We start from the raw sequence: 94,363 nt of genomic DNA on the forward strand, positions 1-94,363 counted from the left end.
GCAAAAGTTCTTTGCGGTTATTGCAAGGTCCAAACGCAGCTATCGCTAAGTTCTTTCCCTTTAAATTTCGTTTTTACCAGAATATCATTGTTTCCTTTGCTCAGTTGTACGTTTTCCCAGATCATGGTATTCAGTCCATTTTTCGCTTTCTTTCCAATCCGTTTTCCGTTTACCCAAAGTTCAGCTGTCGCCACCGTGCTGTAGATCTTCACCGCAGTGCTGGCTTTAGTTCTATTGGTGTTTCTTCGCTCTGCGATATAGACCATTGGTTCCGGGTTCCAGTTTGCCTTATAAAAATAGAAAGCATCCTTCTTAATTTTCCTGTCGTAGGTAACCAATCCTTTATCATTGATTCCGTTCGCATCTCCTTCTGTTCTGATCGCGGAACCAAAATCAGCCAATACCCAAATGAACTTACCCCATAAGAAGGGACGCTTTTTTAATTCTTCCCAATGTTTCTCATGAAAGGCCGTTTGCCATTCTTCCGGGTGGAAATTACCTTTTGCTTCCGGTCGGATCAGTCCTTCCGTATGCTTAAAAGGACTTCCTCCTGCTCCGTATTCACTGATAGAGATCGGTTTGCCCGGCACCGCAGCATGCGTTTCGTCGGCCCACGCGCCTACCTGTTCAAACTTTCCTCCGTACCAGCCAAAGTATTGGTTCCAGCCCATCAGGTCTGTAAGGTCCGTAAAGGAGTTGCTTCCCAGATTGGAAGCCAATGTAGTTAACCGGTCCGGGTCTTCCTCTTTTGCCAGTGCATTCAATTCCTTGATGAAAGGCTGGGGATCGTCGTAGTTTAATTTCAATTCATTGAATAATCCCCAAAAGCATACCGAAGGGTGGTTGTAATTCTGACGGATCAGCTCTTTCAGCATTTGTTTGATATTCGTTTCCAGTTCAGCATCCTTCACATAACCGGTTCCTGTATATCCTCCAGGGCCAACAAAAGGGATCTCAGACCAAAGCACGATACCATTCCTGTCGCAGAGTTCATAAAAATGTTTGCTATGCGGATAATGCGTTAAACGTGCGGCAGTGGCACCAAGTTCCTTCATCAGCTCCATGTCGCGGTCATGGTCTTCATCAGTTAAAGCAGATCCCTTTGCCGATACATCCTCATGCCTTCCGGCTCCGTACAGGTCCAGGTATTTACCATTCAGAAAAAAGCCTTTATCCGGGTCTACACTGAAATAACGTAAACCCAGAGGCTGGGAGAGCTGGTCGATGACCTGTCCGTTTTGCAGGAGTTCCACACGAACCTCGTATAAATAAGGATCGGCTTTACCATTCCACAAATGTGGATTTGAAAGTTTGATAGATTGACTGAGCTCCTGAGGGTTTCCTTTTTCGATTTTGCTGGTTAAGGTAGCAACGACTTTCTTGTTCCCGTCCAAAAGGGTACTTCTCAGACTAAGCGCCTGATCATCCGACAAGGAAAGCTTGGTGAACACCTCAATCTCTGCAGAATCTTTAGAAACCTGTTTCTGCTTCAGGTAAACACCAGACGAACCATAGTCCAGCGGACTGATACAATTCTTATCAGTCAGGATTAAAGAAACCGGACGGTGAATGCCACCATAAATGTTAAAATCTCCATGCAGAGGAAGTACATCCAGGCGGTAAGCATTACTAACCTGTACCGTGATTTTATTCTCTCCAGATTTTACCGCATCGGTAATTTCGATTGCAAAAGCGGTATATCCGCCTTTATGTGTTCCCACCGACTTATTATTTACAAATACCATTGCTACGCTATTTGCACCTTCAAAGTAAAGGAACAGCCGTTTACCCGCCCATGCCGGGAGTACATGCAGTTTATTCTCATAAATCGCCGAGGTCCTGTTGTAATCGGGAACGCCTTTCAGCACTTCCATTGCATTCCAGGTATGGGGCAGGTTAACGGTTTCTTTTTTTATGCCTTGTTCAAAGTTATAAGCAAAATAAAATTGCCAGTCCTTATTAAACGGAATCGTTTCCCTGCCGTTTGACGCATGATTAAAAGGTTTTGCTGTACTATCAGCCAGTTGAAATAAAAGGAAAAGAATGGTGACAATGATGTTTTTCTTATAATGCATTATATTAATTTTTGTAAAGTCCTATTTCGGCGAATTGTGCAAATTGCTCTCCATCCCAGCTGGATTTAGCCAGGACTTTGAAATATCGGAAGGTTAAAGGTGCTGCGAAAGCAAAGTTTTGCGTGTAACCCAGTTTTGGGATCACATATGTAGCCTGAGGAAGGAAGTTAACCCCATCAACACTATATAGAATGTCTACATCTTTTATGGCACGCCGGTCGGCATTCAGGATGGTAAATCCATCTGCAGTTTGCTGCTGTCCTAAATCTACTGTGATAAAATGCGGATAGGATGCCGCGGGTGCTACTGACCACTGACTGTGCCATCCGGTACTTAAGTTCTTGTCGATCACATTCGCTGCCGGAGCGGTGGTTTGCTGAGAACTGTATGCTGCAATCGTCCATCCTGTTTTACTGATCTCATTTTTTGAACCAAAGCTCAGTACCGGTAAACCATTCACAAACTTATAGGTATAGATCGTTTCTTTAACCGTCCCGTTTTCGGCAACGAGTTTCACTTTCATCTCATAGGGGCTGGCATCTTTATATTTAAATTCAGAGATCGGCATCTCTACATAAAAACTATCCGTTCCTATCGTTTTAGATTCCCAGGTGGTAGCATTGTAGTCTTTATTCGTGCCCGTTCCTTCGTTGTTTACATTCGGGTCATTGTAATATACCACACTGTTTATTTTGGTATCACTGGTAAATTTTCCGGAAACCACAATCGCGCCTTTATCTGCCGAATAATCCGCATAAATTTTATTAATCGATGAAACTACAGGACCATAATAGGTTTTAGCATCATTGTTAAAAATTTGGTTCACATTTAAAATCGCGCAGTCTGTAGCTGTAAGAAAAGTTTTAGATTTTCCTAAAGTTCCATTTCCTGCCCACATCAATGCCATACCTAAGGTGGCATTTTCAGAAACCTTCTGACAATTGTGCGGTAAGTTGAGGCCATGTCCAAGTTCATGGACCATTCCACCAAACCAAACACTGAAACGGTTACCTTCAGCATCTGTTTTTCCAAGGTTTTTAATGTCCATACCTTCATAATCCAGGGCGAAACACCATTTCCCTAAACCATAAAACGGTCCACCGCTAGGGGTTCCATCTGGCTTAAAGGAATAACGTGGTAAAATAACCAGGGTATGCTCACTGGTTTTCTCCGAAGGATGTGCCGTAAAATAGGCATTGATCTCTGCCTGTACGTTTCCGGCACCGCCGGTATAGGCATAATCGCTTTTCGGTTTTGTTCCTCTGATTGTGATGATTTTGACACGATTAATCCGCAAATCAGCAAAGAGACCGAAGGTTTTCTCACCATAACCATTGCGCTGCATCTCTCCTTTAACAAAGTTCTGCGTCCAGAACATCAGTTCACTCAGACGTTTCTCATAAGCAGGAAGCGTATCAAGGTCGTTGGGTACAAAGTAAATTAAGTTAAGGTTTCTGTTCTGGGCACTGGTGTACACCGTATCGGTAACGGGCGTTTCCAAGGGAAGGGTATCTCCTTCCACTGAAGATTTTTTACACGCGATAAAGCAGGTTACCGCTAAAAGGCAAAGGGTTAACAGTTTGGTTCTCATAATTGTAGTTTAGGGTGATTTATTTTTATTTGTTCAGGTTATTCTTTCTTCTTTTTCTCCATCTCTTTTAAAAAATTCCATGGGTATTTATTCCCGTTTTTCTGATACTTCGTCGTTGCTTCGCTTAGGTTCAGCAGCTTCTCCTTACCAAGGATATTGCCTTTAAAGGTATTACCAATCCACTTTAGGGCCCCGTATTGTTTAGCCGATTTATTAAAAATCCCCAGGGAAGTTCCGCTGTAATGAAAAGTATTGCTTTCAAAAACTACGTTTTTAGGAACTCCATGTTCGATGTCTATTAATTCCATTTTCACAGAATCTGCAGACTCGTTGTAAAAATGGTTTCCGCTGATATAAGTGGAATCGGTAACCAGGGCGAAGTTGAAAAGGCGTTTACGTTTGTTTCCATCGTTCACACTCAGGTTATTTCTGATGATACTGTTTGTGGTCATTTTGCTTTTGGCATTTATCGCATCAGAGATCACCAGCATAAACCCACCCTCGTTATCATGACTATAATTGTTTTGAATGATGGTATTGGTACAGTTTCCATCAATATCGAACGACTGGCCGTCGTTAGACCAGTCCTGATTTTTGGTATAAGCCACCTCATTGTATTGAATGAGGGTATTGTCGCTGCTATGTGGCCAGATGCCAACTGCATTGTCTTTAGCCCGGGTTCTGATGTAAAACAGTTTATTGTGTTCCACCACCGAACCGTCGAATGCTTTCACCACGATTCCGTCTCCACCGATGTCTTCCAGCGTACAGCCCCGGATGATCAGGTTCTTGTTGGGAAACCAGTTTGTTCTGAAACCAAAAGTCCCGTTTCCTCGGATTCCGTTGCGGTCTACCCGCAGCAGTTTACAGTTTTCAATCAGCAGGTTTTCAATGTTACTTGGCATAGGTCCCTGGCAATCCCAGAAAATGCCATTGCCTTCATTGCTTCCTTTTTTATTGTCGCCATTAATGTCGTGGATGTATAAGTTGGACAAACGGATGTTGCCGATTGTGCCTATATTCTCTGCAAGAACGCGAACCCCTGCCGGACCTGTTTTTTGTTGTTTAACCAGGGTATCCAGGTTAGAAATGTCGAAGTATTCCAAAGCAATATTGCTCAGGTTTTTTAGCAGCACCGCATCTTTGAATTTCCCCTTTGCCGCGATCACCGGTAAAGCTCCTTTTCCATAAACCGTAAAAACTATGGGCTGTGTTTTCGTTCCTGAGCCTTGAGGTAAGAGTTGTCCCTCCCATTGCCCGCCTCTTTTAAAGAAGATCCGGTCGCCGGGACTAAAGGTTTGTGCATTCACCTTTGCCAATGATTTCCAGGCCTGTTTTTCTGATTGTCCGGATTGGTCATCATTGCCATTATTGCTGTCCACATAATATTTATGAATCGCCTTAAACTCATGAGCTTTCAGTTCGGGTAACATTCCATAGCCGGTTAACAGGCCTATCATCAAACAGATCAGGTACTTTTTCTTCATTATCATTCTTTCAGTTCCGGATCCACAGATCCGATTAATTTATATTTACGCTTACGACTAATTTCTATCTATTCTTAAATGTGGTGAAAGTACTAAAAAATGTCTGGTCAGGATCAATCAGTCGCCATTCTGAACCTCAGCATGACGACTGATGAGCCAACTTACTAACCCTGTCATCAACCACGATTGACATTATCTTCACTTCCCTTACCAGCCTGGATTTTGCAGCAGCTTAGGTGACTTTGCAATTTCTGATTCCGGAATCGGGAACAAATAGAAAGCAGGCCTGAAGGCATGAGGTTTGATGTCGATCACCTCATACGTGAATCCGGTGCCCACCTTTGTAATTTTCATTCCTTTCAGCATCACGTTATCTGTTACCTCTGCAATCTTCCATCTTCGTACATCCCATAGACGGTGTTCTTCCAATGCCAGCTCTACTCTACGTTCATTCTGGATCACCAAACGCATTTCATCTTTACTGATTCCCGTTTTTAATCCATAGTTCCCATTTGCACCCGCTAAAATGCCGGCTCTTTTTCTAACCTTTATCAGCGTATTGTATACGTCAGCAACAGGCCCCTGGTATTCATTCAATGCTTCTGCATAGTTTAAAAGCACTTCTGCATACCTGATCAACGGATAACAGCGGTCTGTATTTCCGGAACCATCTTCCACCATCATCTTTCTCCAGTAATATCCCGGAATATTGATCGGGCCGGTAGCTGCCGGACCGTCAGGACTCGAGCCGACGAAGGTATTGACCACGGCCATATTGTTACTGCTTGCAAAGAAAAACTTAGAACCGTTGTAAATGATGCTGTTTCCAAAACGTGGATCACGCTTCACATATGGATCATTGGGATTATAACCTGAGGCAGGATCTGTAATCGGTAATCCGTTTTCCATTCCAAAGGCATCTACCAATTGCTGTGTTGGCGCGCTGGACTTTCCACTCCCTGTTCTGGAAGTAGGCAAAAGGTTATTTTCATATTCCCTGTTTGGTGCTTTCATCGCAGCAAACAAATATTCGTTATTGTAACGTTTCAGGAATACGCTGTAGAAACCATATCCCATTCTTGTATCGTTATCTTCCAGCAATGCATACGTTCCGGAATTGATGATGTCTTTTGCTGCCTGAGCTGCTTTATTCCATCTTTCCTGATCTGCACTGGCATATCCGGTGATGTTTTTAAGCGTTGGATCAGTTGCAATTCCTCCGCCGTTAAACAAAGGACTTGCGGCATACAGCAATGCCCTGGATTTAAGTCCCATGCATGCCCCTTTGGTTACTCTTCCATAATCCTGCTGCAGCTGCTCGTTAAAACCCGGCAAGTCTGTCGCCGCGGCATCACATTCCTTAACGATATAGTCGATACAATCCCCATAATTAGAACGTGGCAGGTCGATATTGTCGTTAATGGTATAAACCACATCTCCTACCAAAGGAACACCGCCGTATACTTTAACCAGCTGAAAATAGTACCATGCCCTTAGAAAGCGGACTTCAGCCTTTAGCTTTTTCCTTAAGCCAGCACTCAGCGGGCTGCGGTCTACATTTTGCAGAAATACATTTGCCCTTCTGATGTTTTCCCATGGTGTTCTCCAGTTGTTGAGCACCTGTACCTGTTTGGTCACATTGGTACTGGATGCAGAAAGGGCACCACTCGCCATCAGGATGGCATCATTCTGAGGTCCTGTAAAGCGAACCGGAATGGCTTCATCCGCCAGTACCGGATGTCCTCCACCCTCCCATCTGTTCGCATCAAAGTTAAATCCTACATCCACATAAGAACGGGTTAAAAATGCGATCGTCCTCACACTGTCTGTAAAAGTAGCTTGTTCATTCAGGTCACTGGGTTGTTTTGCATCGAGGAAACTTCCTTTTTTGCAGGCACCTACTCCAACCAGCAGGATTGCCATTACCAGATACATCAATTTTATCTTCATGGTATTGAAATTTTAATCTTTATAATGAGAAAGTAGCACCGAAATTATAGATGCGTTGATTAGGGTATGCCGTAATTGCACCGGTATTGATAATTCCACCGGAGGCATTTACAGATTCCGGATCTGCCTGATAGAATTTATCCACATTGGTCCAGGTTAGCAGGTTATAGCCGTTGGCATAAACCCTGATGCTTTTAAATCCAATTGGCTTCACCCATTTCGCTGGCAGCTGATAGCCCACTTCCATTGTTTTTAACCTTAAATATTTAGCATCTACCAGCCAGAAATCAGAAAGAGAGACATTCGCGCGACTGATTGTGCTGTTGGTTCCCAATAGCGGGAACTTCGCGTTGTTGCCCAGTTCAGGGGTCCATGCTTTCAGGTGAATGGGTTGAAAATTAGCACTCAAACCTTCGATCGCCTCTGAAGCAAAATACATCGAGTAATCATACGATCCCTGTAACAAAGCACTAAAGCTAAATCCTTTGTAGCTAAAGCCCAGCGTTAAGCCCATCGTTGTGCTTGGCAAATTCGGGCTTCCTACTGCACGCTGATCCAATGCATCAATGATGCCGTCTCCATTCAGGTCCCTGTACTTCAGGTCACCCGGCTTAATCGGCGTAGTAGGCTTAGCACTGTTGGCGATGTCTTCTGCACTTTGGTAAAAGCCATCAAAGACATAACCGAATCCCTGACCAATAGATTGACCTGTTCTGGCCAGCCATGGATACCTTGGGTTGGCCTCATCTCTGAATGTTATTTTATTTTTAGCATAAGAAAAGGTTCCACGGAAGAAATACTGAAAATCTTTGATGTTGCTTCTGAAATTGATCTCTCCATCCCAGCCTTTGTTGTTCACTTTCCCTAAATTCATTGGAGGAAGGCCAATCCCCATGATCAGTGGTACACTCGCCCTTGGCGTAAGGATATCAAACCTGTTGTTGTTGAAATAATCGACTGTGAAGGAAAGCTTTCCTTCAAACATGGATACGTCCAGACCGATGTCCGTTTTCTTTTCTTTTTCCCAGGTGACGTTGTCGTTACCTAAAGTTCCTTCTGCAATCCCGGCAAAATTGTTGTGCTGCTGTCCGAAAGAATAAGTCCCATTATTGGTATATACCTGGTCGTACACGAACTTAAAATCACCAATATTATCCGAACCGACCAGTCCATAAGAGCCTCTGATTTTAAACAGGTTGATAAAAGGAACCTGCTTTTTAAAGAAAGATTCTTCTGCAATGTTCCAGCCCGCAGATAACGCAGGGAACCAGCCATTACGTTTCTTGCCTACGAATTTATCCGTTCCATTTCTGGCCGCGTTAAATTCAAACAGGTATTTTTGTTTATAGTCGTACCCTGCCCTAAGGGTGATTCCCCTGAAATTTGTCGGAATACTTGAACCTGGTTTATCCGATTTATTTTCAATATAGCTGTTCTGGTTGTACAAGGCTAAACCGTAGACCCGGTGCGCTCCGAAGTTATGGTCATAGTTTAAGGAAGCCTGGATATTGGTGGTTCTTTCTACCCCTCCTGCGCTGCGGCTCAGGTTATAAGGAGGGATGCGATAAACCGTTGCATCTTTAGGCGTATAAGTGTTCTTTTCCTGATTATAGTAATACTGAGGGAAGTTGGTATTGCTTCTGGCAAGGCCTCTGGAATTGGTTTGCGCACTGGCATAAGAGATCGTTCCCTTGGCAGATAAACCTGCAGCAATCATATCCAGTTTCTGGGTTCCGCCAAAAGTAATGTTCAGGTCGTTATCAAAACTCCTGTTATATCCCTGGGTAGCGATACGTCCAACCACATTGACCCCGCTTAAATTGGAGTTTGTTCCGTAACTGCCATCGGGATTGTATACTGCATAGGCAAAGGGCGGTAAAAAATTATAGCTATAAATCTCTCCGATCAGCCCGTTTCCATTAGGGCTATTGGTAATCGGCTCATTGGTTTCTCCAAAACGGCCTGTCATGTCTAACCTCAGACTCAAAGTCTTGGTGGCCTGTAAATCCAGGTTGGAGCGGAAATTATACCGTTTATAATAATGCGTATTGTTCACCTCACTTTTGGAGCTGAAATCTCTCAAAGCACCATTTTGCCACAGGTAACCCAGCGAAACGAAATACTTCACGCTTTCTGTACCTCCCGAAATGTCCAGGTTATTTCTGGAGATCAATGCCGTAGGTTTCATTAATGTACTGTACCAGTCTACATCCGGATGTCCATATGGATCACTGCCATCTTTAAACAATTCAATATCTCTGTCTGTGAAACGTTTGGTCTGATCGCTGTTTACCAATGCCTGATTGGTTAGCATTGCCGCCTCATAGGACCCTAAAAATTTAGGAACAAAGGTTTTTTGCTGTAATCCGAGTTCCGATTTAAAATTGATGACCGGAGCGCCGGAAACACCTCTTCTTGTCGTGATTACCAACACCCCATTTGCACCTTTCACCCCATAAATAGCAGTGGTGGAAGCATCTTTAAGGATCGTTACGCTTTCAATTTCATTGGGATCCAGTTGTGATACATCCGAATAGCTGTATTCAATATCATCTACAATGATTAAAGGACGTTGTCCGGAGGTATAGCTGCTGATCCCGCGGATAAAAAAGTCTGCCCCGTCTTTCCCCGGTTGTCCGCTTCTTTGCTGAGAGAAGAATCCGGGTAAACGACCGGCCAAAGTATTCTGCACACTGGCAGTAGGGTTCTGTCTCAGCTCTGAAGCATTGATAGAACTTACCGCACCGGTATTGGTGATTTTCTTTTGTCGCCCGAAACCAACCACAATCACTTCTTCCAGACCTTTGGCATCTACTGCAAGCGTGACGTTGACTTCTGATTTATTGGCCACATTGACCTCCTGAGAGATAAAGCCAATGCTTCTGATCACGATTGTATGGCTGCTGCCTTTTAGCGTCAGCTGAAATCGGCCGTCTACCCCGGTCTGTGCGCCATTATTTGGAATTCCTTTTTCTGTAATTGTTGCACCGGGCAATGGGCCTCCGCTTTCTCTGATGAGCCCTTTAATCACTTTGGTTTGTGCCAGTAAAAGACCTGGAACGAAGAAAACCATTGCAAGTGTTATATATATAAATCTTTGCATAACCTGAGTTTTGTTTATTTGAAATGAACCAGAATGATTTACCAACCTTGGTTTTGGGTTAAATTTGTGTTTTTGGTGATTTCCGAATAAGGGATTGGATAGTTGTACATTTTTGCTGCATCGAAAGTCACCGATGCTGCCTCAAAAGGAGCATAACTAAATCCACCCGCCGGGATCTTTACGATCTTCATTCCATGTAATTTTCCATTCATCACCTGTTCTGCAATCTTCCACCTTCTGATGTCCCAGAAACGTTGTTCTTCAAAAGCCATTTCTACCCTTCTTTCGTGTCGGATCACTTCTCTCATCTGTTCTTTGGAAAGGCCTGATGCCAGGGCAAAAGGAACCAGCCCGGCACGTTGTCTGATGTCTTCCACCGCCTTTTTAACCTCTGCGGTAGGACCGGCATATTCGTTTTGCGCTTCAGCAAAATTCAGCAGGATTTCTGCATAGCGGAAGATGATCGGGTTATGTGTCTGGTTGCTATAGGTTGTGGCAGTAGAAAAATCGGCCAGAAACTTACGCATATAATAACCTGTACGTGTCTGTGTCACAATTCCTCCTGGTTTGTCTAAACCGCCTTCAAAAGTCTCTACCTTACGTTTTATCCAATCGCTTCCATTGTAAAAGATGGTTTTATCAAAACGGGGATCACGGCCAGCGTAAGGATTAGCAGGATTATATCCGGATGTCGGATCGGTAATCGCTTTTCCGTTTTTCATTTCGAAAGCATCTACGAGTTCCTGAGTCGGGCTTGTTAGTCCGTTACTCGCTACTGCATCTGTATAACCCACCGGTGCATTGTCCTTTTCTAAAGTCGTATTTACTGTACGTTGATATCCCAGAATCACTTCCTTGTTTTTACGCGTCAGGAAAACATTGATGAAAGAACTTTCCAATCCGATGGCACTGCTCAGGTTCATCAGGTCCTTTGCTGCAGTTGCCGCAGCGAGCCATTTGGTCTGGTCATTCCCAGGATTGTATTTCGGGCTGGCGAGGTACAGCAGCAAGCGCGACTTAAGTGCCAATGCGGCAGCTTTAGAGATCCTTCCAAGGTCTGCATCCTGAACAGGGTTTGGACGAAGCTGGTCTTTGATCGCTTCAATCTCCGAAAGGATATATTGGGTACATTCCTCAGTCGTATTCCTTTTTAAAGAGAGGTCATCCTCCAGGCCCAGCACTTTATCGCCAAGCAAAGGAACACCGCCATAACGTTTCACCATTTCAAAATAAAACATCGCCCTGAGGAAACGGCTTTCTGCAATCCAGTAATTTTTTTCCACGATCATGGAATTCAGAAAGGGAACTTTCCCAATGTTCGCCAGGAACATATTCACTTTCCTGATCCCTTTGTAGTTTTTATCCCAGGCATCGTCTACGAGACTGAATGGGCTGATCCTGCCGTTGGTAAAGGACTCGATGGTACTTGATGCCTTAGAAGAAATGGCATCATCAGTCGCCGCATCCAGAACGTCGCTCGTGGTCACACTTCCCAAAGTTGTTCCGATCCGGTTATAACCCGTAGGCAATAAGGTATAGATGTCATTCAGAAAGTTTTTGGCATAATTACCCAGGGAATCTGTAGGATCAAAAATGATGTCCTCCGTCCATTTTTCCAGTGGGGTTTGTTCAATATTGCTTTTCTTACATGCGGTTAAGCACAATAATCCGCCTATTAAAATGTATATAAAGTGTTTCATAGGATTATAGTTTAATGGTGATACCAGCGTTCACGATTCGTTGCGCGGGATAGGATACGCCAAAAGTTTCAGGATCATAATCCTTACTATCAGAGAAAGTATATAAGTTCATTCCGTTGGCAAAGACACGGATAGATGCCAGTTTTACTTTTGCTGCAAGCCTTTGTGGAAGAGAATAACCGACTTCCAGGTTCTTTAGCCTCATATAATTTCCTGAGCGAAGCCAGAAAGAAGAAGTCATCTGGTTATTCGGGTTGGCACCTATCGAAAGCCTTGGGTAAGTAGCCGTTGCTGCGGTCTCCGGAGTCCAGCGGTTGAGGTGTTGCTCAAAAGCCTGTCCTTTTCCTTCATTTTGAAATTCCCATTGTGTTGGCCCTCCCATATATACAGTTCGGTTTGCCGCGCCCTGTAATAAGGCACTAAAATCGAAGCCTTTATAGTCGAAACCGAAGGATAAACCATAATAGATCATCGGTTTATTATTTTTTAACCCGGTCACATCAAACTGATTGATGATCCCGTCGTTATTTAAGTCTTTGTACTTGAGATCTCCCGGAATAGGAATATAACCGACTGTTTTAGGGCTATTCGCGATATCCGCAGCATTCTGGTAAAAACCGTTTGCCAGATATCCGAAAGTCTGATCCGTACGTTGTCCGGTTCTCTTCATCCAGTCGTACTCACGGAACACTTCATCCTGATATTCAATGATCTTATTGTTGGAAGTGACGTTGCCGGAAAGGAAATAATTGAAATTATTGACATGGTTGCGGTAACTCGCCGTCAGGTCTATTCCTTTGTAGCGGGTAGTACCGATATTTTCAAGAGGATAGGTATTTCCGATGATGCTGGTACTTTTGCCTCTGGTTTGCATCAGGTCGAAAAATTTGTTGTTATAGTATTCTGCCGTCAGGGTTAGTTTATCATTAAACAAGCCAACATCTACTCCCAGATTGAATTTATCTGCTTTCTCCCAGGTTACATTTGGGTTTGCCAAAGTCTGGTCGCCCACAGAATATACAAAAGTCCCTGATCCCGGACCAAAATAATAGCCCGCACCATCTGCGAAATACTGGTTATACACAAAGTAACCCACATTCGCATTTCCTGTACGTCCATAGGTACTGCGTAACTTCAGGGTATTTAACCATTTCACATGATCTGCGATAAAGCCCTCTTTGGCAATGTTCCAGCCTAAACCTACTGCCGGAAATAATCCATAACTTTTACCATCCGGATAGCGGTTTAAGCCACTATAGCTCATCGCTACTTCTGCCAGGTATTTTTCCTTGTAATCGTAGGAAAGGGTTCCGGCCAGGGTATTATAGGTAAGTGGCAAGTCGCTGTAGATAGAAATGTTCTGAACATTTGCGGAGGCAAGCGCATGGACATGGTGATCTCCGAAGCTGCGGTCATAGCCTGCAGAAAACTCAGAATAGAAGTTTTTATATTGATTGGTATTGGCACTATTTCCGGCTGATATCGTTCCATCTGTACCAAAACGCTGATAGGTTATCCCTGACGGACCATTCGTTCCCTGATACACCGCAAAGGTTTTACCTCTGGAGGTTGCTTCAGAAAGGTTGGTATTAAACGTAACCAAACCTTTAATCCACAATCCTTTTACCAGGTCATCCATCGTTCTTTTAAGGGAAAGGTCGGCAGACATCTCTCTCATATAGCTCAGCGTATACCCCGCCTGGGTACTCAAACCATAGACATTGTTCTGAAAATCTTTATTCCCTCCCAATGAACCATCCGGGTTAAACAGCGGATAGGCACTATTTGGTGTGGTCGCCAGCGCATTGAATATCGTATTGATCCCCAGATTGACTGTTCTGCCCCCGAAAGCACCAATAAAACTGGTTCCAGGTGCATTTCCATTCTCAATTCTTCCGAAGAGGTTCAGGTTTAAGGTTAAATTTTTGTTCAGGTCTACATCGATATTCGTACGCACGATGTACCGCTTAAAGTCTGAATTGGTATTGTAAGTATTTTTATCTGAAGTCTTTAAAAGCCCCTGCTGATCCAGGTAATCGACAGCCACAAAATAACGGGCATTGTTTCCACCACCGGAGGTACTCAAATTATATCGGGTGAAAGGCGCATTGTTTCTCATCACTTCCTTATACCAGTCTACGTTTGGATGGCCCATAGGGTCGGAACCCGTTCTGTAAGCTTCTAAATCCGCAGGGGTATAGATGGCTGGTTTTCCATCATTGTTCAGGGCTTCATTGTATAAGGTTGCATAATTAAAAGCATCTAATGTTTTAGGAAGTCTGATCGGGGTCTGCAATCCTGTTTGAGCAGTAAAAGCAATTTTCTGTTTTCCTACTTCCCCCTTTTTTGTCGTAATCATAATGGCACCACCAGATCCGCGTAAACCTAACATTGCAGTGGCCAGTGCATCTTTCAATACGGTAACAGATTCAATTTCTTCCGGATCTATAGAAGATACATCTCTTGGAACCCCGTTGATTAAGATCGTTGGATTTTGTCCCCTCAGGGAGAATTCCGCAGCGTCCAATCCCGGAATCCCTGTGGACTGCAAGGTCGTTAAGCCAGACATTCTACCTGTCAGGGCATTATTAATGGCCGTTACCGGCGAAGAGATCAGGTCTCTGGTATACACACTTTCTGTGGATAAGATGCTGGTCGCCTTTTTCTGGGTATCATAAAGGCGGTACACACTCAGCTGTGGCTTTTCCGATTCCGTAAAAACCAGGTTCAGTTTGTTTCCTGAAATGCTGACTTCCTGTGTCAGGTATCCTTTCAGAGAAAATATGGCGACTTCACCGGAATCAATCATCAGGGAATATTCTCCCTTGTTATCGGAAGAGACCACCGTCTCCCCAGTTTTACTTCTGATGTTTACACCAAAAAGAGGCTCTCCGTAAATATTGGTTAGTTTTCCTTTAACCACTCCCGGAATGTCGGTTGAGTTTTTGGTTTCTTTGCTGCCCTTATTGGTCTGGGCAGATAAAGAGATCGGAAAAAACATGGCCATCATCAGTCCCTTAAGCAGGAACTTCCCGTACACATGTCTTCCCTTTACTTTTAAGTAAGGTTTCATCATATTTGGTTTATTTTGGTTTATCGTTGCCTGGGAGGCAAAGCGTATTTGGTTATTTGGCTAACAGTAAAGTTGTGTGCAATCCAAAAAATAAGGGGGTGAAAAACGGTTGTAAATGGGGTGAAAATCTACTTAAATTGCTTATTCCTTGTAATAAGCAATCATTCTCCTGTTTTATCACTTCTTAAATTGTAATTTTAACATCGTGGAGGGGATTCCATTTGCCCGGCATGGCAAACATTTATTATAGGGGTATGATAAAGCAAACGTTATTTTTGATTACAGGTATTCTGATGCAGCTGTGTGTCAGGGGACAGGCACTGAATTTCAATCACCTCAAGACTGAAAACGGGCTTTCCCAGAATTCTATATTTGCCATTGTACAGGATGGACGCGGCTTTATGTGGTTTGGCTCCCGCTTTGGACTGAACCGTTACGACGGCAATCAGTTCAGGTTGTATAAAAGCAATGCCAGCGATTCCGGCAGCCTTTCGGATGATTACATCACCACCTTGTATAGTGATTCCAGGAAAATCCTTTGGGTAGGTACCGCAAATGGTTTAAATCGCTTTAATCCACAAAAGAACACTTTCGAAAGGATTTACCTTGATGGAAACAAATACAATAAACAGTATGCCCCTGTAAATTCCGTTTATGAAGACCGAAAGGGCAACCTCTGGGCTGCTGCCAGGACCGGACTTTACTTATTAACCAATCCCCGGACCAATACATTTACCTCAGCGGAAAAGCTGGGTCTGGATCCCCGGATTGCCCATACGGAAATCCTCAGCATCTATGAAGACCAGAAGGGGTTTTTATGGATCGGAACGAATAACGGATTGACGCGCTTCAGGCTGAATCCAAGGGTTCAGGAAGTACAAACCTTCAGTCATCATGCTGCTAAACCCGGTAGTTTAAGTGACAACTCCGTTACCGCCATTACCGAAGACCAGCAAAAGAACCTCTGGGTGGCTACTGAAAACGGAGGCATCAATCTTTTCCAGCCTTCCACGAATACCTTTTCCCGGTTTTTACATGAAGAAGGAAGAGAAAACAGCCTCGCTCATAATGCGGTCCGTAAAATGATGCTCAGCAAAAACGGATCATTATACATCGGCACCCAGGAAGGGTTAAGCGTATTTGATCCGGTAAGCCGGACATTCCACAATTATCAGCATCGGAAAGCCGATCAGCGAAGCTTAAACCAAAATTCCATTTACAGCTTGTATGAAGACCTGACGGGTTCCATCTGGATTGGCACCTATTATGGCGGGGTAAATGTCACTTATGCACATTCTACCAATTTTAAAACCCTGCAATACAACGAAAAGCTGGCAGGAATCAGTCACAATGTGGTGAGTTCCATCACTGCCGATAAAAATGAAAACCTTTGGATCGGAACCGAAGGCGGCGGACTGAACTATTATGATCAGCGGAGCCAGAGGTTTACAACTTATAAGCTGAAAGCTTCTTCCCCATCAAGCCTCGGTTCAGATCTGGTAAAAATCGTTTACAAAGATAAAACAGGGAACATATGGGTCGGCACGCATGGCGGAGGACTCAATGTCTTTGATCCTGCAACGAGTGGTTTCAGGCGCTTTATGGCAACCGGGAATGACATTAAAACAACGCGTTCGGAGATTGTTGCCCTTTTGGAAGACGAACACGGTGCATTCTGGACCGGGAGTCAGACCGGCATCCGGATATTTAACAAGGATAAACTTAACCTCAGCCCCTATCCTGAAATCCCAGCCATCCAAAGCATCAAAAACCAGAATATTAAAGTCTTATTTGAAGATTCCCGAAAGAACATCTGGATCGCAGCCACCACCGGCTTATACCTCCTTCCTGCCGACCGGAAAAACCTGCAATCGTTTACATTGCCAAAAGGAAGCAATAGTGTCAACAACAATGCGAATTACATCAATTGTATTCAGGAAGATTCGTCAGGGAACATATGGGTGGGCCTTTATTATGGCGGACTCAGTAAATATGCAGTAAACAGGAAGGCTTTCAGTAAAACTTATACCGTTAAGGATGGCCTGGCCAGCAATAATGTGGTCGGAATTCTGGAAGATAACCACAGACAGCTTTGGATCAGCACTTCTAACGGTTTATCGAGGTTTAACCCCAGAAATGAGGTGTTTCAGACCTATACGACCAGTGACGGCCTGGCGGGAGATGAGTTCAATTACAATTCATTTTTCAAAGCGGGAAATGGCGAAATGTTCTTTGGGGGATATAACGGGCTTACCCATTTCTCTCCTGCTGATATCGAAAAAAATGATCAGCAGGCGCAAGTGGTATTTACCGGATTGAAACTTTTCAACGACCGGGTAAGGCTTAATGATGCCAATGGCCTGCTGAAAAAAGACATCGGATTTACGGAAAAGCTGGTCTTCCATTACGGGCAGAACATCTTTACGATTGAGTTTGCCTTACTCAATTACATCAAATCGAACAAGAACAAATATGCCTATAAGCTGGAAGGCATGAATGGAGAATGGATAGAAAGCCATACGCCTGCAGCAACCTATACCAATCTGCCTTCAGGCGCTTATACGCTATTGGTCAAAGGGGCGAATAACGATGGCATCTGGAGTGAACCGGTCCGGATGCAGATCGAAATTTTGCCTCCATTCTGGAAAACATGGTGGGCCTACCTCCTTTATACCGCATTACTGATCATGGTCTTATTTTTCATCACCCGCTTTTTCTACCTTCGTGGTTTGCTGCTGAAGGATGAAGAGCTTCACCAGATCAAATTAAACTTCTTCACCAACATCTCTCATGAGATCCGGACCCACCTGACGCTGATCATGGCTCCGGTAGAAAAATTACTGGAAGGACAGCAATCAGACAGTCCGGTTGGACAGCAGTTAAGAAGTGTGAAAAATAACGCAGACCGGTTGTTAAAGCTGGTTAGCGAACTCATGGATTTCCGCAAAGCAGATACCAGGCACCTCAGACTGCGGGTTGCAGCTTATGACCTCATTCCTTTTGTGAGGGAGATTTATACTTCCTTCGAAGGTTTATCCGGGAAGAAACAGATCCGGTTTTCTTTCGTTTATGATCAGGAACCCCTCTTGCTGTATTTCGACAAGGAACAGTTGGAAAAGGTCTTTTTCAACCTGCTCTCCAATGCTTTTAAGTTTACACCGGATCATGGTGAAATTGCGCTGCACATCAAAACGGAAAAAGAGGAAGTACAAATCAGCATCAGTGATACCGGAAGGGGAATTGCGCCGCAATACCTGGATCAGTTATTTGTCAATTATTTTCAGGTAGATGACCACAGCATTCAAAATACAGGCTATGGCATCGGATTGGCACTGGCGAAAAACATATTGGAATTGCACAAAGGAAAAATTAAGGTGAGTAGTAAACCTGCAACAGCAGATGAAGCAGGCTTTACCCGTTTTGAGCTCAGTTTGCCGAAGGGAAATGCTCATTTCCAGGAAAGTCAGCTATCATTGCCCATCATGCCATTCCCTATCCGAATCCCCGAACAGGATGGGTTAAACCTGGAAAACACACCCTGGATAGGTCCTTCAGTAACGCATAGCAGCAATAAAAGACAGACCATCCTGATCGTGGAAGACAATGTTGAACTGCGTGGATTGATTAAGGGAACACTGGAAGCCGATTACGAGGTCTTTCTTGCCGGAAACGGATTGGAAGGATGGGAGATCTCGACCGTAGAAATTCCAGACCTTATCATCAGCGATGTTATGATGCCGGAAATGGATGGTTTTACGCTCTGTAATCAATTAAAATCCGACGAACGGACTAGTCACATCCCCGTAATACTTTTAACGGCTAAGAGCAGCCAAACGGATCAGATCAGCGGACTGACACAGGGAGCGGATAGCTACCTGACCAAACCCTTTAGCACCAAAATCCTGGAGCTCCAGGTACACAATCTGCTGGAAGCAAGAGAAAAGATGCGCAGGAAATATAGCAGGGAGCTCGTTCTGGAACCTGGGCAGCTCCCGGTAAACCCAGTAAACGAACAGTTTATCTCCAGGTTAATAAGCATCATTGAAGCCAATATGGAAAATGAAGAACTTGGCGTAGAGCTTCTGGCCGAACAAATAGGGATGAGTCAGTCTGTATTGTATAAAAAACTAAAAGCACTGACGGATCTTTCGGTAAATGATTTTTCCAAATCTATCCGTTTGAAAAAGGCAGCTCAGCTGCTCTTGCAAAAACAGTATACGGTGTATGAGGTAGGCTATATGGTAGGATTTTCGGACCGAAAGTATTTCAGCAGGGAGTTTAAGAAACAATTTGGAAAAACGCCCTCCGCATATATTTCAGATCAGTCAGCATGAAAAAATATAGCGGAATAGAAAAATCCTTTTCAAATCCGTTTGAAATGTCTCTCATTTCAGTTTTCCTTCTATTGACTGTCTCTTGATCACCAATAGGGGGTTGATAGGTCCTTAGTAGATCCCCAGGTCCTTTTAACGGTGTATTTAGGATCAGCAGAGACTTAATTTTATCATAACGCATATGAACCGGAGCTGAAACACATCAGGTAACCAAACGCTGGGTTTCTTTCCTAATTTAGAGGCGGACAAATAAATCCTCCGGATGAAAATTTTAAAAATACTTATTGCAGGTGGTTTAGTTGCATTGCTATGCTGTTTAGTTTATGATCGGATCATGCATCCGCCGGAGGAATGGCAGACTGCCGAAAGGTGTCAGGCATGTGATGTTTTGGAAAATGAAAAATTACAGGTACTTCAAGGAACTGTAGACCTCCGGAAAGATGGCAAGATGACCTTTCAGGAGGATAAAACCAAAAAATCATATGCTTTAATTCCCTGCGATATGAACTGTGAGCAGACATTGGTTAAATGGTTTGAAAAGATGGAACAGCTCGAAAGTGAAAAACCGGCTCTTTATAGCATTGAAGGAAAAACAGATGCCAAAAAACAGGAGTTTTTGATGCTGGAATCAGTACTACTGAATTAAAAATGGGTTATGATGGTACATATCTCTCCCATAGATGCACAATTCGTACCGGTTAACCAAACGGACAATTTCTACAACGCTTTCCTCTCAGAAACTTTTCACAGCAGTTCTTTTTCTTCTTGTCCTTTTTCTCCTGCTTCGATTTCTTCTTTTCTTTTCCCTTCTTTGACATCGCGCTACGTTTATTCCGATACAAAAATAGCACATACTGATGGGTTTTCCATCAATATGTGCTATAATAAAAAAGCTCTATGGCTTTTAATCAGCAGACTATCCCTCGTTGTAAACGATTTGGCCTACATTTTTATCGATCTGCCATCTTCCTGTTCCTTCTTCACCAATCACGTCGAATAGTTCCAGCGCACGTCTGGCTTTGTATTCTTCTTCACGTTGTTCTTTGAAGAACCAGTTTAAGAACTCTAAGGTTACATAATCCTGTTCTTTATGACAACGCGCAGCGATGTTTTTAATAGATTGGGTTACACTGATCTCCTGATCTAATGCTTCTTCAAACACCTCACGGAAAGAGTTATATTCAAGCTTGATATTGGTTACTTCAGGCGAAATAGCCATTCCACCCATATCAAGAACATATTTATAAAATTTTAACTGATGAACGCGTTCTTCTTCAGCTTGCTTAAAGAAGTAATCTGAGGAGAAATCGTATCCATTGCGGCCACACCATGAAGCCATGGACAGGTAGATCGAGGAAGAAAGTGCTTCTTTTTTAATCTGTTGGTTTAAAAGTGTCTCAACATCTGTGGAGAGTAAACTTTTTACGCGAATGATATCTTTCATATTACTGTTGATTTAATTCCTAATTACTAAGACAAAAATAGGGGTATAAATCAACAATATTGCATTTAAAAGCAATTCGGAAAGATTCTAAGTCTAATTAGATCAAACGACTAAGCGGAAAAGGCGGTCCTGAATAATGTGGTTTAAATCCAGCATCACGAAGGTTCCCTGTAATAATTCTTTCAGGGCAATGATCTGGAGTAAAGACAAAACATAACAATGATCACAGGCACAGATGAAGATGATCTCCACATCAGCGGATTTATCACTCGTTAACAGGATGTTTTCGATATCAATGTTGTATACTGCTTTCTTCAACTTTAAAAGATTGCGGTAATCAAATCGGGCCAGCTTTCCGGCAAAATCTATATACCAGCAGTTTTCACTGTCTGATTGATAAATTGAACCTTTCTTGGTACTAAATACCTCTTCAAAATGTATTGGAGATGCTATAGCTGTGTTCTGCATTGATTAAACCCTGTTGGTACTGCAAAGGTTGTTATTATTTAGATTTATTCCAAATCAATTGCTCAAAAAAGTTAAATATCTATTTTTTACTGGTTTGCGAGAGGAAGGTGCTTTCAAATATTTTATCTGCATTTCCCGCTTCAAAACCTTCCCTCCTATGGGTATTGTTCAGTTCGCCGGCAGGAAGTCCGGCAAATTCAGGTAATACCTTTCTTTCCGCAAATTCTACATAAGAACCGGCAATGACTTTCTTTTTACCTTCCGCAAAGCTGGCTTCCACCAATTCGGCAACCGTAGAGCTTTGCAGCAATGCCCCATCGCTGCTTGTTTTGATCTCGCCACCGGCATCGTTCAGCTTAAACCCGTTATTCAATAAGAACTGATCAAATGCTTCCAGGTTGTTGTAACCTTCTTTCAGGTTGTGGATGCTGATCGTAAAATGGTTCAGGTAGTAGCGGTTGTAAATCGTCCATGCGGCATATTCACTTTCGGCCATCAATTCCGTATAATCCTCCACCGTTGGTGTTTCCCAAAGCGGGCTGTGCAAAAATTCATCAACAGCAGCCGCATCATCCAGGTTCAGTGTATCTACAGGATCGGCGGTAATGGCATCCGTATATTTCCGGATCAACTCCTGTGCCCTTTCAGAAAGTTGCGTAACGACCAGTTCACTGATGAAAATACGTGGAAATTCCGGAGATGGAGGGGCATACCAATACGCATCCAGTTTCTTTTCCGAAAAATGGTAAGGGCTTTTTTTCTCATAACCATAAGCCAGGAATACTTTTTCCAGAGAGGCGATTCCTAAATGAGGAACCCCTAAAGTACGGAAGGCCACATGGTCATTTTCTATCTCTTCAAAACTGCTGATGATTCCTTCAGCAATCATCGCATTGATAATTCCTGCCACATCAGGAACACGTTCTTTATATCGGGTTAAGAGTCCGTTCAATACTCCTTTAAGGGTTTTATGCGCCATTATCTATTTAATTTTATACAATACCTCATCCAGCTGGGCCACCAGATCATCCGCATTCTCTTTGGAGAATACCAAAGGCGGTTTGATCTTGATCACATTGTGCAAAGGCCCGTCTGTGCTTAACAAAAATCCACGGTTTCTCATCTCTTCCACAATCCGGTCGATCTCAGGAACGGCAGGCTCCAGCGTTTCGTGATTTCTCACCAGCTCTACCCCTACAAAAAGGCCATGGCCCCGAACCTCCCCAATCAGCGGGTGTTTTTCCATCAGCTCTGTCAGCCCTACCATCAGGTGATTTCCTGTTTCCAGGGCCTGTTTTTGCAGCTCCTCTTCCTGTATGACCTTCATCACTGCAATCCCTGTTTCCATAGAAACCGGATTCCCTCCAAAAGTATTGAAATATTCCATTCCGTTGTTAAAAGAAGCAGCAATTTCGGCAGTTACCACTACCGCAGCCATAGGATGCCCGTTTCCGATCGGTTTACCCAGGACTACAATGTCGGGAATCACGCCCTGCAGTTCAAATCCCCAGAAATGATCTCCGATTCGTCCAAAGCCAACCTGTACTTCATCTGCAATGCAAAGTCCGCCGGCAGCCCTGACATGGCGGTATACTTCTTTCAGGTAATCCGGAGGTAAAGGGATCTGCCCGCCTACACCAAGCAGGGTCTCACAGATGAATGCAGCAACACCTTTATCTGATGTTTTAAGCGCCGTGATCAGGCGTTCTACGTCTGCGGCATACTTTGCACCCGCCTGTGCATCTCCATAGCGGTAAACGCCGCGGTACAGATCCGGATTCATGGCCTTGTGGATATAGGAGGCTTGTCCTCCCCCACCCGGCCCGTCGAACTTATAAGGACTCAGCTCCATGGCTACTGTAGAAGTACCATGATAGGCATGGTCCAGTACAATGACGTCTTTCTGGCGGGTAAAATGCCTGCTGATTCTGATGGCAAGGTCATTGGCTTCACTTCCAGAATTGGTAAAATAACAAACGCTCAAGGGTGCCGGCAAGCTATCGGTCAGTATTTTTGCATACTCCAGCAGGCTGTCGTGCAGATATCTGGTATTGGTATTTAATTTCGCAGCCTGTTGCTGGATTGCGCGTACCACGGTAGGATGGCAATGGCCAACATGGCTCACGTTATTGACGCAGTCAATAAAAGTATCGCCCTGATCATCGTACAGGTATTGAAATGCACCTTTAACGATTTTCAGAGGTGTTTTATAGCTGATGCTCAAATTGGCACCAATCCGCTCTTTTCTTGTTTTCAATAGTTGATCTAATTCCTCCACCGGCGGACTCACTTTTGAAAAACCACAGGCGAGGTTAAACTCATTCTGTGCGAGAACAGGATTGATCTTCAGCAATTGATATAATAGTTTCCAGGCATCGTTTTCCGATACAAAATGGTGTGCATTATCGCCCTGCGCTCTCTTGCTGGCAGACTGCGTGACACTTAAGCTCAATCTTGCCCCGATCAGGTAATATAAAACAGACAGTTCCTGTTCCGTTAAATTATATTCCTGATGGTAGGCTTTTAATACCGTAACCGCTGCTTTAAGGGGTTCTTCCTGACGGAACATCACGTAAGTCAGCGTGATCGCAATGTTGTGAATCAGCTGGGTATTCGCAATGTCCCCGAAGTCGATGAAGCCGGTGATTTTATCTTCATTCGCGAGTACATTCAGGTCATGGGCATCGTTGTGAACCACTGCCGTTCTCAATTGATACATCAATGGAAGCACTTCCATCTCATATTGAAGCAGAAAATAAGCGGCAATCCTTCTCTTTTCATGATCTTTGATAAAGTGAAGGTTCGCTTTTGAAGCCAGGACATAGGCCAGGTCCCATTCATTATAACGATAGACGGCAGGGTGACTGAAGCTCCGTAGTGCCTGGTCCATTTTTGCCAGTGTGCTCCCAAGATCAGTTAACAGTCCGGTGCTCAATACTGGCAGCTCAGCAAGGAAGGTCCCTTCCAGAAAAGACAAAATCCTGATGCAGTAATGGTGTCCGTTTACTTCCGTTTTGGTGATGGCCTGTCCGTCCAGATTGAGTTTTAAAGTAGGTACTTTAGCAGCCAGCGGCGTTGCTGATAAAAACTGCAAGGCCTTCAGCTGGGCATCCAGGTAAGGTTCATCATAGGGAGCAGGGTTTACTTTACAGATCAACCGCAGCCCTTCTTTAGTGTTCAGCAGGAAATTTTGTTCTTCATAACCGGCAATTTTCTTTACCTCAGCATCTAGCTTATAAAATGTGTTCAGGGTTTCTTTAAGGTCTTTCTCAGAAAGTATCATGTGTATTTTCTTTAAGTATAATTAACAAGTGTGCTGCTGACCAGCTGAAATTCTTAGCATTTAATCCCTTACCGGTAAGGGGGTGGTAATTCTCGCGGATGGCTCCCTGTCCCTGAAGCCCTTCTGCATTTTTCAATAATTTATTCAAAAAGTAGTTTGCTTCTTCTTTTCTGCCATATCGCAGCAAAGCGGAATAGCCAAAGTAGAACTGATCCAGCCAGACCGGACCTCTCCAATACCCCTTTAGCGGATCAAAACCCGGATGATCAGCTGCCAGTGTGGCAAGGGGAACGGACGTATCAAACTTATTTGTTTTTTTTATCATTTTCAGCACGGAATTGAATTGTTGTTTGTCTGCCAAACCACACCATAAGGGAAGCCAGCCTTCAGGCCCATCCACATCAATCCATTGTCCTTCCAGACTCTTATCGTAATAAAAGCCTTTGTCTTCCCGGAAGAAAGTCCGATTGATTTTTTGCTTTAAGGGGGCAAGCTGACTTTTCCATTCCTGACCTGCTTTACTGTTTCCGATGACCAGGGCTATTTTTGCGAGATACCCTTTTTCGGCATACAGATAGGCATTCAGGTCTACAGATTCCTGGTTTAAAGACCATGCTGTCTCATTGTTTTTTAACAAGACTGCTTTGTCGAACCTAACGGCGTTGTCCATTCCACTTTCCCATGCTGCGGCGATACGCGTTCCATCTGTTGAGCCAAATTCGCAAAGCCCATTTTGGTTATGGTCCCGGTTTTTATACCACCATTCGTGGTACTTAACCAGCTTAGGATAGATCGTATTCAGAAAAGAACCATCTTTTGACTGTTCATAGATTTTCCAGGCTGCCCATGCGGCAAGCGGAGGTTTGGTATCCCGCCAGTTGTTTTCCTTTTTATCCGTATAAATGCAATCGGCTACCATGCCATGTTCATCCTGGTAATCAAACATGGCCAGCATGTTTTCTTTTGCCAGTGCCGGATTAAAATAATTCAGGCCTACTGCCTGCTTCCAGCTGTCCCAACTCCAGAATCCATAAAACCCCTGGTAGTTCAGAGAAGGGAAAACGCCATCATGCAACAGGTCTTTTGATTTGCTTCTCCAATTGGTTTGCAGGGTTACTATTGACTTCACTGCGAGTTTTTGTTGCTCCACATTGCTCAGCTGTAGTCCGGGAGCATTGAAATAATCGTTCAGGTATTTATCCCAGCGCCTTTGGTTTGCACGGAACTCCTTATTGAAATTCAACGCTGTTCCTGTTGCGGCTGGTTCTTCTGCCGCATTCAGGTAATAACTCTGGGTCTGTCCGATACTAAAATGCGCATTTGGCTGAATCCTAATTTCTTCCAGATCTGCCTGATACCCATTACCAGAAACCTGAATATTCATTTTATGCGGACTGTTGAACTGTTGAATAAAGCGGTGTTCATTGTCTTTAAACCTGATGTCGATCCCCTTATCTCCTTTTTTAATCTGAGCATTGGTTAGCAAGCTTTCCCCTGTCCAGGACAGTTGTAATTTCCGTTCCTTTCCAGCCAGGTTATACACCCTGGTATTGATCACCGCAGATCTGTTACTCACGAAGATCAATTGCAGTTCTACCTTCAGGTCATTGATCCGCATTTCCTGACTAAGTAAGCCAGGATAATATTTAAGCACTGTTTTAGCACCGGAAAGGTCTATTACTTTTCCGGCTTCTTTGACTTGAAGTTTCGATATGGTATTGCCCAGCCACTCTCCTTTAAGGTCCATCAGAAGCGGGCCGATAAAGGCGCCATAATCCTTTGCAGAAGCAGGTTGGGTATAGGCATGCCATGCCCCCAGGTCGGAAAAGACATTCGTTTCAATTTTCTCCGGATTACTGACTTCAAAGCCCATTGCCAGTACATCCGGAAAATCTGTACGGGCCACATCCGAATTTTTCGTCTCGTTTAGGCTCGCCAACAGGACAAAACCACATAAACAGCAACTGCGTATAAAAGACATCATTATTTATTGTTTTTGATTTCGCCGGTCTCGTTAAAAACCGGGCGAAGCGTGAAAGAATAAGTATAATCACGGTAAGGCAACCGGTATTGCGGATGCGCCTCGGCACCCCAGCTGTTATCCCCACCTACACCTGTTTGTTTGGCATCGATGTTCCACCAGATGAGCGGTTCATTTGTCATCGATCCGCCATGTACATTCAGCTTTGCGTCTTTATCAAAATCGAGGTGTTTCATGTCAAAATGCAAGACTCCTGCGCTAATTTCAGGAGCACCCGCTGCGGAAAGCCCTATTCCCTGATGATTAGCCAAGGTCATCCACCTCACTCCTGTGCGGTAACCACTTTCCTGTGCCCTTGGATAAGGATGGAAAAGGGAATCTGCCCGCATGCGGTAAAGGTCGATATGTGCTGCATAATTGCGGTCTGCATAATTGTCAAAAGGTCCTCTGCCAAACCAGCTCACCTGATCAAATTCAGTGTTCAGGATTACCCTCATGCCTATTCTGGGAATCTCAGGCAAGCTAAGCTCACCTGCTTTAAACTGATAATTCACGTTGATGCTGCCATCTCCTTTGATGGTATATTCGGTGGTGATGCTCAGTTTCAGTTTTGGAAGGGTATGAACTGTCTTTAGCATCCGGCTTTCTTTTGAAAGTTGTTTATTTTCAAAAGCACTCAGTTCTGCCTGATCGAAGGCGTTTTGCCAGACTTTAGACCTGATCTGCATGCTGTTTCCAATGTCGTTATCTGTTGCTGCCCTCCAGAAATGGGGAACCAGGGCCGCTTTGATCAACTCTTTGCCAGCAATCACATAACTCTCCAGTAATCCTGTTTTTTTATTGAATCCGATGTTTACCGCATCGGTATAAAAATGAAGGGTTTCTGCAGTTTCTTTGGTTTTCAATTCTTTGATATTCGCTATGGAGATCACCTCAACCGCTTTTAAAGGCAATAGAAACTGTGCTTTTGCCAGCTTAAATCCTGCAGGCAGCAATTCCGTTGCCTTTTTACTAAAGACTTCAAAGCTGATCAGGTATTCCAGTCCGCCTTTAAGTTCAAAGGCCGGGATTTTAAGGCTGATTTCTTTTGCAGACTGCGGGGCAAGGGAAAGGTGTGCTATCGTCCCGGAAGCAACAACCGTTCCTCCTCCTTTAATGTACCATTTGAAATCATAATCTTCCAGATTGCTAAAATCAAACCTGTTCCTGATGTTAAACACATAACGCTGGAGGTCTACGGCTTCGAAGTTTACATTCTGATATACTTTTTGCAGCTCATAAGCCTGGGGATGCCAGGAACGGTCTGCGGCAACCAGTCCGTCTGCACAGAAACTCGTATCACTCGTAAGCCCTACAGTTCCCATATCCCGGCCATAAGCCCAGATGTTATTTCCTTTCTCATCTTTTTTACTAAAAGTCTGATCAGAGAAATCCCAGATGAAACCACCCTGCAACTGTTCGTGTTTATAGATCAGTTCCCAGTCGTCCTGTAAGTTTCCTCCGCTATTGCCCATCATATGGGCATATTCGCATTGGATCAAAGGCCTCTTTTTCCAGGTCTTTACGTAGTTTTCCATTACAGTGATGGATTTATACATTGGACAGAAAATGTCTGAATACCTTTCCTCTTTGGTCGCCTCATACTGAACAGGGCGGGAGGTATCTCTCGCTTTCAGCCAATCGTATCCGGCCATCAGGTTTTCCCCGAAACCACTTTCATTTCCCAAAGACCAGGTGATGATGCTGGTAAAATTCTTATCTCTTTCAAACATCCTGCGGATCCGGTCCAGGTACGCGGCTTTCCATTCGGGTTTATCGGATAAGGTTTTCAAAGGTGTGAAGCTCATGCCATCACATTCGATATTTGCTTCGTCTACCACATAGAGGCCATACTGATCGCACAAAGCATACCATCGCTCTGTATTGGGATAATGACTTGCCCTTACCGCATTGATGTTGAGTTCTTTCATCACCCTGATGTCATTGATCATCCCCTCTTCGGTCACGATCTTTCCATTGATCCTGTCGTGCTCATGGCGGTTCACCCCTTTGATCTTGATCGCTTTTCCATTGACCAGGAAAAGTCCGTTTTTAATTTCTACAGACCTGAACCCTATGTGATGACGGATGATTTCTACCGGTTTTCCTTTCTGATCCAGGTGGCTGATTTGCAGGACATACAAATTGGGATGTTCGGCATTCCAGGTTTTTATCTCCTTAAAAGTCGTGTTGAAGTTTAAGGTCGCATTGATATCTTTTTGTGTTTTATAAAGTAGTACGGAAGGGTTTTTCGGATCAAAGACTTTTAGTTCTACCGTTCCCTTATCCGCCTTTTCCGGTACTTTGTTGAAAGCAAGGTTCAGATTAAACTTTCCGTTTTTATAGCTTTCGTCCAGCGTTGCCTTCAGTTCAAAGTCAGATACATGAAATTTTGGTCTAGCGATCAGAAAAACGCTTCTTTCTATACCACTCAGCTTCCACATGTCCTGTCCTTCCAGGTAAGTGGCATCACTGAACCGGAACACCTGCAAAGAAATCGTGTTCTTTCCTTTTTTCAGGAATTTGGTAATGTCGAATTCGGTGGGTGTTTTACTGTCTTTGCTAAAACCAATGTACGCTCCGTTAATCCAGAGGTAAAAGAAAGAATTTACAGCTCCAAGGTGAACGAAGACCTGTTTTCCATCCCAGTTGGGATCAATTGTAAATTCCCTCTGGTACTGCCCTACCGGATTATCGTCCTTAGGTACAAATGGTGGTGTAGCAGGGATTGGGTATTCTACATCGGTAAATATAAATTTAGCATAGCCCTGTGTTTGCCAGTGACCAGGTACCTTAATTGTGCCCCAATCTTTGGTTTCTGTCGGGTTTTTATAAAAAGTATGGGACCTTTCGGAAGGGTTCTTCAGGAGCTTAAACTTCCAGATCCCATCCAAAGATTTCAGGAAAGGGCTCGATTGCTGAGCCAGTGCCTTTTGATCCGGATAAGGGATAAACCAGGCATGAGGTTTAACTGCATTCTGAGAAGGAATTAAAGGGTTTTCCCAGTCTGCCGGAGCCTGGGCAATCACTGAACCTGCAAAACCCAGGCAGAGCATTAAACAAAAAAAATAGGGTTTGATTAGATTCATGGACAAGGAAATAAGGCATCGTCATGCAGGCATTGCTGCATGACGATTGTGTTAAATAATCAGAGCGCTCGTGGTTCCATTATGGTGTTGATGGGTTATTGGTTGTTTCTTTCAGTGGCGTTGGATAAAAAGCTTTATCCGCACTGAACTTTCTACCCGCGGCCTGCATCTTTTGTGCAAGCAAGCCCCATCTCCTCAGGTCGTAGAAGCGACTTCCTTCCAGTGTAAACTCCATTACACGCTCATGGATGATCTGTTCAAAGACAGGTGCTTTACCGCTCAGGCTAACCCCAGGTAAGCCTGCCCTGCCCCGAACCTTATTGATCCAGGTTACTGCATCTCCTGATTTCTGCTGCTCATTTAAAACTTCTGCATACATTAATAAAACATCCGCATAACGCATTAAAGGCACATTGATCGCATTTGAAAAACCGATGCGGTCAGGTCCGGCAGGAATCCATTTCCGGAAAGCAATCGTTTTTGCAGTCGCGCCGAAAATTTCATTGTAGGTACTTCCGTATACCCTTGGAGTGGTGGTATCGTTAAAATAGGCATCATTAAAATACATGGTTTGATATACCCTGACATCGTAATTGCCATTGGCAATCTTGCCTTCTTTCAACATCTCGGTCAACAGTGCCGGGGTACCATAAATCTCTCCATAGCCCCCCAGTTCTGAAGCCGCCACCCAATCACTTAAATAAGATCTGTATACTGCCCCGCTGCTTGCATCCGAAGTTTGCTGCAGTTCAAAGATCGATTCTGTACTGTTTTTTGTCGTACCGTTAAACATGCCCAGGAAATTATTATCCAGCTGATACTCGTTGGAAAGAATGACTTTTTCCAACCATTTTGCGGCTTCGGTATAATAGGTGGCGGCATTCGCCTGGTCGTCACTTACCCGGTATAAGTTTACTTTTCCAAGGTAGGCCTGGGCCGCCCCTTTTGTTACACGTCCTAATTCAGTTGCCGGACGTGCAGACCTCAATGGCAGATCCGGTTCTGCTTCCTGAAGGTCTTTAAGGATAAAGCCATAGACCTCTGCTCTTTCAGAAAAGCCTTTGGAAAGGTCGGCTTCAGAGGTAGGTACTTTATCCCTGATGATGACCTTACTGTAATTGGTCAGGAGCTTAAAGTGATAGTATGCCCTCAGGAATTTCGCTTCTGCAAGGATCTGCTTTCTACCCGCATCATCAATTGCAGCAGCACTCATCTTGCCTACATTTTCCAGCACCTGGTTCGCGAAGTTGATGCCCCGGTAATTCTCTCTCCAGAGCAGGTCAACCGCATAGTTTCCGGAGGTAAATTCAAAATTATAATGTTCCGTCCACCATGGATAATTGAATGCATCGGCACCGGGAACAACGTAATCTTCCCGGTAAAATTCTCTCACCGAGCGTGCTTCTACGTAATTGTCCCAGCCCACAAAGCCTTCCAGCTGGGAATAGGCTGCCGACAATCCGGATAATGCCCGGTCTTTATTAATCCAAAAGTTATCTACGGTAAGCTGATCCGGTACACTTTGTTCCAGCTCAGACTTTTTACAGCCCATTACTGCCATTAGCAGGAACAAGCCTATATATAGTTTATTCGTTTTCATTCTTCGTTTTTTTATGGTGATTAAAATGTCAGCTGCAGTCCCATGAGCCATCTTTTGTTCTGAGGATACATCAAGCGGTCTACACCGTTGTTCAGGACATTAAAATTCCCCACTTCCGGATCCAGTCCGCTGTATTTGCTAAAGGTGACCAGGTTTTGTCCGCTGACATAGATTCTGAGTTTAGAAATCTTCAGGTGTTCCAGTACAGATTTAGGAAGGCTGTATCCCAGCTGAACTAACTTTAAGCGCAGGTAAGATCCACTTTCCAGGAAGCGGGTAGATTCACGTGCATTTTGGTTGGGATCTCCGAGAACGGCCCTTGGCATATCTGTTCCGGTATTTTGCGGCGTCCAGGCATTGAGGGTACTGGCCAGGAAATTTCTTCCGGCTTCCATTCCCTCCAGCTCAAATCGGTTTCCGTTATAGAGTTTGTTTCCGGCTACGCCCTGCCAGAACAAGGAAAGGTCGAAGTTCTTATAGTTGGCTGCAAGGTTCAGGCTATATTCATACTTCGCGAAACCTGAGCCCTGGTAAGTTTTGTCTTTTTCATCGATCTTACCATCACCATTGGTATCTCTGAACCTGATGTCTCCTGCTTTTGCATTTGGCTGCAAGACCTCACCGGCATTGTTTTTATATCCTGAAGCTTCTGCATCGGATTGGAAAATACCATCAGCCTCATATAAATAAAAAGCACCAATTTCTTTCCCGACCATGGTTTGAGTTGGGATATGGTCTGTCCCGAAGCGTAACCCTGTACCGTATAGAACCTGGTCTTTATTGGCCAGTGTCAGGACCTCATTTTTCAACAAACTGATGGCACCGCCGATATCAAACTGCCAGTCATTGTGATTGAAATGATAATTACTTTCCAGTTCCAGACCTTTGTTAGCGATCTTACCTACATTCAGGATCGGATTGTCCACACCTGCCGAAGGTGGTACTTCTTTAGTAATCAGCAAACCATCGGTGATGTTGTTAAAATAATTGATGGAACCCGACAGTTTGTTGTCAAAGAGTCCAAAATCAAGACCAATGTTCTTCGATTTAATTGTTTCCCATTGCAGGTCCAGGTTTTGAAGCGTATAGGCAGCGGAACCAGGCCATGGCGTAGCACCAGAACCCTGTACAGAGCCTCCGGACCAGTTGTTACGGGTAGTGATGAGTGCCTGGTGGTCATAATATCCTAAAGCACCTTCATTTCCAAGCTCTCCATAACTTGCACGAAGTTTTAAGTTATTCAGCCATTTAACCTCATTCAGGAAGGATTCTTTATGGATATTCCAGCCCAGGGAAACCGAAGGGAAGACGCCATACCGTCTGTTTTCTCCAAATACAGAAGAGCCATCTCTTCTTACAGAAACCTGTAAAAGATATTTGTTGTCATAGGCGTAGTTTAACCTCGCCAGTGTAGAAAGGCGCACATATTTATTGTTTGTTCCTGAGGCATTGAATGTACCGCCAAGACCGGCAGAAATGGTATTGAAATCCGGATTGGTAAAACCTCCCGGCACTTCTGTTTCCACAATTTTCCCATTTACTACAGTCCTTACAATCGTTTTTCCATCTGCGGTTACACTGATAAAGCGGTTTGTTTTTTCCTGCGCTGTATATCCTGCAAGAAGTTTCAGGCTGTGTTTACCGATATTCAGGTCGTAATTCAGCAAATGCTCCATTAAACGTTCCTTATACAGGGAGTTTCTGTTGAATACCCTCGTGTAGGAAACCAGGGGATCATTTGCATTGGCACGATATGGCGGATTAAAAGCGTACTCATCCGTCCTTGCATTGATGTAATTCAGATTGGCTGTATATTTTAAACCCTTGATGATGTCCAGTCCGAAGCGGATATTTCCGCCCAGGTAATTGGTTTTGGAATTGGCATCCAGAAAATGATCCGCAGCAATAGGGTTTTGAAATTTCGGCAATCCGTTTTCCGTTAATCCGTAACCATATTTTTCCTTCTCATCAAATACCGGAAGTAACGGCGACTGGAAATAACTGTCTTTCTGATCAAATTTAGCGGCTTCGGTTCTTGTTTCAGAATAGATAATGTTACTTTCTACCGTTAACCTACCTTTTTTAAACTCATTTCTGGACCTTACTGACTTCTTATTGAACTCAGAGCCGATAAAGGTTCCGCGATCGTCGGTCAGGTCACCGCTTAAAGAGTAGGTCAGGTATTCGCCGCCCCCTTTCAGGTTAACATTGTAATTCTGCGAAATCCCTTTGCGGTTAATTAAATCCTGCCAATCTGTATTTGTACCTGTGTTTTTAGACAGGTAAGCAGGTAAAGCCGGAGCAGAAGGCCCTGCATTGGTGTACATCATCGTATGCAGTTTTTTATAGCCCTCGGCATCCAGGAATTTAAATTGCTCTGTTGGCCTAACGATGCTGTAGAAAGAAGAAAAATCGATCACAGGGGCACCTTGTTTTCCTTTTTTGGTCGTAATAAGGATCACACCGTTGGCACTGTTCGAACCGTAGATCGATGCCGCAGCACCATCTTTAAGCACTTCTATGGAAGCAATATCGCCGTTACTGAGGTAATAAGGATTACCGGGTGTACCATCGATGATATACAAAGGCTGATGCGCACCAAAGGTGCCGATCCCCCGCAACCTGACATCCGAAGACTGTCCTGGATTTCCGCCGGGACTGCTGATGGATAATCCGGCTACCCTGCCCTGAAGTGCATTGATGGGATTGCTGGCCGCCACCTGTTCCAGTTTTGTGCCACTTACCGAGCTTACCGCACTGGTCAGGTTACTCCGTTGCTGGGTTCCGTACCCGATTACCACGACTTCATCGAGTCCTTTCATGTCTGTCCGCAATTTCAGCAGGATATCCTGGCCGGCAACCACCTGAATTTCTTGTGTAAGGTATCCTATAGCGGAGAAAATAAGCACATCTTTTGCTGAAGCATTGACCCGGAATTTCCCTTCGTGGTCTGAAGTTGTTCCTGTCTTTGTTCCCTTGACTTTAATATTGACTCCGGGAAGTGGTTGATCAGTTTCGTCGAGGACCTGACCTTTTATGGTACCGGTCTGAGCAAATACACTGCTGCCGGCGAGCGTCGAGAACAGGCAGAAAGCAAGCATGAGCCAGGTGAATTTACTGCTCCATAAATTGCTTATTGGCAATCGTAAATCTTTAATCATAATATTTGGTTTGAGTTGATTGATTCAATCAAACTTAATATGAGCATGATCCGAAAAACGAATTATGTACCCCTACATGTAGCGCTATCTTACCCCTACAAGACCTCTACACGAGCTGGAAACACCGCGCGAATGCGCTTTAGAACGACTTTAGGTAATCGTTGAGGTTATCGTTCTGCTGTAAGCCAAAATGCTTCCTCAGGCGGTACCTTGCCATTTCCGCAGACTTCACGGAGATGTTGTTCAGTGTGGCAATCTCTTTAATAGAAAGGCTTAGCCTGATCTGGGCGCAGAGTCTGCGCTCGTTCTGACTGAGGTGAGGAAACTTCTGCTGCAGGTTGTAGAAAAAGTCCTGGTATTGGGTTTCTACCTTGAGGTTAAAATCTTCCACATACTTCTCCAGGTTGATGTCGTATTTGAACTTATTCACCAGTTTGTGGAGCTGGTGGGGAATCTCTACCGGTTCCGTTCTATCCAGGCCGCCAAGCTCTTCAATAAACTTTACAATCAGGTCATTTCTGTGCGCAATGTATAAGGCATAGTTTTTTAACTCAATATGGTTAAAATCCAGGCGTTCATTGAGGGCCTTCTTATCCAGAACCGTATGTTCCAGCTCCTTCTCAATTTCCTGTTGTTTTATAGCTGCCAGCTCGGCTTTTTTCCTTTGCCTGCTTCTCAGTTTACCATACAGGAGCACACCGATGACAATTAACAATACGACAATGATGGCGAGGGCGTTCCGCTGAAAGGACTTGAGACTTTCTTTCACAGAAAGCGCCTCCAGTTGTCGTTCTTTCTCCTGCGCCTCACGCTTTAGCGTAAGTGTGAGTAACGCATTTACTTTGTTTTTGGACAGGAATTCCTCTCTGACGGCATTGTAGTGATTGGTGTTCTCAAAAGCCTGCCGGTAATCGCCCATGCGCTGATACAAGAGGGAAAAGACCTTATAATTGTCCAGGAGGTTTTCTTTTTTGGAGTTAGAGCTGCTTTGATCAATAAATGCCCTTGCTTTTTGTAAAGCAGTTAAGGCCTCCCCGTTTCTTCCGAGGTTAATCAGGGAGTAGGCCATCTGGTTGTTCAGTTCTGCAAGTGAAAGCAATTGTTTAGTAGAGTACTGCAGGGCGAGGTTAAAGTAAACAATGGCCTGATTGTAATTCTTATTGTTGTTGCTGCAAATGCCCAGATTATTGTAAGCGGCACTAATCAGCGCTCTTTTATTGTGTTTCTCTGCCATCACCAGGGCCTGTTTAAAAAAGCCTTCTGCCTTTCCAAATTCATTTTTAAGCTGGTAAATTAACCCGATGGCATTTAAGGAAAGCCCCGTTTCATCTGGATTTTGATGAGCTTTATAATAATCGTAAGCCATGGTATGGTATTTCAGGGAAAATTCTGCGTTTTCCACATCGTAGTAAATCCATCCCAATAAGGTATAGGTGGCACCCATTTTTGCTGGCTTATCCAGGCTTTTATAGATCTCCAGCGCATCAAATGAATATTCGAGGGCAAGATCATAAATATCATTGTACAAATAGCCTTCGGATAAGATGACGAGGGCATCGGCTTCCAGTTCTTTGTATTTGTTTTCGTAAGCTAAAAGGTAGGCCTCGTAAGCGGAGGCAATGGCCTGATTGGTAGAATCCCTGTTGAGGCTTTTTGCCCTTTTATTTAATGCAGTTATTCTGGCTTTAATGACGCTTTCGGTACTCCCGGAGCTCAAAGGTTTATCCCCTTCCCGGTTTGACTCACAGCTCATCAACAGCTGAAGCATCAAAAAAAAGAATAAAGTAAATAGTTTCTTTTGGTTAGTGTGGTTCATCATTTGCTGGGCACAAACCAAATATAGCTTTTTCCGCTGCGTTAAAAAAGGCAGAATCTAAAGAAAGCCTGCCGGCCGTGTTATTTACCTGAGACCTGATTTTGTAAGTTGTCAAGATGTACAATATTTTTAACAACAGGGCCCAGCTGGAGACATCAGGGGCCGATCTATTGTAATCTTAATTTAATAATTTAAAATATGGTAGTCCAACTTCATTTTTTTTTCTACATTTGTCCTTGAGAGCGTTAATTTAAACGGGGGTAAGTCTTCTGACTTATGCCCGTTTTCTTTTTACCGGCTATTTTTATTCCCTTCGAAAATTCAAATTCATTTCAGACTGACAAACACGTGCTAAACCTGGCTCTCTTTTCTATTTTTTTAAAAACAGCCAAATCTTTATTATAAACCGGGAAATTCTTATTTAACCTATGTATTCAGGGCTATGTACCTCGTCCTCAAATTGTAATCTTAATTCAATAATTTAAAAATCACTTGTTTGGAGATTGAATTTATTTTTACATTTGTCCCTGAGAGCGTTAATTTAAACGGGGGTAAGTCGGAGGATTTACTCCCGTTTTCCTTTTAAACAAAAAATCCCCGCCGAAGCAGGGATTTAAAATAGAGCGCTTATAAATATTAATTTTTATCCCACCAAACTCTGGAGGTCAATAAGTCTCCGCCCGGAACACTGGCCACGGCTTTATTATAGTTTTCTGTATTTGTTCCTGCTTCCACTACAGGATAAGGGAAACGACGAGGAATGGTTCCATTGGTTGCATTACCAGGATAAACCACCGGAGTCAATACCGGGAAGCCCGTTCTTCTCCAGTTTGCCCAAGACTCATAAAAATCAAGTTTAGTATTATTCAGTGCCCAATACTGTGTATTGATCATATTTAAGCCATTGGCCGGATTATAAGGATGTGCATCCGCATAGGCTGCTGCTGCTGTCGCAGTGATGGTTGCTGCTGCACCATACTGTGAAAGGTAGGTCATCGATGCGATTAATCCTTCACGGTAATGTTGCGCTGCACTTCCGGCGATACCGAAACGTTCCGCTGCATCTGCCAGTAATAATTCCGTTTCTGCATAAGTTAACACGAATGTTGGTCCGTCTTTCTTAATCATTACCGGACTTGGTGAAGAGTAATCAGTAAAGGCCGTAAAACCCGGATCCAGCTTAATTCCCTGCCCGGCAATTAAACTAAGGTCTTTACCATTAGGCATTCCTTTTTGCGCAGCAGGATTTGCGTTTGCATTAGGGTTTTGAGCTTTGGTATCTTCATTCACATATAAATTCGTTACTGCAACCACGCCTAAACGGGGATCGTTGGTGCTTTTAAGAAAATCAATAAAGGTTTTTGACCACCTTGTATAGAAATTTTCCTGGCCACCGCCACCCAGAAGAATCTGGCTATTCCTGTTAATCGTAATCCTGTTTCCGCTTTCCGAGCCCAGGATAAATGCATTATCGTCATTGCTCAACATCGTATTGCCAACAACTTTCTGTACATAGCTCTGCGCTGTAGCGGCATCTACTTTACTAAGACGCATGGCCATTCTAAGGACTAAGCTATTTCCGAAACGTTTCCATTTGGTTGGATCACCATTATAGAAAGCATCTCCCGCAGGCTTATCGCCATTCACATCCAATGCAGCTACTGCTTCGCTCACTTCTTTCAGCATGTCGGTGTAAATGTCCTTTTGCTTGTCGTAAACCGGGAAATAGTTTTTTCCAAGAAAACCGATTCCTGCCTGAGAATAAGGAACATCACCATAAAGGTCGGTGATGCGCTGAAAAATCAGCGCCCTCATGATTCTGGTAATCTGGTGTAAATTCTGGTATTCTTTCTTATCCTTGGTAAAGGCCAGCAAGTCTACAATCAGCCTTACCTGCTCAGGATAGGCACCATCACCACTGGTAATGGAATTGGAAGAAAATCCCCAGTAAGCAGCAGTATAAGTAGGATTTGAAATGTACTTATCTCCTGCCCAGTAACCGATTACAGAGGAAAGCCCCTGCATCATGGTAGAGCAATAGATCAAATTTGCGCGCCAGGTATCATAACTAAAATCGACACTTCCTGAATAGCTCAGTTGTGCACTCGTTAAGATAAAGTTAGGATTAAAATTTGCCGGGTTATAGGTAGAAGGATCAGTATTGATCTCCTCATAATGTTTTCTGCAACCTGTAGCAACCGTCAGGCAGAGGGCCGCCATTATAGTATATTTATATATCTTTTTCATTGGAATATATTTGTCTTTTGGTGATGAATCAATCATAAACATGATGGTTTCAATGGACTCTAATTGATTTTAAAATTTGCTTTTGTAACCTTGGTGTTTAGAACTTTACGCTCAGATTTAGTCCATACGTTCTGCTTGCCGGCACACCACCTAACTCTAACCCTTTAGCATTATTGCTATAATCAGATTCAGGATCTATGTTTGTCGTTTTTCTGCTGATGTAAAACAGGTTACGGCCAACGAAGCTAAGTGTAGCACCATTGATGACATTATTAAACATTTTACCAGGGAAAGTATAGCCCAGCATCACCTGACGGAATTTGATAAAATCGGCATTCTGAACAAAGATTCCGGATACATTACCAGCCATTGTGCTGTAATAATTCGCAGCTGCAGCACCCAGTTGTTCACGTTTTTCCAAAGTACCTTTATGCAAACCTAAAGTATACGCATAAGACTCTGTTGCAGAATAGATCTTACCACCAAATTTACCATCGATCATGAAGGAGAAATTGACTCCTTTATAAGAGAACTCATTGTTCCATCCAGCTACATATTTAGCGTAAGCAGATCCATAAGGTTTTAACAAGCCTTGTTTTGGAATGCCATTCGCTTCCAGCTCGATGTTACCATTGGCATCACGTTTATAATCAAAAGCCATAATCTGACCAAAAGGTAAGCCCACAATCTGCTGGGTAAAAGCATTACCGGTACGGGAAGTTGCACCTGGCAATGAAGTTTGTCCCGGAGAAAGAGAAATCACTTTATTATTATTGATGGAACCATTAACAGAGGTCGTCCAGCGGAAATCTTTTGTCTGCACAGGGATACCTGTAATCAAAGCCTCAATACCTCTGTTCTGCAATTCTCCGATATTCAGGATCGCGCCACCGTAACCGGAAGTTACAGAAGCCGGTGCCCTTACGATCTCATCTTTAGATCTTTTGTTATACCAGGTCAGGTCAAGGTTTAAACGACTGCCGAATAAACGGATCTCCGTACCAATTTCAAACTCAGACGCCACAGAAGCCACCAGGCTCTCATTCGGAACAAAGAAGTTAGAGATCAATCCCAAAGGTCTGCCATTCAGGACTGCACTATTAAAGCCATAGGCAAGTTGTGTCTGATAAGGATCTGTTGCCTGCCCTACCTGAGCAAAACCGGCACGGATCTTACCAAAGCTAAGCCAGTCTTTTTTCAATATTTCTGAAAACACAAATGAACCATTTACTGAAGGATAAATTACGTTCAGTTTGTTGTTCTTACCAGGAGTGGCAAGGGTAGAGAACCAATCGTTACGAATCGATCCGCTTAAATAAAGGTAATTTTTATAGCTCAGGTCTAAGGTTCCATAAATGGAGGCCACTTCACTTTCACTTGGCTTGTAAACCGGTGCATTCTGAAGATTGGCATTGGTAATTACGTATTTGTAGGGAATAGAGAAATCGTTTCCTGCAAGGGTAAACGCTTCCGATTTCGTTCTTCTGTAACTTCCTCCAATGTTCGGGGTAATGGTAAAATCGTCTACTTTAAAGCTCTTACCCGTCAACACATCGGTATTGATATCAGAGAATTTAGTCGTTGCTTCAGACATAGAGCCCAGCAAACGATAAGCTGTTCCTGTTGGCACGACAGATGTGTAACGATCGTTATAAGCGTCGCGTCCGGCACGGGCCTGGATAAAAGCACCATTGTCAAAATTATAACGCAGACTGATGGAAGAAATCAGACGTTCTCTTTTGGTATCGTTGATGAATTTATTGGCCGCAAACCAAGGGTTAGTGGCAAATGTATTGGCAGAATAACCAAATTCAGCACCATCAGGTTTAGTGGTCTGTTTTAAAGTCATCACATCCAGACTCGTAGGAAGTAAAGTTACATTGTAACTGGAATTACCCGCCCCGTCACTTAAGAAAGGTCTGTTTTTAGCTTGTTCCAGAATGTAATTTGCACGTGCATCTACTGTCAGGTGTTTATTGATGTTGTAATTTCCGTTCAGGTTGAATGATTGTCTGTTTAGTCCTGATCCCGGAGTAACCGCCTTACTGGTCAGGTCACTTGCAGAGAAGCGGATCGAACCACCATCAAAACTCTTGTTAAAAGCCAATGTATTTGTTGCTGTAGCTCCTGTGCGGAAGAAGTTCTCTATGTTATTTTTTTGTGCAGTATAAGGGCGGGATACACCATCAAACTGAACAACACTACTGCCGTCTAATTTGGCTCCCCAGCTCGCCTGTCCGGTTTGAAAAGCACCTGCAGCATCTGCCGGTTTCACACCGTTGGCACCATTTCCATAAACATATTGCCAGTCGGTCTGATCGATCACCTTTTCCAGTACATAATTGGAATTGAACTCAATAGAGTTGCCTTTTCCACTTTTAGTAGTAATTAAAATTACACCTGCTTTACCACGTGAACCATATAATGCGGAAGCAGCTGCTCCTTTCAATACGGAAATTGTTTCGATGTCATCAGGGTTAATGTTTCCAATCGCATCTCCAAGATCAGGAACATTATCATACTGATCACCCGGGGCACTGTTTCCTTTGTTTTCCATAGGAATACCGTTGACCACATATAGTGGCTGATTGGTCTGAGAAATACTCGAAACACCACGGATGATGACATTCGAAGAAGCTCCAACCCCACCGGCGATAGAGTTCACGTTCAGACCGGCAACCTTACCTACAAGGGAATTGATCACGTTATTTTCTCTGGCCTGGGTCAATTCATCACCTTTCACTTCTGTAACAGAATATCCCAGTGCTTTTCTTTCTTTTTTGATCCCCAAAGCTGTCACAACAACCTCACTCAGGAGCTTGGAATCTTCATCCAGCAAAATCGAAAGTGCTGAAGGAGTCGTAATGTTCACTTGTTTGGTGATGTAACCCAAATAACTGACTACCAAAACATCCCCGATATTTGCATCAATAACAAATTGTCCGTTGGAGTTGGTACTGGCACCTACCTGTGTACCTTTTACCTGTACACTTACACCGACTAAAGGTTGTCCTGTTGCATCTCTGACCACACCATTGATTTTGATGCGGTTGTTATTCGCTTCTGAAGACAAGCTAAGGTTTGGCATGCTTGCCGCATTTTGTGCGACACCAATATAATTGCCAACCATCCTGAATTCCAGTGCGGTTTTTTCGCGAAGTGTTTTTAAAACTTCCGAAAGCTGTTCATTTTTAAAGTTAAGGGTAAGGCTGGGCATGCGACCCAGCACCTGTTCATCATAAACAAAGGTCACATTTGCCTGCTGCTCTATTTTTTTAAAGACTTGTTTTACACTGGCTTTAACCAATTTAAAACTCATTTCCTGAGCCTTGATGTGCTTCGCCATCAGGAGTGTGGAAAAACACACTTGTATGCCAATAATAATTGTAGAAATGCGCATGCATTTTCGGAATATAGGCAATGCTTTGCCGTAAAAATTCATCATATTTGTTTTGGTTTAATTTTTTAAACTGAAGCCTACTGTCTATGGGTCTCAAGCATGTATACAGGGGCTATTCTTAATTCCGGGGGCAGGTTCTGTTCCCGGTTTTTTCTTTCTTAGCTACTAAGAAGGAAGTTCTATTTAATGATTATGTTGTCATTGGCCATTTGATATTTAAAATGTTTGGTAAAGCTTAGGATATCCATTGTCACGGCTAAATTCTGATCACCCAGGGTGATGGAGATTCTTTCGTCGAGCAACGCCGGATTTTCTGTGTTGATTTTAATATGATGTTTTTTCTCCAGGACAGAGAAAACGTTTCTTAAGGTTTCCTGCTCAAAGACCAGCTTACTATTGCACCAGGCATTCACAGCAATCTCAGGAGCAGCCGCTTTTATCAGGTGATTTTTGATACTGCTTAATACCACCTGTTCTTTAGGGAGTAACATTACTGCGGGCTTTTTAATGGCATCTTTCATGGTGATTCCGACTTTCCCGGTCACCACGCTTACTTTTGTACTGCCTTCTTTTTTATAAGCCCTCACATCAAATGAAGTTCCCAGAACCACTACATTCAGGCTATTGGTTTTCACAATAAAAGGGTGCTTGTTTCTATGTTTCACTTCAAAAAAGGCACGGCCTTCTATCAATTCCACTGTGCGGTTTTCGTCATTAAATTTTTTAGGGTATTTAAATACCGAGCCTGCATTGAGCCATACTTTTGAGCTATCTGACAAGGTGATTTCTATGATCTTATTACCAGGAACACTGACCAGTTTTTTTTCTGCAGCTCCAAACCGGGAGTTGCTGAACTGCCAGCCAAAAAAGACCAGCGTCAGTACCGCAGCTGCTGCGGTAATTTTTAACAGGAAACTTTTTACGGAGAAGCTGTGTCCGGAGCTTTCTCCTTTTTCTTCGATTTTCAGGAAGCCTTTATTTTTCAGGTTATCAAAGATCCTTTCTCTGACCTGATCTTCAGTTTCAGGCTTTTTGGTATGAACATTTTCTACCCAGCCCTCCTCAGTGGTATCGTACCATTGGTTCAGCAGTGTTTTTTCTTCTTCACTAGCGGTTCCATCGAGGTATTTTTGTGCCAGTCTTTTGAGTTCGTTCCTATCCATTTGAATTTTAATGACCCTGTTTTCTCTTATAGAGTCATGTGGAAACAAAACACCCTTAGTCCAAAACAAAAGTTTTTTTATTTTAATTTCCCCCTCTTGTTTTCAGGTTGGGGCATGATAGGAAACAGCAGGCTTTTTTAGCGGAACAATCCGGCTTAAATTATTTGAGTGTATACAATACGATCAGCAAGCTCAGTACATCTCCAACATTAGCGCGAATGATGCGGAGTGCCTTAGTCAGGTGTGCTTCGGCTGTTTTCTGAGTAATGTTCATCTGGGCGGCTACCTCGGCAAGGGATTGGTCCTGTAATTTGTTGTATTGAAATACCAAGCGGCATTTTTCCGGGAGTTTATTAGACAGCTCGGTGATGATTTCCAGCAGGATTTTATGGTCGACATCGATCTCTGAGGTGGCATTTGCAGTTAAAAGGCCAACAATATTTTCCTGTTGTCTGGAGCGTTTCTCCTTGGAAAGGTAGCGGAATACCGCATAACGGGTCATGGCTGCAAGGTAAGCTTGGATAGACTGAATGTGAAGGGTTTCTCTTTTCTTCCAGAGCACAAGAAATACTTCCTGAACAATTCCTTCCGCAGCATCAGGATCTTTCAAAAGCTTATGGGCGATATAATATAACTTATCCCAGTATTGGTTGTAAATTTCTGTAAAAGCTAATTCGTCGCCCTGCCTGAGGAGCAAGATGAGGTCATCGTCCGGGGTTAAATGATTAGCGTTCACAAATTTGGTTAGAAAGTTTAAAACGAAGCTAACACAAAAATAACAAAAAGTGTAATTTAAAATCTTATAAATAAAATCGCGGGAATGATTCTCAAAAAAATGAGCTATCCCCGCGATGTGTTCATTGATTTATATTTTTTGTCCGTCTTTCCACTCTTCCGTTCCTTTTTTCAGCACCTGATCAGCGATGTTCAAATCAGCAAATACTTCCATGAGTTCCCCCTTACGGATGCCAACCACCACAGGAACCCTTTTTAGGAGCTGTCCTTCCAACCGGATAATGAATACGCCCGACTGTGCCTGGACAACACTCGTTGCCGGCAACCAAAATGTGGCTTCCGGACGACGCATCTCCAGTTTTACCTGAGCATATTCTCCGCCTCCAAGAACCAGGTCTTTATTGATCACATCAAATTCTGCGGTTACAGACCTTAGTTTCTGTTGTAAAAATGCACTGTTTCTGGAAAGAAGGGCATGAAATGTTTTGCCAGGCAGGGCGCTGACTGTAAAAGAGGCCTTTGTATTTTTTGAGACCGACTGGCTGTGTTTCTCCGGAATGGCCACTGTTAACCTCAGCTTATCGTTCTGCACGATGGAGAATAAGGGGATTGAATTGTTCTCTCCCACCAATGCGCCTACGGAAACATTTTTATCCATTACTGTTCCATCAAAAGGTGCCCTGATGCTCAGGTACTGCTGCAGCTGACCGGACACCAGGGTATTGGATTTCACCGCGGCATAAGCCGCACTGTCGCTCTTCAGTTTACTCAGCGCCTTGTCCAACTCTATTGCCGCAACAGCTCCGGTCTTCATTGCCGCCTTTTTAAGTCTTTCATAAGATTGCTGGCTGTAGCGGTAATCTTCATAAAATTTCTGCTCGTCGGACTTTGCAGACACATAACGCTGCGCCACTTCGGGGGCTTCCAGTAAAGCAAGCAATTGCCCTTTTTTCACTTTACTTCCCCTGTCTACAAAGATTTTTTTCAGAAAGCCTTTAACTTTAGGATAGATCATCACCTCTTCATAAGGCCTCAATTCCCCCGGCAGGGAAAGCTGATAGGCCGGTTGTTCCAGCAGGGGCTTTACAAATTGCGGCTTTGCGAGCTCCGCTTTTACCACCTCCTGTTGTCCGCTTTTCGGTTGTTCTGAAGCACATGCGGCCAATGCTACTGAAAGAAATAGCATAAGGGTATATTTTTCGAGGTATATTTTCTTTAATCGTTTCATTTTAAGGTTATATATGGGGAGTTAATAGATTTTTATTCATTGGATCATCAGGATCAAGGCTGAGGCTGTCTCTTGTTTTGTTTTTCATGATCAGTACAAAGAGCTGTGGCAGAACCAGCAGCGCAGTGAGGGTCGATAAGATCAATCCTCCGATAACGGCCTGTCCCAATGGAGCGATCTGTTCGCCACCTTCTCCCATCCCTATTGCCATCGGAACCATTCCTGCAATCATGGCCATGCTGGTCATAATGATGGGACGCAAACGAGAAGAAGCAGCCAGGAGGGCGGCCTGTCTTGCAGGCAATCCATGTTTCAGACGATTCACTTCGGCCTGATTAATCATCAGCACTGCATTTGAAACAGAGACACCTACCGACATGATGATGCCCATATAGGATTGCAGGTTCAGGGTGCTTCCGGAAATCAGCAGCATCAGCAGGCTTCCCCCGATCACCGCCGGAACCACAGAGAGGATCAGGCCGGATAAGGCAAAAGATTGGTAATAGGCCGTCAGCATCAGGAAAATCACCACTATTGCAACTGCCAGTCCGGTTTGTAATCCGGAAAGGGTTTCTTCAAGCAACTGCATCAGCCCTTCTGAAGAAACCACCAATCCTCTCGGCGGTTCGCCCAGCTCCTTCAGGACTTTTTGCACCGCAGTGGAGGCGTTGCCCAGATCTGACTGATGAACATTGGCCAGTACCGTTACATACCGGTTAGGTCCCTGCCGGTTCACCTGTGCAGGTAATTTAATCATCTGCAGGGTGGCTACATCTTCCAGAACCGGTCTTGACTGTCCCGATTTCAGAGGCAATGAACGGAGCTTATCCAGCGATTGCATGTCTGTTTCAGGAACCTGGACCTGCACCTGAAACACAAGACCTGATTTAGGGTCTATCCAAAGATTTTTATTGGTAAAACGGGTAGATGAAGTGGCCATAGTTAATGCTTTACTGACATCCTCCATGGTCAGTCCAAACTGGGCTGCCTGTTCCCTGTTTACATTAATCTGTACGCTGGGGTAATTGATGGGTTCCGCGATCCGCACATCACGAAGAAAAGGGATTTTCTTTAAGCTGGCTTCAATCTTCAGGGCAAACTTTTCCGCACCCTTCAGTTGTCCTGCGGCCACTTTAATCTGAACGGGGTTCATTGCCCCCTGGCTCATGATCTTCTCCACCAGCTCCATGGGTTCAAAGCTGATTTTGAGTTCAGGCAGCTGTTTCGCCACTTCTTTACGAACCTGTTCCTTAAGACCGGAAATTGGTCTGTCGAATTTTTTCTGATCTATAGACAACTGTAAAACAGCTTCATGAGCGGCGCTTGTGAAAAGGAAAATGGGATTGATAGCAGTTGCGGAAGGTTGTAAACCTACAAACGCAGAGCTGATTTTAACCGAGCCTTCCGGCATTTGGGCTGTGATGATCTGTGTTAACCGTTCGAGGTATGCCTCCGTTTTTTCCAGTCTGCTCCCTTCTGGTGCCAACATCCGTACCTGAATGTCACCGCTGTTGCTGGCAGGGAGGATATCTGTTCCAATGGTTAATCCTGCGGCAATGACCATAGCGGGCACCAGGACGATATAAAGTCCGATCACGCCTGCTGCTTTTCGCTGACCTGCACGAATCAGGATCAGGTAACGACGCTTGAATTTCTCAAACCGCGTCAGCTCTTTTCTATGCAGGCTGATCTTATGGTGCCGGAAAAGCTCCGGTTTCATCATCCAGTTGGCGAGAATGGGAACAAATGTTTGTGAAGCGATAAAGGAAGCGATCATGGCAAAGGCCACAGCCAGTGATAAAGGCATAAACATATCTCTGGGAATCCCGGTCATCATGAAAGAAGGAATCAATACTGCGAGGATACAGAACAGGATCAGAATTTTGGGAATAGAAATTTCCAGCAATGCATCCAGAATGGCCCTTTGTTTCGGCTTTTCCATTTCAAAATGCTGATGGATGTTTTCTATGGTTACCGTGGCTTCATCGACCAGAATACCTATGGCCAGTGCCAGTCCGCTGAGGGTCATCACGTTGATGGTCTGACCAAACATGTACAACATGATCACTGCCGAAAGGATGGCAATGGGAATGGTGAGCACCACAATCAGGGCTCCCCGGGAATCTCCGAGAAAAAGAAATACCATTAATCCTGTCAAGATCGCGCCCAGCAGGCCTTCATGAACCAGGTTTTCCAATGAGCGTTCTATATATCCGCTTTGGTCAAATACATATTTTATATCCACATCTTCGGGCAATGCGGCCTTCAGCTTTGGAATTGAGGCTTTCAGGTTTTCTACCACCTTAAGCGTCGAAGCATCAGCTTTTTTGATCACAGGAAGGTAAACGGACCGTTTGCCATTGATGATGGCATATCCGGTCGTTACATCGGCTGCATCCTCCACACTGGCGATGTGTTTTACAAAAACATTCGTTCCTGATCCCGTCCTGATGGGAATATTCAGGAACTCTTCCGGGCCATTGGCCATGGAGTTAACCGGGCTCATCAGGTTCTGATCGCCAATCCGGATGTTTCCTGCGGGCGCAGGGAAGTTATTTTTAGCAATGGCTGTGGTTACTTCTTCTGCGGATAAACCATAAGAAAGCATCAGCTCCGGATTTACTTTTACTACGATGGTCCGTACATTGCCGCCAAACGGGGCAGGTGCCGTTACTCCGGGGATGGTCACAAACATGGGCCGCACTTTGGTCAGGGCAAGGGTTTGTAATTCTGTAATGGACTTTTCTGCACTTTCAAATACCAGCTGCCCAATGGGAAGAGAACTTCCATCAAAACGGACCACCTGTGGAGGTACAGCGCCCGGAGGCAGAAAGCCCATCGCACGGGATACCTGTGCAGAGAGCTCTCCCGAGGCCTGTGCCATATCTGTTCCGGGATAAAAAGTAAGCTTCATCAGGGTAAATCCCTGAACGCTCTTAAAATCTATGCCCTTTACCCCGCTGACAAAAATGAGTACCTTTTGAAACTCATTGGCCATAAAGCCATCCATATAAGCCGGGGTCAATCCTCCATAAGGCATGGCAATATAAATGACTGGCAGTTCCACCTTTGGAAAGATATCTACGTTGATATTTCTGATGGCCGTAAAGGAAAAATAGGCAATCGCCAGGATGGCGACCATTATTGTTAAAGGCTTTTTTAATGCAAACCTGATCATATTCATAATGTCTTATTTTAAATTGTTGAACAGATAGCTGTAATCACCGGAAAGCTCCGCTCTGATATTCAACTGGGTCCAAAGCTCCTGAGACAGTTCGAGATCGCTTTTCTCCACCTGCTGTAACAGCGCCTGAATCTGAAGGAGCTCGGTCAGGCTGATCAGTCCGGCTTCATATCTCGACAAGTACAAGTCATAAGCATTTAAGGTCTTCTTTAGTGCTTCTTTCGTTTTCGCTACCTGTTTCACCTGCGCATTGATCCGGGAAGAGATGGCCTGTAAAGCAGTATTCATCTGAAGTTTTTGCAGCTGATATTGAGATTGTGCTGCATCCACCTGTTTCTGCGCACGTTTTTTTTCCAGCGAACCGGTATACAGGCCAGTCAGGTTCCAGCTAAGCCCCAACCCGATCAGGTAATTCCGGGAGCTGTTGTCAAAACCGGAAGCAAAATCCCGATGTACACTCCCATCCCTATTGATTCCTGTCCCTCTTGCAGAAAGCCCTGCCAGCAAGGCGATGGATGGCAATTGCTTCCTTGCCAAGACCTCTTTCTGGCTCTGCTGATATTTGAGCCGTTGATCCAGGACCTGCAGAAATGGATGGCTTGTGGAGACAGCATCCAGACCTTGATCCGCGAGTCCGATGTTCCCGTACATTTTCATCGGAAGCCGCAGTGCTCCGCTTAATCCGGGTACAAATTCTTTCAGGTTATCCTGACCTGCGGCATATTTCCCTTGCCACTCCTCTTGCTGTGCCATAGCCTGCAGATAGGCAGAGGCGGCAAGAGCAGTATCTGCACCAGGCTTTAAACCCGCTTCGGCCAGGCTTGAGGAGAGGTCAAAAATTTCCTTTACACGCGATGCATTTTTATCTGCCCAGCTTAAACCCGCCCGGGCATAACATAAATTCAGATAAGTTCTGGTCATTTTACCTCGGAGCGAGAGCAGGGAAGCATCATAATTACTTTGTGCTTCCCGGACTTCGTATCCTGCGGATTCCATCATCTTTTGTTGTTTGCCAAACTGAGAAACTTTCCAATCCAGCAAGACAGAACCAAAAGTGTTCATCGTGCCGGCCGAAGCACCACCCTTGTTCTCCACATTGCCATTCACATTGAATACACCTGGAATTGGAAAGAATGCCCCGTTTGTGCCGGCAAAAGTGCCAAAGGAGTTTTGTAATTGTAACTGAACCTGCGGAAGGGCTGCAGTTCTCAACTCTTTCTTCCGGTATTCAAATTCTTCGATCCTCGCCTGCTTTTCGGTCAGCATAGGATATTTGTCGCCCATCAATTCCCATAAATAGGAAAGTGAGCCTTCTTTAGGTCCCTGAGAATAGGCCCCAACGCTATATAGCATCAGCAGCATACCCATCAGATAAAGAGGTAAGTTCTTCATCATCAAAAATTAAAATTGTAGCAATACGTGATTAGCATGTTGTTCTTTGGGAACGACATGAGCGGATTAAACAGCGGCGCTGTTTATTTAAAGAAGGGATGCTATATCAGTAAAAGCCTGTTTTTGATAAACAGGGGAACCGGAGAACCGGGGAGGTACGGATTTGAGGGTACTGCCAGGTATTTATCTTTTTTAAAGAAAAAGACAGACAGCAGAAAATCCGGTAACAGAAAAAACAGAATCAGGGCTGATGCCGACATCTGGTTCAGGTGCTGTTTAGAAAGAATTCCGTCTGCGGAGTTCAGCGTCGCCGTACAAATCTTACTGACTTTGACGCCCGTGGCAGCGACAGGGCTGACTTCCGCAAAAAAAGATTGGATTCCTTTTCTAACAGAACATGCAGAAAGTACAAAGCAGCCCATCAATACGAATAACAGCAGCGGTTTTAAGCGGCCGGCATTTTCATTGCGCATGGGATTTAAGATTTTATACATGTCTTACAAACATAGCTTTTTTTAAACGGACAGAAAAACTTTAAGGATGAACAACTGCCCAGCCCTGTTGCTGACGGATGATAATTTCTCCATTTCCGCTGGGAACGAAACTGATGAAATCGAACAATTCGGACTTATCGATTTTCCTTTCTTTCAGGGTGTTCTCACATTGGGCCAGGATCACACCTTTCGACTGTAACAATTTTAAAGCAGGTTCATAACTGCTGTTCTTATGGTATACTGCAACACCATCACCAAAGACAATCAGTTCTAATTCCAGTTTGCCTTTAAGGCGGGGATCTTCCAATGCATTTTTGATGTTCCGCAAAGTGCTATTGATCTTCTTCTCTTCTCCGTTATTGAGTACATACAAAGCTTTATAGTGCTTCATAGTCGCTTTAGCACCTGTAAAGCTCGCTTTTTCCTGGGCCATCAGTGGCTTAAAAAAAGTAGAAAAGAAGAACATGCAGAGGATAAAGGTTAGGTTTTTCATAGTTTCATCTGAGTTTTTAATTGGGGATCAGCCTGCAATATATGTTTTTTAACAAGGCGTGTCAAAATCTAAAAAGAAAGAGATTTTATACCTTTGAACGATCATAAGGTCAATCAAAAGATGAGAACAGCTAAAATAAAGATCCTCGCCATTTCCGGAAGCACCAGAAAAACCTCTTCAAATATTAACCTGATTAAGGCCATTGCCTTACTGGCCACAGAAACTTTTGCGATTACCATTTTTGAGGGGCTCACAGAATTGCCTCATTTTAATCCGGATCTGGATTATGGTCAGGTGCCGGAAAATGAAAAAGTGGCAAGCTTCAGAAAACAACTCAGGGAGGCCGATGCAGTTTTAATCTGTACCCCCGAGTATGCCGTTGGTGTTCCGGGCAGCTTAAAAAATGCCATTGACTGGACCGTTTCTACAATGGAATTTTCTAAAAAACCGGTGGCTTTGATTACAGCATCCACGGCGGGAAGCAGGGCGCATCAATCATTACTTGGAACCTTATTGATTATTGAATCCAAAATCAGTTCTGCTACACAGCTTCTGATTTCTGCGATTCAAACGAAGTTGAATTCAGATCTTCAGCTTACCGATGAAGAGACGCTAAACAAGGTGAATCAACTCATCCTGTCTTTAACAGAAATCGTAAACGGAACAGTTCCGGAGTCCGGACTTTTGCCTGCCCCGCTTTTAAATTAGTCTTTTACCGGCCATTTACTATAATAACTGAGGAGCTTAAATTCGCCTTTTATTTGTCCAACCACCAGACCAAACCAATAGTCTCCTCTTCCATCCGGACGTTCCCATTGCAGATAATAATTGAATAGCAACGTTCCGGGATCTGTTCCCCGCGACAACCGCTGATAATAATTGCTGGACTGATCGCTTTGAAGGTTTACCGGATATACGTCATCCCCTTGTTCGTAACCTAATACCCGACGCTGTTCTTTATCGAAAAAGTTCTTCCGGTAATATTCCGGAAACTCATCCCTACTTAACAGTCCGCCCTTTTCGTCGATTGCCTGCGATTCGTTCAACCACATCATCTGTGTTTGCATCGGAAAATGAATCATATTCAGGAGCCCTGGCTGATCATTATTTACGATTGCCGTTTTCAGTTTCATCAGAAAGATTCTGGCTTGCTTTAACTGCCCGGCGGTATCCAGTTGCTGCAGCGGAATTACTTTGGCCTTTTTTCCGGAATTAAGATCCTTAACAGGCAGCTGTGAATCAGGGCCCCGGGTACAACCCACCGCACAACACAATAACAAAAGAATTACGATTTGATAAATCCCCTCCATTTCTACCAATTTACATAAAAGAGTTCAAACCGAACAATTTTGATGTACCTGTTCAAAATCCAGAACAGAAGACATTTAACACGTGTAAAAACAAAGATCTTTGAATAACTTTGAAACGATCATGACTCATAAATCAATAATTAAGCTATTTCTAATCCTATTCATCTTTAGTTCCTGCAGTAGTAAAGAGCAAGACAAGCATCCGGAAATTAAAAACTTCCCTGAATTTAACAGTACTTCGAAAGACATTCACATGGAGCAGCTAGGTACGGATGAGGAAGATATCTGCCGGGTGTATCCTTCAAGAGACCAGAAAAGGCTCGTTGTGATCAGCAGGCTGATCAGTGAAGATGCACATAAGAAATACCGTTTACAGGTTTATGATACTGCACTGAATGTCCTGAAAAAGATTGATGCCCCTGAACTCGACGGCCTGTTTGGAACAGATGACCTGGAAAATATCTATGCAGGTAAAGGTTATTTTGAACATGGTTCTTATCAATATCGGCCAATACTACAAATGAAAGTAACTGACCGGCCCTCCAGGTCAGGACAGTCGCTGGAAATCGATGGAAAAACCTTATTTGAAATGCCACAAAGGGGGGATACATTACTTAGTTTTCAGCGTAAAGATTATAACGGGCTCTTTTATTACATGAAGCAATCGGGAAAAGTTTACCAGATCTTTTTCAAAAACTGCGCATATTGTGAGAGCAAGTTCAATGCAGATTGGTCCATTTCAGAATACCGGGCAGCAGACAACGGGACAAACCAGATCATCAGGCCTTATGACCGGCTCCCTAAAGGATGGTTTCAGGACCATTCGATCTACTATTACAGAATAGCGCTTGCCGGAGCATCAATCGATTTTAAAATCAGATACCTTGATGAAAGTCAGGCCAGCCTTCTAAAAAAGATAGATTTTGCAGGCAAGTCCTTTCTTTTTTATAAAAAAGCAGGACAGGAAAACCGCAGGTTATATTTCTTCAAAGAATTCAAAAAAGGATAAAGCCCGGGTAGCTGCTCATCAGGTCTCCGGGCTTTATCTTCCTTATGTTAATCACGCAACCAAAAATAGGGTGGTTCGATTCCCAGAGACCTCAGATAAACCGTAGCCTGTGCACGGTGGTGAATTTCGTTATCAATCCAATATAAGACGAAGGAATAGATGGGACCTTCGTATTCACCATAGGCAAGATCGGTTTCATGAAAACGGCTTAAAGGAATTCCAGGCCATCCGATCTCTATGTCGACCGTTAGCTCATCCCAGAGCCTCAGTATTTCCGCTTTCGATACAGGCTTTGAGCCATTTGTATGATGAGACAAGGCAGCTGTGTTATCCCATTCCCCGGTCAGGACACCTTTCATTCCTGATGATGCCAATCCGATCATTTCCAGCACCATTTCCGAGAAAGGACGCATCCCGCCAATACTATAATTAAAGAATTCATTTTCCGGAAAAGCTTCAATCGCTCTTCGTGTAAGCCGGCGGTGTCCCTGCCAGTGAACCAGTAGATCCTCCGTAGCAATAACAAAGGGAGAGGCATAAATTTTTTGTACGTCTGCAATATGATTTTCCATGTTTTAAGGTTTTATAGGGTCTTTGTATCTGTTTATAACACAAAGAAAACATAGACCACTGACAACCCTATGGCAGTCTGTTTTAATAAAAATTATTCATCAGGCAAACGGTCTTTATCGTCCTTTTTTCTATTGAACCTATAAACGACTGTCGCTGATACCAACCTGCCAATCCTTCTGGATTCAGATTCCAGATGATAGGTATCTGTATTGGTAATGCGTTTATCGACCATCGAATCAAAAACATTGATGACCCCCAGGGTAAAGGACATCTTATCCTTTAAAAAGTCTTTGCTCGCTGCCATATCGACCCTGTATTGTGCTTTATTGATGCTTTGGATATCCTGCTTTTTACCCGTATAGTTGAAGCTTGATTCTATAGAGAAGTTTTTAGGGAATTTCATCTTCGAACCAATTCTTGTAAACCAGGTCTGATCTTCAGCACTGTAGTTTTTTCCTTCGTATGCCCCCTGCTGCTTATACTTATAATAGTTAAAGTCCCATGATAAACGCCACCATCCAAATGGGTTGTAACTGCTGGAAAGCTCCAGGCCATAACGATTTTCAAAATCAAGGTTAACCGGGGTACTCACAAAATAGCCGTCAGGTGTCTGCTCGATAACAAACTGGAAATAATTGGTGGTATGTTTATAATAAATGGAAGGATTAATATTCAGTTTCCCCAGCCTCTTAATCAAAGAGAATTCAAATGAATTGGTATAAGTGGGATCCAGGTCCGGGTTTCCGACAGTCAGGTTTCGGGTATCGGATAGTCCCGAGAAGGGATTGAGCTGCCAAAACTGAGGCCTGTTGATCCTTCGGCTATAGCTCAGCTGAAACTCCGCACTTTCGGGAAGTTTATACGTCAGATGAACCGTTGGAAAAAGGTTCAGGTAATTTTTGTTGTTATTGAATGTTCCTGCACGGTCTGAGATTCCAATATGAGACAATTCGGCCCTTAAGCCAAGGAGATAACCAAACTTATCGATCTTATTTCCATACTGCATGTAGGCGCTATACAAATTCTCATCATACTTCAGTTTATTGTTATATTTTCCCAGCAATATCCCATCTGCTTTTGCCTGGTAGTCGCTCCTGATGGCACGAAGGTCTGTCCTGATTCCGGCTTCAAAGCGGGAGTCCTTGGAAAAGGCAGTAACGAAATCACTTTGGATATAGATGTCGTCGCTGCTTTCAATATTGCGTGAAGTAAGTCTGGAGATCATTTTGGAGACCGCAGCATTCTTTTGCTGGCTGATGTCCTGGTTTTCATCGTCATTCCAGAAATCATACTGAAGGTTAGTGGTCCATTTCTGGTCTTTGTTATCAAAGGTTTTTACATAATTCAATTCCAGCTGGTTGTATCGTTGTGGTTCTCTGTAGTTTTCGAAACGTGTAATTGCACTGTCGAGGGTGTTGCCTCCGTTATAATAGGCATATCCGAAATTGGTGGTATCTCTGTTGAACAAGGTACTGTGATAAAAACTGCCCGTCACCGTGTTTTTAGGATTGATGTAATAATCCCCCCCAACGTAAATATTGTAAGTATCGTCATTCCTTTTTTGCCTGTTCTGCTGACGCAGGGTGTTTGTCAGCCCGTTTTTGGTAGTCGTTTGAAAGCGTTTCTCCTCTGCGTAAAAATCTCTGGACCGGCCACCCACATTGGAGAAAAGGTTAAACTTCTCCGTTTTATAACTCAGGTTTACATTGCTATGGTAGTTGACCGGGTCCCCAAGTCCGGCCTGAACAGATCCGTTTAATCCGCCTTGTGCATTTTTCTTCAGTACAATATTAATGATCCCTCCTCCCCCCTGCGCCTCGTACCTTGCTGAAGGGTTGGTAATCACTTCCACCTTTTCTATATTGCTTGCCGGAATCTGCTCCAGACCGTTATTGGCAGTAAGCATGGAAGGTTTTCCGTTGATTAATACACGGACACTGCCATTGCCTCTTAAACTAACACCACCATTGGCATCAACACTTACGGAAGGCACATTATTCAAAATATCATTTGCAGAACCTCCTTTCGAAATCAGGTCTTTTCCAACATTAAAAACCTTCTTATCAAGGTTCAGCTCCACTGTGGATTTCTCTCCAACAACATCTACCGATTTCAGTAACTTAACATCCTCCTGTAACAGGATGTTGCCCAGATTTGTAGCTTCTTTGATTTGCTTATTTTCCAGTAAAACCGTTTTATAAGAAATGAATTCTATTTTCAGGTGATACTGTCCCGGACTGGCAAGCAGGGAAAATTCTCCCTTTTTATCCGTTACTGCCGTCTTTATGATTTTATTTCCTGTAAGTGACAACAAGGTGATTCCTGCATATTCCAATGGCTGTTGTGTGGTATTGTCCAGCACCTTTCCTCTGATGTTCACTTCCGGAGCCTGTTGTGCCGGACTTTTTAAGCTGCAAAATATTAGAAAGATCAGGATTAACTTTTCGACATTATTCATCGTTTGATTGGTTTTAGTTTTCCGAAAATGATCAAATACAAGACGCCAAAAAGAGGATAACGCTACACAGCATACAAAGGAGTACCAACAAGTTGAATACGATGGCAAAGCGGTTCCATAGGTCAATTCTATATTTCCATCTATATTTCAGACACATTCGTCGACAAAAGGACTTGATTTCTCCCCTGAACTCTATATTTGATAGGAATATGTCACTATTTGAGAAAATTGTACACTATAGCACGGTATATAGAATACCTAGCCATATCCTTTTCTGGGTGATGGTTTTTTTATTGTCGGTTAGCAAACCGGAGCAATATACATCTGTATCCGGGGAGTTAAGAACTGAATTGATTACGGAGGGATTTGCTCTTTTTTTATCTATGATCCCTACTTATTTCGTGGCTTACCTCGTCATTCCAAAACTATTAAATGCAAAGAATTATTATTTTGTAATCTTTTATTTCCTGATCAGCAGCTACCTGATCTGCGTTTTTTCAAGAACGGTAGTTATTTATGTCGTAGAGCCCCTGGTAAGAATCCCACCTTTTGACCAGGAATCCTTTCTGGAAATACTAACAGATATTCCCAAGCTTGCAGGTTCTTATTTTCTTCATGATTTTTCCACAGCCTGGGTTTTTACCTTTCTAAAATTACTCAAGGATCAATACCTTGTTCAAAAGCGTGCACTTCAGCTGGAAAAAGAAAAAGCAGAAGCAGAGCTTAAAATTTTAAAGATTCAGCTGAACCCTCATTTTCTTTTCAATACCCTAAATAACATTTACTCGTTATCCCTCATGAATTCAGCCGTGACCTCAAAGTCTATTGCTGGTTTGTCTGAAATTCTGGATCATGTACTTTACCGTTGCGATGGCACCTATGTACCTTTATCGGCTGAGGTTACGCTTTTACAGAATTACATTGGCCTGGAAAAGCTAAGGTATGATGACCGTCTGCAGGTAAATTTTCAGCAATCGATAGATGAAAACGCAGAAATAGCCCCACTGATTTTACTATCCCTGGTAGAGAATGCTTTTAAATACGGCGCCGGAGAAGACATTGGAAATCCGGTGATCAACATCCACCTGAAGCTTCAGAACAATCATTTCGAATTTATGGTCTCGAATTCTTTTATGCCCAGGGAGAACAAGAATAAAAATGAACAAATCGGATTAAACAACATCAGGAAACAGCTGGATTTAATTTATCCAAAAAATTACGAGCTGAACCTGTCTCAACATGAAGAGACTTTTGTAGCTTTATTAACCATTGACCTACAACATCCCCAGGTATAAAATATTAATTCCATGAAAGTAAAATGTCTCCTTGTAGACGATGAACCGCTGGCCATTCAACTGATCCAAAAACACATTGATCAACTTGATTCTTTTGAGGTGGTTGGTACCTGCGGGAATGCCATTAAGGCTTTGGAAGTGCTAAGATCTACACAGGTGGACTTGTTGTTTCTGGATATTAAGATGCCCCAGATTTCGGGAATTGACTTTTTAAAGACCTTGAGAAACCCTCCGGCAGTGATCATTACCACGGCTTACCGGGAGTTCGCCATTGAGGGGTATGACCTGGACCTTATTGACTACCTCTTAAAGCCCATTACCTTTGACCGCTTTTTTAAAGCAATTGAACGATATTTAAGATTAAATCACCAAAGCAGTCCTACCTTGCTTCCCCCCAGTGACCAACAGTTTATGTACCTTAAATCGGGAGGTAAGTTTCACAAATTAAATATTGAAGAGGTCTTATATATAGAAAGTCTGAAAGACTATGTAGTTGCTCATTGTATTGGCAACAAGATCACAGCTAAATATAAAATCAGCGATCTGGAGACGGAATTACAAGGCAAAGGTTTTCTGCGCATCCACCGGTCTTACCTGATCAATCTGAAAAGGGTTACTGCTTTTACGACCTATGATATTGAAATCGGAAATGCTGAAATTCCCATTGGTGCAAGTTATAAAGAATATGTATTTAAGGCCCTACAGCGGCCTGCACTCTGAATTACTTTGGGAAATTTTTCATAACTTAATGATCGTAAAGACATAAAGTTAATCGCCTGTCATGAAAGACATCACAAAAAAATACAGCAATGGAGAGGTGACCATCGTCTGGAAACCTGGCGTCTGCATCCATTCAAAAATCTGCTGGCAAGGACTTGCGGAAGTATTCAATCCTGCTGAACGACCATGGATAAAACCGAAAGCAGCAACAACCGATCAGATCATCGCACAAATTAAACAATGTCCATCCGGTGCACTCAGTTACTACCTGAATGATCAGGCAGAAGAATCCCAGGAATGCCATGCTGAAAGCATCGTAGAGGCCATTTCAAATGGACCATTATTGGTCTACGGAAACCTCATTGTGAAAGACAAGGATGGAAATGAAACCAGAAAGAATAAAGTAACTGCTTTTTGCAGGTGTGGTGCTTCAGCCAATAAACCTTATTGCGACGGAACCCACACTAAAATAGGATTTACATCCTGATACCGGGAACAGCTGGACTTATGCAATTGAAGCAGCTGGTTCTTCCTGCTCTTTATAAACAGAAAGCTCCAGCTTGCGCCGAAGCTTTCAGCCCCACACGGGTCAAAAGATAACCTTAAAAAATTGAAAGCGTTTTTAACTGATACCTGCATTATCGCTAAGCTTAGCCGAGTAATAGGCCGGGGTTAATTAATAGTTCTATACTCCTATTACGAATCTTCTCCCCTAAGCGTTGCCTGATCAAAAAATAAACCTGCTGTAGCTAAATTTTCCTGAGCTTCAAAGCATTTAACACCGGCTTACCCAGTACCGGAATAAAATCCAGGCGGATTCCTTTACCATTAGTTACATTCAGTCTCGTCTTCTTTTCCACCGCCCTTGTAACACCATATTCGGCTGAAATATTAAAATTCTCCAACAATAAAACCTCATTTATTTTCAGGCTAAAAACCCTTTGTTCTTTCTCTTCTTTCATCTTTTTATGATCTAGGTTATAAGCCAAAGCTTCTTTCTCCAGCCCTCCAAGAAGTTCAGCAAAGTATAGAGTCAATTCATATTCCCCATCGGGAACATCCATTTTATACTGCTTCAGGTCTACCTGTTGCGTCTGAAAAATGGGATCAAGTTCTGTTTCCAGGATATTCCGGTCAGATCCATAAGACATCCGGTCATTTGCAGCTTTAAAAGGCTGTCCGCCTACAGATCCCCAGGCCCCCTTTCTATAAGGTTGATCCGGAATCCATAATTGTTTTTCTTTTTCATCTATAAAATAACGTTTAGCCCCCAGCAGGATCTGTAAAGAATTAAAGTTTTCATTTGAAAAATGATCAGGCAGCAGTTTAAACTTTAGCTCCCTCTCCTCCATTAATCCGCTATGTTCCGGATCAACCGCCCTCAATTTATTGATGCCATTGATGAAAGGTACTGCCCATTCACAAAGGTGATCCGTAGCAGGTTTTATACCCAGGCTCTTTCCATTTAAAAACAACTCTACAGCCTTTAGATTGGTGGCGACCTGAATCAATTGCGTACAGACCTGAGCTGCAGAATCTGCCATTCCTGTTCTTTCTTTCCAATGTGCAGAACTGATCTTTAGAAAAGGTTCTTTTAACAAATAGGCCTGATAAAGATAATAGGTATCTTTTGGTTCTCTTGATAAGGTCAGCAATCCTTTATTATTTACATGCGGCATGGTTTCCTCCCTCGTTTCGGAATTGAAATCAGCCAGATTCCAGACCATGGCCCCATTTACGAAAGGCCGGCTCAAAATCGCATTCAGGTAAACCTGGTTAAACTTCAGCGCATATTCTACACTCTTATCAAAGCGAACCGGAGAAAAGGAACGGATTCTCGGATCTGCATCCGCTCCAAATTCTGTGACCAACATTGGTTTCTCAGGCAATTCAGTATGGTGTTTATCTAAAAACTGTGCAAATCCATCCAGGTTTCCTCCATACCACCCCTGGTACAAGTTCCATCCCAACACCATTGGAATCTTTGTCAGACCGACTTTATGGTACCTCTCAAAATCTCCATGACAAGCCAGCATGGTGTATCTTGAAGCATCTTCTTTTCTTGTCAGGATTTCCAGCGATTCTGCCAATTCCCGGATATGATCAAAATAAAGCGCTTGTCTTTCCTTGTCGTTTACAAATTTAGGCCTGAGCAGAATCTCATTCATATACGCCCAGATGACCACACTTGGATGGTTGAAATTCTGTTTGATCATCTCCAGCTGCATCTGTTCGCAATTACGCTTAAATGCATCGGTCTCGGTAATCGCATTGACCAATGGAATTTCCACCGAAGCTAAGATCCCAAGACGGTCGCAGGTTTCAAGGATCACCGGGTCCTGAGGATAATGTGCTACCCTCAGAAAGTTCCCTCCCATTTCTTTGATCAGCGTTACATCGCGGATTTGTAAAGCTTCAGGAACAGCATTCCCGAGACCCTCATAATCCTGGTGCCGGCTTGCGCCCACAAGTTTCAGCGGTTTTCCGTTTAGAAAAAAACCTTGCGCTGCATCAAACTTAAACCAGCGGAATCCTAAAGGATATTGCAAAAGATCAATGACCGACTGGTCTTTTGGATCAACAATTTTCGTAACTACACGATAGAGGTTTGGATGTTCCGGCGACCATAAGTCAGGATGTGCTACCGCCGGCAAATACTGGGTTAACGCTTTCTCTTCTCCCGCCTTGATACTCAACTGAGAGACCAGGGAAGAAACCTGCTTTCCACGCGCATCATAAATTGCCGTATTCAGCTGAAGTTTCCGGAACCGATCTGAGGAATTCAGCATCAATGCTTTCAGTTTCAACACCCCTTTTTCATTAGAAACCAGGGGTGTACTCAGGTAAACCCCATTTGAGCCATGATCTTGATTAGAAAAATGAACTTTATCCGTAATCAACAAGTTTACATTCCTGTAAATACCGCCAAAAAAGGTAAAATCTGCGGTTAAAGGAGCAATATCTTCGTTAAAGCGATTTGTTACTTTTACCAGAATTTCATTCGTAAAGCTGCCATCAAATTTCAGAAAAGCAGTCAGCGGAATCCTGAATCCCGTGTATCCACCGATATGTTTTCCTGCCAGCCGACCATTTACATAAATTTCCGTTTCCTGATTTACCCCGTCAAAACAAAGGAAAACCTGTTTATCCTTTAGCGCTGCATTGGTTTTAAGCGTTCTTTTATACCAGCCTGTTCCCCGGTAATATCCAGGTTCATCATCCATCACATCTTTAGCGTTCCAGGTATGCGGCAGGGACACCCGCTCCCAGTTCTTTTCATCTTTACTAAACGACCATTGGTCATTAAAGCCAATTTGCTGTCTGTTTCCAACAGACAGCAATGCTTTTGAAAATATTGGGGTATTCAGCAATGCGCAGATCATAAAAAGGTACAGTCGTTTTAAATTTCCCATTGGAATATCATTGTAATTAAAGGTCATGATTTATCATCACCTGTTTTTTGTAAGCAGTATGCTGATGATCGTTAATTTACTCCGGATTATTTAAGCTCAAAATCCTTTTCCAGACGAATCAGATCAGAAGAGGTACCCAGCATTAACTTAAAAGTACCAGGCTCTGTCTGCCAGCCGGCTCCGGGTTTATAAAAGGAAAGCTGATCAGGGCTGACCACAAAATTGATGACCTTACTTTCTCCCGGAAGAAGCATTACCTTTTTAAAATCCTTCAGTTCTTTAACAGGCCTGACTACAGTTGCCACTTTATCCTGTAAATACAATTGCACCACTTCTTCTCCTTTGTAAGCTCCTGTGTTGGTTAACTTAAAACTCAGCTTCAGACTTTCCCCTTTTTTGATCACCTCCTGACTTAAAACTCAGCTTCAGACTTTCCCCTTTTTTGATCACCTCCTGCGCTATATTAAGTGCGCTATACTCAAAGCTGGTATAACTCAGGCCATATCCAAAGGCATAAAGCGGGCTATTGGGTGCATCGATATAGGCGGATTTATAACGGATGTCCCCGGGTTTCGTCACCGGTCTTCCGGTATTGGCATGGTTATAAAACAGAGGAATTTGTCCTAGGGACCTTGGAAAGGTGAGCGGCAATTTTCCGGAAGGATTTTCGGCACCTGACAGGACATCGGCAAGGGCATTTCCTGCTTCGGCACCAAGCCAGAACGCATAAACGATGGCATCTGCTTTCTCTGCAATGGCATTAAATACCAGAGGCCTGCCGGCCATCAGCACCACAATGACTTTTTTCCCTGTTGCTTTTACTGCATTAAATAAAGCTTCCTGCCTTCCCGGCAAATCGATATTCGCCCTTGACTTCGCTTCCCCGGTCATGTCTCCTGCCTCGCCTAAAACCATCAGGACCACATCCGCTGCCTCCGCAGTTTTGACGGCCAGATTAAACCCTGTAGAAACCGTATCATTTAATTCACATCCCTTTGCATAGCTCAGCTCAACCTTATTGCCCAGCTTTTGTTGTAAACCATCATAGACATTGGTCATATTTGCGGTATCTGCATAAACGGTCCAGGTACTCGCCAGGTCTGCCTTTGCTTTGACCAGTGGCCCGATTAAAGCAATTTTTTTAATCCCTGCATTTAAAGGAAGCAGGTTCTTTTCATTTTTTAGCAGTACGATAGATTGGGTGGCGACAGCTCTGGCAATCCGCGCATGTTCCGGATCTTTCATGACCAGTTCCTCTCTTTTGAAATCCGAAAACTTATAGGGATCATCAAACAGTCCCAATTCAAATTTCTTATATAAGATCCGCTTTACAGCATCATCGATCAGTGCCGGTTTTACTTTACCCGATTTAACCAGGTTTTCCAGCTCTCCGATATAAGCGCCGCTTTCCATATCCATATCGCTCCCGGCAGTAATCGCAAATTCCGAAGCATCTGCCAGGTTTTGTGCAAATCCCCATGGAATCATCTCCCGCACAGACCCCCAGTCGCTCACCACAAAACCTTTATAATTCCAGTCTTTCTTTAAAATATCGCGTTGCAGATAAGTACTCGCTGTGGCCGGAATGCCATTCAGGGTATTGAAGGAATTCATAAAGGTGGCTACCCCCGCATCTGCCGCAGCTTTAAAAGGAGGCAGGTAAACTTCATGGAGCATTTGTTCACTCATGTCTACCGGATTATAATCCCGGCCGGCAAAAGCAGCACCATAGGCAGCAAAGTGTTTTACGCAGGCCATCAGCGCATCTGTTCCGCCCAATTTCTCCCCCTGAAATCCCAGAATCCTCGCTCTGGCAATGGCCGATCCCAGATAAGGATCCTCTCCTGCTCCTTCCATTACCCTTCCCCATCTTGGATCTCTGGCAATATCAACCATAGGCGCAAATGTCCAGTGGATTCCTGAAGCTGCAGCTTCTTTGGCCGCGATGTGTGCCGACTGGCGAATGGCATCCATATTCCAGGAAGCAGCTTCTGCCAGAGGAACAGGAAAGACCGTTTTATAACCATGGACAACATCCAGGCTAAACAACAACGGGATTTTTAAGCGCGATTGCAATGCCACCGCCTGAATGGCCCGGGTATCTTTTACGCCCTTCACATTCAGCATAGAACCGACCATTCCGGCTTTAATATCTTTCAGAAGTTCGTCTTTCCGGTTACTTACCGGTCCGGTGAGTTCACGCCCTGAGTACTGGTTCAACTGACCAATCTTTTCTTTCAAACTCATCAGCCGAAGCAATGAATCCACTCTTTTGTCAATGTGTTTATCCTGGGCGGATGCAATTGAAACGTTTAATCCTAATAAACAGAGGAACAGCTGGTATTTTTTCATCAATATATATTTGATTTTTATCGCTTATGAAAATATCATAAGTAGCTATAAAAATTTTCTTTGGAAAGAAAAGGTTCAGCTCCTGTTAAGCGCTGAACCTTTTCATTTGTTTACTCTATTTTATCGAGTGGCGGAACATTGGATTCAAACCCGCTGTATCCCTTATTCTGGTTCACACGACCATTGGCATTAAATCGCTGTACACTTGCAGGAACCGGCCACAAAACATGATACGGTGCAATTCTATATTTTACCCCCTGCAGGGTTGGAACTTCATTTTTGTAGAAATCATTTTTCTCCATGATGCGGTCGTAGAAGAAATTATTTTCCGAGAAGCTCGCCATTGCATATGATTTACCATTATATGCCGGCTTACCCGTCTGTGCAAAGATATAGGCAATCCGCGTCAGTTCTGTCTTCCTTGGTTCTTCCCAATACAGTTCCCTTGCACGTTCATCCAGAATGGTTCCGATGGTGACTTTGCTGATGTCTGTCAGTGGAGCTGCATTGGACCTCGCTCTCACCTTATTGATGTCCTCCATGGCAAGGCTCAGTTCTCCTTTCCAATAATAGGCCTCCGCTCTTAACAGGTAAGTTTCTGCCACCCTAAAAACATACCAGTCTGTATTTGTACCACGTGGCGGGCTCCAATACGGATCATTGGCCAATGCATTGGTCGAGTTAATGAACACTTTATAATGTGGCCATCCAAACCAGTGGCGGATGGTATCCAGTGCACCATTTTCAAAACGTGCAGCGACGTTACTGCTGTTATATTCCAGTAATGGTTTACCGTATAAGTCGCGGTCGGCCTGAATTTTTGAGGTTTTTAATGCCGGATTGTTGTAAACCAGGTCTGTCATGTTCATCCACATTCCTTTGGCATGCCTGTAATCGGTATTATCTGTCCAGATGTATTTGGTGCTATAAGGCGTACCGCGGTAACGGCCAATTCCACGGCCATACATTCTGGTTAGGGGGATTTCCGCATTGGCGGCATCAGTTAAAGCCGTGGCACCTGAAGGCGTTTTTACATTGGCAAAATGCCATGCAGGCACGGTGTTACGCATCAATTGAGAACCCAGGGCGGTAAAGCCACCAGCCAAGCCCTCTCTATCTACCACAAGAAACAACGTTTCCTTATTGTTTGGCAATGCTTTATTGTCCATCCGATGCAAGTCCCATACTACGTTTTTAGTTGCATCACTGGCTGTACTTCCAAAACGGCTGGTCATCAGGCCGTATTTACTGCCATTCAACACGTTGCCTGCAGAAGCAATGGCATCATCAAATTTCCCCAATGCAAGGTTAACTTTTGTGAGCAAATGACTCACTGCTCCTTTTGTCACTTCCCCTCTGTTGGCATTGTCCGGCACGTTGGTTTGCGCAAATTCAAGATCTGCTTTCATTTTTTCCAGAATCACTTCCCGCTTCGTAGAGAAAAAATTATCCCGTGGAGCATCCAGGTCTTTTAGCATCAAAGGCACATCCCCAAACTGGTGTACCAGCCTGTAGTAATGATAAGCACGATAAAAATAAGCAGCGCCTAAAATGCTGTTTCTTTCTGCCGGCGAGCTATACACTGGTCTGTCGATATTACTGATCACTGTATTTGCATACCTGACCCCTTTAAATTCTTCTTCCCAATACCAACCGATTTTATTGAAATCGGCGCTGTTCAGATTGGCATCCGGGGTGATGCGGGCAATCAGATCCTGGGCCGGGGTACTTTTGTCTGTTGTACCTTCAACGGCAACATCAGAAAAGATAGACTCTGTCAGCATAGGCGCAGAGTCACCAAAATATTCCTGGCGGACATTTGCACCCAGTGCATTTAGTGCCCCTCTCAATGCGGCAACATTACTTAGAGAGGTTTCCGGAGAATACTGAGATAACTGATCAGAATCCAGAAAGCTTTTCTTACATCCTCCCGCTGCAAGCAGTAAGACAGAGGCGACGTATATGGCGAGTTTTGTATTTGTTGTTTTCATTAGTGTTCTTGTTTTTATTACAATGAAAGATTAAGACCTACCGTATAATACCTTGGCGTAGGGCCATCATTTTCCGGATCCCAGTAATTCCAATCCGGGCTATATACTGCCGCATTGTTGACGTTCATGTATACTTTAGCTCCTTTAACCCTTACTTTCTCCAATAGACTTTTTGGAATGGTATAGGCAAGTGCAATGGTATTCAGTCTGATAAAAGAATTTTTCCGGTAAACGGCAAAGCTGGTTCCGCTTAATCCAGAGGCAAGCCTTGCATAATCGTTAATTGGATTGGAAGGTGTCCAGTAAGGGGTTACATAAGAGTTCATACGGGAAAAACCTACGCTGCCCGGTTGATTTTTCGGCTGATCATTTCTTTTATATTGTCCCCAGCTGGATACCAGCTGAAAGGAGAAATCGAAATTTTTATAGATGTTAAACTCATTTCTGATGGCCCAGTTAAAGCGCGGACTTTTATAACCAAGAAACTGTTTGTCCTTATCATCATAGCTATAGTTTCCATCCACATCCTGTAATTTGAAATCACCCGGTTTAATTCCTTTATTGAATTTATTGGCTTCGGCCACCTCATTCTCCTGCCATACACCAAGAATTTTGTAATCCCAGATCACATCAATGTCTTTCCCAATGAACCATCCGTTTCCAGGATCATCAGCTGGTGTAGCCAGTTTAATGATCTTGTTTCTGTTCATAAAGAAATTGAAGCTTGTATTCCAGGTGATGTTTCCGGCGGTAATATTTTTAGTATTCAGGTTCAGCTCTATTCCTTTATTGTTAACCTGGGCCAGGTTGGAATAAACATTCACATAACCTCCAACTGAAGAAAGCGATGGTCTCACCAGCAAATCCGTTGTCTTTTTAGTATACACATCTACGGAACCGCTGATGCGTTCTTTAAGGATAGAGAAGTCAAGTCCGGCATTGAAAGAAGCCGTCTGTTCCCATTTCAGTTTTGGGTTCGACATTCTGTTGCCAATCACTACGGTATTCACTTCCGAAGCTGTTCCACTCCCGTCTACCGTCTGATACTTATCAATTACCAGTTGCGATAAAGCCGCATATGGATCTACCGTGTTGTTATCCGGGTTGCGCAAGTCGCGGTTCCCGTTGATACCATAGGAGAAGCGTAACTTTCCGTAGTTGAGCCAGGTCTGTGATTTAAGGAAAGACTCTTCTGTGAAGGTCCAGGCAAAAGCTGCTGCCGGAAAAGTTGCCCTTTTAGATTGTACACCAAAAACGGAATAACCATCTCTGCGAACCGATAGCGTCAGGTTATAGCGCTGCATCAGGCTATAGCCCAATCTCGCCATCAAGGCATCACCGGTATACACTTTATCTTCACTGTTCACCGATGGCTTTACACCACTGGCCACATTGTGGTATCCCAGGACATCCGCTGGAATAAGGCCTTGATTTCCGGCCTGTGTCCACCAGGTTTGATATTTCTCTCCATTCGCCAGTAAAGTCACATCAAAATTGTGAATCTCAGCAATGGTTTTGTTCCATTTTAACAAATGATCCACCTGCCAGTTGTACCTCGTTTCCTGTGCACGGGTCACGATCCCGCCCGGTGTAGTTACATCCGGATTTTTGGAAGAACTGTGGTTAAAAAGCCGGAAATTATCCAGACTTGGGCTAAAGTTCAGCTGATAGGTAATTCCAAAAGGGAGTTTTACCCTCGTAAACAGACTGGCAAACAATGTTGTTTGCTTATCCATTCTGCTGTTATAGGTCATACTCAGGAATGGGTTCCTTGCATTCGATCCATTGTCATCAGTCGGAATTCTCCTTAAAGTACCGTCGGCATTGTATTGATCTCCGTACGGCGAAAGGTTTACGAGCTGGTTCCAGTTGGCTTCGATGGCTCCTTCATCCCGGTCTGCAAACTGCAGGTTCATCCCAACGGTTAAAAATTTGGCAGCTTGTCCTTCAATATTTAAACGGCTTCTGAAAGTGCTGAATTGTCCGCCTTTAATCAGGTTTTCATTCTTCTGATAGCCAAGGGACATGTAATAGCTGATTTCTTCTTTTTTTCCGCCCATGCTCAAAGTATGGTCCTGACGCAATCCCCTTCTGAAAACTTCATTGTACCAGTCGACCGTCTTGCCTTCCATGTAATTTGCCTTTTCATTGGCCAGAAGACCAAGTCTGTTGAGCCAAAGATCTAAAGGATCTCCATTTTGTCCGTTCAGCCATTGGGTAAGTGTAACCCCTTCCGGAAGGGCCCTTGGATCATTGTATAAATACTCAGGCGTTGCAGCTCCGCTGCGTTTTGCATCAGCGCGCCAGTCCAGAAAAGCCTGTCCCTGATAAATCTTCATATCCTGGGCCAGTTCTGCAATTCCGAAATTGGTATTGAAAGTGATCGTTGGCTTCTCACTTTTTCCCTTTTTAGTGGTAATTGCGACTACACCCGTTGCCGCTTTTGCACCGAAAACAGCAAGGGAACTTGCATCTTTCAGTACGTCAACAGCTTCAATATCATTTGGGTTGATGTCCGACAATTGTCCGTTATAGATCACACCATCGAGTACAATTAAAGGGGCCGTTCCAGCGCTCAGCGTTGTTTTCCCCCTTACCAGGAGGTCACCACCGCCTTTTGCACTGCTGTTTAGCTTCACGCTTAATCCGGCAATATTTCCCCTTAAAATGTCAGAAACACTCTGAGGGTTTTCATTTTCCAGCTGAGTGGCCTTGATACTGGATATTGCTCCCGTTACATCTTTTTTATTTGCGGTTCCATAACCGACCACAACGATCTCTGAAAGCCCTTGACTTTCTTCAACCAGCACTACGTTGACCTGGGACCGGTTGTTGACCGGCACTTCCAGACTGGTATAACCTATGGCCGAAAAAATCAATACGGCATTTCCGGGAACAGCAATCACGTAACTCCCGTCTCCTCCTGAAGAGGTACCACTCTTTGAATTTTTTAGCTTGATGGATACCCCTGGAATTGGTGTACCCTGTTTGTCCTGAACGAGGCCTTTAATGCTACGGTCCTGAGCGAAGGACAGTACGCAGCTCATCAGTACAAAGACAATAAGAAGAGTAATTCTTTTTTTCATGTTTGTTTGGTTAGAATTTATAATTGGTTTGCTAAAACTATTTGAATTTAATTGCAATACCAAGAAAAATAAAGCCATAAAACATTGATAAACAATTACTTACAATAAAAACAATACGGTTTAATCACAAGCAGAAAATGAGCTTTATCCCTGATTAAGATCAGATTAGCCCCTTTGTTATTTTTTGTCCGATACGGTAAAAAAGCATTAAAAATTTGTGTAAAAAAAAGGAAATTTAAGTCCAAAAAGCGCCATTTAAACCACTATAACAGGGTTTTCATAAAAATGGAGATGCCAATTATATCCCAAAAGATGATATATTTGGTTAAGAACTCCTAAAGCCCCGCTCAACCCATGAACTTATTCCTTAAAATCAAGCCCTGGCTGTTGTCATTTCTACTGCTTTTCAGCACACTTGTAATGGCCCAACCTGTACCAAAATTTAAAGTGATTGCTTTTTATACCGCAAAGAATGACCAGGCACACATCAGCTATGTTCGTGAAGCGAACAAATGGTTTCCTGAGATGGCGGCACAATACAATTTCCGATACGATACGACTGCAAACTGGAACAATATGAACGAAAAGTTTCTGTCGCAATACCAGGTCGTGCTGTTTCTGGACACCAGGCCGGAGGATCCTGCTCAACGGGCTGCTTTCCAAAGTTATATGGAGAAAGGAGGGGCATGGATGGGCTTTCATTTCGCCGCATTTTCATTGGCCGACTCTGCTTTCCCTGACAACTGGAACTGGTATCATCATCAGTTCCTGGGTTCAGGTGCCTATGGCAGTAATACCTGGCGGCCGACAACCGCGGTCTTAAGGGTAGAAAACCGGAAACATCCGGCGCTGCGGCAATTGCCACAGCGCTTCAAATCATCTCCAAATGAATGGTACCGATGGGAACTTGATTTAAGAAAGAATCCTGATATCGACATCTTACTGGCAGTAGACAGCAGCAGCTTTCCCCTGGGTACAGGGCCTAAAGCCCATGAGATCTGGCATAGCGGTTATTATCCCGTAGCCTGGAGCAATAAAAAGTATAAGATGATCTATGTAAACATGGGGCACAATGACATCGACTATGAGCACCATACCAACAAAGAATTGTCCCTGACCTTCGACAACCCCATTCAGAACAAATTCATCATGAACGGGCTATTGTGGCTTGGGAACCGAAAAAACAACTCAGGATTCAAGAACTAGCTTACTCCAGCCTCCTTCTCCCGCATTCCGGAGTTCTTTTTTGCGTTCCTCCAGCATCTTCTGCATTTTACTGTTGTAAGCCCAGCAGGTACTTTGCCGGATCAGCAGGATTTCAGACAATTTGTGGGAAGAAATCTTTCCTTTCGTGGAATACACCAGAAAGAGCATGTAAAATGCCTTGTTAATCGGGATTCTGCTGTTCTGAAAAATGGTATTGGCAATTACAGACTCATCATACCCACATTTGGTACAGCGCCGGCTATAGGGAAGAAAACCGGAGAGGAAATGCGCATTTGCACATTTTCTACACTGGTACCCCTTTGCCCATTTTAACTCAGAAAGATACTTAAAACACGTTTCCCGATCCGGGTAAATTTTGCTGAACTCCTCAAAATCCACTTCATCCGACATGACCCTTGCTCTCGTGACCTTTTCTATATTCTGATGAAGCTCCTGGTTGTCTTTTTCCAGCATGGCATTCATGAGGGAAATTTCTTCATTCTGCTTTTCAATGATCGCCGCTTTATCCCTCACCTCCCGGGTTCTGATCTCTACCAATGAGCTCAGTTCTTTATTGAGGGTTTCCTGTAACCGTTCATTGATTTGAAGTTGTGTGATGATCCGTTTCTGTGCTTTGTCCTTTTTCTTTCTGAGCGTCCTGATGCTCTCACCAATGGCAAAGGAAACCAGGATCATTTCAATTACAAAGCAAAAACTCAGACTGTAATAGGTGATTGGCCCATATGGCAGCCAGCTTACATTCAGCAGCAAGAGTATTTTTATAGCGAAACCGAGCAACAGAAAACTATAACCAATCACAAAGAACCTGGCCGGTTTATAGCGGTTCTTCAGGATATAAATCCCGGTTCCATAGGCCACGAGCAAAGGAATCAGTTCAATTAACTTATAGCTGAAAAGGTGCTTATCAAAAAGGCATAAAATGAAGAAAACTGTTCTCAGGACGATGACCGCAACAATCAAAGTATACAGCCTTGGTGCTTTCGCCTTTACATAGAGAAAGTTAAGGGTAAACATCAATCCGAAAACGCTGCTCAGGAACAGGGCAAAACCAAAACCATATTCATTCCACCAGGGGGCATTGGGCCAAAGGTACTGAAATGCAATTCCGTCGCTGCTCATCTCATACAAGCCAATACTCAGGTTGTACAATACATAGTATAGGTATTGCCTCTGCCTCACCGCAAAAAACATCAGGAGGTTGTACAAACTAAATACGATGACCATCCCATAGAACAAACCAAAGATGAGGTATTCATTGAGTGCATACTTAATGAACCAATGCACGTCACGGAGCACAATGATGGCTCCTACGGACTGGGAAGATTTCAGCTTTACATAATAGGTAAGTGCCAGATCGGAATTGTTCTTCAGGTCGTAGGTGAAATTTTTATGTCCGTATTCCCTTTTATTAAAGACATATTCTGTTCCAAAATAATGTGCGCGATATTGTTCTGCAGTGTCCGGAACAAATAAACTGACATGGTGAATAGACTGGTCAAAGAATTCAAGAATCCAATGCTTTGAGGAAGCTTTGCTGTGCTTGATTTTGAACCGGTACCAATAAGAAGAGCCGGTATGGTAATTTTTAGGGGTATAGTTTTTATTCGATTGAAACCTGGAATTGAGCTCAGGCTTTAAGATATCCGCGAACGTCAGGCTATTGGTTTTATCTTCCAGATATTGGATCTCTCCATAAGAGAAGATATGGTGTGGAGTCTGGTCCTTAATTTCTACGACCTGCTGGGCTTTAGCCCATTGCATTACTGAGGCCCATAAGATGAACGTAAGCAAAATGCTTTTAACACAAAGTCCCGGTAAAGACGTGTCATGTGGTTTTCTCATTTAATTTCAGGCTAAAGCGGCTGTTTGGTTGCCGTAAATTTAAAAGAGTTTTTGAAACAAACAACAAGAAAAACACACAAAACACTGAATATCAAATTATTGACACAAAATTGATACGCTTTAATCTCAAAATCTAAAGTGCTAAAGCTCAGTTTAAAGGCCAGTTGTAAAGCTGTAGATGTGGCATCTGATACGCTTCAGGTACAATCCTGCTAGAAGGATGATTTGTACCTGAAGCGACAATTTAAATTCCTTTAAAGACTTCTGATAAGAGCTGATAGGATTTTAAACGTGCCTGATGGTCAAAAATATGTGAGGTTGTCATCAGTTCATCGACCTGAGTCTGATCCAGAAACTCCTGCAGATCCCTGCTCAGCGTTTCCTTATTTCCTGTAAAAGTGCAGGCCAGCATTTGTTCTGCCTGTTCTTCTTCATATGCTGTCCAGATCCCCTCCATCGTTTCTACCGGTGGCTGAAGTAAAGAACGTTTACCCGTCACGATTCCTCTGAACAACTGATATAGGGAAGTAGCCAGTTTATTGGCTTCCGCATCTGTATCTGCTGCAACGATATTGACACAAGCCAGCACATAAGGTTCTTTTAGATGATCCGAAGGTTTAAAGTTTTGTCTGTAAATATTGATGGCCGTAAGGAATTGTGCCGGCGCAAAATGACTTGCAAAAGCATAAGGAAGACCCAATGCCGCAGCCAGGCGGGCGCTGTCGGTACTCGAACCCAGAATCCAGATTGGAATGTCCAAACCTTCTCCCGGAATTGCCCGGACACTGCTCGTACTGTTTTCTGCAGAGAAATAAGCCTGAAGCTTGAGTACATCCTGAGGAAAACTATTGGCTGCATTCATACGCTCTCCCCTGATCGCCATTGCGGTTAACTGATCTGTCCCGGGTGCCCTTCCCAGTCCAAGGTCAATTCTGCCCGGAAACAAGGACTCCAGAGTTCCAAACTGCTCGGCAATAACCAAAGGCGAATGATTTGGCAGCATGATTCCACCGGACCCCACCCTGATTGATTTAGTACCTCCGGCAATGTGACCGATCACAACTGAAGTTGCAGAGCTTGCTACACTGATCATGTTGTGGTGTTCTGCCAGCCAATAGCGGTGATAGCCCCAGCCTTCTGCCTGTTGCGCAAGATTCAAACTATTTTTAAAAGTATCTGCAGGCTTTTTTCCTTCAATAACGGTAGCCAGATCCAATACAGAATAAGGAATGGAAGTCAGTTGTTTCTTCATGTGAATAAAATAAAGTCAAAAATACAACCAAAACATCGCCCCGATAAGGGCCAGCAGCTGATATGACTTTCAGTTCACATGTTTTCAATTATTTAGACACCAGTCAAACAATTGGGCATTCCTGACTAAGACAAAACCGTCTTCGAGGTAGATCCCCGTTCTATCAGATTTGAGGGGATTTGCAGCTTCATTTCATTCGCATCTGTACTTTCTTCATTCCGTATTTGGGACAGCAGCATATCTATGGCCAGTTTGGCAATCTGATAGACCGGCTGCTGAATCGTTGTAATTCCCGGAGGAAAAAGACTAAAAATCTCACTCTCATCAAAACTGATCATGGCGATATCCGAGGGAATATTTAAGCCCAGCTCTTTTACACTTCTCAAACCCATAATGCCCAGGTAGTTTGTGGTAAAAAGAATGGCATCCATGTCCGGGTGTGCTTCAATAAAGCTTTTGATCTCCTCAATACTTTGATCTTTGTCCATCTGATAAGGCAATCTCAGCATCAGTTCCTTTTCTTCTTTCAGGCCATTCATCTTCAAAGCTGCTTTGTAGCCCATCAGCCGGTCCTGCAGCTGGATCAGATCAAGGTCAGAGGTCACAAAACCAATCCTTTTATACCCGCCCTGAATGAAACAATTTACCGCCTTGTTGACACTGTTGTAATTGTCGACCAGCACATGCGGGATATTCAATCCAGGGAAGTAGCCATCTACAAGCACCACAGGTTTCCCCTGATCCACCAGTTTCTGAACATCTTCTTCCAGCCCTTTCAGGGGAGTAATGATATATCCGTCTACCAATTGCTGGGTCAGCATTCGGATCACGTCTTTTCCTTTACTGATGCTGTTGTCTGTACTGCAGTAAAGAATCCGGTAGCCCAGCTTATCTGCTTCCTGCTCGATAACTTTACTCATCTCTCCAAAAAAAGGCCCACCGATATTTTCAACCACCAGCCCAATCACTTTAGAGACCCCGGTGCGCAAGCCGATGGCCATACGATTGGGTTCATATCCGATTTCCTGTGCCTTATCGAGTACCTTTTTAATGATCTCTTTACTAATGTGTCCTTTCCCATTTAACACAAAAGAAACGGTCGTAATAGAGGTATTGGTAAGTCTTGCAATATCTTTGATAGAGACTTTTTTATTCATCATCTGTATAGATCATTTAGTATGGGGGCTAAAAGTAGAGACAATTTATTAAAAAAATCTTACAATCCCGATGAATCGGCAGAACGGGAACTTCTTACTGCACTAAACTCTGATACCCCAAGCTGGATACCCGAGATGCTGATCAGGTACCAGAAGAATACCGTAAAGACAGGAGCAGCCAGAACATCTACCGTATAATGGACATGTTGAATTAACAACAGGATCCCCATCAGGAAGGTCATCCCAAATCCGATCAGCTTTCTCTGTTTATTTTGCTGACATAAAGCCAGCAGACATAAAATAGAAGTATGTCCGGAAAAGAACAGGTCTTTGGTAATGATTTTAGTATGGTAAAAAAAGATGGACAGCGGGTCCCACATTTCCACCAGTCCGACTGGCGGGTCGAGGGGAACCAGGCTAATCGTCACGATGCGGCTGACACATAAAAATACATAGGCCCAAAGTACGGTAAGGAAGACCATGGGATTCCGGATCACGTCCCTGATCAGCCATAAGATTCCTCCGTAAAGGACGATAAAGATCATGATAGAAACATCATAGGAAGGGATCACTTTTAACAATTCATCGCTCAGCACCAATCCATCTCTTTGCTCGATCTCGGCAAAGAAAACCGGCAGAAAAAAAGCCAGCAATCCCATTATAAAAACACCTAAAAACAATTTGGCTTTAAAAGCCGCGTTGTTCCATGCTTGTCGCCATGTCATTGTCGATATTTGAATTTTCATAAGATTAGAAGTCTACATTAATTTTTGCACGAATTCCCCATGGGCTTACGCCGGGGTTATTCAAATGCGTAAAGCGTTTTACAAAATCCACCCTCAGAAATTTAAACACATTAGAAACACCCACACTTCCCTCAACATAAGGCACATTTCCAATCTCAAAAGAGCGGGGTCTTTGATGCTCATCGAAAGGGAAGCGATACAGCTGAGGGTTCTTTGCCGGATCATTTCCGGCGCCGATGCTTCCGGTTAAGACTTTGACCGAGATCACCTCTCTCCATTGCAGTTTCTTGATAAGGGGCACTTTATTCAGGAAAAAACCATTAAATGAATGCTGCAGGTTCAGACTCGCATAACGGTCGCTCATGAATTCCATAAAATTCATCAGGTTATAAGAAGTCAGCTGGTAAGCATAGGTCTGGTTGGCACGGTGGATGTTTAGCAAAGGATAAGGAACTTTGCCAAACACGGCTCCTCCTTCCAGCACTACGTCCGAAAATCCAAACTGAGAAAAGAAGAAACGTTTGGCCACATTCAAGGTCAGGCTTTGGTAATTATAGTCTCCACCTAAAAAGTCTTTCATGCCAATGCTTCCTCTTAACGTAAATACAGGATGGCCGTTGTTGATCGGCCTCCTGAACCTCTTTCCCTGATAGAACTTCTCATGAGGTGCCCAGCGCAATTCGGCGGAAAACTCTGAAGTACGGAGTTCCCGGATCGCCGGGGAAGGAATCTCCGTTTGCGGAATAAACCGAAGTCCGCCTGCAGGGTTCAAAGCCTGATTTTTATAGCTCAGCCGCAGGGAAATGTGTTGTTCTGTTTCATGCAGGTATTCTGCCATCCACTTTCTATTGTACAACCATTTATCATTTACCCCTCTTTTAAAAGAGAGCAGGAAATTATCATCTTCCAGGAAGTTGAGTTCCTGACCCGGAATTTGTGTTTCAAAGCTATGCCTTAACGTCAGCGACCTGACCGGGAACTGATAGATGGAGCGGTCTGTTAATGAATAAATGGCACCCAGGCTATACTTCCATTTTTGATCCCGTGTTCCATAGGCAGCATGGCCGTCAAAGACCAGCTTTTTACTAAACTCATCCGTCGTACGGCCGCCAAAACGGAACCTCGCCCCTTCTACAGGGTTAAAGCTGAAAAAGGAATTAAACGGTCCGATCTCCACCGGCCCTTTGGTCAGATAACCGGAAAGTAAAAGCGCGGCCACTGCCATTTTCCGCTTGAAAGGCTTCGAGCTTTTAAGGCTGTCAATATTCGTATAGGCCATCTGCTCTGTTAAGGATAGCTTTTCATGTCTTGCTTTTTCCCAGAAATCATCAGTTTTACGGTTTACTTTCTGATCGGCAATCACATTCGGCCCTATCTTTTTTTGCAGGGCCTGCGGACCAAAAACAAAATCATTGATCATGATGGTCCTTTCCCCAAAAACGCTGGTTCCCTCTTTAAAGATGCCGAGATCCATACTCATCACGCTTTTTCCAAGATGGTAATGACCGGAGGAATCCTGACGGTAGTCCAAGGTAATCTGCAAATCTCTTACCCAATTGAGGTTAATCTGGTTATTTACAGAAAGTGTAGCCTTTTGCACCGCATAATGCCCATCCAGACTCACATACAAATACCCCATAAAGAGGACATCCTGTTTGTTTTTTGGGGAAACCATCACCTTAAGCTGCCATGGGGAGACATCTTTAAGCGTATCCAGAATAAAATACTTGTAAAACTGAGGTGCCATATCGGCGATAGGGCTTAGAAAACGCTGGTTTCCCATACCGATATCATGGTCATAGAGGTCTGCGCGCTGGTAAACTTTTTCCAGGTATTCGTTAATTCCATCCTCATCGATGTACTGGTCTATTCTGGATTGTTTCTCTCCCAGAACCAGGGTCGAATCCTGGCCCTGCCCCGAATACTTATACCGGCTTAATTTTTCCTGCATAAATACCGGAATCAAATGTTTTCCCGGCTTTCTTAATGAATCGGAGTTCTTGATCAGAAAAGGAAGTTTTTTGAGCAATGAAGATTTTTTAGCCTTCTCGCTGCTGATGCTCAAAGACATATTTAGCTTTTCATATTGCTCGTAAACCATCTCTTTATGGAACTTTGAACTGTTCCGCTCCTTATGCTCCATGACCTTGCGGATCAGTTCTACGGCAGGGTTATTTTTGTTCCGGTACCGGGGTTGTTTGGCCGCCACCACGCTCACTTCAGAGAGGTCCTGCGTGAGTGGTTCCATACTGATGTTGAACTCCTGAACCTCCGCTTTACCAATCGTCCTGACCTGCTTTTTATAGCCGACACCAGAGTAATTGACCTCTTTAACCTTTGCATTGGTGCTGATGGTATATTTTCCTTCGGCATCACTGCGTGATTTAACGCTGGAATTTGAAAATCCGATATTGATATGAGATAAGGGTAATCCTGTGGACTGATCGATGATCTTTCCTTTTATTTGAACAGATTGTGCGCGGACCCCGGAAATGATAAAAAAGAAGAATAACGACGTGAAATATTTCATAAATGTGTTCGACCTGCGGCTATAAAAAAGCGCACACGATCTGGTGTTTTCCTTTAAGACAACGGAATGTTCAAAAAGTCTTAGAACAGAAATGAAATATTTTAAAATTTAATTTCCCATCAGTTCTTTGATAGATTTTGTTTGCACCTCTACATCTATGGCATAAAAGAAACCGTTTGCATTACCGGAAATATTGCCTTTTACGTTTCCGGGGATAGAAGACAATAAACCCTTCCAATCTGTTTCCTGAAACACACTGTAGAGGTAGATGCTATAGTCATCCGAAATAGAATACTTATAAATTACCAGGTTGTCGTTTATTCCGGAATCTACAATTCTTGCCTTTTGAATCAATGGATGCAAAGCATTAGGCGTACCATAAACATGAGAATAACTATAAGGATAACTTTCATTGAATTTACCCGGATCCCATGATTTCCCTTCCGGTAAGATCAGCCATTGCTGTGCATTTGTCGTTCCAAAGGTATGCTTGGGAATGGTGAGCCGGACTCCTCCCGCCTGTGCCTTTTTGATAGAGAGCGGAATATAATTTGCGTCAATGGGGAATACCGGACGCAGCTGGTCCACCGCTTTATATTCTTTATGATCGTATTTAATGGTCAGCGTATAATCGGAAAAGTACCTGTCGTTATCCTCCATAACAGCCGTGTATATCCCTGTTCCCGGAATTTCAGTAAAAGGAACATCACGAATGCCGTCATTTACACTCACCAGGGCATCACTAATCGGGTTCAGGTTCAGTGAAGCCTCTTCATTTGCAAAGCCCACCGGTTTAATCAGCCGGATATACTGATGCTTACTATACGTATTGATTCCTCCTTCTACGATCAGGTCGTACATGGGAGATACGAAAGGGTTTTCCTGCTTTTTACATCCCGTTAATAAAAGGAATACGGCAAGGATCCATAAATCAGCGCTGAGTTTCATGTGCTAAAATTTAAAGTTATAACTGAGGGCCAGTGTTCTTCCCGAAAAGATCTGCTGATCAAACTGTAAATCCTCCGGATTGTTCTGGCTAAGTCTGTACACCAATGGGTTTTTCCTTCCATAAACATTATACAGGCCGATATTAAAACTACTGGTCCAGCATTTTTTTGTTTTATTACCCAGAGAAGGTTCCCATTTCATGCTAATGTCCAGGCGGTGAAAATCGGGCATTCTTGCAGAATTACGCTCCGGGTAGATCGGCACCTTTACATCTTTTTGCAAAAAATATCCGATGGGAAATGTCACTGGTCTTCCATTGTTATAGGTAAAAAAGGAATTCACAGAGAGCTGATCAGAAATCTGGTATCCCAGGGAAAGCTTTGCCACATGTGGGATGTCGTATCCTGCCGGATATCTCTTTCCCTGGTTAATCTGATCAATCTGGCGAAAGACCCTGGACCAGGTATAGAAAAGGCTTCCTTTAAAGCGGCCAACATCTTTCGAGAGCATAAACTCCAGACCATAGGCTTGCGATGTACCCGGACGGAGTAACATTTCTACAGCAGGATTTTTGATCAGCTGGGCATGGTCGATCATCTCGAGCTGATTTTGCATCTTTTTATAATAGCCGCTCAGGGAGATGCTGCCAAAAGGGAGCCGTTTTTTATATTCCAGAGAAAACATATCCGATTGCTGTGGCCTCAGGTTGGGGCTCGATGGAATCCAGCTTTCCAGTGATGAAAATGCCAGTTCGTCATTTTGCACCAATTGCAGGTACTGGTAATTCCGGTTGTAATTGAACTGCAGATAGCTGGAAGGTTGCAGCATGTATTGGAACGAGAAACGAGGTTCAAGTCTGAAAAAACGTTTATAGCCACCTCTAACATCTTCCTCGTAGTTAATCGGTTCGTAGAATTCGTCGAAATAAAACAGCTTCGGCGTAGAAATATTTTGAAACATCCCCATTCTTAAACCATATAAAAGTCTTATTTTTTCGCCTATAAACAGGCGGTGGGAGCCATAAACCGCAGATTCGGCCGCCCTTGCACGGGGGATACTGGTCTGATCCTCCCGATTGATTTCTCCCGGAATAAAAAGATGAAGAATGCTGCTAAAGCCAAACTGAAACTGACTTTGAGGTTTATGATAGAAGATAAAATCTCCTTTTACCGTGGCATCTTTAATCCCGGTGATCCATTTGTCCATCCCTGCCGGAGAATCTGCATTGATAAACAGCTGGTTTTTATAATTGCTATAGATCGCCGATAAGTTTAAGAACAGCCTCGGCGTAAAGATATGGTTCCAGCGTAAGGTAGCCGTTTGATTCCCCCAGCGGTTAAAATAACCATTTTGCGACCTCACCTTGTCTCTTCCGATATAGGAGGAGAAAAAGATCCGGTCCCGGGTATTGAACCTGTAATTTACTTTAAAATTGAAATCATGATAAGCGGGTTTCAAATCAAACAGTTCCAGGTCTTTGCTGAGCACATTACTCAGGCTCCTGCGGGCAGCAAACAAAAAAGAGCCTTTTTCCTTTACCAGAGGCCCTTCCATTGAAACCCTTGCCGCCAGCAAACTGATTCCTCCCTTAATGTGGAAGTTCTTGTCATCCCCATCAGCCATCCTCGCATCAATCACCGAAGATAAACGTCCCCCGAAATTGGCCGGTATGGCATCGGTATAGGTCTGAATATTTTTTAGCGCATCCGGATTAAAAATGGAGGTCAATCCAAACAGATGCGCCGGATTATAGACAATGGCTTCATCCAGTAAGATCAGGTTCTGATCTTTATTTCCTCCCCGGATAAACATCTGGCTGCTGCCTTCTGTTAAACCAACAATTCCGTTTTGCATTTGGAGCGCCTTGATCACATCAGCCTCGCCTCTATAATAGGGTGCATTCCTCAGTGATTCCCAATTCAGGGACTGACCCGGATTTTTGGCCGCGATAGAATCCGGACTCTGTACCGCCTTTACCACGATCTCTTCCAGTTTATTGACTTGTTTCTTCAATCGGATCATTTGAAGGTGGTTCGGAAACTGTAAAGAGAACTTCAGTCGCTGTGAGGAATAGCCCACATGGCTGACCAGGATTTCATAATCTTCGGTAGGCACAGTCAGGGAGTAGAAACCATAGTTGTTACTGTTTACCCCTTGTTTCAGACTTTCGATGTAAAAACTGGCGCCAATCAAATCCTCTCCCGTTTCAGCATCTACAATACGGCCATTCAGCGTGGTTTTATTCTCCTCCATGGGCAGGATAATCACTTCCCGGAAAAGAAATTTATAAGAAAGGCCGGTTTCAGCCAGCAGGAACTCCAGAATCAGGGCAAGGGGGGTATCGGAAAAAGACCGGTTAAATCTTTTCCCGGAAGGAATAATCGCCGGATCAAAAGACAGCGGGGTAGTATGGTCTGCATTCAACAGGTTCAGGGCTTCCTCCAGTGTGACATTGGAGAAACGAACGGTCATTTTTTTTCTTAAAGGAATATTCTGAGCTTTTGCTATCCCTCCTATCGTTAAAACAAGAAAAACCATGGCCATAAATTTAATGACCATGGATTGCCGAATGCAGAAGACCTTCATTCAGAAATGAGGGAGAAAAGAAATCATATTAACAATTATATTGTAATGATGGTTAAAATGTATAATTTAAAAATAGGCTCCTGATTTAATTAGATAAAACAAATGTACCATCTCTTTTGGTCACTTTTAACCTTAATGTTTCGCCGATGCTGTTCATAATTTCGTCTTCGGTCTTATCCTTAAAGTAAGCACTTAAGGTCCTTTCCTTTAACGTAGTATCCTGAAAAATAATGTGTGTCCCGAATAATTCCTTCATGTCATCAGAAACTTCGGACAAAGGTGCTTTTTCATAATGTAAGGTTTTGTCATGCCATGCCCTGTAATTGAGGTCATTGTTTTTGGCAAAGCTCATTTCTTTTGTCTCCTTATTGAAAGTCCCTCTATCCTGAGGAGACAGTAGAATTGTCTCTGTATCCTTAGCTTTTTCCAAAGAAACTTTCCCGGAATTTACAACGACCACTACTTGCTTAGGTTCTACTTTCAGGTTGAAGCTCGTTCCAAGATCATTTACCCTCAGCTCACCCACTTTGATAGAGAAAGGGCTTTTCTCGTCGTGAGTTACGTTGAAATAAGCTTCTCCTTCTTCCAGCTCCACATTTCTTGCCTTCAGGAACCCACGTTTATGATATGAAACCGTTGTATTGGCATTCATAAATATTTCCGTACCATCCGGTAAGGTTAGTTTTTGCTGCTCATTTTTTCCGGTGCTGATGCGCTGGCTTCCAATCCATCCGCTCCGATTTGCCAGCAACAGCGCTCCTGAAATCACCATTACGACAGCAACAGCCCATTTCAGGAAGAACAATCTGTTTTTCTTTTCCGGATGAAGGCGAACAATTTTTGCTTCTGCAGGAATCGAGGGGTTAAACTTTTGCCAGGCCAGTTCCGGATCTGCCTCCCGGTATGCCTTTAACAATTCCGCATGATCGGCGATATCAGCAATTTCCTGGTAGCTCCGCAAATGCGCCGGATCGGCTGCTTTCCAGCGCTCCAACTCCTGGAGGCCGGTCTCTGAAATTTTCCCTTCCATTTCATCCATGATCAGATGGTAGGGGATTTGATTTGGGTGATTAATTTCTTCCATGATAGTTATAAGACAATGTTTAAGTGCAGAAGTCTTAATTCAACTGCGAATAAAAGAAATAGAAAGAAAAACAACACCTGCTCTTTTGACAACATGACCCTGATTTTTTCGTACCCGTTGGTGAGGTGGCTTTTCACTGTTTTAACCGAAATATTTAAGGCATCTGCGATTTCCTGTTGTTTACATTTATCAAACTTGCTCATCATGATGACCTTCTTACACTGAGGAGGAAGACTGTCCAATGCCTTTTCCAGTCTGATCAGTTTATTTTCCAGGATTTGAGCTTCGTCATTTTCTGTTTCAGACTCCTCGTAACCCAACAGAAATTTCTCCTGATGAAAAGCCTTCCGGTTTTCTTTCTTTATGCTGTTCAGCGCTGTATTGATAATGCACCTGGACAAATAAGAACTCAGGGATTGCCTGATGTTCAATTGCTCGGCATCGTTCCAAAGCTTCAGGAAGACATCGTTCACCAGCTCTTCAGCCATTTCCGGCTGCCGTACATACTGAAATGCCAGAACGTATAATTTTTTATAATACCCTTTGTAAAGCAACTCAAAACTCCGTTTATCCTTTCGGCAGATCCCCTCTATGAGCTCAGTATCCTGATCAGTCATAAGTATTCCTTAGTCTATATATACATGATGACAACCTAAACTCATTTAAGTCCTACTGAAATCTTCATATTTTTTTTAAAAATAAAAGACTAAGACTTTTAAAACGAAGGGGTGTCTTACTAACAAAAACAAATTTAATTTTTATGTTAATGAAAACACTCATCTATCCAAAAGGAATTTCCTTCAGAAAACCAATTTTAATGCTTAGCGCGATTTGCTGTACACTTGCGCTGTTCAGCGCCTGTAAGAAAAAAACACAGGGTCCTGCCAGCAAAAAAGAAATTGAATACAACATCACTTCCGTGGTGAATGCAACGAATACCAAATCCGGTTCTGCCGCAACGGCTATATTTTCTGCTACTTACCTAAAATCAAACAAAACACTGAGGTATAACCTTCGCTTTAGCGACATTGATCCGGAAAGTGCCAACCTTCATCTTGGAACAGCAACAGAACTGGGCACCCTGGTCGTGAACCTGAAGAAAGAAGGTGCAAAATACTCCCTCCCTTCTATCGGTTCTGTGGTATTAAATGATGCCGGAGAAAAAGCCTTACTGGAAGACAAAGTCTACCTCAACCTCACTTCAACCAAATTCCCTGCCGGTGAAATCAGGGGACAATTACTCCTTAAAAAATAAAGAGATGAACCGCACATTTTTAGCAGCCCTGACCATGACCATTTTGCTGGCCAGTTCATGTACTGAAAAGCAAAGATTAAATAAGAGCAATACAAAAATTGAGATTATAGATGCCAAACCGATCACTTCTGATCTGGCAGATCTGGCCGCTTATACCGGCAGGTATCCCAATGAGGTTGCATTGCTGAAAAATGTAAGGCTGAAACCAAGGCTTCAGCAGTTATTGGGTAAAGATTATGATCTGATGATTAAATACTGGAATACAGAAACGCCAATCAGCGTTGAAAACAACATCATATCAACCACAGGTTGCGAGCAGCACAATTGCGCCAATAACGATTATACCTTGAGTATTGATTTACCAAATGACAGAATCAGTGTTTTCCATACCAAAAACGGGAAGGTAAAAAAGTATACTGAACAAAATAAAGCATTGGTATTGATCAAGCCATAAAAACAATAAAACACCTTAAAACAACAATTAAATTAAATCATTATGAAAAACAATTCGAACATCCAGTCCATTTTAAAAGGTTCCATTCTTGCGGCTATCTTCTGTGCAGTAATGCCAATCGGTATGAGTGCAATGGCACAAAACAGACCGAAACAAGCTCCGGCAAAAAAAGACACCATAAAAAAAGAGGCTCCGGCAAAAGACAGCAAATCGCAGAGCAAAGCGGATAAAGGTCAGAAACCGGCTGCTCCTGCAACAGGGAAGCCATCAAAAAAGGGTTAAGCCCCGGCAGCTTACAAAAAGACCCGGATGATCAATCATCCGGGTCTTTTTTATAGGTTAACATCTTGATTTTATTTCATAGAATAGACATCGCCGATTTTCAGGGTATGTGGAATATCCTTAGCGATAAAACTATATTGGTTATGATCGTCATCCTGTCCGCTGAGCAGACAATATCCATTCATCAGCGGGCTGATGGCATGAATCCTGAACTGGGAATCGGGCCTGGACATTCGCTCGGAATGTAGTTCTTTCAATGCCGTGCAGGAGCTGAATAAAAACAACGCCAGGAATAACAAGTAGATCTTCCTCATAACGTTATGACAACAAGAGTATAAAAAAGTCCTAAGCCAATTAGTAATTTCCTGAATTATTGATTCCGGTTTTGAGCAGCAGATACCCGGTTGCCGTATCGTTGTGAAATACGCCGCCCCCCGCAGCATTGAAATCAGCAACATTAATGGCCGATCCTGCGGCATAGATTGTTCCGTTAGGCAGCAGGTTGTCGGAAATATTAATCGAGTACTCGGAGTGAATGGTATTGTCGCGGTAATACCCAATCCCATGATACATATCGTTTGCAGCCCCTGCAATGTTAATGGTATTGTTAGAAACAACTACATATTTGAGGTAAGGAAAAGATGGACTGTTGGAATATTCATAAAGTAGGATTCCCGAATCATTCAGGGTATTGCCTGAAATATTGAGGTTTTGTCCGTTCCTGGCTTTAATACTTCCGCCGCTTCCATTTGCCGGCCATCCGGAAACGGTATTGTTCGAGATCGTCAATCCGTTAAAACTATGCGCATACATCCCGTGATCCGTAAGGCTGTCCACCAGACTTAGGCCTGGATTTCTGGTCAGCGTATTTCCATCGATTAAGGAATTGCTCTGGCTATTGTCATTAATGGCAGTCACGAAGTATCCTGTAGTCCCCCCATTGCCAAATGTATTGTTGATGATTTTGGAATTCGTCGTGTTTTTCAACCAGACTCCCCTCCCCGGATCTGCGGCCCTGTGGCAAAACACACAATTGCTCACCAGGCTCAGGTCTGCATCCCTGAATTCCAGGTAAGCATCTTTTAAGTTGTTTGTTTTATTGGTATTCGGGGCCCGTTTCCCATAATCAAAAATGCAGTACTTAAAAGAAGTGCCTGCAGCCCCGATCATAGAAAACCTGATGTTCCAGAAAGTGATCCCGGAAACCAGACAATTGCTAATGTCTGAGGTGTAACTCATCGTCAAAATAGCAGCTGAAGCACTCGCGTCGAAAATCGGGTTGGTACTGGTTTGTTTGGCCAATGAAACCCCGGCTTTCATTACAATTTTGCCGGTAATCGAATAAGTGCCCGGTTGCACCAACACCGTTTGTCCGGAACTGGCACCGGCGATCACTGCATTAATTTGTGCCAGGCTCATCCCTGTTTCAATGACATGATCTGCCACAGCAGCAAGGGCTGCTGTTTTCAGCGCTTTTTGCGGAGCGGGATTCATTTCATCCAGACCGGAATTCTTACAGGCAAAAGAGAAGGATACGATAAAGAGCATTGCCCTAAGCAGGTAATTGGAAGTAGTTTTCATCATTATTTGGTTTTAAGGTTTAGCAGGTCAGCGCAGAGATGATGATCCCCGCTTAATAAAATTGCGCAGGAATTTCATAAACAAGGGGGTTCCAATTCAGGTATATGAGGGTCGTAATCGGTTCTTATTTTCCTTTCCCTCATTACCCGGGATGTCCGTAAAACATTTTATTTCAGTTTTTCCAGACAAATGCAGAATTGATCAGCATAAATTTATTAAGCCAAAAAAGTAGGAAAAATCTGCCTTAAAACAAGAAAGAACTCCATTTAAGGGAAATAAGGAGCCGCATGTAAAAAGAAAAAACAGAGCTTATTTAAAAAAAGTCTAAATAACGTAGGGGAAACAGGGGACTTGTGATAATTATTAATTAAAAAGGGCCATACAGTTCGCAGCTGTATGACCCAAGCCCTGAAAAGGGTTACTCTTAAATCGAAACATCTAAAAGTAATGCAAATTAAAAAAATCTTGCTAACAGGCGTGCTATGCGTCTGTATATTTTGTGTGCAAGCGCAGAAATTGATCAAAAGCAGCATCAAAGGACAGGTCTCCGACGAGCAAAGACAAGGCATTTCATTCGCGACAATCAAGTTGCTCCCTGTTAACAAAACGGTCGCCACCGACCAGCAAGGTAATTATCAATTCCAGGATTTATCACCCGGATCTTATACCATTCAGATCAGCGTGGTAGGTTTCAAAAAGCTGGAGCAGAAAGTTGTACTTAAAGAATCGGAAACGCTTTCTTTAAATTTTTCTTTAAAGGGGAGCCAGAACGAATTACAGAATGTAGCGATTAACGGAAAGACCAAAGCGACGAAGATTAAAGAATCCGGTTATGCGGTCAACGTGATCGAGACCAAACAATATGCCAATACAAATTCCGATATCAATCAGGTATTGAGCCGAAGCACCGGGGTTAAAATCCGCGAGCAAGGTGGATTAGGCTCCAACTATTCCTTTTCTATCAATGGGCTTTCAGGTAACCATATTAAGTTTTTTATTGATGGAATCCCTCTGGAATCTTATGGCAGCGGAATGTCCTTCAATAACATTCCAATCAATATTGCAGAACGTATAGAGGTTTACAAAGGAGTGGTACCTCCTTATCTGGGTTCAGATGCATTAGGCGGGGCGGTGAACATCGTCACCAATCGCGACCGTGGAAAGTCACTAGATGTAAGTTATAGTTACGGTTCTTTCAACACCCACCGTACCGCTGTAAGTGGCAGCTATACTTATCCAAAAAGTGGATTGAAGGTGAATGTAAACTCCTATTATAACTATTCCGACAACAGTTATAAAATGAGAAGCTATCCAAAAGCGAATGTATACCTGCAGGTTCCGAGTAAAGACAAATCAGGCTTCGACACCCTGTCGTCGGCTAAAAGATTCCATAACGACTATCAGTCTTATATGGGCCAGCTGGAATTGGGTGTTGCCGATAAAAAATGGGCAGACATTGCCGTATTGGGCTTAACTTATAATAACGTAAAAAACGAGCGCCAAACAGGTGCCACACAAGAGAAGATATATGGAAATGTTGACGCCAATAGCTACAGTATTGTTCCTAGTTTTCGCTACCGTAAAAACAGGATCTTAGTGGATGGCTTATCGGCTACCGTTTTTGCGAACATGTCGATCAGTAAGGAAGTGAGAACAGATACGAGTTCCTTTTTCTCTTACCGCTGGAATGGCCAACCGGATGAATTGCCAAATCCAAAATATCCCAACAGAGGGGAAATGGGCAATAAATCTATCCTGCACTACAATAACAACAATGCCCTGGTTCAGCTAAATCTGAACTATCAGCTTTCTGATCAGCACCTTTTCAATCTGAATTATAACCTGAACACGACTACCCGCGAAGGCTATGATGAGATTGACCCCTATAACCAGACTTACAATAAAACCAATCGTGTCAACAAAACAGTTCTGGGCTTAAACTATCAGCAAACCTTCTTTAACAACAAACTAACCAATTCATTTTTTGGTAAATACTTTGGCTTCAGTGGCCGGCCAGACTCCAATAAGCCTGCTGAAACCGCAGCATACTATGGATACGGACTGGCTTCTACTTATAAAATAACAGAAGAATTGGGCATCAAAGCCTCTTATGAACATGCTTACCGACTTCCTGGTATGGTAGAATTGTTCGGAAATGGCCTGGATGTAATCGGTAACAGTGAACTTAAGCCTGAAAACAGCGACAACTTTAACCTAGGTCTTTTCTTTGGTAAAACCATTGGCAAGCATCGTTTTAGTGCTGACGGATCGGTGTTTTACAGAAATGCAAAAGACTATATCATTTCCAGAGCATACAGCAATTCTCAGGGTGCCTATTCCGAATCAGCAAATGAAGGCGGAATAAAAATAAAAGGAGCTGATTTTGAGTTAAAATACACTTATGGCGATTTATTATCAGCGTTGGTCAACATGAGTTATTACGATGCTGTGGACCGTGAAAAGTATGTACAAGGGACCAACAGAGAAAAGATAACTTATGGCAGCCGTACCCCGAACGAACCATGGTTGTACGGGAATACTGATGTAAGCTTAGGAAAAAGCAATGTATTTGGTAAAAAGGGCAACCGTCTTCAATTTAACTGGTATATGCAGTTTGTGAACGATTATTCCTTAAGCTGGTCAAAATTAGGGGATGAGAAGACTAAAGATTACATCCCGGCCCAATGGATACAAAACATCGCGCTTACTTATTCCCTTAAGAATGGCCGATACAACATCACCGGAGAGGCCCGCAACCTGACCGACCAGATTGCCTATGATGTCTTCAAACAGCAAAAACCTGGACGGGCATTCTTTTTAAAACTAAGATATAACATCAATTCATTTTAATAAATCAATATAAATATGTTTAATAAAACCAAGAACCGCAGTCTGCTTTTTGCAGGTGCATTATTTGTAGCTGCATCAATTACGGCCTGCAGCAAATCTAAAGGAGGCGATACCGGACCCACTCCGGAGGGCAAACCAGAATTCGCCATACATTACAGTACCTCTAAAGGTTCATACCTTCTGCCAATCCATGATTTAATGTCGGGCGTAATTACCCCTGTAGGAAAAGGAACCGATGTAACCAATATTTTTACCTGGGGTGAGAACATCATCCAGAAAGGCAAATATTTCTATACCGTTGAGCCAAATAGCGGCAAATTCGGTAAATACAACTTTGAAAACGGAGTATTACAGACCATAAAAGAAATTCCATTTTCGGCAATGTCTTATTTATACCTTGGCTGGCACACCTGGATCGACAGTAAAACCCTGATGATCGGCGGACGTGGCAATAGCGAATATGCGGTGATCGATACAGACAACATGACCATCATCAAAAGTGGTGTATTTGATACCGGAAAAGAATTACCAAAAGACCATACCTTATCAATTAACTCCATCACTCCACAAGGTGGGAAGGTATTTCTTACTTTTATGGTAAGAAACGAAGTTACCAAACTGACTTACGACACTGCTTACACCGCAGCTGTTGACTATCCAACCCTGGCTAATTTTAAAATCACAGGAAAGGATACGCGTTCTGCTCCTCCGGGCGCTTTACGTAACGGATATTTCCACAAGTTCAGCGATCAGGGTAATACATATGTGCTTACCCATCCTATGCCAATGCTGGGTGGAAACAAGCCCAATATGCCTACTGGTTTTTACCGCATCAAGGACGGCTCTACAGTTTTAGATCCGGGATATTTCTTCAACATCAGTGCACTTACTCAGGGTGACAACCAACTTGGTGTAGAATACCTTGGAAATGGAAAAGCTTTATTGATCAATGCCCGTGATGCCAAAAATCAAGTTAAAGAGAAAAATGACTGGTGGTATAAACCAATGTGGGAATATATCGTGGTTGACGTAAATTCACAAAAAATCGTGAAAAAACTTGACTTTCCATTGCTGTTGAATTCCCGTTCGGCAGTAGTTCATAACGGCAAAGTTTATATCGCAGTAAATGATGCTAAAGCAGATGCCATTTACATCTGGGAATATGACTCGAATACTGATAAACTGACAAAAGGAGCAAAAGTTGAAGGTGGCGATGGAGACACCCCTGTGCTTTATAAGTTAAACTAATAACCACAAAAAAATCACGGCAGAGCGACCTACAGTGTTGCTCTGCCGTTTATTTTAAGAGATGAAATCCAAACTATCCGCAATAAACGCATGGTTACACCTTTGGCTGGGATTAGCTTCAGGAATTGTAGTCGTTATTCTCAGCATCACCGGATGCGTCCTGGTATTTGAACAGGAAATCAAAAGCCTTGCCTATCCATGGCTTCATGCCGAACGCCCCAAAGATGCTAAAGTATTGGCCCCTTCTGTATTGCACCGTGCAGTTGAACAGGCATTGCCTGGAAAGCATATCGAATCGGTATGGTATCATGGAGAAGGTCGTACCGCACATTTCAGCGTCCATGAATCCGATTCAATGGTCTATGTAAATCCATATACTGCCGAAGTCATTGCCATGGTTGATCATGACGACTTCTTCCATTTTATGGATGAAGGACACCGGCACCTTTGGATTGAAGGCAAGCTGGGCAAACAAATTGTAGGTTGGTCTACATTTGTCTTCTTTTTATTGCTGATTAGCGGAATCGTATTATGGTGGCCAAAAAAATGGACCAAGTCCACCCGCGACCAAAGCTTTAAAATCAAATGGAAAGCACGCTTTAAGCGGGTAAATTATGACCTCCATAATGTATTGGGTTTCTATTCCCTGCTGCTGGCCATACTAATGGCAGTTACCGGCCTGGTGATGAGTTTCTCCTGGTTCGGTAAAGGCGTTTACTGGCTCACAGGAGGCGAAAATGGTTCAAGACCAAGGAGACAAAAAGTAGAAGTTTCCGGCCCCTCGGTCAATAGCGCCTTACAAAATGCAGACCTGATTTATAATAAAGTAGTCAATGAAATCGCGTTGTATAATAAAGACCAGGTCATCATACATTTTGCAGAAGAACCAGATGAGGCCATCTATGCCTGTACTGATATGACCATGGGCTTCTGGAGGGATCTTAATTTTGATCCCCTAACCCTGGAGCTCCTGCCTAATTCAACAAAAAGACTTGGGGACCTTAAATTCCCCGATCAGGTACGCAAGCTCAATTATGCGATACATGTAGGGGCGATTGGTGGCCTGACTACCAAAATCCTATACTTCTTAGCCAGTCTGATCTGTGCGAGTTTACCGATTACCGGATTCTACATCTGGTGGGGGAAAAAGAAAAAGAGTAAAAGCAAAAGTAAAACAAAGCCTAAACAAGCAGCATTAGCTGCTGTATAATCAGCAATAATATTTCACCTGGCCTTTTCATCCTAAAGGTTAGGTGTTCATCCCGGTCTAACTGTAAAAAACAACACTTAACTTTACGCTATGGAAATTAAAGGAACAGAAATGGTTACAATTACGGAATCAGGACTATTATCTTTAGTTGCAGATAAGCTAAAAGACAGGGTTTTATTTCCGGAAAAAGCTGAAGAAGCAAAGCAATTTATCAATAGTGTTATATTTAGTATGCTATAATGAAATATAAAAATCGATAATAAGCATAAAAAAAGGANNTCCTTTTTTTATGCTTATTAATTTCCAATTTACCTGCATTCCCAGGAATGATAAAAAAGCGTATAAAACAAGAAAGCTCCAGATTTCCCTGAAGCTTTTGAAGTGGTGTGGGCCGGGATCGAACCGGCGACACAAGGATTTTCAGTCCTTTGCTCTACCGACTGAGCTACCGCACCGTTTTAATTTCTTGTCCCATTGTTTGGGATTGCAAATGTAGGGTCTTTTTTCTAAAAACAAAATCTTTTTTGAAAATAATTTAAAATACTGATTTCGATCCGCTAATCTTCCAGAATTGCTGCTCCGAAAGGGTTGTCTACCAGCCACAACCAGATTCCGGCTTCATTTCTCTTTAAAATGCAGGAAGTATGTCCGTTCATCTCCAAATGATGCCCATCGGGAGTTTTCCCCCTCATTGTCCATTTATCCATCCACATGGCAAGGTCCTCCACGATCGTGATATGTGCCGACGATCCGACGATTAAAGGCTTCAGGATGCACAAACTCTTCATCGCCATTTCAATCTGCTGCAAGCCTTTCATTTCTTTGCCACTGCGGTCTATATACAGCCCCTGCGGATCAAAACATGCCAATGCCCCCGCTACATTTCCGTTTTTCAGACAATCTCTAAAATACCCTACCGCACCAGCCGGTGTTTTTCTGTCAAATTCTTCCATTGTTTTCTTAAAGGTCATTTCAAAGGCTAAAACAGGCAGCGTTAAAAAAAAGAATGCAAAAAACCTGATTAAATGCAGTTAAGCGAGCCTTGACCCTGGTTGCAAAACTCTGCAGAACCCTGGATATAAAAAATAACAATTGTTAGGAAAACGGGACTTAGCTTCTGATGCGGCTTAACGATTCTGGTTTCATTCCGAGGTAAGAAGCAAGATACTGAACCGGAATATGCTGCACAAAATCCGGTTTTTCTTTGATGAGCTTGGCATAACGTGCTTTACCTTTTAGTTTCCCGAAGGTCAGGATTCGTTCTTCCTTTTTTAGCAAGGCCGTTTTCAGGCATTTCATTCCAAACTGAATCCACCTTGGATCTTTTAAAGCTAAGGTCTCAAAGGAAGATTCTGCAATCTTCACGATCAGGCAATCCGTAAGGCATTGAATATTTTCAAAAGAAGCTGTCTTTTTCAGTATGCTGTACATTGACGCAGCAAACTCTCCTTTTCCCAAAAGCTCAGTCGTTACTTCTGTTCCATTTTCCGACAGGTAAAACGTACGTACATAACCGTCCATGATCAGGAAATAGTCTGTCGACAGCGCTCCTTCCTGCAGCAGGAAATCCTTTTTCTTCTTTCTGGAGAAAACAAAGTGTGTTTTAACCTCCGAAAATTCCCCCAGGGGGAAATCAAAATCATCCTTAAGACATTTCAGGAGCAATTCTATCATTCTTTTATTTTATTCAAAGATAGTTTTTCAATTGGCTCATTTTCTTAGTTTCCAATCATGGCAGGCATGGCTACTGCCTTTCCTGTTGCCTTTTCCACCGGCATCGGGGCTTCCCATTTTTTCAGCTGGGTCCCCAGTTGCCCAGCCATCGTCCTTACCTTTTCAGGATAGGCCGTGGCTTCGTTTTTCTGCTCACCGATGTCTTCTTTCAGGTTGTAAAGTTCAGTACTTCCATCCCGCATGTTATAGATCAGCTTCCAGTCCCCTACTCTGATGGCACTTTTATAATTAATTCCCGGGCCATCTACCGGAATCCATTTATTTGGAAAATGCCAGTATAAAGCCCGCTGATTGTCGGTATAACTCGCATCCTTCAGGATCGGCACAAAACTCTTTCCATCAATCTCCTGCAGGGTCTTATAATTTTTGATGCCTGCCATCTCCAATATTGTAGGGAAGAAATCTTCTATGATGACATATTGATTGGCTACACTGGAGGGCTTGGTCACCCCTGGCCATTTTACCAGCATCGGCTCCCGGATTCCGCCTTCATTCACAGAACCCTTACCTGCTTTTAACGGCAGGTTTTGTGTATGTGCGGTCCCATCTCTTGGCGGTACCAGGCTCAATCCACCGTTGTCGCTCATGAAAATAATGATGGTATTCTGATCTGCCTTTTTTGCTTTCAGATAATCCATGATGTCTCCCAGACTTTTATCCATTCCTTCAATTAAAGAGGCATATTTTGCTTCTACAGGAGCCAGTCCGGCAGTGATGTATTTTTGATAATACCGTTCATCGGCCTGGATCGGTGTATGAATCGCATAATGCGCCATGTTCAGGTAAAAAGGCTGTTTGTTCTTAATCGGGGCATCCAGTGTTTTCAGTGCTTCAAGGGTTAAAGCTTCCGTTAAAAAGGTTTCTGTGCCATAATACTCTTCCAGATCGGGCACCGATTGCAGGGTGTTTTTACCCGGCTTATTCCCATAAAAATCCTGTCCGTAATAACTTTGGGGATGTCCGGCAGCATGGCCTCCAATGTTTACCATAAAGCCAAGATTATAGGGATTTGCACCCGGACTGCCGATGGATGCCCAATGTGCTTTCCCCACATGTATGGTAAAATAACCCGCCTCCTTTAAGAGCTTTGGGTAGGGTGTAGCATAAATTGTATGGGGAACTCCGGGTTTTGGGCTCAGGCCGCTATAGTTCCAGTTTGCCGGCAGAAACTGCTCATCTTCATTGTCAGAGGAGACATTATTCTGGGGGGATGTCCAGTTGGTCACTTTGTGATGTGCTGCATTCATCCCGCTGATCAGGCTGATTCTGGTTGGTGTACATACAGGCGTGGCATAGGCGTTTGTAAATTTCATGCCTTCTTTTGCCAGCCGTTCCATGTTTGGCGTATGGTAGCGCTTATTTAAGGGTGTTGTTTGCGTCCAGAAAGGCAGAGAGGTATCCTGCCAGCCCATATCGTCCACCAGAAAAACAATTACATTAGGTTTTTGCTGTGCATGTGCGGCTACGCTAAAAAACAGGGCCACAAATAAAATAAGAACGAATTTCTTCCCCTGGTGCTTCATAAACTGAGATCTGATCATGTTAAAATTGGAAGGTACGAAAAATTCAATTTCCGGGTTGCGGACAAAGGGAAAATTTAACGGGCAACTGAAGAAATGAGAATGATGATTGGGAAATTA

The 94,363-nt window shown here is 43.4% G+C and carries 62 protein-coding genes and 1 tRNA gene; 15 read left to right on the forward strand and 48 right to left on the reverse strand.

Going from position 1 to position 94,363, the window contains the following annotated elements; genetic code table 11:
- Nucleotides 1–17 precede the first annotated feature (17 nt).
- The 7 genes from DBR43_RS11465 to DBR43_RS11495 all read right to left on the reverse strand — a co-directional run bounded on the left by DBR43_RS11465 (nucleotide 18) and on the right by DBR43_RS11495 (nucleotide 14,982).
- Nucleotides 18–2,075, reverse strand: a complete 2,058-nt coding sequence (locus DBR43_RS11465) for a glycoside hydrolase family 2 protein (RefSeq protein WP_124580961.1) — start codon at nucleotides 2,073–2,075, stop codon at nucleotides 18–20.
- Nucleotides 2,076–2,079: 4 nt separating this feature from the next.
- Nucleotides 2,080–3,666, reverse strand: coding sequence for a discoidin domain-containing protein (locus DBR43_RS11470; protein ID WP_124580963.1), 1,587 nt, complete (start codon nucleotides 3,664–3,666; stop codon nucleotides 2,080–2,082).
- A gap of 38 nt (nucleotides 3,667–3,704) precedes the next feature.
- On the reverse strand, nucleotides 3,705–5,153 hold the full coding sequence (locus DBR43_RS11475) for a right-handed parallel beta-helix repeat-containing protein (protein ID WP_124580965.1): 1,449 nt from the start codon (nucleotides 5,151–5,153) through the stop codon (nucleotides 3,705–3,707).
- A 207-nt stretch (nucleotides 5,154–5,360) separates the two neighbouring features.
- A complete protein-coding gene (locus tag DBR43_RS11480) occupies nucleotides 5,361–7,103 on the reverse strand; it encodes a RagB/SusD family nutrient uptake outer membrane protein (RefSeq protein WP_124580967.1) in 1,743 nt (580 codons plus the stop codon).
- A gap of 19 nt (nucleotides 7,104–7,122) precedes the next feature.
- A complete protein-coding gene (locus DBR43_RS11485) occupies nucleotides 7,123–10,206 on the reverse strand; it encodes a SusC/RagA family TonB-linked outer membrane protein (RefSeq protein ID WP_124580969.1) in 3,084 nt (1,027 codons plus the stop codon).
- Between the two features lie 38 nt (nucleotides 10,207–10,244).
- Nucleotides 10,245–11,906, reverse strand: a complete 1,662-nt coding sequence (locus tag DBR43_RS11490; RefSeq protein ID WP_124580971.1) for a RagB/SusD family nutrient uptake outer membrane protein — start codon at nucleotides 11,904–11,906, stop codon at nucleotides 10,245–10,247.
- Nucleotides 11,907–11,910: 4 nt separating this feature from the next.
- Nucleotides 11,911–14,982 carry a SusC/RagA family TonB-linked outer membrane protein gene (locus tag DBR43_RS11495; RefSeq protein WP_124580973.1) on the reverse strand — a complete coding sequence of 1,024 codons (3,072 nt, stop codon included), beginning with the start codon at nucleotides 14,980–14,982 and terminating at the stop codon, nucleotides 11,911–11,913.
- A 251-nt stretch (nucleotides 14,983–15,233) separates the two neighbouring features.
- On the opposite strand from DBR43_RS11495, the gene DBR43_RS11500 reads away from it, so the two are divergent.
- Nucleotides 15,234–19,313 carry a two-component regulator propeller domain-containing protein gene (locus DBR43_RS11500; RefSeq protein ID WP_158622483.1) on the forward strand — a complete coding sequence of 1,360 codons (4,080 nt, stop codon included), beginning with the start codon at nucleotides 15,234–15,236 and terminating at the stop codon, nucleotides 19,311–19,313.
- 262 nt (nucleotides 19,314–19,575) lie between these two features.
- A complete protein-coding gene (locus DBR43_RS11505; protein ID WP_124580977.1) occupies nucleotides 19,576–19,959 on the forward strand; it encodes a hypothetical protein in 384 nt (127 codons plus the stop codon).
- A gap of 270 nt (nucleotides 19,960–20,229) precedes the next feature.
- Here the strand turns inward: DBR43_RS11505 and DBR43_RS11510 are convergent, their stop codons facing one another.
- The 18 genes from DBR43_RS11510 to DBR43_RS11595 all read right to left on the reverse strand — a co-directional run bounded on the left by DBR43_RS11510 (nucleotide 20,230) and on the right by DBR43_RS11595 (nucleotide 50,530).
- The gene (locus DBR43_RS11510) at nucleotides 20,230–20,757 is read right to left on the reverse strand and encodes a ferritin (RefSeq protein WP_069379772.1); all 528 of its coding nucleotides are present in this window, start codon (nucleotides 20,755–20,757) and stop codon (nucleotides 20,230–20,232) included.
- Nucleotides 20,758–20,859: 102 nt separating this feature from the next.
- Entirely contained in the window at nucleotides 20,860–21,225 is a 366-nt protein-coding gene (locus DBR43_RS11515) for a hypothetical protein (RefSeq protein WP_074612862.1), read from the reverse strand.
- A 79-nt stretch (nucleotides 21,226–21,304) separates the two neighbouring features.
- Nucleotides 21,305–22,204, reverse strand: a complete 900-nt coding sequence (locus DBR43_RS11520) for a DUF1338 domain-containing protein (protein WP_124580979.1) — start codon at nucleotides 22,202–22,204, stop codon at nucleotides 21,305–21,307.
- Nucleotides 22,205–22,207: 3 nt separating this feature from the next.
- On the reverse strand, nucleotides 22,208–24,508 hold the full coding sequence (locus tag DBR43_RS11525) for an aminotransferase class III-fold pyridoxal phosphate-dependent enzyme (protein ID WP_124580981.1): 2,301 nt from the start codon (nucleotides 24,506–24,508) through the stop codon (nucleotides 22,208–22,210).
- Nucleotides 24,495–26,492 carry an MGH1-like glycoside hydrolase domain-containing protein gene (locus DBR43_RS11530; protein ID WP_199757029.1) on the reverse strand — a complete coding sequence of 666 codons (1,998 nt, stop codon included), beginning with the start codon at nucleotides 26,490–26,492 and terminating at the stop codon, nucleotides 24,495–24,497. The genes DBR43_RS11525 and DBR43_RS11530 overlap by 14 nt, the downstream gene beginning before the upstream one ends.
- Nucleotides 26,492–29,617: a glycoside hydrolase family 2 TIM barrel-domain containing protein gene (locus tag DBR43_RS11535; RefSeq protein WP_124580983.1), complete on the reverse strand. Its 3,126-nt coding sequence runs from the start codon at nucleotides 29,615–29,617 to the stop codon at nucleotides 26,492–26,494. The genes DBR43_RS11530 and DBR43_RS11535 overlap by 1 nt, the downstream gene beginning before the upstream one ends.
- Before the next feature lie 79 nt (nucleotides 29,618–29,696).
- Nucleotides 29,697–31,217 carry a RagB/SusD family nutrient uptake outer membrane protein gene (locus DBR43_RS11540; RefSeq protein ID WP_158622484.1) on the reverse strand — a complete coding sequence of 507 codons (1,521 nt, stop codon included), beginning with the start codon at nucleotides 31,215–31,217 and terminating at the stop codon, nucleotides 29,697–29,699.
- A 20-nt stretch (nucleotides 31,218–31,237) separates the two neighbouring features.
- Nucleotides 31,238–34,378 (reverse strand): SusC/RagA family TonB-linked outer membrane protein, encoded by a 3,141-nt coding sequence (locus DBR43_RS11545; protein WP_124580987.1) that lies wholly within the window; start codon nucleotides 34,376–34,378, stop codon nucleotides 31,238–31,240.
- Between the two features lie 139 nt (nucleotides 34,379–34,517).
- Entirely contained in the window at nucleotides 34,518–36,197 is a 1,680-nt protein-coding gene (locus DBR43_RS11550; RefSeq protein ID WP_124580989.1) for a tetratricopeptide repeat protein, read from the reverse strand.
- A gap of 633 nt (nucleotides 36,198–36,830) precedes the next feature.
- Nucleotides 36,831–38,441 carry a SusD/RagB family nutrient-binding outer membrane lipoprotein gene (locus DBR43_RS11555; RefSeq protein WP_124580992.1) on the reverse strand — a complete coding sequence of 537 codons (1,611 nt, stop codon included), beginning with the start codon at nucleotides 38,439–38,441 and terminating at the stop codon, nucleotides 36,831–36,833.
- 97 nt (nucleotides 38,442–38,538) lie between these two features.
- On the reverse strand, nucleotides 38,539–41,886 hold the full coding sequence (locus tag DBR43_RS11560) for a SusC/RagA family TonB-linked outer membrane protein (protein WP_124580994.1): 3,348 nt from the start codon (nucleotides 41,884–41,886) through the stop codon (nucleotides 38,539–38,541).
- A 134-nt stretch (nucleotides 41,887–42,020) separates the two neighbouring features.
- Complete coding sequence (locus DBR43_RS11565) at nucleotides 42,021–43,004, reverse strand: FecR family protein (protein ID WP_124580995.1); 984 nt, start codon at nucleotides 43,002–43,004, stop codon at nucleotides 42,021–42,023.
- A 160-nt stretch (nucleotides 43,005–43,164) separates the two neighbouring features.
- Entirely contained in the window at nucleotides 43,165–43,740 is a 576-nt protein-coding gene (locus tag DBR43_RS11570) for an RNA polymerase sigma factor (RefSeq protein WP_124580997.1), read from the reverse strand.
- A gap of 129 nt (nucleotides 43,741–43,869) precedes the next feature.
- Nucleotides 43,870–44,967, reverse strand: coding sequence for an efflux RND transporter periplasmic adaptor subunit (locus DBR43_RS11575; RefSeq protein WP_124580999.1), 1,098 nt, complete (start codon nucleotides 44,965–44,967; stop codon nucleotides 43,870–43,872).
- Nucleotides 44,968–44,974: 7 nt separating this feature from the next.
- Nucleotides 44,975–48,151, reverse strand: a complete 3,177-nt coding sequence (locus DBR43_RS11580; protein WP_124581000.1) for an efflux RND transporter permease subunit — start codon at nucleotides 48,149–48,151, stop codon at nucleotides 44,975–44,977.
- Nucleotides 48,152–48,157: 6 nt separating this feature from the next.
- Nucleotides 48,158–49,546 carry a TolC family protein gene (locus tag DBR43_RS11585; RefSeq protein ID WP_124581002.1) on the reverse strand — a complete coding sequence of 463 codons (1,389 nt, stop codon included), beginning with the start codon at nucleotides 49,544–49,546 and terminating at the stop codon, nucleotides 48,158–48,160.
- Between the two features lie 98 nt (nucleotides 49,547–49,644).
- Nucleotides 49,645–50,037 carry a hypothetical protein gene (locus tag DBR43_RS11590; RefSeq protein WP_124581004.1) on the reverse strand — a complete coding sequence of 131 codons (393 nt, stop codon included), beginning with the start codon at nucleotides 50,035–50,037 and terminating at the stop codon, nucleotides 49,645–49,647.
- Nucleotides 50,038–50,077: 40 nt separating this feature from the next.
- The gene (locus DBR43_RS11595; RefSeq protein WP_124581006.1) at nucleotides 50,078–50,530 is read right to left on the reverse strand and encodes a DsrE family protein; all 453 of its coding nucleotides are present in this window, start codon (nucleotides 50,528–50,530) and stop codon (nucleotides 50,078–50,080) included.
- A gap of 120 nt (nucleotides 50,531–50,650) precedes the next feature.
- On the opposite strand from DBR43_RS11595, the gene DBR43_RS11600 reads away from it, so the two are divergent.
- The gene (locus tag DBR43_RS11600; protein WP_124581008.1) at nucleotides 50,651–51,238 is read left to right on the forward strand and encodes an NADPH-dependent FMN reductase; all 588 of its coding nucleotides are present in this window, start codon (nucleotides 50,651–50,653) and stop codon (nucleotides 51,236–51,238) included.
- Here DBR43_RS11600 and DBR43_RS11605 read toward each other — a convergent pair.
- The gene (locus tag DBR43_RS11605) at nucleotides 51,235–51,840 is read right to left on the reverse strand and encodes a hypothetical protein (RefSeq protein WP_124581010.1); all 606 of its coding nucleotides are present in this window, start codon (nucleotides 51,838–51,840) and stop codon (nucleotides 51,235–51,237) included. The two genes, DBR43_RS11600 and DBR43_RS11605, sit on opposite strands and share 4 nt — an antisense overlap.
- Before the next feature lie 100 nt (nucleotides 51,841–51,940).
- Here DBR43_RS11605 and DBR43_RS11610 point away from each other — a divergent pair, with 100 nt between their 5' ends.
- Complete coding sequence (locus tag DBR43_RS11610) at nucleotides 51,941–52,849, forward strand: hypothetical protein (RefSeq protein WP_124581012.1); 909 nt, start codon at nucleotides 51,941–51,943, stop codon at nucleotides 52,847–52,849.
- Between the two features lie 47 nt (nucleotides 52,850–52,896).
- On the opposite strand, the gene DBR43_RS11615 is transcribed toward DBR43_RS11610, so the two are convergent.
- Nucleotides 52,897–53,421 carry a DinB family protein gene (locus tag DBR43_RS11615; RefSeq protein WP_124581014.1) on the reverse strand — a complete coding sequence of 175 codons (525 nt, stop codon included), beginning with the start codon at nucleotides 53,419–53,421 and terminating at the stop codon, nucleotides 52,897–52,899.
- A gap of 92 nt (nucleotides 53,422–53,513) precedes the next feature.
- Nucleotides 53,514–55,880 carry a TonB-dependent receptor domain-containing protein gene (locus tag DBR43_RS11620; RefSeq protein ID WP_124581016.1) on the reverse strand — a complete coding sequence of 789 codons (2,367 nt, stop codon included), beginning with the start codon at nucleotides 55,878–55,880 and terminating at the stop codon, nucleotides 53,514–53,516.
- 209 nt (nucleotides 55,881–56,089) lie between these two features.
- Between DBR43_RS11620 and DBR43_RS11625 the strand changes: the two genes are divergently transcribed.
- The 3 genes from DBR43_RS11625 (at nucleotide 56,090) to DBR43_RS11635 (ending at nucleotide 58,382) form a co-directional block, all read left to right on the forward strand.
- Nucleotides 56,090–57,175, forward strand: coding sequence for a sensor histidine kinase (locus DBR43_RS11625; protein ID WP_199757030.1), 1,086 nt, complete (start codon nucleotides 56,090–56,092; stop codon nucleotides 57,173–57,175).
- A 12-nt stretch (nucleotides 57,176–57,187) separates the two neighbouring features.
- A complete protein-coding gene (locus DBR43_RS11630; protein WP_124581018.1) occupies nucleotides 57,188–57,895 on the forward strand; it encodes a LytR/AlgR family response regulator transcription factor in 708 nt (235 codons plus the stop codon).
- Nucleotides 57,896–57,956: 61 nt separating this feature from the next.
- Nucleotides 57,957–58,382, forward strand: coding sequence for a (4Fe-4S)-binding protein (locus tag DBR43_RS11635; protein ID WP_124581020.1), 426 nt, complete (start codon nucleotides 57,957–57,959; stop codon nucleotides 58,380–58,382).
- A gap of 262 nt (nucleotides 58,383–58,644) precedes the next feature.
- On the opposite strand, the gene DBR43_RS11640 is transcribed toward DBR43_RS11635, so the two are convergent.
- The 5 genes from DBR43_RS11640 to DBR43_RS11655 all read right to left on the reverse strand — a co-directional run bounded on the left by DBR43_RS11640 (nucleotide 58,645) and on the right by DBR43_RS11655 (nucleotide 68,737).
- Nucleotides 58,645–61,335 (reverse strand): glycoside hydrolase family 2 TIM barrel-domain containing protein, encoded by a 2,691-nt coding sequence (locus DBR43_RS11640; protein WP_124581022.1) that lies wholly within the window; start codon nucleotides 61,333–61,335, stop codon nucleotides 58,645–58,647.
- A gap of 59 nt (nucleotides 61,336–61,394) precedes the next feature.
- Nucleotides 61,395–61,712 carry a fibronectin type III-like domain-contianing protein gene (locus tag DBR43_RS33330; protein WP_233602945.1) on the reverse strand — a complete coding sequence of 106 codons (318 nt, stop codon included), beginning with the start codon at nucleotides 61,710–61,712 and terminating at the stop codon, nucleotides 61,395–61,397.
- Nucleotides 61,675–63,660 (reverse strand): glycoside hydrolase family 3 N-terminal domain-containing protein, encoded by a 1,986-nt coding sequence (locus DBR43_RS11645; RefSeq protein ID WP_233602946.1) that lies wholly within the window; start codon nucleotides 63,658–63,660, stop codon nucleotides 61,675–61,677. The genes DBR43_RS33330 and DBR43_RS11645 overlap by 38 nt, the downstream gene beginning before the upstream one ends.
- Before the next feature lie 110 nt (nucleotides 63,661–63,770).
- Nucleotides 63,771–65,651, reverse strand: a complete 1,881-nt coding sequence (locus DBR43_RS11650) for a RagB/SusD family nutrient uptake outer membrane protein (protein ID WP_124581024.1) — start codon at nucleotides 65,649–65,651, stop codon at nucleotides 63,771–63,773.
- Nucleotides 65,652–65,668: 17 nt separating this feature from the next.
- Nucleotides 65,669–68,737, reverse strand: a complete 3,069-nt coding sequence (locus tag DBR43_RS11655; RefSeq protein ID WP_124581026.1) for a SusC/RagA family TonB-linked outer membrane protein — start codon at nucleotides 68,735–68,737, stop codon at nucleotides 65,669–65,671.
- 354 nt (nucleotides 68,738–69,091) lie between these two features.
- On the opposite strand from DBR43_RS11655, the gene DBR43_RS11660 reads away from it, so the two are divergent.
- Nucleotides 69,092–69,943 carry a ThuA domain-containing protein gene (locus tag DBR43_RS11660; protein ID WP_124581028.1) on the forward strand — a complete coding sequence of 284 codons (852 nt, stop codon included), beginning with the start codon at nucleotides 69,092–69,094 and terminating at the stop codon, nucleotides 69,941–69,943.
- Here the strand turns inward: DBR43_RS11660 and DBR43_RS11665 are convergent.
- The 9 genes from DBR43_RS11665 to DBR43_RS11705 form a co-directional block, all read right to left on the reverse strand.
- Complete coding sequence (locus DBR43_RS11665; protein WP_124581030.1) at nucleotides 69,926–71,806, reverse strand: 7TM diverse intracellular signaling domain-containing protein; 1,881 nt, start codon at nucleotides 71,804–71,806, stop codon at nucleotides 69,926–69,928. The two genes, DBR43_RS11660 and DBR43_RS11665, sit on opposite strands and share 18 nt — an antisense overlap.
- Nucleotides 71,807–72,050: 244 nt before the next feature.
- Nucleotides 72,051–73,058, reverse strand: a complete 1,008-nt coding sequence (locus tag DBR43_RS11670; RefSeq protein WP_124581032.1) for an LLM class flavin-dependent oxidoreductase — start codon at nucleotides 73,056–73,058, stop codon at nucleotides 72,051–72,053.
- 125 nt (nucleotides 73,059–73,183) lie between these two features.
- Entirely contained in the window at nucleotides 73,184–74,218 is a 1,035-nt protein-coding gene (locus DBR43_RS11675) for a LacI family DNA-binding transcriptional regulator (RefSeq protein WP_124581034.1), read from the reverse strand.
- A gap of 56 nt (nucleotides 74,219–74,274) precedes the next feature.
- Nucleotides 74,275–74,940 carry a sphingomyelin synthase family protein gene (locus tag DBR43_RS11680; protein ID WP_233602947.1) on the reverse strand — a complete coding sequence of 222 codons (666 nt, stop codon included), beginning with the start codon at nucleotides 74,938–74,940 and terminating at the stop codon, nucleotides 74,275–74,277.
- 25 nt (nucleotides 74,941–74,965) lie between these two features.
- Nucleotides 74,966–77,491, reverse strand: coding sequence for a DUF5686 family protein (locus DBR43_RS11685; protein WP_124581036.1), 2,526 nt, complete (start codon nucleotides 77,489–77,491; stop codon nucleotides 74,966–74,968).
- Nucleotides 77,492–77,599: 108 nt separating this feature from the next.
- A complete protein-coding gene (locus DBR43_RS11690; protein WP_124581038.1) occupies nucleotides 77,600–78,439 on the reverse strand; it encodes a DUF4249 family protein in 840 nt (279 codons plus the stop codon).
- 3 nt (nucleotides 78,440–78,442) lie between these two features.
- Complete coding sequence (locus DBR43_RS11695) at nucleotides 78,443–80,977, reverse strand: TonB-dependent receptor (protein WP_233602948.1); 2,535 nt, start codon at nucleotides 80,975–80,977, stop codon at nucleotides 78,443–78,445.
- 133 nt (nucleotides 80,978–81,110) lie between these two features.
- Complete coding sequence (locus DBR43_RS11700; protein ID WP_124581042.1) at nucleotides 81,111–82,109, reverse strand: FecR family protein; 999 nt, start codon at nucleotides 82,107–82,109, stop codon at nucleotides 81,111–81,113.
- Nucleotides 82,110–82,114: 5 nt separating this feature from the next.
- The gene (locus tag DBR43_RS11705) at nucleotides 82,115–82,726 is read right to left on the reverse strand and encodes an RNA polymerase sigma factor (protein WP_124581044.1); all 612 of its coding nucleotides are present in this window, start codon (nucleotides 82,724–82,726) and stop codon (nucleotides 82,115–82,117) included.
- Nucleotides 82,727–82,875: 149 nt separating this feature from the next.
- Here DBR43_RS11705 and DBR43_RS11710 point away from each other — a divergent pair, with 149 nt between their 5' ends.
- From DBR43_RS11710 to DBR43_RS11720, 3 genes are read left to right on the forward strand one after another with little or no spacing between them, the layout of a single operon-like run.
- Entirely contained in the window at nucleotides 82,876–83,364 is a 489-nt protein-coding gene (locus DBR43_RS11710) for a CHRD domain-containing protein (RefSeq protein ID WP_158622486.1), read from the forward strand.
- Between the two features lie 4 nt (nucleotides 83,365–83,368).
- Nucleotides 83,369–83,818, forward strand: coding sequence for a hypothetical protein (locus tag DBR43_RS11715; RefSeq protein ID WP_124581048.1), 450 nt, complete (start codon nucleotides 83,369–83,371; stop codon nucleotides 83,816–83,818).
- Nucleotides 83,819–83,860: 42 nt separating this feature from the next.
- The gene (locus tag DBR43_RS11720; RefSeq protein WP_124581050.1) at nucleotides 83,861–84,100 is read left to right on the forward strand and encodes a hypothetical protein; all 240 of its coding nucleotides are present in this window, start codon (nucleotides 83,861–83,863) and stop codon (nucleotides 84,098–84,100) included.
- Nucleotides 84,101–84,171: 71 nt separating this feature from the next.
- Here the strand turns inward: DBR43_RS11720 and DBR43_RS11725 are convergent, their stop codons facing one another.
- Together DBR43_RS11725 and DBR43_RS11730 are read right to left on the reverse strand one after the other, a co-directional pair.
- Nucleotides 84,172–84,414: a hypothetical protein gene (locus tag DBR43_RS11725; RefSeq protein ID WP_124581052.1), complete on the reverse strand. Its 243-nt coding sequence runs from the start codon at nucleotides 84,412–84,414 to the stop codon at nucleotides 84,172–84,174.
- 40 nt (nucleotides 84,415–84,454) lie between these two features.
- Nucleotides 84,455–85,684 carry a right-handed parallel beta-helix repeat-containing protein gene (locus DBR43_RS11730; protein WP_233602949.1) on the reverse strand — a complete coding sequence of 410 codons (1,230 nt, stop codon included), beginning with the start codon at nucleotides 85,682–85,684 and terminating at the stop codon, nucleotides 84,455–84,457.
- Nucleotides 85,685–86,182: 498 nt separating this feature from the next.
- On the opposite strand from DBR43_RS11730, the gene DBR43_RS11735 reads away from it, so the two are divergent.
- The 4 genes from DBR43_RS11735 (at nucleotide 86,183) to DBR43_RS32925 (ending at nucleotide 91,229) form a co-directional block, all read left to right on the forward strand.
- Nucleotides 86,183–88,531: a TonB-dependent receptor gene (locus DBR43_RS11735; protein WP_233602950.1), complete on the forward strand. Its 2,349-nt coding sequence runs from the start codon at nucleotides 86,183–86,185 to the stop codon at nucleotides 88,529–88,531.
- Between the two features lie 15 nt (nucleotides 88,532–88,546).
- The gene (locus tag DBR43_RS11740; RefSeq protein ID WP_124581056.1) at nucleotides 88,547–89,779 is read left to right on the forward strand and encodes a hypothetical protein; all 1,233 of its coding nucleotides are present in this window, start codon (nucleotides 88,547–88,549) and stop codon (nucleotides 89,777–89,779) included.
- Between the two features lie 61 nt (nucleotides 89,780–89,840).
- Entirely contained in the window at nucleotides 89,841–90,989 is a 1,149-nt protein-coding gene (locus tag DBR43_RS11745; RefSeq protein WP_124581058.1) for a PepSY-associated TM helix domain-containing protein, read from the forward strand.
- Nucleotides 90,990–91,079: 90 nt separating this feature from the next.
- Nucleotides 91,080–91,229: a hypothetical protein gene (locus tag DBR43_RS32925; RefSeq protein WP_158622487.1), complete on the forward strand. Its 150-nt coding sequence runs from the start codon at nucleotides 91,080–91,082 to the stop codon at nucleotides 91,227–91,229.
- 142 nt (nucleotides 91,230–91,371) lie between these two features.
- On the opposite strand, the gene DBR43_RS11750 is transcribed toward DBR43_RS32925, so the two are convergent.
- The 4 genes from DBR43_RS11750 to DBR43_RS11765 form a co-directional block, all read right to left on the reverse strand.
- Nucleotides 91,372–91,444 (reverse strand) — tRNA-Phe (locus tag DBR43_RS11750).
- Nucleotides 91,445–91,546: 102 nt separating this feature from the next.
- Nucleotides 91,547–91,960, reverse strand: a complete 414-nt coding sequence (locus DBR43_RS11755; RefSeq protein ID WP_148090763.1) for a YybH family protein — start codon at nucleotides 91,958–91,960, stop codon at nucleotides 91,547–91,549.
- 139 nt (nucleotides 91,961–92,099) lie between these two features.
- On the reverse strand, nucleotides 92,100–92,663 hold the full coding sequence (locus tag DBR43_RS11760; RefSeq protein WP_124581061.1) for a Crp/Fnr family transcriptional regulator: 564 nt from the start codon (nucleotides 92,661–92,663) through the stop codon (nucleotides 92,100–92,102).
- A gap of 44 nt (nucleotides 92,664–92,707) precedes the next feature.
- A complete protein-coding gene (locus DBR43_RS11765) occupies nucleotides 92,708–94,264 on the reverse strand; it encodes a sulfatase (RefSeq protein ID WP_233602951.1) in 1,557 nt (518 codons plus the stop codon).
- Between the last annotated feature and the right edge of the window lie 99 nt (nucleotides 94,265–94,363).

It is taken from the genome of Pedobacter sp. KBW06 (assembly GCF_003852525.1).
Lineage (GTDB): Bacteria > Bacteroidota > Bacteroidia > Sphingobacteriales > Sphingobacteriaceae > Pedobacter.

What these genes read in the sequence shown, in the direction of transcription:
- DBR43_RS11465 (WP_124580961.1), bottom strand. Translation starts at nt 2,075, where the DNA reads ATGCATTATAAGAAAAACATCATTGTCACCATTCTTTTCCTTTTATTT.
- DBR43_RS11470 (WP_124580963.1), bottom strand. Translation starts at nt 3,666, where the DNA reads ATGAGAACCAAACTGTTAACCCTTTGCCTTTTAGCGGTAACCTGCTTT.
- DBR43_RS11475 (WP_124580965.1), bottom strand. Translation starts at nt 5,153, where the DNA reads ATGAAGAAAAAGTACCTGATCTGTTTGATGATAGGCCTGTTAACCGGC.
- DBR43_RS11480 (WP_124580967.1), bottom strand. Translation starts at nt 7,103, where the DNA reads ATGAAGATAAAATTGATGTATCTGGTAATGGCAATCCTGCTGGTTGGA.
- DBR43_RS11485 (WP_124580969.1), bottom strand. Translation starts at nt 10,206, where the DNA reads ATGCAAAGATTTATATATATAACACTTGCAATGGTTTTCTTCGTTCCA.
- DBR43_RS11490 (WP_124580971.1), bottom strand. Translation starts at nt 11,906, where the DNA reads ATGAAACACTTTATATACATTTTAATAGGCGGATTATTGTGCTTAACC.
- DBR43_RS11495 (WP_124580973.1), bottom strand. Translation starts at nt 14,982, where the DNA reads ATGATGAAACCTTACTTAAAAGTAAAGGGAAGACATGTGTACGGGAAG.
- DBR43_RS11500 (WP_158622483.1), top strand. Translation starts at nt 15,234, where the DNA reads ATGATAAAGCAAACGTTATTTTTGATTACAGGTATTCTGATGCAGCTG.
- DBR43_RS11505 (WP_124580977.1), top strand. Translation starts at nt 19,576, where the DNA reads ATGAAAATTTTAAAAATACTTATTGCAGGTGGTTTAGTTGCATTGCTA.
- DBR43_RS11510 (WP_069379772.1), bottom strand. Translation starts at nt 20,757, where the DNA reads ATGAAAGATATCATTCGCGTAAAAAGTTTACTCTCCACAGATGTTGAG.
- DBR43_RS11515 (WP_074612862.1), bottom strand. Translation starts at nt 21,225, where the DNA reads ATGCAGAACACAGCTATAGCATCTCCAATACATTTTGAAGAGGTATTT.
- DBR43_RS11520 (WP_124580979.1), bottom strand. Translation starts at nt 22,204, where the DNA reads ATGGCGCATAAAACCCTTAAAGGAGTATTGAACGGACTCTTAACCCGA.
- DBR43_RS11525 (WP_124580981.1), bottom strand. Translation starts at nt 24,508, where the DNA reads ATGATACTTTCTGAGAAAGACCTTAAAGAAACCCTGAACACATTTTAT.
- DBR43_RS11530 (WP_199757029.1), bottom strand. Translation starts at nt 26,492, where the DNA reads ATGATGTCTTTTATACGCAGTTGCTGTTTATGTGGTTTTGTCCTGTTG.
- DBR43_RS11535 (WP_124580983.1), bottom strand. Translation starts at nt 29,617, where the DNA reads ATGAATCTAATCAAACCCTATTTTTTTTGTTTAATGCTCTGCCTGGGT.
- DBR43_RS11540 (WP_158622484.1), bottom strand. Translation starts at nt 31,217, where the DNA reads ATGAAAACGAATAAACTATATATAGGCTTGTTCCTGCTAATGGCAGTA.
- DBR43_RS11545 (WP_124580987.1), bottom strand. Translation starts at nt 34,378, where the DNA reads ATGATTAAAGATTTACGATTGCCAATAAGCAATTTATGGAGCAGTAAA.
- DBR43_RS11550 (WP_124580989.1), bottom strand. Translation starts at nt 36,197, where the DNA reads ATGATGAACCACACTAACCAAAAGAAACTATTTACTTTATTCTTTTTT.
- DBR43_RS11555 (WP_124580992.1), bottom strand. Translation starts at nt 38,441, where the DNA reads ATGAAAAAGATATATAAATATACTATAATGGCGGCCCTCTGCCTGACG.
- DBR43_RS11560 (WP_124580994.1), bottom strand. Translation starts at nt 41,886, where the DNA reads ATGATGAATTTTTACGGCAAAGCATTGCCTATATTCCGAAAATGCATG.
- DBR43_RS11565 (WP_124580995.1), bottom strand. Translation starts at nt 43,004, where the DNA reads ATGGATAGGAACGAACTCAAAAGACTGGCACAAAAATACCTCGATGGA.
- DBR43_RS11575 (WP_124580999.1), bottom strand. Translation starts at nt 44,967, where the DNA reads ATGAAACGATTAAAGAAAATATACCTCGAAAAATATACCCTTATGCTA.
- DBR43_RS11580 (WP_124581000.1), bottom strand. Translation starts at nt 48,151, where the DNA reads ATGAATATGATCAGGTTTGCATTAAAAAAGCCTTTAACAATAATGGTC.
- DBR43_RS11585 (WP_124581002.1), bottom strand. Translation starts at nt 49,546, where the DNA reads ATGATGAAGAACTTACCTCTTTATCTGATGGGTATGCTGCTGATGCTA.
- DBR43_RS11590 (WP_124581004.1), bottom strand. Translation starts at nt 50,037, where the DNA reads ATGTATAAAATCTTAAATCCCATGCGCAATGAAAATGCCGGCCGCTTA.
- DBR43_RS11595 (WP_124581006.1), bottom strand. Translation starts at nt 50,530, where the DNA reads ATGAAAAACCTAACCTTTATCCTCTGCATGTTCTTCTTTTCTACTTTT.
- DBR43_RS11600 (WP_124581008.1), top strand. Translation starts at nt 50,651, where the DNA reads ATGAGAACAGCTAAAATAAAGATCCTCGCCATTTCCGGAAGCACCAGA.
- DBR43_RS11605 (WP_124581010.1), bottom strand. Translation starts at nt 51,840, where the DNA reads ATGGAGGGGATTTATCAAATCGTAATTCTTTTGTTATTGTGTTGTGCG.
- DBR43_RS11615 (WP_124581014.1), bottom strand. Translation starts at nt 53,421, where the DNA reads ATGGAAAATCATATTGCAGACGTACAAAAAATTTATGCCTCTCCCTTT.
- DBR43_RS11620 (WP_124581016.1), bottom strand. Translation starts at nt 55,880, where the DNA reads ATGAATAATGTCGAAAAGTTAATCCTGATCTTTCTAATATTTTGCAGC.
- DBR43_RS11625 (WP_199757030.1), top strand. Translation starts at nt 56,090, where the DNA reads ATGTCACTATTTGAGAAAATTGTACACTATAGCACGGTATATAGAATA.
- DBR43_RS11630 (WP_124581018.1), top strand. Translation starts at nt 57,188, where the DNA reads ATGAAAGTAAAATGTCTCCTTGTAGACGATGAACCGCTGGCCATTCAA.
- DBR43_RS11635 (WP_124581020.1), top strand. Translation starts at nt 57,957, where the DNA reads ATGAAAGACATCACAAAAAAATACAGCAATGGAGAGGTGACCATCGTC.
- DBR43_RS11640 (WP_124581022.1), bottom strand. Translation starts at nt 61,335, where the DNA reads ATGACCTTTAATTACAATGATATTCCAATGGGAAATTTAAAACGACTG.
- DBR43_RS11645 (WP_233602946.1), bottom strand. Translation starts at nt 63,660, where the DNA reads ATGAAAAAATACCAGCTGTTCCTCTGTTTATTAGGATTAAACGTTTCA.
- DBR43_RS11650 (WP_124581024.1), bottom strand. Translation starts at nt 65,651, where the DNA reads ATGAAAACAACAAATACAAAACTCGCCATATACGTCGCCTCTGTCTTA.
- DBR43_RS11655 (WP_124581026.1), bottom strand. Translation starts at nt 68,737, where the DNA reads ATGAAAAAAAGAATTACTCTTCTTATTGTCTTTGTACTGATGAGCTGC.
- DBR43_RS11660 (WP_124581028.1), top strand. Translation starts at nt 69,092, where the DNA reads ATGAACTTATTCCTTAAAATCAAGCCCTGGCTGTTGTCATTTCTACTG.
- DBR43_RS11665 (WP_124581030.1), bottom strand. Translation starts at nt 71,806, where the DNA reads ATGAGAAAACCACATGACACGTCTTTACCGGGACTTTGTGTTAAAAGC.
- DBR43_RS11670 (WP_124581032.1), bottom strand. Translation starts at nt 73,058, where the DNA reads ATGAAGAAACAACTGACTTCCATTCCTTATTCTGTATTGGATCTGGCT.
- DBR43_RS11675 (WP_124581034.1), bottom strand. Translation starts at nt 74,218, where the DNA reads ATGATGAATAAAAAAGTCTCTATCAAAGATATTGCAAGACTTACCAAT.
- DBR43_RS11680 (WP_233602947.1), bottom strand. Translation starts at nt 74,940, where the DNA reads ATGACATGGCGACAAGCATGGAACAACGCGGCTTTTAAAGCCAAATTG.
- DBR43_RS11685 (WP_124581036.1), bottom strand. Translation starts at nt 77,491, where the DNA reads ATGAAATATTTCACGTCGTTATTCTTCTTTTTTATCATTTCCGGGGTC.
- DBR43_RS11690 (WP_124581038.1), bottom strand. Translation starts at nt 78,439, where the DNA reads ATGAAACTCAGCGCTGATTTATGGATCCTTGCCGTATTCCTTTTATTA.
- DBR43_RS11695 (WP_233602948.1), bottom strand. Translation starts at nt 80,977, where the DNA reads ATGGTTTTTCTTGTTTTAACGATAGGAGGGATAGCAAAAGCTCAGAAT.
- DBR43_RS11700 (WP_124581042.1), bottom strand. Translation starts at nt 82,109, where the DNA reads ATGGAAGAAATTAATCACCCAAATCAAATCCCCTACCATCTGATCATG.
- DBR43_RS11705 (WP_124581044.1), bottom strand. Translation starts at nt 82,726, where the DNA reads ATGACTGATCAGGATACTGAGCTCATAGAGGGGATCTGCCGAAAGGAT.
- DBR43_RS11710 (WP_158622486.1), top strand. Translation starts at nt 82,876, where the DNA reads ATGAAAACACTCATCTATCCAAAAGGAATTTCCTTCAGAAAACCAATT.
- DBR43_RS11715 (WP_124581048.1), top strand. Translation starts at nt 83,369, where the DNA reads ATGAACCGCACATTTTTAGCAGCCCTGACCATGACCATTTTGCTGGCC.
- DBR43_RS11720 (WP_124581050.1), top strand. Translation starts at nt 83,861, where the DNA reads ATGAAAAACAATTCGAACATCCAGTCCATTTTAAAAGGTTCCATTCTT.
- DBR43_RS11725 (WP_124581052.1), bottom strand. Translation starts at nt 84,414, where the DNA reads ATGAGGAAGATCTACTTGTTATTCCTGGCGTTGTTTTTATTCAGCTCC.
- DBR43_RS11730 (WP_233602949.1), bottom strand. Translation starts at nt 85,684, where the DNA reads ATGATGAAAACTACTTCCAATTACCTGCTTAGGGCAATGCTCTTTATC.
- DBR43_RS11740 (WP_124581056.1), top strand. Translation starts at nt 88,547, where the DNA reads ATGTTTAATAAAACCAAGAACCGCAGTCTGCTTTTTGCAGGTGCATTA.
- DBR43_RS11745 (WP_124581058.1), top strand. Translation starts at nt 89,841, where the DNA reads ATGAAATCCAAACTATCCGCAATAAACGCATGGTTACACCTTTGGCTG.
- DBR43_RS32925 (WP_158622487.1), top strand. Translation starts at nt 91,080, where the DNA reads ATGGAAATTAAAGGAACAGAAATGGTTACAATTACGGAATCAGGACTA.
- DBR43_RS11755 (WP_148090763.1), bottom strand. Translation starts at nt 91,960, where the DNA reads ATGACCTTTAAGAAAACAATGGAAGAATTTGACAGAAAAACACCGGCT.
- DBR43_RS11760 (WP_124581061.1), bottom strand. Translation starts at nt 92,663, where the DNA reads ATGATAGAATTGCTCCTGAAATGTCTTAAGGATGATTTTGATTTCCCC.
- DBR43_RS11765 (WP_233602951.1), bottom strand. Translation starts at nt 94,264, where the DNA reads ATGATCAGATCTCAGTTTATGAAGCACCAGGGGAAGAAATTCGTTCTT.